This is a genomic window from Pseudomonas japonica, assembly GCF_900188455.1.
GTDB lineage: Bacteria > Pseudomonadota > Gammaproteobacteria > Pseudomonadales > Pseudomonadaceae > Aquipseudomonas > Aquipseudomonas japonica.
This window is the reverse complement of the sequence record NZ_FZOL01000004.1, coordinates 114,949-227,382: the sequence shown is the minus strand read 5'-3', so window position 1 is coordinate 227,382 and position 112,434 is coordinate 114,949. Positions and strand designations below refer to the sequence as shown.

Genomic DNA, 112,434 nt, shown 5'->3' with positions numbered 1-112,434 from the left:
TGGTCATCGACCTGTCCGCGCCGAACCTGGCCAAGGAAATGCACGTCGGCCACCTGCGCTCCACCATCATCGGCGACGCCGTGGCGCGGGTGCTGGAGTTCCTCGGCGACGAGGTGATCCGGCAGAACCACGTGGGCGACTGGGGCACCCAGTTCGGCATGCTCCTGGCCTACCTGGAAGAGAACCCGATCACCAGCGACGAGCTGTCGGACCTGGAAAACTTCTACCGCGCGGCGAAGAAGCGTTTCGACGAATCCCCCGAGTTCGCCGACCGCGCCCGTGGTCTGGTGGTCAAGCTGCAGGCCGGCGATGCCGAGTGCATGACCCTGTGGACCCGCTTCAAGGACATCTCGCTGTCGCACTGCCAGAAGACCTACGAACTGCTCAACGTCAAACTGACCATGGCCGACGTGATGGGCGAAAGCGCCTACAACGACGATCTGGCCAACGTGGTCAGCGACCTCAAGGCCAAGGGTCTGCTGGTCGAGAGCAACGGCGCCCAGTGCGTGTTCCTCGAAGAGTTCAAGACCGCTGACGGCGAGCCGCTGCCGGTGATCGTGCAGAAGGCCGACGGCGGCTATCTCTACGCCACCACCGACCTGGCGGCCGTGCGCTACCGCAGCAACGTGCTGCACGCCGACCGCGCCCTGTATTTCGTCGACCAGCGCCAGGCCCTGCACTTCCAGCAGGTGTTCGAGGTGGCCCGTCGCGCCGGCTTCATCAGCCATCCGATGCAGACCGAGCACATGGGCTTCGGCACCATGAACGGCGCCGACGGCCGTCCGTTCAAGACCCGCGACGGCGGCACCGTGAAGCTGATCGACCTGCTCACCGAAGCCAAGGAACGCGCCTACACCCTGGTGAAGGAAAAGAACCCGGAGCTGCCGGAAGACGACCTGCGTGCCATCGCCAAAGTGGTCGGCATCGGCGCGGTGAAATACGCCGACCTGTCCAAGCACCGCACCAGCGACTACAGCTTCAACTTCGACCTGATGCTCAACTTCGAAGGCAACACCGCGCCTTACCTGCTCTACGCCTACACCCGCGTCGCCGGTGTGTTCCGCAAGCTGGGCAAGGACTTCAGCGAAATCGACGGTCAGATCGTTCTGCAAGCCGCGCAGGAACAGGACCTGGCTGCGCGCCTGGCGCAATTCGCCGAGATCCTCAACAACGTCGCCGAGAAAGGCACCCCGCACGTGCTGTGCAGCTACCTGTACGACGTGGCCGGCCTGTTCTCCAGCTTCTACGAGAACTGCCCGATCCTCGCCGCGGACACCCCGGAACAGCAGCAGAGCCGCCTGCGCCTGGCGGCCCTGACCGGCCGCACCCTGAAACAGGGCCTGGAACTGCTGGGCCTGGAAACCCTGGAGCGCATGTAAGTTGGCTGCCAAGAAAAAACCTGCTCCCAAGCGCGGCGCCAGCCGCAACCAGCCCGCGGCAAAACAGCCGATCCCGGGCTGGATGTGGCTGGCCGCCGGCCTGACCATCGGCGCTTTCATCGTCTTCCTGATGAAGCTGGAGCCGGGCCGGGACGAGGTGAAGCGGGAGAAGCCGGAGCAGCAGAAGGCCGAGAAGATCGCCGAAGCGAACAAGACCCCGCCCAGCCCACAGCAGCCGGTGAAGCCGAAGTACGACTTCTATACCCTGCTGCCGGAGTCGGAAGTGATCGTGCCACCGGAAGCCGTGCCGGAGAAAACCCCGCCGGTCCCGGCGCAACCTCCGGTGACCCCGGCCGAAGCGGCGAAGATCGACACCGCCCGCGCCCAGGCCGCGCTCAACGGCGAAACGCCACCGCCGGCACCACCGGTGATCAAGCCGGCCGCCACCACGCAGTTCTATCTGCAGGCCGGCTCGTTCCGCAAACAGGCGGATGCGGACAAGGTGCGCGCGCAGATCATCCTGCTGGGCCAGTCGGTTCAGGTGGAATCCGGCACGGTCAAGGAAGAGACCTGGTACCGCGTGCTGGTCGGTCCGTTCAGCAACCGCGAACAGCTGACCGTGGCGCAGAAACAGTTGGCCGGTAGCGGCTTCAACAACCTGCTGCTGCAACAGCGCCAGACCCGCCAGCAGTAAGTCCCCGCCCCACGCGAAAAGGCCCTGATCCGGATCAGGGCCTTTTTTTTCAGTAGCGTTCCTGCGCGTTCTTCATCGAAACCTGGGTGTTCAGCGTCCAGAAGTCGTACAGCACACCGATCAGGAACAGCCCGCCGGTGCACAGGTAGATCAGACCGGTGATCCACTTGCCCTGGTACATGCGGTGCACACCGAAGACACCGAGGAACGTCAGCAGCAGCCAGGCGACGCTGTAGTTGATGGGCCCCGCGTGGAAACGCAGGTCGGCTTCGCGGTCCATGGCCGGGATCAGCAGCAGGTCGATCAGCCAGCCAATGCCCAGCAGGCCGAGGGTGAAGAACCAGATGGTTCCGGTCACCGGCTTGCCGTAATAGAAGCGGTGCGCTCCGAGGAAACCGAAAATCCATAGCAGGTAACCGATGACCTTGCTGTGGGTGTCGGGCCGTGGGCCCTGTTGATAACCGTTCATTCATAGCCTCGACGGGTTAGAGAAAAATTTTCTAAGCAAAAATGTGACTTTTAGGGAACTTGCCGACAGATGACACTTTTGAGACGACCAGCGGATCAAAAATTGACCAAAAAGCTGTTATAAAGTTGCGCGCCAACACTATAAGAGCCTTGCCTAATGCATTCTTTTTTCAAGACATGGCTGACCATTTGCCTATTATTGCCCCTGGCCGCCCACGCCACCAATCGTGAGCAACGTCTTCCCAACGGCTACGTCGGATACACCGCCAGCTCCACCGCGGTCCGCTCGAACAAGAGCGCTTCCGCCAAGTCCCGTACCGGTCGCCACAGTAACAGCGCCGCGCTCAAACAGGTCGCGCAGATGCCCGCCAGCCAGAGCAGCGACGTGCTCAGCCGCGCCGTCAACCAGCTGGGCACGCCCTATCGCTGGGGCGGCAGCACGCCGGGCAAGGGTTTCGATTGCAGCGGGCTGGTGAAGTACGCCTTCAACGACATCGATGAGGTCGATCTGCCGCGCACCTCCAATGCCATGGCCAATGGCAATCATGGGGTGAAGGTTGCCCGCGGCGACCTCAAGCCGGGTGATCTGCTGTTCTTCAACATCAAGAGCCGCCGGGTCAACCACGTCGCCATCTATCTGGGCAACGACCGCTTCATCCACGCCCCGCGCCGCGGCAAGTCGGTGACCATCGACACGCTGAACAAGCCGTACTGGCAGAAGCATTACGTCGTGGCCAAGCGGGTGCTGCCGAAGGAGCAGCCACAGCTGCGCGTGGCCAAGCGTTAAGGCCTGCGTTTACCACTATCGGGGACCGCTACGCGGTCCTTCGCGGTGGTTCGGCATACCGACAAGCCACGCTCCTACGGGGGATTGCGCAAGCCGCTCCCCAAACCCCGCCAAGCGGGTAGAATGCCGCAGACTCCAAACTGCTGGCATTCTTTCCATGTCCACCATCGCAGACAACCTTTCCACCCTCGCCGGGCGCATCCACAGCGCTGCCGCGGCGAGCGGGCGCGACCCGGCGAGCATCCATCTGCTGGCCGTGAGCAAGACCAAGCCCGCCACCGCCGTGCGCGAAGCCTTCGCCGCCGGGGTGCGCGACGTCGGTGAAAACTATCTTCAGGAAGCCCTGGACAAACAGGCGCAATTGTCCGACCTGCCCTTGACCTGGCACTTCATCGGCCCCATTCAGTCGAACAAGACTCGCGCCATCGCCGAGCATTTCGACTGGGTACATTCGGTGGATCGACTGAAAATCGCACAACGCCTCTCGGAACAGCGTCCGGACCATCTGCCGCCGCTGAACCTGTGCCTGCAGGTGAATGTCAGCGGCGAAGACAGCAAGTCCGGCTGCACCGCGGAAGAGCTGCCGGCCCTGGCCCAGGCCATCAGCGCGCTGCCGAAGCTGCGCCTGCGTGGCCTGATGGCGATCCCCGAACCCACCGACGACCGCGCCGCGCAGGATGCTGCCTTCGCCCGCGTGCGCGAACTGCAGGACAACCTCGGGCTGGGCCTCGACACCCTGTCCATGGGCATGAGTCACGACCTGGAGAGCGCCATCGCCCAGGGCGCGACCTGGGTCCGCATCGGTACCGCGCTGTTCGGTGCCCGTGACTACGGCCAGGCCTGATCCATGCTTACCCTTCTTCTTCTATCAAGGACCTGACATGAGCAAGACTCGTATTGCCTTTATCGGCGCCGGCAACATGGCCGCCAGCCTGATCGGCGGCCTGCGCGCCCAGGGCCTGGAAGCCGCGCAGATCCGCGCCAGCGACCCGGGCGCCGAGCAACGCGCGAAGATCCATGCCGAACACGGCATCGCCCTGTTCGAAAGCAACGCGGAAGCCATCGAAGGCGCCGACGTGGTCGTACTGTCGGTCAAGCCGCAGGCGATGAAAGCCGTCTGCGAAGCCCTCAAGCCGAACCTGAAGCCAGGTCAGTTGGTGGTGTCCATCGCCGCCGGCATTACCTGCGCGAGCATGAACAAGTGGCTCGGCGCCCAGCCGATCGTGCGCTGCATGCCCAACACCCCGGCACTGCTGCGCCAGGGCGTCAGTGGCCTGTACGCCACCGACGAGGTCAGCGCCGAACAACGCCAGCAGGCCGAACAACTGCTGTCGGCGGTGGGCATCGCCCTGTGGCTGGACAGCGAAGCGCAACTGGACGCGGTCACCGCCGTTTCCGGCAGCGGCCCGGCGTACTTCTTCCTGCTGATCGAAGCGATGACCGCCGCTGGCGAGAAACTCGGCCTGTCCCGCGAAATCGCCTCGAAACTGACCCTGCAAACCGCCCTCGGCGCCGCGCACATGGCGACCGCCAGTGATGTCGACGCCGCCGAACTGCGCCGCCGCGTGACCTCGCCGAACGGCACCACCGAAGCGGCGATCAAATCGTTCCAGGCCGACGGCTTCGAAGCCCTGGTGGAGAAAGCACTGGGCGCCGCGGCGCATCGCTCGGCCGAGATGGCCGAACAACTGGGCAATTAAGGAGCATTCAATGATCGGACCGAGTACCGCCCTCGTTTTCATCCTGCAGACCATCGGCAGCCTCTATCTGCTGGTGATCATGCTGCGTTTCATCCTGCAACTGGTGCGCGCGGACTTCTACAACCCGCTGAGCCAGTTCGCCGTGCGCGCCACCCAGCCGCTGCTCAAGCCGATGCGCCGGGTCATTCCGAGCCTGTTCGGCCTGGACATGTCCTCGCTGCTGCTGGCGGTGATCGTGCAGATGCTGTTGATGAGCGTGATTCTGCTGCTGCTCTACGGTACCGCGGGCAACCCGGTGCAACTGCTGATCTGGTCGCTGATCGGCGTCACCGCGTTGTTCCTCAACATCTTCTTCTATGCGCTGATCGTCAGCGTGATCCTGTCGTGGGTCGCGCCGGGCAGCCACAACCCGGGCGCGGAACTGATCAATCAGATCTGCGACCCGTTCCTCGCGCCGTTCCGCCGCATCCTGCCGAACCTCGGCGGCCTGGATATCTCGCCGATCCTGGCGTTCATGGCACTGAAACTGATCGACATGCTGGTGATCAACAACCTGGCGGCCATGACCGGGATGCCGGAAGTGCTGCGTCGCCTGATCTGATCCGTGGGGCCCTGGGGACCGCTGCACGGTCCTTCGCAGGCAAGCCAGCTCCTACAGAGCGTGGTTTGCCTGCGAAGGAGCGCAAAGCGCTCCCCGGCCTTCCGATTGCTTGCCGCTTGCCCCCGCGGGTCTTTAGACTTACGCCTCTTTCACGCGTGAGCAGGGTCGATGTCCACTGTCCTTCCCGAAGATTCCGTCGGTCTGGTAACACCGCAAATCGCCCGGTTCGATGAGCCGCTGGCCCTGGCCTGCGGCCGCTCGCTGGCCTCCTACGAACTGATCTACGAAACCTACGGCACGCTCAACAGCGCGGCCAGCAACGCCGTGCTGATCTGCCACGCGCTGTCCGGCCATCACCACGCCGCCGGTTACCACAGCCCCACCGACCGCAAGCCGGGCTGGTGGGACAGCTGCATCGGCCCCGGCAAGCCGATCGACACCAATCGTTTCTTCGTGGTCAGCCTGAACAACCTCGGCGGCTGCAACGGCAGCACTGGCCCGAGCAGCCTCAACCCGGCCACCGGCAAGCCCTACGGCGCCGACTTCCCGGTGCTGACCGTGGAAGACTGGGTGCACAGCCAGGCCCGCCTGGCCGATCGTCTCGGCATCCAGACCTGGGCCGCGATCGTCGGCGGCAGCCTCGGCGGCATGCAGGCGCTGCAGTGGACCATCACCTACCCGGATCGCGTGCGCCACTGCGTGGACATCGCCTCGGCGCCCAAGCTCTCGGCGCAGAACATCGCCTTCAACGAGGTCGCCCGCCAGGCCATCCTCACCGACCCGGAATTCCACGGCGGCTCGTTCCAGGACCAGGGCGTGATCCCCAAGCGCGGCCTGATGCTGGCGCGAATGGTCGGGCACATCACCTACCTCTCCGATGACTCCATGGGCGAGAAATTCGGCCGCGAGCTGAAGAGCGACAAGCTCAACTACGACTTCCACAGCGTCGAGTTCCAGGTGGAAAGCTACCTGCGCTACCAGGGCGAGGAGTTCTCCGGGCGCTTCGACGCCAACACCTACCTGCTGATGACCAAGGCCCTGGACTACTTCGACCCGGCCGCCCGTCATGGTGGCGACCTGGCGGCGAGCCTGGCGCATGTCACCGCGGACTACTGCGTGATGTCCTTCACCACCGACTGGCGCTTCTCCCCGGCCCGCTCGCGGGAAATCGTCGACGCGCTGATCGCCGCGCGCAAGAACGTCTGCTACCTGGACATCGAATCGCCCTACGGCCACGACGCTTTCCTGATCCCGACGCCGCGCTATATCCAGGGTTTCGCCAACTACATGAACCGCATCACCTGCTGAGGACTCCATGAGAGCCGATTTGGAAATCATCCAGGACTGGATCCCCGCCGGCAGCCGCGTCCTCGACCTGGGTTGCGGTAACGGCGAACTGCTGGCCTCGCTGCGCGACACCAAGCAGGTCACCGGCTATGGCCTGGAAATCGACGCCGACAACATCGCCCAGTGCGTGGCCAAGGGCGTCAACGTCATCGAGCAGGACCTCGACAAGGGCCTGGGCAACTTCGCCAGCAACAGCTTCGACGTGGTGGTCATGACCCAGGCCCTGCAGGCCGTGGAATACCCGGACCGCATCCTCGACGAGATGCTCCGCGTCGGCCGCCAGTGCATCATCACCTTCCCCAACTTCGGCCACTGGCGCTGCCGCTGGTACCTGGCGACCAAGGGTCGCATGCCGGTTTCCGACTTCATGCCGTATACCTGGTACAACACGCCGAACATCCACTTCTGCACCTTCGAGGACTTCGAGGCGCTGTGCAGCGAACGGCGCGCCCAGGTACTCAACCGCCTGGCGGTGGACAATCGTCACCGCAACGGATGGGCCGGGCGCCTTTGGCCTAATCTTCTAGGTGAAATCGGTATCTATCGTGTCAGCAGCCCCGGCCTGCAGGAGCACAAGGTCGCGGTATAACCCGTCGTCCATCAGAGGAATGCGATCATGCGTCGTCTAGTCATGTTTCTGTTCAGCCTGTGCCTGGCCCTGCCGGTACTGGCCGCCGATGCCGCGAAACCGGAGCGCAAGGAAGTCTTCGGCGACGTGACCGTGCATTACAGCGTGTTCAACTCCACCTTCGTGCAGCCGGCCACGGCCCAGGCGGCACAGCTGGTGCGCAGCAAGAAACAGGGCGTGATCAACGTCACCGTGCTCAAGGCCGGCAAGCCAAGCGTCGCCTCGGTCAGCGGCAGCTACGCCGACCTGACCGGCCGGAAGAACTCGCTGACGTTCAAGCAGGTCCCCGACCAGGGCGCGATCTACTACCTGGCGCAGTTCCCGGTCGAGCAGCAGGAAACCCTGACCTTCTCGATCACCGTCGGCTCCGGCGACAGCAGCAACTCCTTCAGCTTCAACCAGGAAGTCTTCCCAGGCGAATGATGAATATCCAGCAACTCGTATTGGCCAGCCACAACGCCGGCAAACTCAAGGAACTGCAGGCCATGCTCGGTGACACCGTGCAACTGCGTTCCATCGGTGAATTCAGCAGCGTCGAGCCGGAAGAAACCGGCCTGTCGTTCGTCGAGAACGCCATTCTCAAGGCCCGCAACGCCGCGCGCATCTCCGGCCTGCCGGCGCTGGCCGACGACTCCGGTCTGGCCGTGGACTTCCTCGGCGGCGCGCCGGGCATCTATTCGGCGCGCTACGCCGACGGCAAGGGCGACGCGGCAAACAACGCCAAGCTGCTCGACGCCCTCAAGGATGTCCCGGAGGCCGAGCGCGGCGCGCAGTTCGTCTGCGTCCTCGCCCTGGTGCGGCACGCCGATGACCCGCTGCCGATCCTCTGCGAAGGCCTGTGGCACGGGCGCATCCTCACCGCCGCCAGCGGCGAGCACGGTTTCGGCTACGACCCGCTGTTCTGGGTCCCGGAGCGCAACTGCTCGAGCGCCGACCTGGCCCCTGTCGACAAGAACCAACTGAGTCACCGCGCCCGCGCCATGAGCCTGTTGCGTCAACGTCTGGGCCTGGCATGACCGAAAAACACCCGGCCCAGCCGCTGCATTCCGGCGAGGCTGGCTTCACCACCCAAGCACCACGGGCGGCCCTGCCACAACTGCCGCCCCTGGCGTTGTACATCCATATCCCGTGGTGCGTGCGCAAATGCCCGTACTGCGACTTCAACTCCCACACCGCCAGTGCCGAGCTGCCTGAAGAAGCCTATGTCGACGCGCTGCTGGCCGATCTCGACCAGGAGTTGCCGGCGGTCTACGGCCGGCCGATCAGCACCATCTTCTTCGGTGGCGGCACCCCGAGCCTGTTCAGCGCCAAGGCCCTGGGCCGGCTGCTGGCCGGAGTCGAGCAGCGCATCCCGTTCGCCAGCGACATCGAGATCACCCTGGAGGCCAACCCGGGTACCTTCGAGCAGGAGAAGTTCAAGGCCTACCGGCAGTTGGGGATCAATCGCCTGTCCATCGGCATCCAGAGCTTCCAGCAGAGCAAGCTGGAGGCACTGGGGCGCATCCACAACGGTGACGAAGCGGTACGCGCCGCCGGGATGGCGCGCAATGCCGGGTTCGACAACTTCAACCTCGACCTGATGCACGGCCTGCCGGATCAGTCCCTGGAGGACGCGCTGGGCGATCTGCAGCAGGCCATCGACCTCGGCCCGACGCACCTGTCCTGGTACCAGCTGACCCTGGAGCCGAACACGGTGTTCTGGAACCAGCCGCCCGAACTGCCGGAAGACGACATCCTCTGGGATATCCAGGAGGCCGGCCAGGCGCTGATGGCGCGTCACGGCTATCGCCAGTACGAAATTTCCGCCTACGCCCAACCCGGTCGGGCGGCGCGACACAATTTGAACTACTGGAGTTTCGGCGATTTTATCGGTATCGGCGCCGGTGCCCACGGCAAGCTCAGCCACCCGGACGGGCGCATCCTGCGCACCTGGAAGACCCGCTTGCCGAAGGACTACCTGAACCCGGCCAAGGCCTTCAAGGCCGGGGAAAAGCTGCTGCCGCTGGACGAGTTGCCGTTCGAGTTCCTGATGAATGCCCTGCGCCTGACCGAGGGCACAGAGGCCGAGCTGTTCACCCTGCGTACCGGACTGCCCCTGGAAAACCTGCGCGAGGCGCGACGGGAAGCCGAACAAAAGGGCCTTTTGCAAGTCGAACCGACGCGGCTGGTCGCCACGCCAAAGGGCCAGCTGTTTCTCAACGATCTGCTGCAGTACTTCTTGACCTAAGGAAAGCCCATGGACCTGATACTCGACCTGCTCTCGACCGTCTCCCGCTGGAGCCGCGGCAACCTGTCAGAGATTTCCCTGGCGTTGGTTGGCTGTCTGCTGGTGCTGTTCGGCACCGACATCAAAGCCTGGGTCGAAGGCCGCCTGGGCAACCTGGCCGGCGCCCTGCGTGTACCGTTCATGGCCTTGCTGGTGCTGATCGGCAGCGGCGCTGCGCTGATCTATGCCACCCCGTGGGTGGTGAAGGGACTGAGCCAGTTCAACAACTATGCGCTGGCTCCGGTGCTGCTGGTGGTGCTGGTGTTGATCGGCGTGGTAGCCGATCGGCGGGGGTGATTGGGCCTGCTTTGCAGGCCTTCGCGGGCAAGCCTCGCTCCTACCGGAAAACGCGATAACTCGTAGGAGCGTGGCTTGCCCGCGAAAGGACCGCAAAGCGGTCCCGGAAGATCAGTCGATCTTCTCGAACTTCAGATCCCAGACCCCATGCCCGAGCCGCTCACCACGGCGCTCGAACTTGGTGATCGGCCGCTCTTCCGGACGCGGCACATAGGCCCCATCCGCCGCCTGGTTGCGATACCCAGGCGCCACGGCCATCACTTCCAGCATGTACTCGGCATACGGCTCCCAGTCGGTCGCCATATGGAACACACCGCCGACCTTCAGCTTGCGCCGCACCAGCTCGGCGAACTCCGGCTGGACGATGCGACGCTTGTGGTGCCGGCTCTTGTGCCACGGATCGGGGAAGAACAGCATCAGGCGGTCGAGACTGCCGTCGGCGACGCAGCGATTCAACACCTCGATGGCATCGCAGTCATACACCCGCAGGTTCTTCAGGCCCTGGGTCAGCACGCCATTGAGCAGCGCACCAACACCCGGACGGTGCACTTCGACACCGATGAAGTCCTGCTCCGGCGCGGCGGCGGCCATCTCCAGCAGGGAGTGCCCCATGCCGAAGCCGATTTCCAGGGTGCGTGGCGCCGAGCGACCGAACACCTGGTCGTAGTCCACCGGGCTGTCGGCCAGCGGGAGGATGTACAGCGGGCCGCCCTGCTCCAGGCCGCGCTGCTGGCCTTCGGTCATGCGCCCGGCGCGCATCACGAAACTCTTGATGCGGCGGTGCTGGCGCTCTTCGCCTTCGGCGGTGACAGGCGTTTCTTGCGATTCAGTCATCTGGGACTCTTACTTGATCAGACCATCCAGCGGCGACGAGGCGCTGGCATAGAGTTTCTTCGGCATGCGCCCGGCGAGGTAGGCCATGCGGCCGGCGATGATGGCGTGCTTCATGGCTTCGGCCATCATGACCGGCTGCTGGGCGTGGGCGATGGCCGAGTTCATCAGCACCGCTTCGCAACCCAGTTCCATGGCGATGGTGGCATCGGAAGCGGTACCGACCCCGGCGTCCACCAGTACCGGAACCTTGGCTTCCTCGAGGATGATCTGCAGGTTGTACGGGTTGCAGATCCCCAGGCCAGTGCCGATCAGACCGGCCAGCGGCATGACCGCGATGCAGCCGGCTTCGGCCAGCTGACGGGCGATGATCGGGTCATCGCTGGTGTAGACCATCACGTCGAAACCGTCCTTGACCAGCACTTCGGCGGCCTTGAGGGTTTCGATCACGTTGGGGAACAGGGTCTTCTGGTCGGCCAGGACTTCCAGCTTGACCAGGTTGTGGCCATCCAGCAGCTCGCGAGCCAGGCGGCAGGTACGCACGGCCTCGACCGCGTCGTAGCAGCCGGCGGTGTTCGGCAGGATGGTGTAGCGGTCTGGCGGCAGCACGTCGAGCAGGTTCGGCTCGCCCGGGTTCTGGCCGATGTTGGTCCGGCGCACGGCCACGGTGACGATCTCGGCACCCGAAGCCTCGATGGCCAGGCGGGTTTCTTCCATGTCGCGGTACTTGCCGGTGCCGACCAGCAGGCGCGACTGGAAGGTACGACCGGCCAGGGTGAAGGGCTTGTCGCTACGAACGTTGCTCATCAGAGATCCTCTTGTGGGGGGAGGGAACTTGCGGGTGAAGCGCGACGACTAGCCGCCGCCGATGGCGTGAACCACTTCGACCTGATCACCCTCGTTCAGGGCGGTGCTGTCGTGCTGGCTGCGCGGCACGATGTCGAGATTCAGCTCGACCGCCACCCGGCGCCCGGTCAATTCGAGCCGGCTCAACAGGGCCGAGACGCTCTCGCCGTCGGGCAATTCGTAGGGTTCACCGTTCAGTTGAATGCGCATGCGCACGGCCGCCATTGTTTTCAGGGGCCCGCATTCTAGCGCCGATCCGCGCCCGAACCCAAGGCCGGTGGACACCATTCGTCACGATATTCGACCCGTGAGTCAGTTCAACCGCCAGGCTGCCAACCCCAGGCACAGCCAACCGGCGAGAAAAGCCGTGCCGCCCAGTGGCGTGATCATGCCGAGCTTGCCGATGCCGCTCAGGGTGAGGATGTAGAGGCTGCCGGAGAACAGCAGGATACCGAGGATGAACAGGCTGCCGGCCCAGGTCACCAGGCGACCCGGCAAGTGAACGCTGAGGATGGCGACACCGAACAGGGCCAGCGCGTGGATCAGCTGATAGGTCACGCCGGTCTGGAAGACCGCCAGGTACTCGGCGCTCAGACGGGTCTTCAGGCCGTGGGCGGCGAAGGCGCCAAGGGCGACGCCGGTGAAGCCGAAGAAGGCGGCCAGCAACAGGAAGCTACGCAGCATGGGAGAACTCCTTGGGACACGGGTCTGTATAATGGCCCGCTCATCCGCCGCGGCCAAGCCATCATCATGCTGTCACTCGTTCTCCGCCGCCTTTTTCGCGCCGCGCTCTGGTTCGCTGCCGGCAGCATCGTGCTGGTGCTGATCCTGCGCTGGGTCCCACCGCCGGGTACGGCGTTGATGGTGGAGCGCAAGATCGAGTCCTGGATCGACGGCGAGCCCATCGACCTGCAACGCGACTGGGAGCCGTGGGAGCGGATCTCCGACGATCTGAAGGTGGCGGTCATCGCCGGCGAGGACCAGAAGTTCGCCAGCCACTGGGGCTTCGACTTCAGCGCGATCCAGGCCGCCCTGGCGCATAACGAGCGCGGCGGCAGCATTCGTGGTGCCAGCACCCTCAGCCAACAGGTGGCGAAGAACCAGTTCCTCTGGTCCGGACGCAGTTGGCTACGCAAGGGGCTGGAGGCGTGGTTTACCGCGCTGATCGAGCTGCTGTGGTCGAAAGAACGGATTCTCGAGGTCTACCTCAACAGCGCCGAGTGGGATGACGGGGTATTCGGAGCGCAGGCGGCGGCACGGCATCACTTTGGTGTGGATGCGAGCAAGCTGACGCGGCAGCAGGCCAGTTTGCTGGCGGCTGTGTTGCCCAATCCGCGGAACTGGAGCGCCAGTCGGCCGAGCAGTTATGTCGCGCGGCGGGCGGGATGGATTCGGCAGCAGATGAGCCAACTGGGTGGGGACAGTTATCTGGAACAACTGAGGTAACCCGACCTCGATCTCTCCGTAGGAGCGTGGCTTGCCCGCGAAAGGACTGCGCAGCAGTCCCGAATTCGCTCTGGCAACACCATTTTGGGACCGCTGCGCAGTCCTTTCGCGGGCAAGCCGCGCTCCTACATGAAAGGGGCGGTACGCGGCAGACAGAAACAGAAAACCCGACCTTGCGAGTCGGGTTTTCTGTTTCTGTCAGCGGAGTTGGTCAGGCAGCGATCAAGGCTTTCACCTTGTTCATCGCATTCTTCTCCAACTGACGGATACGCTCCGCCGAGACACTGTACTTGGCCGCCAGGTCATGCAAGGTGGCCTTTTCCTCGGCCAGCCAGCGCTGGTAGAGGATGTCGCGGCTGCGCTCGTCCAGGCCCTGCAGCGCTTCGTGCAGGTTGTTCGACGAACTGTCGCTCCAGTCGGCATCTTCCAGTTGGCGAGCCGGGTCGTAGCGATGGTCTTCCAGGTAGTTGGCCGGCGACTGGAAGGCGCTGTCGTCATCGGCCTCGGAGGCCGGGTCGAAGGCCATGTCCTGGCCCGTCAGGCGACTTTCCATCTCGCGGACTTCCCGCGGCTCCACACCCAGGCTTTCGGCGACGCGATGCACTTCGTCGTTGTTCAGCCAGGCCAGGCGTTTCTTCTGGCTGCGCAGGTTGAAGAACAGCTTGCGCTGGGCCTTGGTGGTGGCGACCTTGACGATCCGCCAGTTACGCAGGATGAACTCGTGGATCTCGGCCTTGATCCAGTGCACCGCGAAGGACACCAGACGCACGCCCATTTCCGGGTTGAAGCGTTTCACGGCTTTCATCAGGCCGACGTTGCCTTCCTGGATCAGGTCGGCCTGGGCCAGCCCGTAGCCGGAATAGCTGCGGGCGATATGTACGACGAAGCGCAGGTGCGCGAGCACCATTTGCCGAGCGGACTCAAGGTTCTGCTCATAGTAGAGACTCTCGGCCAGTTCACGCTCCTGCTCGGCGGTCAGCAGGGGAATGCTGTTCACCGTGTGCACGTAGGCCTCCAGGTTCGCACCCGGGACCAAGGCGTAAGCAGGTTGCAACGAAGTGGTCATACGAAAAAACCTCCGACTCACTGAACTCGTGCCCGTGGGCACTGCCAACATTGACCGGAAACCGCGAAACAAGTTCCCTAAAAACGAAAAGAGTCAATACCAGCAAAAAGACACTATCGTGGCGCCAGCTCACTCAGATGGCGGGCCACCGCGATCCATGCACCGATATACCCCAACAGCACTGCACCAAGCAAGAGCGACAGACCATCGGCAGCGGGCACCCCGGCCAGGGCGAAATCGCTGCCATACAGCCCTGACAGGTCGACGACCGCCTCATTCAGCCAGTTCAAGCCGAATTCCAGCACGCCCCAGGACAGGATCCCCGCACCAAAACCGTACAGCGCGCCCATATAAAGGAAAGGGCGACGCACATAGCTGTCGGTACCGCCGACCAGTTTGATCACTTCGATTTCCGTGCGACGGTTCTCGATGTGCAGACGTATCGTGTTACCAATCACCAGCAACAGCGCGGACACCAGGAGCACGGTCAGGCCGAAGACAAAGCGGTCGCCAAGCTTGAGAATCGCCGCCAGACGCTCGACCCAGACCAGATCGAGCTGGGCCAGTTCGACATGGGGCAGTTCCGCCAAGCGCTGGCGCAGGGCCTCCAGGGCTGGTTTGTCGACTTCGTTCGGGGTCACCACCACCACGCCAGGCAGCGGATTGTCCGGCAACTCGCGCAGCGCTTCGCCCAACCCCGACTGTTGCTGGAACTCGTTCAGCGCCTGCTCGCGGCTGACGTACTCGGCATCGGCCACCCCCGGCAGGGCCTTGATCTGGTCGCGCAGGGCTTCACCCGCACGGGCGCCGGCGTCCAGCTTGAGGTACAGGGAAATCTGCGCCGCGCGCTGCCAGGAACCACCCAGACGCTCGATATTGCCGAGAATCAGCGACAGGCCCATGGGCAGACTCAGCGCCACCGCCATCACCAGACAGGTGAAGAAGCTGCCGATCGGCTGCTTGCCGAGACGACGCAGACTGTCCAGCAGGCTGGAGCGATGACTTTCCAGCCAGGCGGCCAGCAGGGTACGGAAGTCCGGACCGTCGTCCTCGTCCCGGCCCTTCTTCTTTTGTTGCTGCGGATCAGCGGCCTTCGGCGCCACCCGCTCGGATACTTTCGGACTGCGTGTCGCACTCATTGCCCGGCCTCCCCGTCGCCGATCAGACGACCGCGCTGCAGCGTCAGCATGCGATGGCGCATGCGCGCGATCAGGGCCAGGTCGTGACTGGCGATCAGCACGCTGGTGCCCAGGCGGTTGATATCTTCGAAAACCCCCATGATCTCCGCGGCCAGGCGCGGGTCGAGGTTGCCGGTGGGTTCATCCGCCAGCAGCAAGGCCGGACGATGGACGATGGCGCGGGCGATGCCGACCCGCTGCTGCTGACCGGTGGACAGGTCGCCGGGGAACAGTTCGGCCTTGTCGGACAGCGCCACGCGCTCCAGCGCCGAGTCGACCCGCTTGGCGATCTCGGCCTTGGACAGGCCGAGGATCTGCAGCGGCAGGGCGACGTTGTTGAACACGGTACGGTCGAACAGCAACTGGTGGTTCTGGAACACCACGCCGATCTGCCGGCGCAGGAACGGAATCTGCGCGTTGCTGATCTGGCCCAGGTCCTGGCCGGCCAGCAGCAGCTTGCCGCTGGTCGGGCGTTCCATGGCCAGCAGAAGGCGCAGCAAGGTGCTCTTGCCGGCCCCCGAGTGACCGGTCACGAACAGAAACTCGCCCCGCCGTACCCGAAAACTCAACTCATGCAGGCCAACGTGACCATTCGGATAGCGCTTGGCGACCTGTTCGAATCGGATCATGGATGCTCCCGCTCGGCAAACAGTGCTTTAACGAAGGGTTCTGCTTCGAACGTGCGCAGATCATCGATCCCTTCCCCTACGCCAATATAGCGAATGGGCAGACCGAACTGCTTGGCCAGGGCGAAAATCACCCCGCCCTTGGCGGTGCCGTCCAGCTTGGTCAAGGCCAGGCCGGTCAGCTCGACGCTCTGGTTGAAGTGCTTGGCCTGGTTGATGGCGTTCTGGCCGGTACCGGCATCGAGGACCAGCAGGACCTCGTGCGGCGCATCGGCGTCGAGCTTGCCGATGACCCGACGGACCTTCTTCAGCTCTTCCATCAGGTTGTCCTTGGTGTGCAGGCGACCGGCGGTATCGGCGATCAGCACATCGATGCCCCGGGCCTTGGCGGCCTGCACGGCATCGAAGATCACCGAGGCGGAATCGGCCCCGGTGTGCTGGGCGATGACCGGGATCTGGTTGCGCTCACCCCAGACCTGCAACTGCTCCACCGCCGCGGCGCGGAAGGTGTCGCCGGCGGCCAGCATGACCTTCTTGCCTTCGAGTTGGAGCTTTTTCGCCAGCTTGCCGATGGTGGTGGTCTTGCCGGCGCCGTTGACGCCGACCACGAGGATGACGAACGGTCTGCTCTGCGCTTCGATGCGCAGCGGCTGTTCCACCGGCTTGAGCAGCCCGGCGAGTTCGCTCTGCAGCGACTTGTACAGGGCGTCGGCGTCGTCCAACTGCTTGCGCGCGACCTTCTGGGTCAGGTTCTGCACGATCACCGAGGTCGCCTCGACGCCGACGTCGGCGGTCAGCAGACGGGTCTCGATCTCGTCGAGCAGGTCGTCGTCGATGGCTTTCTTGCCGAGGAACAGGCTGGCCATGCCCTCGCCGATGCTGGCGCTGGTCTTGGACAGGCCTTGCTTGAGGCGGGCGAAGAAACCGGTCTTGGCGTCCTCGACAGGTGCGGCAGCGACAGGCTCCGGAACGGGCTCTGGCACGACAACCGCTGCGGGCGCAACCACAGGCGCCGGCGGAGGAACAACGACCGGCGCTGGCTCAGGCGCGGGCTGGACCACGGCCGCAGGCAGCTCGGGAATCGCTGGTGGTGCCTTGGGTTCCAGGTCGGGAACCAGCGCCACCGGTTCTTCCGGCACGGGCAGCACCAGGCTGGACGGCGCGGCGACAGGCGGCTCCTGAACGAGCGGCGCAACCGGCTCGGGACTGACCACCGGCGCGGCAACGACCGGCGCCTCCGGGGTGACTGCCGGGGCAGGCTCGGGAGCAGCGGGAACGGGGGTTTCAGGCTGTTCGACAACAGGTTGCTGGGGCTTCTTGCGCAGCCAGCCGAACAGGCCTTTCTTTTCACCGGGCGCGCCCGGCGTTTTTTTGTCGTCGTTGGAACCAAACATGGAAGACGGCTATCTCAGGGTGGCGATGCGCCAGCGCGGCGCACTCGGAATTCTTTTGTAACGCAGAACAGACTCTTATAAATCCGGCTCGTTCGTGCGCGTCGTCTATTTTGTCGGGGGGCCTTTGCGGCGACATCCTCGACAGGCATGGTCGCCAGGCAACCGGATCAGTATCCTAGCACCTCCTAGCCCGCCGACGCTAAGGCCAAGCGGGCAGCCCAACAGGTTGAATCACGAATGAATGCTCTAGCCCGCCGTGCCGCTGGCCTGCTGCTCGGCACGATTTGTCTGCCCTTCGCGGCCTTCGCCGCCGACCCGCAACCGACCCACGAATTCATCCTCGACAACGGCCTGAAAGTGGTCGTGCGCGAAGACCATCGCGCCCCGGTGGTGGTCTCGCAGGTCTGGTACAAGGTCGGTTCCAGCTACGAAACCCCGGGCCAGACCGGTCTTTCCCACGCCCTGGAGCACATGATGTTCAAGGGCAGCGACAAGCTCGGCCCCGGCGAGGCCTCGCGCATCCTGCGCGACCTCGGCGCCGAGGAAAACGCATTCACCAGCGACGACTACACCGCCTATTACCAGGTGCTGGCCCGTGATCGCCTGAACGTCGCCCTGGAACTGGAAGCCGACCGCATGGCCAGCCTGCGCCTGCCAGCCGACGAGTTCAGTCGCGAAATCGAAGTGATCAAGGAAGAACGCCGCCTGCGCACCGACGACAACCCCGGCGCCAAGGCCTACGAACTGTTCAAGTCCATGGCCTATCCGGCCAGCGGCTATCACACCCCGACCATTGGCTGGATGGCCGACCTGCAACGCATGAAGGTCGAGGAGCTGCGCCACTGGTACGAATCCTGGTACGCGCCGAACAACGCCACCCTGGTGGTGGTCGGCGACGTCAGCGTGGATGAGGTGCGCAAACTGGCCGAACGCTGGTTCGCGAAGATTCCGAAACGCCCCCTGCCGCCGAGCAAGCTGCCGCTGGAGCTGGCCGAGCCCGGTCTGCGCCAGCTCACCGTGCACGTGCGCACGCAACTGCCGAGCCTGATCTTCGGCTTCAACGTACCGGGCCTGGCCACCGCGAAAAACCCGCGGGAAATCCACGCCCTGCGCCTGATCTCCGCCCTGCTCGACGGCGGCTACAGCGCGCGCATGGCCAGCCGCCTGGAGCGCGGCGAAGAGCTGGTGGCCGGCGCCTCCAGCAGCTACAACCCGTTCGCCCGCGGCGACAGCCTGTTCACCCTCTCGGCAACGCCCAACACCCAGAAGAAAAAGACCCTCGCCGAGGTCGAAACCGGCATCTGGAAGTTGCTCGACGAACTGAAGACCACCCCACCAAGCGCCGAGGAGCTGGAGCGCGTGCGTGCCCAGGTCATCGCCGGCCTGGTCTACGACCGCGACTCCATCAGCAGCCAGGCCACCACCATCGGTCAACTGGAAACCGTGGGCCTGTCGTGGAAGCTGATCGACAACGAACTGGATGAGCTGAAGAACGTGACCCCAGCGGATATCCAGAACGCCGCGCGCACCTACTTCGTCCGCGAACGCCTGAGCGTTGCCCATGTACTGCCCGAGGAGCAGGCCAAATGAGCCAGCAGATCACCCGCATCACGCTGAGCGGCCTCGTCGCGGCCACCGCACTGGCGCTGGCCCTGGTCGGCCCGGCCCACGCCGAAGAGGCCAAGCCGGCCAATACCCTGCAATCCCTGGCCGAACTCGACGGCAAGGCGCCCAGCCACCGCACGCTGAACATCCAGAGCTGGAACACCCGGGAAGGCGCGCGCGTGCTGTTCGTCGAAGCCCATGAACTGCCGATGTTCGACCTGCGCCTGATCTTCGCCGCCGGCAGCAGCCAGGATGGCGATAACCCCGGGCTCGCCGCGCTGACCAACGCCATGCTCAACGAGGGCGTGTCCGGCAAGGACGTCAATGCCATCGCCCAGGGCTTCGAAGGCCTCGGCGCCGACTTCGGCAATGGCGCCTATCGCGACATGGCGGTGGCCTCGCTGCGCAGCCTGAGCGTCGCCGACAAGCGCGAACCGGCGCTGAAGCTGTTCGCCGAGGTCGTGGGCAAGCCGACCTTCCCCGCCGACGCCCTGACCCGCATCAAGAACCAGATGCTCGCCGGCTTCGAATACCAGAAGCAGAACCCCGGCAAGCTGGCCAGCCTGCAGCTGTTCGAACGCCTCTACGGCAAGCATCCCTACGGCCACCCGAGCGACGGCACCGCAAAAAGCGTACCGCCGCTTACACTTGAGCAACTGCGCGCGTTCCATGCCAAGGCCTACGCCGCCGGCAACACGGTGATCGCCCTGGTCGGCGACCTCAGCCGCCAGGACGCCGAAGCCATCGCCGCCCAGGTCTCCGCCGCGCTGCCGAAAGGCCCGGCACTGGCCAAGGTGGCGGCCCCGGCCGAACCCAAGCCAGGCCAGAGCCATATCGACTTCCCGTCCAAGCAGACCCACCTGATGCTCGCGGAGCTGGGCATCGACCGCGCCGATCCGGATTACGCGGCGCTGAACCTGGGCAACCAGATCCTCGGCGGCGGCTCCTTCGGCACCCGGCTGATGAGCGAAGTCCGCGAGAAGCGCGGCCTGACCTACGGCATCTATTCCACCTTCGTGCCGATGCAGGCGCGCGGGCCGTTCATGATCAACCTGCAGACCCGCGCCGAACTCAGCGAGGGCACCCTCAAGCTGGTCCAGGACCTGCTGCGCGACTACCTGAAGACCGGCCCGACCCAGCAGGAACTGGACGACGCCAAACGCGAACTGGCTGGCAGTTTCCCGCTGTCCAACGCCAGCAATGCGAGCATCGTCGGCCAACTGGGCGCGATCGGTTTCTATGACCTGCCACTGACCTGGTTGGAAGACTACATGCGCCAATCCCAGGCACTGACCGTCGAGCAGGTCCGGGATGCGCTGAATCGCCACCTGTCCGCGGACAGGCTGGTGATCGTCACCGCGGGGCCCAACGTGCCACAACAGCCGTTGCCGCCGCCGCTCGATAAACCCGCCGAGCAGCCGCTCGGCGTACCGGAGCACTAATGGCCAGTCCATCCAAGCCGCACGCGGGCCAAGGCCAGTTGCGCATCATCGCCGGCGAATGGCGCAGCCGTCGCCTGAACTTCCCCGACGCCCCCGGCCTGCGTCCGACGCCGGACCGGGTGCGGGAAACCCTGTTCAACTGGCTCGCCGCCTACATCGAAGGGGCCAAGGTGCTGGATGCCTTCACCGGCAGCGGCGCGCTGTACCTCGAAGCCCTGTCCCGCGGGGCTGGCGATGCGGTCGCGGTGGACAGCAACCCGGCGGCCATCGCCAGCCTGCGGAACAACCTCGAAGTGCTGCGCTGCCCGCGCGGCCAGGTAGTGCAGAGCGATGTCCTGCGCTATCTGCAGGGCGAGGCGAAACAGCGTTTCGACGTGGTCTTCCTCGATCCGCCGTTCCACCAGGACCTGCTGCCGCAGACCTGCGAACTTCTGGAAACCGGTGGCTGGCTCGCCGATCACTCGTGGATCTACATCGAAAGCGAAACCGCGCCGTCGTCGCTGAACCTGCCGGGCAACTGGCGGCTGCACCGGGAGAAGAAGGCCGGCCAGGTGCACTACGCACTGTGGGAACGCGGCTGACCGTCATCTGTCCGTCATTTCGCGCGGCAGGCCTTGAAACCAGCACTTACACTGGCTAATAGAGCTGCCGCGTGTTCCCGAGTGATGCCGTCATGAAGTCCATGTTCTTCAAGCCCGCAACGGGCCTGTGCAACCCTCACCTGCAAACCCTCTGGGGCCCCCTCTGGCGCAAATCGACGCCGCTGGACCATCAGCGCGAACGCTTGTGGCTGGCCGACGGCGACTTCCTCGATCTGGACTGGAGCGGCCCGCACCGCAACGACGCCCCGCTGGTCCTGGTGCTGCATGGCCTGACCGGCTCGTCGTCCTCGCATTATGTGCTCGGCCTGCAACATGCCCTGCAGGCCCGTGGCTGGGCCAGCGTGGCGGTGAACTGGCGTGGCTGCTCCGGCGAGCCGAACCTGCTGCCTCGCAGCTATCACTCCGGGGCCAGCGAGGACCTGGCCGAAGTCATCGCCCACCTGCGCGCGCAGCGCCCCGCGGCACCGCTATACGCGGTGGGTTACTCGCTGGGGGGCAATGTCCTGCTCAAGCACCTGGGCGAGAGCGGTTCGGCCAGCCAGTTGCAGGCCGCCGTCGCGGTATCGGTGCCGTTCCGCCTGGACCAGTGCGCCGACCGCATCGGCCTGGGCTTCTCGCGGGTCTATCAGGCGCACTTCATCCGCGAGATGGTCGCCTACGTGAAGAACAAGGAGCGCCACTTCCTGCACCGTGGCCATGACGAAGGCCTGGACATCCTCGCCCGCCTGGGCCCGTTGACCAACCTGCGCACCTTCTGGGACTTCGACGGGCGCGTCACCGCGCCGCTCAACGGTTTCAGCGATGCCCACGACTACTACAAGCGCTCGTCCAGCCGCTATTACCTGGGCGACAACCGCACGCCGACGCTGATCATCCAGTCCTGCGACGATCCGTTCGTCTTCCAGCACAGCCTGCCGCAAGCCGATGAACTGGCGAGCACGACCACCCTTGAACTGCATGCCCATGGCGGTCATGTCGGTTTCGTCGACGGCAGCCTGCGCCAGCCGGGGTACTACCTGGAACGGCGTATCCCCGAGTGGCTGGCCGGAGGCGGCTGATCAGTCGCCGGTGGCGACCTGGCGTTGCGGGTCGGTGATCCACTCGCTCCACGAGCCGGCGTACAGCGGCGCCAGCGGATAACCCGCGAGGCTCAGGGCGAACAGGTTGTGACAGGCGGTGACACCCGAACCGCAATAAGCCACCAGATCCTCCGGCTTGCGCGAGCCGATCAGGCCGGCGAAACGGGTTTTCAGTTGCTCCGCGGACAGGAAGCGGCCGTCGGTGCCGAGGTTGTCGGTGAAGACCGCGCATTGTGCCCCGGGAATGTGCCCGGCCACCGGGTCGATCGGCTCCACTTCGCCACGGAAGCGTGGCAGGGCGCGGGCGTCCAGCAGGGTCAGGGCCGGATCGCCGAGGCGCTCGCGCAGTTGCTGGGCGCTGATCAGCAGCTCCGCGTCCGGTGTGCCGGTGAAGGTGCCTTCGTGACGGTCCGCCGGGTCCAGGCTCAGTGGCAGACCCGCTGCGTGCCAGGCCTTGAGGCCGCCGTCGAGAATGGACACGCCACTGCGCTTGCCCAGCCAGGCCAGCAGCCACCAGGCACGGGCGGCGAACGCACCGGGGCCGTCGTCATAGAGCACCACCTCGCTGTCGTTGCTGATGCCCCACTGCTGCAGACGCTCGATCAGCCGCTCCGGCTGCGGCAACGGATGCCGCCCGCTGACGCCCTTGACCACCGTCCCGCTGAGGTCACGCTCCAGATCGGCGAAATGCGCCCCGGCGATATGGCCCTCGGCGTAGCTGCGCTGACCGTAGTCGACGTCATCCAGGGCGAAACGACAATCGAGAATCACCAGTCCGGGTTCGCCGAGGCGTTCCGCCAGTTGCTGGGGTGCAATCAGTTGCGCGAGGGGCATGACAGTCTCCATATCGATTGAAAGGGCGCGTTACTGCTCCAGCGCCTGCTGCAGCGGTACGTAGAATTCTTCACACAGCGCGTCCACCGCCGGGCGGGCCGTGACGGTGACGAAACCGATCTCCAGCACCAGTACCTGATAGACGCCACGCTTGATGGCTTCTTCACTCAGGTGCGCGGAGTTTTCCCGGGTGGTGCAGAGAAAACGCACCCAGGAGGTCAGGACGATCCAGGTGTTGAGGGTCAGCGACTCGATCTGCACCTCGTTCATCTCCAGGATCCCGGCCTCGACGAAGCCGGTATAGATGGCTTGCCCGTGCAACAGACTGCGCTGGGAAAAGCGCCGGTAGCGGGCGGCCAGCTCCTTGTCGCTGTCGAGCAGGTGCTCCAGGTCGCGGTGCAGGAAACGGAAGTTCCACATCGCCGCGAGGATCGCCTTCAGGTAGAAGCGCTTGTCCTCGACCGTGGCCGAACGGCCCTTGGGCGGGTGCAGGAAGCTGTCCACCTGTTCTTCATACTGACTGAACAACTCGGCAATGATTTCCTGCTTGTTGGCGAAGTGGTAGTACAGGTTGCCGGGCGATATCTCCATGTGCGCGGCAATGTGGTTGGTGCTGACACTGCGCTCGCCCTGCTGATTGAACAGCTCCAGGCTGTTCTGCACGATGCGCTCGCGGGTCTTGATTCGCGGGGCCATGACTACAGCTCCAATGGATGGGATCTCTGGGCCTGCTTTGCAGGCCATCGCGGGCAAGCCACGCTCCTACGGTGGAACCCGAGCCTTGCCCGCGAAGCGGCCCCAATGGCGAAATTATTTCGTCATCTTACGGCGGAACCCGTGTCGGTTACACCCACCACAAGGACTAAAACGCCACTCGTGCGAGAGCGAAAATAGAGTATATGCTCTAGTCACAATATCAAGTCACTGGAGGTCCCGATGTCCCAGCTGGACTGGCTCGACACCCTGTTCGCCACGCAGCGCGCCGCCTTCAATCGTCTGCCCATGCCGCCCCTGGCCCAGCGTCGGCAATGGCTCAAGGCCCTGCGCCAGGCGCTGATCGCCCGCCAGGACGAACTGATCGCCGCCATCGATGCAGACTTCGCCGGCCGCAGCGCCGACGAAACCCGCCTCGCCGAACTGCTGCCCAGCGTCCAGGGCCTGATCCATGCGGAAAAACACCTGGGCCGCTGGATGAAAGCCCGGCGCCGCGCGGTCGGCCTGGCCTTCCAGCCGGCCAGCGCGCAGGTGCGCTATCAGCCGCTGGGTGTGGTCGGGGTCATCGTGCCGTGGAACTACCCGCTGTTCCTCGCCATCGGCCCGCTCACCGGCGCCCTCGCCGCCGGCAACCGGGTCATGCTCAAGCTCAGCGAAGCCACCCCGGCCAGCGGTCAGGTACTCAAGTCCCTGCTGGAATCGGTATTCCCCGCCGACATGGTGTGCGTGGTGCTGGGCGAAGCGGAGGTCGGCCAGGCCTTCTCCCGCCTGCCGTTCGATCACCTGCTGTTCACTGGCGCCACCAGCATCGGCCGCGAGGTGATGCGCGCCGCCGCCGACAACCTCACCCCGGTGACCCTGGAACTGGGCGGCAAATCCCCGGCCATCGTCTCCACCACCGTGCCGCTGGCCGATGCCGCCGAACGCATCGCCTTCGGCAAGACCCTGAATGCCGGACAGACCTGCGTCGCCCCCGACTACGTGCTGGTGCCGCGCGAGCGCATTCCCGGCTTCATCGATGCCTATCGCGAGGCGGTGCGACGCTTCTATCCGCGGATCAGCGACAACCCCGACTACACCGCAATCATCAACCCGCGCCACCTGGCCCGGCTCAACGGCTATCTCGACGACGCCCGGCGCCAGGGCGCGCAAGTCACCAGCCTGTATCCGGACGAGACCCCGCTCGACCGCCGCCTGCCACCCCAGGTCCTGGAAAACGTGAACGACGCCATGCGGGTGATGCAGGACGAGATCTTCGGCCCACTGCTGCCCGTGGTGCCCTATGACCATATCGACGAGGCCATTGCCTACATCAACCAGCGTCCGCGTCCGCTGGCCCTGTATTACTTCGGCTACGAACGCGGCGAGCAGCGCCTGGTCCTGGACAACACCCACTCCGGCGGTGCCTGCCTCAACGACACCCTGCTGCACGTGGCCCAGGACGACCTGCCGTTCGGCGGGGTCGGCCCGTCCGGCATGGGCCATTACCACGGCTACGAGGGTTTCCAGACCTTCAGCAAGGCCAAGGCGGTGCTGGCCAAGCAGCGTCTCAACCTGGCCCGGCTGATCTACCCGCCATACGGCGGGCGCCTGCAACAACTGGTGTACCGCTTGTTTATCCGCTGATCACCGCACAGGCCCACAACAATGACAACACGCCTGCCCGAGGTCGCCGCGCTGAACCGCCGCGGCCTGCTCAAGTTCAGTGTCGGCGCCAGCCTGTTTCTTGGCGGCGCCAGCCTGCTGGGATGCTCCGCCGGAAGGCCCGCCAACGGCTTTCGCATCCTGCGCGACGACGACCTGCCGATGCTCCGCGCGGTAACGCCGGTCGTCCTCGAAGGCACCGGCTCGCTCGTCGACCGGGTCCTGGCCCGCCTCGACGATGCCCTCGCCAGCCTGTCCGCGGAAATGCTCAAGCTGACCCGGCAACTGTTCGACGTGCTCGCCCTGCCCCTGACGCGCGGCCCGCTGACCGGTGTCTGGGGTGCCTGGGAGCAGGCCGAACCACAGCGCATCCAGGCGTTTCTCCTGCGCTGGCGCGACAGCTCGCTGAACCTGCTGCGCCAGGGCTACTGCTCACTGCTGCAGTTGCTGCTGATGGCCTGGTACAGCCTGCCCGAGTCCTGGGGCGCCTGCGGTTATCCCGGCCCACCGGCCATCTGAGCGAGAGTCCCCCATGCCCGTACCCGACCTGTTCCGCGACGGCCTCGCCCGCGGCTGGAAAACCCGCGATGGTTCGGCCCTGAGCCAGGACCTCACGCTGGAAACCGATATCGCCATCATCGGCAGCGGCGCCGGCGGCGCCACCAGTGCCGAACTGCTCAGCGCCGCGGGGTTTCGCGTGCTGCTGATCGAAGAGGGGCCACTGAAGACCAGCAGTGATTTCAGGATGCTGGAGCACGAGGCCTACGCCAGCCTCTACCAGGAAGGCATCGGTCGCATGAGCAAGGATGGCGCCATCACCATCCTTCAGGGCCGCGCCGTGGGCGGCACCACGCTGATCAACTGGACCTCCAGCTTTCGCACCCCGGAACCGACGCTGCGCCACTGGGCCAGTGAACACGGGGTCGAAGGCCATGGCGTGGACGACCTGGCGCCCTGGTTCGAACGCCTGGAGCAGCGCCTCGGCATCACCCCCTGGCAGTTGCCACCCAACGCCAACAACGACGTGCTGCGCCGAGGCTGCACGGCCCTTGGCCTGGACTGGAAGGTGATTCCGCGCAATGTCCGCGGTTGCTGGAACCTCGGCTATTGCGGCATGGGCTGCCCGGTCAACGCCAAGCAGTCGATGCTGGTGACCAGCATCCCCGCGGCCCTCGAACACGGCGGCGAGCTGCTCTACCTGGCCCGCGCCGACACGCTGGAACACGATGGCCAGCGGATCCGCGAGCTGCATTGCGTGGCCATGGACCCGCGCTGCGTGGCGCCCACCGGCCGGCGCATCCGCGTTCGTGCCCGGCACTACATCGTCGCCGGCGGCGGCATCAACAGCCCCGCCCTGCTGCTGCGTTCGGCGGCGCCGGACCCGCACCAGCGCCTGGGCAAGCGTACCTTCCTGCACCTGGTCAACTTCAGCGCGGCGCGCTTCGCCGAGCCGGTGAACCCGTTCTACGGCGCGCCGCAGTCGATCTACAGCGATCACTTTCAATGGCGCAACGGCACCGACGGCCCCATGGGCTACAAACTGGAGGTGCCGCCGCTGCATCCGGCCCTGGCCGCCACCCTGCTCGGCGGCTTCGGCACGGAAAACGCGCTGCGCATGGAGGACCTGCCCCACACCCATGTGATGCTCGCCCTGCTGCGCGACGGTTTTCACCCGGACAGTACCGGCGGCCGCGTGGAATTGCGCGGCGACGGCTCCCCCGTGCTGGACTACGCGGTGTCACCCTATGCCTGGGACGGCGTGCGACGGGCGTTTCACAGCATGGCGCAAATCCAGTTCGCCGCCGGTGCGGACAGCGTCCTGCCCCTGCACAGCCACGCCCGGCCAGCGAAAACCCTGGCCGAGGCGCGCCGGAGCATCGACGAACTGCCCCTGGAGCTGTTCCTCACCCGCCTCGGCAGTGCCCATGTCATGGGTGGCTGCGCCATGGGCAATGACCCGCGCCAGAGCGTCTGCGACAGCCTCGGCCGGCATCACCAGCTGGAAAACCTGTCGATCCACGACGGTTCGCTGTTCCCCACCAGCATCGGCGCCAACCCGCAGTTGTCGGTCTACGCCATCAGCGCGCGGCTCAGCCAGTTGCTCGCCGAGCGGCTCCGGCATGCGGCCGGCGTGGCCGTCCATAGTCCTTTTGGCCGGTGATGGCGACTTGGCCCGAGCGTATCGGCTGCGCTACCATCCGAGTCCCTAACGCACTCCTGCCAGGACGACGCGATGAACCGAGTGTTGTACCCGGGTACTTTCGACCCTATTACCAAGGGCCATGGCGATCTGGTCGAACGCGCCTCGCGTCTGTTCGATCACGTGATCATCGCAGTCGCCGCCAGCCCCAAGAAGAATCCGCTGTTCCCCCTGGAACAACGGGTGGAACTGGCGCGCGAAGTGACCAAGCACCTGCCCAACGTCGAAGTCCTCGGCTTCTCGTCGCTGCTGGCGCACTTCGCCAAGGAGCAGCAGGCCAATGTCTTCCTGCGTGGCCTGCGCGCGGTCTCGGATTTCGAGTACGAATTCCAGCTGGCCAACATGAACCGGCAACTGGCGCCCGACGTCGAGAGCCTGTTCCTGACCCCCTCGGAACGTTATTCGTTCATTTCCTCGACACTGGTCCGTGAGATCGCGGCGCTGGGCGGCGATATCACCAAGTTCGTCCACCCGGCGGTGGCCGAAGCGCTGACCGAGCGTTTCAAGAAGTAATCTCATCTGGCCAGGAAAACCGGCGCCCGCGTGCACTACGGGCGCTAATACGGCACAATTGCGCCCATTGGTTTTCAATTGCCAGGGCAGACGTTCCTGGCCGGAGTCCCCATGTCCCTGATCATCACCGACGATTGCATCAACTGCGACGTCTGCGAACCCGAGTGCCCGAACGCCGCCATTTCCCAGGGCGAAGAGATCTATGTGATCGACCCGAACCTGTGCACCCAGTGCGTCGGCCACTACGACGAACCACAGTGCCAGCAGGTCTGCCCGGTCGACTGCATCCCGCTGGATGAAGCCCATCCGGAGACCGAAGACGAGCTGATGGCCAAATACCGCCGTATCACCGGCAAGGCCTGATGACCGGCGTCGCCACGCTTCGCACCTTGTTCCTTGGCGCCTGCCTGGCGCTGTGCAGTGTCGCCGCCCTGGCCGCTGGCCCGGGACGCGCGGCGGTGGCCACGCCCCATGCCGACGCGACCGCCGCGGCGCGGGAAATCCTCCAGCAGGGCGGCAATGCCTTCGACGCGGCAATCGCCGTGAGCGCCGCCCTGGCGGTGGTCGAGCCCTATGGCTCGGGACTCGGTGGCGGTGGCTTCTTCCTGCTGCGCCAGCCCGGCAACCCGACCGCCTATCGCTTCATCGACGCCCGTGAACGCGCGCCCGCCAGGGCCACCGCGGACATGTACCTGAAGGACGGCAAGGTCCAGCCCGGCCTGTCGATCAACGGTCCGCTGGCGGCGGCGATTCCCGGCTTGCCGGCGGCGCTCGATGAACTGGCAGCGCGCTACGGCAAGCTGCCGCTGAAGAACACCCTGGCCCCGGCGATTCGCCTGGCCAACCAGGGCTTCGCCGTCGACCGCATCTACCGCGACCGCGCCACGATGCGCCAGGCCGCCCTGCGCGACGACGCGGAAAGCGCCCGGCTGTTTCTCGACCAGGGTGAAGTCCCGGCGCTGGGCAAGGTGATTCGCCAGCCGGAACTGGCCGCGACCCTGCAACGCCTGGCGGACCAGGGCCGCGACGGTTTCTATCGTGGACCGGTGGCGCTGCAGTTGGTCAAGGAGGTCAACTCGGCCGGGGGTATCTGGAGCGTCGACGACCTTGCCGATTACCACACCGCCACCCGCGAACCCCTGCGCCATGCCCTCGCCGACCAGCGCGAGCTGATCAGCGCCCCGCCGCCCTCCGCCGGCGGCGTGGCCATCGCCCAGAGCCTGGCGATGCTGCAGCGCCTGCCGTGGCAGAGCGCCGACAAGGTCCAGCGCGCCCACTACGTGCTGGAAGTACTGCGCCGGGCCTACCGCGATCGCGGCCTGCTGGGGGATCCGGACCATGTGGCGAACCCGATCCCGCAGTTGCTCTCACGCCAGCACCTGACCGCGCTGGCCGACACTATCGACGTCCGCGACGCCACGCCCAGCAGCAGCCTGCCGCCGTCCCCGGCCTGGCGCGAAGGCGATCACACCACCCATTTCGCGGTGATCGACGCCGAAGGCAATGTCGTGGCGGCGACGCTGTCGGTCAACCTGCCGTTCGGTGCGGCCTTCACCGCGCCGGGGACCGGGGTGGTGCTGAACAACGAAATGGACGATTTCGCCGCCGATCCGCGCGGCAGCAACAGTTATGGCCTGACGGGCAGCCAGGCCAATGCCGTGGCGGCGGGCAAGCGGCCGTTGTCGAGCATGAGTCCGAGTTTCATCGAAAGTCCGCAGCAGTTCGCCGCCTTCGGTACGCCAGGCGGCAGCCGGATTCCGAGCATGGTGCTGCTGTCGATGCTGGAGTACCTGGCCGGGCGCCCCGTGAGCACCTGGCCGGCGGTGCCGCGCTATCACCATCAGTACCTGCCGGACGTGGTGGAGCATGAACCCGGGGCATTCAGTGCAGCCGAGATGGAGGCCTTGCGGGCGCGGGGCTACAGCCTGAAGGATGTGGGTCGCAGCTATGGCAACCAGCAGGTGCTGTTCTGGGACAAACGGGATGGGACGCTGGAGGCGGCCAGTGATCCAAGAGGCGTGGGCAGTTCAGCAGTGCACTGATGCGCCGCACACCTCCGCCGTACTGCGACACGCTGCGCGCGACTTGCTCTCGTAGGAGCGCGGCTCGCCCGCGAAAGGACCGCAAAGCGGTCCCAATCCAGTCAGCACCTTTTTGGGACCGCTCCGCAGTCCTTTCGCGGCGGTTCGGCGCCCCGACAAGCCGCGCTCCTACAGCGGAAGGCAGAGAATTCGGGACTTCCGGGTTACTTCTGGCACCGCGGACAGAACACACTCGCCCGCTGCCCCAATTTCACTTCCCGAAGCGTCGCCGCACACACCTTGCACGGCTCCCCGCCCCGTCCATAGACGAACAGCTCCTGCTGGAAATACCCCGGCTGCCCGTCGCCGCCGATGAAGTCCCGCAGCGTGGTGCCGCCCCGTTCGATGGCCGCCGCCAGGATCCGCTTGATCTCGATGGTCAGCCGCAGATAGCGCGCCCGGGAAATGCTCCCCGCCTCGCGCCGCGGGTCGATACCGGCCGCGAACAGCGCCTCGGTCGCATAGATATTGCCCACGCCGACCACCACCGCGTTGTCCATGATGAACGGCTTCACCGCCATCGACCGCCCGCGGGACAGCTGGAACAGGCGCTCGCCATCGAACAGGTCGGTCAACGGCTCCGGCCCCAGCCGCGCCAGCAGCTCATGCTCCAGCGGCGCATGGCTCCAGAGCATCGCGCCAAAGCGCCGCGGATCGGTGTAGCGCAAGGCCAGGCCGGACTCCAGCTCGATGTCCACATGTTCATGCTTCTGCGCCGGCAGGCCGATTTCCACCAGGCGCAGGTTGCCGGACATGCCCAGGTGGCTGATCAGCGTGCCCACCTCGGCATTCAGCAGCAGGTACTTGGCGCGCCGCTCCACCGAGACGAAGCGCTGCCCCGACAGGCGCACATCGAGGTCTTCGGGGATCGGCCAGCGCAGCCGCCGGTCGCGGACGATCACGCGGCTGACGCGCTGGCCTTCGAGATAGGGGGCAATGCCGCGGCGGGTGGTCTCGACTTCGGGTAATTCAGGCATGGATCAGTGGCCACCGAGTTCCTGGATGGTTTGCTTGAGGTTGTCGAAGTCGTATTCCGACAGGCCGATGTAGTCCAGCACCAGATGCCCGACGCTGTTCCACTCGTGATCGACGCTCTGGTTGCCCAGCACCCGGTACGAAGCGCAGATGTGCTCGGCCATCTTCAGGATCGCCAGCAGGTTCTTCAGCGGCGCGCTGCGCGGCGAGTCGTCGCTGAACACGGCAAGGGCATTGTGGTGATTGGCGATGGCATTGCTGACATGCTCCGGCAGGCGCCAGGAGCGCGCGGTGTAGTAACCGACCACGGCATGGTTGGTGTTGAACACCTGGTTCTCGGTGTCGACCACGCGCTGCTGCGCGCCGGCGCTGGCGTAGGCATCTTCCAGCACGCTCATGTAGTCGGGAAAACGCTTGAGCATCAGCGGCACGCCGCAATCGTGGAACAGCCCCAGGGCATAGGCCTCGTCCACCGCCTGCGCGCCAAAGCGCTTGGCCAGGGTCAGGCAGGTCATCGCCACGTCCTGGGCGGTGTCCCAGAAGCGGTTGAGGGTGACGATGGTCTCGTCGCTCATCTCGCCCTTGATCGATTGCGCGTTGATCAGGTTGATCACCGAGCGGCTGCCCAGCAGGTTCACCGCGCGCTGGATCGAGGCGATCTTGTTGGTCAGCCCGTAATGCGCCGAATTGACGATCTTCAGCAGCGCGCCGGCCAGTCCCGGGTCCTGGGCGATCAGCCTGGCGATCGTCTCCAGGTCAGGATCGGGCATGTACTGCTCCATCTGCAGATCGACCATGATCTGCGGCTGAGGCGGCACGCTGATGCCTTGCAAGGCTTGCTGGATCTGTTCGGCGGAAAGTTCCTGGGGCATAAGTTCACACTCGCGGCTGACGGGCGATTCTAACCTGATCGTTCGGTCGAGTGACGGCCAGTCGCCATGCAATTTGTCGCGGCGGCAGGTGCCTGCCCCGGCCGACACGGTATACTCCCGCTCTTTTTTCCCGGAGCGACGTCATGTCCCTGCCCAGCCTTCGTCTCAAAGCCAATGCCGACCGCCGTCTGCGCGCCGGCCACCTGTGGGTCTACAGCAACGAGATCGACGTCGCCGCCACTCCGCTGCACGGTTTCAAGGCCGGCGACCAGGCAATCCTGGAAGCCGCGGGCGGCAAGGCCCTGGGCATCGTCGCGGTGAGCCCGAACAACCTGATCTGCGCCCGCCTGCTGTCGCGCGATATCAAGCTGTCGCTGGACAAGTCGCTGCTGGTGCACCGCCTGAACGTCGCCCTGTCGCTGCGCGAGCGCCTGTTCGACAAGCCGTTCTACCGCCTGGTGTACGGTGATTCCGACCTGTTGCCGGGGCTGGTGGTCGACCGGTTCGGCGACATCCTCGTGGTGCAGATCGCCTCGCCGACCATGGAGCGTCAGCGCGACGACGTCCTCGCCGCCCTGATCCAGGTGCTCAAGCCCAGCGGCATACTGTTCAAGAATGACTCCTCGGCGCGCGATGCCGAAGGCCTGGAACGTTACGTCGAGACCGTCTACGGCGAAGTGCCGGACTGGGTCGCCCTGGAAGAGAACGGCGTGAAATTCGAAGCGCCGGTGCTGGAAGGCCAGAAGACCGGCTGGTTCTACGACCACCGCATGAACCGCGCGCGCCTGGCGCCGTACGTCAAGGGCAAGCGTGTGCTCGACCTGTTCAGCTACATCGGTGGCTGGGGCGTGCAGGCCGGTGCCTTCGGCGCCAGCGAAGTGTTCTGCGTCGACGCGTCGGGCTTCGCCCTGGATGGTGTCGAGCGCAATGCCACGCTCAATGGTTTCGCCGAGAAGGTCACCTGCATCGAAGGCGACGTGTTCGCCGCCCTGCGTGAACTGAAGGCCGCCGAAGAGCGCTTCGACGTGATCGTCGCCGACCCGCCCGCCTTCATCAAACGCAAGAAGGACCTGAAGAACGGCGAAGGCGCCTACCGCCGCCTCAACGAACAGGCCATGCGCCTGCTGAGCAAGGACGGCATCCTGGTCAGCGCTTCGTGCTCGATGCACCTGCCGGAAGATGACCTGCAGAACATCCTGCTGACCAGCGCCCGCCACCTGGACCGCAATATCCAGCTGCTGGAGCGTGGTGGCCAGGGCCCGGACCATCCGGTGCACCCGGCGATTCCGGAGACGCGCTATATCAAGAGCATCATCTGCCGGTTGCTGCCGAACAGCTGATCAGCGCTTGAATGAAAAATCCCGGCCTGGTGCCGGGATTTTTTATGGGCCGAATATTGTTGGGCCTGCTTTGCAGGCCTTCGCGAGCAAGCTCTGCTCCCACAGATAAGCGTTCCTGTGGGAGCGAGCTTGCTCGCGAATGGGCCACAAACCGGCCCCATAACTCACCGCTCCGCAAGATAAGCGGTGACATCGACATCCAACGCTCCCCAGTCCATTCCCTCGAACTCCGGATGGCCTCGGTGAGCCACGGCACTGCTGGGCAAGGGAATGGGACGGCCGCTTCCGGCGATTTCATCGAGCATGATGTGCGCCACCTCGACTGCGGCGGCACAAGCCTCTTCAAAGGTATCAGCTGCCGTAACGGCGCCGGGGATGTCGGGGATCTGGATACCGATAGCGGTAAGCCCCTCCTCCCATTCGATACTGATTGGATAAAGCATTGGCAACCTCCTGCAAAATTGCACGAGGCGACCTTACTTCAGGTCAACCTGTCGAGAGTGGGAAAGATGCTGTCCGTTCAGTCGCTATCGCTGGCAAGCCAACTCCCACATAGACCGCGTGCATCCAAACAAACTCTCTACAACCCACCCAGCATCGCCTTCACCACCCGCCGATGAATCGGCGCGATCAGGCGCATGTACAGCCGCCCCAGCCAGTTGTGCGGCTCGACGATGGAGGTCAGGCTCAGTTGGTTGTTCGGGTCCAGGTGCACGGAGATCAGCACATCCAGGTGGCTGTCCTTGAGCGACAGGATCAGTTCCTTGTCGGTCACCGCGGCGACCTGGAAGAAATCCAGCTGCTCGCCGACCCGGGGCGTCCTCTGCTCGCGCAGGTTGAAACCGGCCACCGGCTTGAGCCCGAACGGACGGACCATGAGGTCGCGCAACCACAATGCCTGGTTGATCCATTTCGGCACCGCGCGACTCATGCGCTGGTAGGCGTCCAGCGCGGTCAGGCCCTGTTCCGGGGTGACCCGGCGGGCGAAACAGTCGAAGAACCATGCCGTGGTGGAAAGCATGCGCAGCACGCTGCTGGCGGGAACATCGGCAGGGTGGACCATATTTCCTCCGTGAAAAAAGGCCATCATTCGAAGAAGGACGCCAAGGTAACGCTCTAGCACGCGGAAAGCGAGCCCGATGACAAATCCCGCCGACCATCCATTGCGCCATTCCCTAAGCCCGCCAGCGGTGTAGAATCGGCCTATTCATCGCCAGTCATCCCCGGCGGGTCTATGAGCTCTGGCCAAGCGCGCGGCGATCCCGCGACGTCTTCGGCCTCATCCGTACCAGCGGCCACCTGCCTAGCGGTACCAAGGACAAGAGAAGCTCACTCCCCTTTTTGTTACCTGATTAGCCGCCAGGAGTGCTTCATGCCTGATTACCGTTCCAAAACGTCCACCCACGGCCGCAACATGGCCGGTGCCCGCGCGCTGTGGCGTGCCACCGGCATGAAGGACGAGGATTTCAAGAAGCCGATCATCGCCATCGCCAACTCCTTCACCCAGTTCGTCCCGGGTCACGTGCACCTGAAGGACCTGGGCCAGCTGGTCGCCCGCGAAGTCGAACGCGCCGGCGGCGTGGCCAAGGAGTTCAACACCATCGCGGTGGATGACGGCATCGCCATGGGCCACGACGGCATGCTCTATTCCCTGCCGAGCCGCGAGATCATCGCCGACTCCGTCGAGTACATGGTCAACGCCCACTGCGCCGACGCCATCGTCTGCATCTCCAACTGCGACAAGATCACCCCCGGCATGCTGATGGCCGCCCTGCGCCTGAACATCCCGGTGATCTTCGTGTCCGGCGGCCCGATGGAAGCCGGCAAGACCAAGCTGGCCAGCCATGGCCTGGACCTGGTCGACGCCATGGTCATCGCCGCCGACTCCACGGCCAGCGACGAGAAGGTCGCCGAGTACGAGCGCAGCGCCTGCCCGACCTGCGGTTCCTGCTCCGGCATGTTCACCGCCAACTCGATGAACTGCCTGACCGAAGCCCTGGGCCTGTCCCTGCCGGGCAACGGTTCGACCCTGGCCACGCACTCCGATCGCGAGCAGCTGTTCCTCACCGCCGGCCGCACCATCGTCGAGCTGTGCAAACGCTACTACGGCGACAACGACGCCAGCGTGCTGCCGCGCAACATCGCCAGCTTCAAGGCGTTCGAGAACGCCATGACCCTGGACATCGCCATGGGCGGTTCGACCAACACCATCCTGCACCTGCTGGCCGCGGCCCAGGAAGCCGAGCTGGCGTTCGACCTGCGCGACATCGATCGCCTGTCGCGCAAGGTACCGCAGCTGTGCAAGGTGGCGCCGAACATCCAGAAGTACCACATGGAAGACGTCCATCGCGCCGGCGGCATCATCAGCATTCTCGGCTCGCTGGCCCGTGGCGGCCTGCTGCACACCGACGTGCCGACCGTGCACTCGCCGAGCATGGAAGAAGCCATCGCCAAGTGGGACATCACCCAGACCGATGACGAAGCGGTGCACCACTTCTTCAAGGCAGGCCCTGCCGGTATCCCGACCCAGACCGCGTTCAGCCAGTCGACCCGCTGGGACACCCTCGACGACGACCGTGAAAACGGCTGCATCCGCAGCGTCGAGCACGCCTACTCGCAGGAAGGCGGCCTGGCCGTGCTGTACGGCAACATCGCCCTCGACGGCTGCGTGGTGAAGACCGCCGGTGTGGATGAGTCGATCCACGTCTTCGAAGGCAACGCGAAGATCTTCGAAAGCCAGGACAGCGCGGTGCGCGGCATCCTCGCCGACGAGGTGAAGGAAGGCGACATCGTCATCATCCGCTACGAAGGTCCGAAAGGCGGCCCGGGCATGCAGGAAATGCTCTACCCGACCTCCTACCTGAAGTCCAAGGGCCTGGGCAAAGCCTGTGCCCTGCTCACCGACGGTCGTTTCTCCGGCGGTACCTCGGGCCTGTCCATCGGCCACGCCTCGCCGGAAGCCGCCGCGGGCGGTGCCATCGGCCTGGTGCAGGACGGTGACAAGGTGCTGATCGACATCCCGAACCGTTCGATCAACCTGCTGGTCAGCGACGAAGAGCTGGCGGCACGTCGTATCGAGCAGGACAAGAAGGGCTGGAAACCGGTTGAGCAGCGTCCACGCAAAGTGACCACCGCGCTGAAGGCCTACGCCCTGCTGGCGACCAGTGCCGACAAGGGTGCGGTGCGCAACAAGGCGTTGCTCGACGGGCTGTGAGTTTCCGTCAGGCATGAAAAAACCGGCGCCCTTGGGTGCCGGTTTTTTCGTTCAGGGACCGCTTTGCGGTCCTTCGCGGGCAAGCCACGCTCCTACAAGGATCGCGCGGCCTGCGCTCTTGTAGGAGCTGGCTTGTCGTGTGACGAACCACTGCGAAGGCCTGCAAAGCAGGCCCAAAGGCTCAGTAACTGGCCCGCACGGTAAAGGTGAAGTTGCGCGGCTCGCCATAGAAGTTCGAACCCCACGGGCTATCCACGCGCTCGTAGTACTTGCGGTCGAACAGGTTGTTGCCGGTCAGTTTCACCGACAGGTTCTTGTTGATCCGGTAGCCGATCTGCGCCGAGGTCAACGCATAGCCACGCTGCTCGAAGTCGACGTTGCGCCGGTAGTAGGTCGCACTCACCGCACGCACGCCACCGCCGACGCTGAAGTCCTTGAGCGGCCCGTCGCTGAACTGGTAGTCGGTCCACAGGTTGAAGTTGTGCTTCGGCGTGATGGTGCTGAAGGTGCGGCCTTCCGCTTCCTCGGACCCGTTCATCGAGCGGGTCATGGTGTAGGCATAGCCGGTCACCACGCTCCAGTTGTCGGTCAGGTTGCCGCTCAGCTCGGTTTCCCAACCCTGGCTGCGCACCTTGCCCTGGGCGCGGTAGTACTGCCCACCGGACACCAGCTCGGCACGGTTCTCGTCGTAGATGCGGAACATGGCGAGGCTGCCGTTCAGGCGTCCGTCGAGGAACTCGCGCTTGAGGCCCAGTTCGTACTGCTCGCCCTCACGCGGGGCGATCACCGAACCGCTGGCGTCGATATCGGTCTGCGGCTTGAACACCTTGGTGTAGCTGGCGTAGGCCGAAAGCTCCGGGGTCAGCTTGTAGACCAGCGCGCCATACGGGATGAACTTGCGATCGATGTTGGTCTCGGTCTCGCCGAACTGGTTGAAGTAGGCGTTGGCATTCTTGCCCTCGGCCTCGAACCAGGTCACCCGGCTGCCGAGGATGACATCCAGTTCGTCGGTCGCGGCGATCTTGGCCCGGCCGTAGGCGCCGTACTGCCGCGAGGTGGACCAGGTGCCATTGCCCATGGCGAATTCCTGCTTGGGAATATCGATGCTGCTCGGATCGAACACGTTGATCGGGAAGTACTCGCCACCACCGTAGGTGAAGTCCTTGTTCAGGTGCTGGTACTCGGCGCCGACGGTGAACTCGTGGGTGCGCCCGAAGGCTTCCACCGGCAGGGTGACGAAACTGTCCAGGCCGAGGCTCTTGATATGGGTGTAGTAGGAATACGCCACCGCCCAGCTATCGCCGTTGGCCGGGTTCACCGCGTCGTCCGACCAGGTGAAGTTTCGGGTCGGCGTCTCGGCATCGCGGTAGGTCAGCGAGGTCTTGAACTGGCCACCGTTGTCCAGGCTGTGATCGACTTCGGCGAAACCTTCCCAGACCCGCTCGTCCAGTTCGTTCCACTTGGCATCGACGAAGGTCGAGCGGCTGACGTCCAGCAGGGTGCCGTCGGCATAGGCCGGCAGGCCGAACGCCGGGGTCGAGCGGTTCTTCTGGTAGGTGCCGCCCAGGGACAGGGTGGTGGACGGGGTGATGTCGTACTCCAGCCGGCCATAGACCATCGGCCGTTCGTTCTTGGCGTAGTCGACCCAGGACTGGTTGTCTTCGTAGGCGGTGACGAAGCGACCGCGCAGGCTGCCATCGGCGTTCAGCGGACCGGTGACGTCGACGCTGGAGTGATAGTTGTCCCAGGAACCGGCGGAGACCTCGCCGTTCAGGCCGAAGGTGCCGAGGGCGCGCTTGCGCACCACGTTGATGGTCCCGCCCGGTTCGCCGGAGCCCTGGTACAGGCCGCTCGGGCCGCGCAGCACTTCGACGCGGTCGTACATCGCCAGGTCGAAGCTGGTGGCCAGGTCACCCTGGCCGGTGGCCTGGGACACGCCGTCGACCTGCACCTGGTCGACGAGGAAGCCGCGCATGTACACGTCGTTCAGGCTGGAGCCGGAGTTGTACGACTTGATCGTCACCCCGGTGACCTGGCGCATGGCGTCCTGCAGGTTGTTCATGTTCTGGTCGTTCATGCGCTGGCGGGTGACCACCGAGACCGACTGCGGAATGTCCTTGAGCTTCTGCTCGCCCTTGCCGATGGTCACCGCACCGGTGGTGTAGGAACGGCTGCCTTCGGTGGTGGCGCCGAGCAGGTCGGAGTTGATCTTCGTGGCGCCGAGTTGCACGGCTTCGTCACCACTGACGCGCTTTTCCAGGGTCACGCTGTCGCCGTCGATGTAGCTGGCGGACAGTCCGGTGCCGGCGAGCAGGCGGCCCAGCGCCTCGCTCTGTGGATAACTGCCGCTCAGGCCCGAGGAGCGCAGGCCCTGGGTGACCTCCGCCGTGACCAGCACCTGCACCCGGGTAACCGCGCTGAAGGCTGCCAGCGCGCCGTCGAGGGACTGCGCCGGAATGTCGAAGCGGTAGACCTGCGCCTGCGCCTCGCTGGCGGCCAGGGTCGGCAGCGCAAAGGTGCCGCCGCCCATGGCGATGGCCAGGCTGAGCAGCGTCGGCAGGTGCCGGCGGGTGGTGGTGTGTGGCATCGGTGGAGCTCCCCCAAATCGTCGAAGTCGTCGAACGGCGCCGCACTATCTGAGAGTGCTTGTTATTCGCGCCTACGAGTTCAAGGACGTTGGGGTTGCGGGAAACCCTGAAACTTTCTGAAATTTTTTCTTCAGCCTTCGCGCAGCACCCGCAGCCAGGGGGTGTATTGCTCGGCGTCGAGCCCGAGGGTGTGCTTCAGGGCCTTGAGCACGGCGTCCGGCTTGTCGATCTCGAACACCCCGGAAACCTTGCGCTGGCGCAGCGTATCGCCGAGCACCAGGGTCTGCCCCGGCCAGTAGCGGTTGAGTTCCTTGACCACCTCGGCCAGCGGCTGCTGACGGAACACCAGTTGCCGCTGGCGCCAGGCGAATTCGGCGGCGGCGTCGATCTCGTGCACCGCGGCCAGGCGCGCGTCCTGGTACTCGACACCCCGTCCCGGCTCCAGCAATACCGTCTGCTCACCGCCGGCACTCACCTGCACCTTGCCCTGGGCGACCCGCACGCGGGTCTGCTCGCCCTGGCGCGACACGCTGAAGCGGGTGCCGACCACCTTGACCCAGCCCTCGCCGGAACGGATCACGAACGGTCGCGCCGGATCGGCGCTGACCTCGAACCAGGCCTCGCCGCGCAGCAACTGCACGCGCCGTTCGTCCTGACCGAGATCGATCTGCACGGCGGTATCGGTATTGAGCTGGACCTGCGAGCCATCGGCCAGGTTGAGGCTGCGCGACTCGCCGGTAGCGGTGGCGTAGTCGGCACGCCAGCGGTCCGGCCAGGGGCTGTGCAGGGTCAGCGCGCCCACCGCCAGCAACAGCGCCGCGGCACTGGCCCAGACCCGCGGCGACGGCCGGCGCCAGCGCGCCCGCTCGGCCTCGCGCAGTTGCCGCGCCGGTGCGCGCAGGGCGCCGAGCAGCGCCAGCACTTCGTCCCAGGCCTGGGCCTGCCGCGGACCAGTGCCCAGCCAGGCGGCAAAGTCTTCGCGATCGCGGCGGCTGACGTCTTCGGCCTGCAGGCGGTAGTACCAGGCGCTGGCCTCTTCGAACAGGTCGTCAGGGTGGGACATGCGCATATCCATGGCGGCGGAGGGCTCGTTCATCGTGCCCCCGGTGTGTCGTCGAACAGGCGGGCCTTGATGAAGGCCCGGCAATCCACCAGCGCGCGACGCAGTTGGTATTCGACGCTGCGCGGGGAGATCTTCAGACGTTCGCCGATCTCCCGGTAGGACAATTCGTCGACATGATAGAGCAGGAAGATATGCCGGGTCGCCTCGGGCAGTGCTTCGATGGCTTCGTGCATCAAGCGTTGCTCCTGCTGACTGGCCAGTTGTTCCTCGGCGCCGGGGGCGTTGCACGGCAGCTCTTCGCTGGGCTCGCCAGCGTCCAGGCGTTCGCGGCGGATGGTCTGGCGCTGATGGTCACGCACCAGGTTGCTGGCGATGGTGAAGAGAAAGGCCGGCAGGTTGTCGACCTTCTTGTCGGCAGGCAGCCGCGCCAGGCGCAGGAAAGACTCCTGGGTCAGGTCGGCGGCCACCTGGCTGTTGCCAGTGCGCCGCGCGACGAAGGCTTCCAGGGCTTTCTTCTGCTCGGCGAACAACCGGGCGATCTGCGTATTCCACGAAGACACGGTCACGTCCTGGCGGGTCTCAAGAGGTGCGCAGGCTAGCAGGGAATAAGAGTGATTCGCAATTGATATCGTTGGCTTACAGGGTGGTCGGGCGGCCCTGGCGGTCCAGCTCGAACACCTTGCCCTGCTGGAAGCGCGAACGCAGCCAGCGCTCGGCCTTGCCGCGGCCCTGGCGCAACGGCCAGATCAGATCGACGCCCACCAGCCAGTCGGTATGCGGGTAGGCGCTGAGTTGCAGTTCCACCAGTTCGCCGCTGTCCAGTTCGCGGCGAATCAACTGCCGCGGCAGGGTCGCCCAGCCCAGCCCGGCACGCACCATTTCCATCAGCGCCAGGTAGCTTTCCGCCTGCCACATCTGTGTCGCGCGCAGGTATTCGCTGCTCGGCAGCTTGTTGGCGTGGGCGCTGAAGGCCAGGCGGCGGTGGGCGTGCAGGTCGGCGAAGCTGACCGTTGGCAGGGCCGCCAGCGGATGCCGTGGGTGAGTGACGTGAACCATGATCAGCTTGCCCAGTTGCTGGAACTCCAGCTCCCGCGGGTACTCCGGCTGGGAAAAGGCGATGCCCAGACTGGCCTCGCCCTTGAGCACCATCTCGCTGACATCGCCGTACACCGGATGACGGACGATCAGGTCGACATAGGGAAACGCCTGCTCGAACTCGGCGAGCACCGGCATCACCGTGTTGTACGGCACCTCGATGGCCAGGGTCAGGCTCGGCTCGACCTCCACCGCCATGCCGTCGGCATGCGCCTCCAGGGCCTGGCAGCGCTCCAGCACCGCTTCGGCCTCCAGCAGCAGCTTGTGCCCGGCCGGGGTCAGCGTGGGGATGCGGCTGGCGCGGTCGAACAGCACCACGCCCAGGTCGGTTTCCAGGTTGGCGATGGCCGCGCTGACCGTCGACTGGGTCTTGCCCACCCGCCGCGCCGCCGCCGAGAACGAGCCGGCCTGCACGGCAAGGACGAAGACCTGCAACTGCTCCAGTGAAAAACGCATGCTCGCTCTCTCCCCAACCATCGACCGGATCGATGGTTACTCATTTGTTTCATCGACCACAAGCAGAAAGAATCCGCCTCAGCCAGCACGCATCCCTGATCGTCGCTGCGCCAACAGCACGGGCGCCCTTTTACAAAAACAACAGCCGCACCTTCAGGAGACACGCGCAATGAGCCGTATCCCGACCCACCCGGTGGACGAGGTCCTTCCCCTCCGCCAGCTGTTCACTTTCGGTCTGCAACATGTGCTGGTGATGTACGCCGGCGCCGTGGCCGTCCCACTGATCCTCGGCAGCGCCCTGGGCCTGACCCAGGCGCAGATCATCACCCTGATCAACGCCAACCTGCTCACCTCCGGCATCGCCACGCTGATCCAGACGCTGGGCTTCTGGAAGTTCGGCGCCCGCCTGCCGATGATCCAGGGCTGCTCGTTCATCGCCCTGGCGCCGATGATCATGATCGGCAAGGAGTTCGGCCTCAGCGAGATCTTCGGCGCGGTGATCGCCGCCGGGGCCATCACCATTGCCCTGGCGCCGGTGTTCAGCCGCCTGCTGCGCTTCTTCCCGCCGGTGGTGATCGGCAGTCTGATCACCATCATCGGCGTGTCGCTGATGCCGGCGGCGGCGATCTGGCTGGGCGGCGGCAACCCGGGCAGCGACGATTTCGGCAACCCGGCCAACCTGCTGCTGGGCCTGGCGACCGTGGCGGTCACCCTGGTGATCTACGCGAAATTCTCCGGCTTCATCGGCAACCTCAGCGTGCTCATCGGCCTGTTCGTCGGCAGCCTGATCGCCGCCGCCTTCGGCATGACCGACTTCAGCCAGATCGGCAGCGCCGCCTGGTTCGAACTGAGCCCGCCGATGGCCTTCGGCGTGCCGAAATTCTCGACCATGCCGATCCTGGTCATGACCCTGGCGATGCTGGTGATCATGGCCGAGACCACCGGCAACTGCCTGGCCATCGGCAAGCTGACCGGCAAGCCGACCGACCAGCGCACCCTGGGCAACGCGTTCCGCGCCGATGGCCTGTCGACCATGCTCGGTGGCCTGTTCAACAGCTTCCCGTACAACGCCTTCACCCAGAACACCGGGCTGATCGCCCTCTCCAACGTGAAGAGCCGCTTCGTGGTGGCCGCGGCCGGGGCAATCATGGTGCTGATGGGGCTGTTTCCCAAGCTCGGCGCGCTGATCGCCGCGGTGCCGACACCCGTGCTCGGCGGCTGCGCCATCGTGATGTTCGGCATGACCACCGTGGCCGGTATCCAGGAGCTGTCCCGCGTGCAGTTCGACGGCACCCGCAACGGCATCATCGTCGCCGTCTCGGTCAGCGTCGGCGTGCTGCCGATGTCCTTCCCGGCCCTGTTCGAGCATGCCAACGGCGCGCTCAAGCTGGTCCTGGAAAGCGGCATCTTCCTCGGTGCGATCACCGCCATCCTGCTCAATGTCCTGCTCAACCCCAACCCCGAAAAAGCCGTCGACTGCGCGCCAGGCGAAACCGCCCGGCTCAGCGACTGAACGGCACGCCGTCCCTTTTCCACTGCCCAACGGAGTTCCCATGACCAGCTTCAGCAACCTCACCCCCGCCGGTGTTTCGGCCCTCGACCTGACCCTGCTGCGGGAAACCATCCGCCTGTCGCAGACCTCCCGCGACAGTGGCCGGCATCCGTTCGCCGCGCTGGTGGCCGACCGTGAGGGCACGGTGATCGCCAGCGCCGGCAACAACTCGATGCCGCCGGAAGGCGATCCGACCCAGCACGCCGAGCTGCGCGCCGCCGCCATGGCCGCGACCCGGCTGTCGCCCGAGGAACTGGCCCAGTGCACCCTCTACACCAGCGCCGAGCCCTGCTGCATGTGCGCCGGCGCGGTGTACTGGACCGGCATCGGCCGGGTGGTCTACGCCCTGTCCGAGCATGCCCTGCTCGGCCTGACCGGCGACCACCCGGAAAACCCGACCTTCTCCCTGCCCTGCCGCGAAGTGTTCGCCCGCGGCCAGCGCCAGGTCGCGGTGCTCGGGCCGATGCTGGAAAGCGAGGCGGCTGGCGCCCATGAGGGCTTCTGGAAGTGAATCGGGGGATCTCCATCCACATCGTCGACGTCGCCAGCGGCTGCGTCGCCGAGGGGCTGGCGCTGAGCCTGCTGCGCCTCGATGGCGAACAGTGGGTGCCGGTCTGCGCTGGCCGGATCGGCGCCGATGGCCTGCTCGGCGAGCTGGCTGGCTGCGCCGGGGACTGTGTCGCCGGGGTCTATGAAGTGCGCCTGGAGGTCGCGGCGTTCTATCGCCAGCAGGGCATGGCCCTGCCCGAGCCGGCGTTTCTCGATGTGCTGCTGTACCGCTTCGGTCTGGCCGACACCGCCCAGCACTACCACCTGCCGTTCAAGCTGACCGCCTGGGGCGTGTCCTGCTTCCGCGGCGGGGCCTGACCGGCAATACCGCGAGGGGGAGCCTCGCGTTTTGTGCCCCCTCGCGGGGGCACCTTTTTCTTCCGGTATTCACCCACAACCACAACAAGGGAACACCCGATGCCTATCGACCTGCGCGCCGCCCCGGCTGGCGCACTGCTTCTGCTCGCCTCCACATTGGCCTGCGCCGACGGCGGCTCGCCACTGCTCTGGCACGACGAAAGCGTCAGTTACCTGTACGGCAAGAACTTCAAGGTCAACCCACCGATCCAGCAGACCTTCACCCTGGAAAGCGCCAGCGGCTGGAGCTGGGGCGACATGTTCTTCTTCGTCGACCAGATCAATTTCAACGGCAGGGAAGATGGCCTCAGCGGGCACAACACCTATTACGGCGAGCTGCAGGGACGGTTGAGCTACAGCAAGCTGTCCGGGCAGAAGATCGCCTTCGGGCCGGTGAGCGATGTGTTGCTGGCGGCCACCTACGAATTCGGCGAAGGCGATACCGAGACCTACCTGCTCGGCCCCGGCTTCGACCTGGCGATTCCCGGCTTCGACTACTTCCAGTTGAACGTCTATTACCGCAAGCCTGACGGCCACCGCGTGCGTGCCGGTGCCGTGCAGGTCACGCCGGTGTGGTCGTACACCGTGCCGCTGGGGCGCTCCGACCTGCTGATCGACGGCTACATCGACTGGATCGTCAACAACCGGGACGCCAGCGACTCACGCCGCGGGCAGAGCGACTACCACGCCAATCTGCACATCAACCCGCAGGTGAAGTACGACCTGGGCAAGGCCCTGGGGTACGAGGCGAAGCATCTGTATGTCGGGGTGGAGTACGACTATTGGTCGGACAAGTACGGGATTCAGGATTCGGGCGGGTTCACGACTGACCAGAACACGGCGAGTCTGCTGGTCAAATATCACTTCTGATTCGTGTCTTGGGGCCGCGTTGCGGCCCTTCGCGGGCAAAGCCACGCTCCTACAAGAGAAACGCGATCATCCGTAGGAGCGTGGCTTCGCCCGCGAAGGACCGCAACGCGGTCCCCCCACACAACAACGAACTACTGAATCTCCTCCGGCGTCACCACCACCCAATTCTTGTCCGCCGTCACCGGCAACCCCTCCTTCGCCTGCGCCGCCGCATGCTTGGCCATCATCCCGTTGATCTGGTCCATGTACTTGGCCTTGCGGTTGATCCACAGGTGGATGCCACCCTTGGCCACATCGACGCTGTGGAACAGCATGTAGCCGTCGCTGCTCGGCGTGTCGCCACCCACCAGCACCGGTTTCTTCCATTCATCGATATAGGTGAGGATCGCCGCCTGCTTGCCGGCCATCCAGGTCGCCGGGGTCCACAGGTACGGGGTCAGTTCCAGGCCGAGGTTGGCGGCGGGGTCGTATTGGCCGGCGCTGATCTGCTTGCGCGCCGTGGTGAGGGCACCGCTGGCGCGGTCCTTGAGCAACAGGCTGACGCCGATGACATTCTGCGGTTTGACGTTGTAGCCGTACTTCGGATCGGAGGCGACCATGCGCACCAGTTCCTCCGAGGCGGCGGTCATCACGTAGACCTCTATGCCGTTCTCCATCAGCTTGTTGTACAGCTCGGTCTGCCCGGTGAAGACCTTCGGCGGCTGCACCTCGATGGTCTTGACCTGGTCGCCCTCGAAGTAGGTGCTCGGCACCGGCTTGCCCGAGGCCATCAGTTCGTCGACGTAGCCCTTGAGCTCCTTGAGGGTGAAACCGGAAAACACCTGCGCCACCCACGGGTAGCAGACCATGTCGTCGATTTCGCAGAGGCGGTAGTAGTAGCTGAACAGGCTTTCCTTGTGCTCGGCGGTGTCCTTGAACGGCATCAGCTTGAGCGACGGGTCGAGCTTGTCGCGGGTCAGCACGCCCTTGTTCTCCATGAAGGGCAGCAGCGACTCTTCGAGGTCGAAGCGGTAGCTGGTGTTGTCCATGTCGAACACCGCGTAGTTACCCTTGTGGGCATTGGCGGCGATCATGGCGTCGAGCTGTTTGGCAGCCGGCTCGGGCCAGTGTTTCAACTCGACTGCCAGCGCCTGTCCGGCAAGCAGGAGGGCCAGACCGGTGGCGAAAATCTTCGGAGCGAACTTCATGTGCGGTTCTCCAGAAAAGATGACCGCCCAACCCTAAGCACTCCAGCCCCATCGTTACGCTCTGACAACGACCCCGGCAATGGCCCCAACGGCAGGCACTTATCTGAAAGCGACCGGTGTTTATTCCAGAAACGACACCTTTAATTCCATAACGATATAAATTCGTTTGTTTTCATGCTGTTAGCATTTTCGTTTCAGCAACCGCCGTTTATCGGCGGTTGCGTCGTTTCTACTGGAGCTTCAATGAACCTGCCGCTGTCTCTCAACCTGCTGGTGTTCCTCGCGTTGCTGCTGGGCCTGGCGAAAACCAACCCGGGCTGGAGCCTGGCGAAGAAGGTGCTGGTCGGCCTGATCCTCGGCGTGCTGTTCGGTACCGTGCTGCACACGCTCTACGGTGCCGGCCATCCGGTGCTCAAGGCCACCATCGGCTGGCTGGACCTGGTCGGCGTCGGCTATGTGCAGCTGTTGCAGATGATCGTCATGCCGCTGATCTTCGTCTCGATCCTCTCGGCCGTCGCGCGCCTGCACAACGCCTCGTCCCTGGGCCGGATCAGCGTGCTGACCATCGGCACCCTGCTGTTCACCACGGCCATCGCGGCGCTGATCGGCATCGTCCTGACCAACCTGTTCGGCCTCAGCGCCGAAGGCCTGGTGGCCGGCACCCAGGAAACCGCACGGATGGCCACCATCCAGAGCGACTACGCCGGCAAGGTCGCCGACCTGAACATCCCGCAGTTGCTGCTCTCGTTCCTGCCGAGCAACCCGGTGGGCGACCTGGCCCGCGCCAAGCCGACCTCGATCATCAGCGTGGTGATCTTCGCCGCCTTCCTCGGCGTGGCCGCGCTGCAACTGCTCAAGGATGACGCCGAGAAGGGCAACCGCGCCCTGGCCGCCATCGACACCCTGCAAGCCTGGGTGACCCGCCTGGTGCGCCTGGTGATGAAGCTCACGCCGTACGGCGTACTGGCGTTGATGACCAAGGTGGTCGCCAGCTCCAACCTCGACGACATCATCAAGCTGGGCAGTTTCGTGGTGGTGTCCTACATCGGCCTGGCGCTGATGTTCGGCGTGCACGGCGTGCTGCTGGGCCTGGCCGGGATCAATCCGCTGCGCTTCCTGCGCAAGGTCTGGCCGGTGCTGACCTTCGCCTTCACCAGCCGTTCCAGTGCCGCCAGCATCCCGCTGAGCATCGAGGCGCAGACTCGCCGCCTGGGCGTGCCACAGGCGATCGCCAGCTTTGCCGCGTCATTCGGCGCGACGATCGGGCAGAACGGCTGTGCCGGGCTGTATCCGGCGATGCTGGCGGTGATGGTGGCGCCGGCGGTGGGCATCGATCCGCTGGATCCGCTGTGGATCGCCACGCTGGTGGCGGTGGTGACCCTGAGTTCGGCCGGGGTGGCCGGGGTCGGCGGCGGCGCTACCTTCGCCGCGCTGATCGTGCTGCCGGCGATGGGCTTGCCGGTGGAACTGGTGGCGCTGCTGATCTCGGTGGAGCCGCTGATCGACATGGGCCGCACGGCGTTGAACGTCAGTGGTTCGATGACGGCGGGGACCATCACCAGCCAGTTGCTCGGGCAGACCGACAAGGCTGTTCTGGCTGGGGATGAGCAGGTGCAGTTGAGTCATTCCTGATTGTTCGGGGGCCGCTTTGCGGCCCTTCGCGGGCAAGCCACGCTCCTACAGACGACAGCGTTGCTTTGTAGGAGCGTGGCTTGCCCGCGAAAGGAGCGCAAAGCGGTCCCGGCAATCTCAGATCCTTTCCCACACCTCGAAGCGATACCCTGGCCTCCCTTCCTCAACCGGCCCCGGCTCACTCGACACCTTCTTCCAGACGGCCTCGTCCACTTCAGGGAACCAGGCATCCCCTTCCGGGCTCATCTCAACCCGAGTCAGGTACAGGCGATCCGCCAACCCGCTCTCCAGCGCCTGCCCGTACAACTGCGCGCCACCGATCAGCATCAGCTCGTCCACGCCTTGCTCCGCCGCCCAGGCCTCGGCCCGCACGATGGCGTCTTCCAGCGAGGCGAATACCTCGGCACCTTCCAGTTGCAGCCCGACCTGGCGGCTGACCACCAGGTTCAGCCTTCCCGGCAGCGGCCGGCCCAGCGAATCCCAGGTCTTGCGACCCATGATGATCGGCTTGCCCAGGGTGGTGGCCTTGAAGTACTTGAAGTCCCCCGGCAGGTGCCAGGGCATGCGGTTGTCGATGCCGATGACGCGGTTCTCGGCGAGGGCCGCGATCAGGCTGAGGGGGCGTGATGTTTTCATGGCGGCGAGGATAGCAAAGGATGCCTGGGTTATGCTTCCCCCGGTAATGGGTTCAAGGAAGCTGTACGTGACCGGACTGACCGACCTGGACAAACGCTGGCTGAGCGAAGCGATACGCCTGCGCGAAGAACACACCGGGCCCCTGGACGACCAGGAAGCCAACCGCCGCGCCCGCCAGCAGGGCGGCGACCTGGCGCAACGCATCGAAAGCCGCGCGCTGTGGCTGGCCGAACGCGACGGCCTGCGCCAGGCCCTCGATCACTACAAGCGCGGCGCACGCCTGGCGCTGCTGGTGCTGCTGGTCCTGGCCGTGGTCAGTGGCGCCGGCCTGGCCTTCGCCGCCCTCGGCGACGGGCAACGCCCGGTCAATGTGTTCTGGGCCCTGGGCAGCCTGCTCGGCCTCGACCTGCTCCTGCTCCTGGGCTGGGCCGCCGGACTGGCCATGGCCGGCGACCAGGGGGCCAGCCTCGGTCGCCTGTGGTTGTGGCTCAGCGAGAAATTCGCCCGCGATGCGCAGAGCGCGCACCTGGCCCCCGCGTTGCTGGTGCTGCTGCAGCGCCAGCGCCTGACCCGCTGGCTGCTCGGCACTCTGGTCCACGGCCTGTGGTTGCTGGCACTGACCAGCGCACTGGTCTTGCTGCTGATGCTGCTGTCGACCCGCCGCTACGGCTTCGTCTGGGAAACCACCCTGCTCCAGGCCGACACCTTCGTCAGCCTGACCCAGGCCCTCGGCGCCCTGCCGTCCCTGCTCGGTTTCAGCACTCCGGACGTGGAGATGATCCGCGCCAGCGGCGACACCCAGCCGACCCTCGACGTCGGCCGCCAGGCCTGGGCCGGCTGGCTGCTGGGCGTGCTGGTGGTCTACGGCATCCTCCCGCGCCTGTTGCTCGCGGCGCTGTGCCTGTGGCGCTGGCGCCGGGGCCGCGCGCGGCTGGCACTGGACTTGAAGTTGCCCGGCTACAGCGGCCTGCGTGAAGCGCTGATGCCCAGCAGCGAACGCCTGGGGGTCAACGATGCCGCGCCGGACCAACTGCCGCAGATCCCGCGCGGTCACGACGACGTGCGGCATGAGGGCGCGTTGCTGGTCGGTCTGGAGCTGGATGACCAGCGCCCCTGGCCGCCCGCGCTGCCCGCGTCGGTGACCGATGCCGGTGTGCTCGACAGCCGCGAATCGCGCCGGCGCCTGCTGGAGCAACTGAGTCACTACCCGCCCGCGCGCCTGGCCATCGCCTGCGACCCGCGGCGCTCGCCGGATCGCGGCAGCCTCGCGCTGCTCGCCGAACTGGCGCGCAGCGCGGCGGCCACGCGAATCTGGCTGATGCTGCCAGCACCGGGCCAGGCCCTGGATGCCGAGCGCCTCGGTGACTGGCACCAGGCCCTGGAACAACTGGCCCTGCCCTACGCCGACAGCTCGCCGATCCACTGGCTGGAGCATGGTCATGACTGAGCCCCTGAAACTGGCCGTGGTCGGCCACACCAACGTCGGCAAGACCTCGCTGCTGCGCACCCTGACCCGCGACGTCGGTTTCGGCGAGGTCTCCCATCGCCCCAGCACCACCCGCCATGTGGAGGGCGCGCGACTGTCGGTGGACGGCCAGCCGCTGCTGGAGCTGTACGACACGCCGGGCCTGGAAGACGCCATCGCCCTGCTCGATTACCTCGAACGCCTGGAGCGACCGGGCGAGCGCCTCGACGGCCCGGCACGCCTCGAACGCTTCCTGCAGAGCAGCGAGGCACGCCAGCGTTTCGAGCAGGAAGCCAAGGTGGTGCGCCAGTTGATGGCCAGCGATGCCGGGCTCTACGTGATCGATGCCCGCGAGCCGGTGCTGGCCAAATACCGCGACGAGCTGGAAGTCCTCGCCGGTTGCGGCAAGCCGTTGCTGCCGGTGCTCAACTTCGTCGCCAGCAGCGATCATCGCGAGCCGGACTGGCGCGAAGCCCTGGCCCGCCTCGGCCTGCATGCGCTGGTGCGTTTCGACAGCGTCGCGCCGCCGGAAGATGGCGAGCGGCGCCTGTACGAAAGCCTGCAACTGATGCTGGAAAACGCCCGCCCGGCCCTGCAACGGCTGATCGATGACCAGCAGGCGCAACGCCAGGTTCGCCAGCACAGCGGCAAGCGCCTGATCGCCGAGTTGCTGGTGGATTGCGCGGCGTGCCGGCGCAGCGTGGTGGCGAAGCCGGAAGAGGAAGCTGCGGCCATCGCCGAACTGCGCGACGCGATTCGCCAGCGCGAGCAGCGCTGTGTCGAGGCGTTGCTCAAGCTCTATGCGTTCCGGCGCGAGGATGCCAATACCGGCGACCTGCCGTTGCTGGATGGGCGCTGGGGGGATGATCTGTTCAACCCGGAAACCCTCAAGCTGTTGGGCATCCGCCTGGGTGGCGGGGCGGTGGCCGGTGCGGCGGCGGGGGCCGGGATCGACCTGATGGTTGGTGGTTTGACCCTTGGCGTTGCGGCGCTTGCCGGGGCCATTGCCGGGGGAGCCCTGCAAACAGCGCGTGGCTATGGCTCGCGCTTGATGGGCAAGTTGAAGGGGCAGCAGGAACTGACGGTGGACGATGCGGTGCTGCGCTTGCTGGCGGTCAGGCAGCGGCAGTTGCTACAGGCGCTGGATGCACGGGGGCATGCGGCGATGAGCCGGATCAGACTGGAGAATCCGCCGGACCAGGTCTGGCGCGAGGGCAAGCTGCCGGCGGCGCTGAGCAAGGCGCGGGCACATCCGCAGTGGTCTTCGCTGAATCCGGGGGCGAGGTTGAGCCAGGCGGAACGGCTGGAGCAGATCGACGAGCTGCTTCAGGAAATCTAGATCCGGCTTGAGGGCCAATCGCGGGCAACGCCCGCTCCCACAAGGTTTTGCAGTGTTCTTGAGGACTGCGCGATCCCTGTGGGAGCTGGCTTGCCAGCGATTGGCCCTCAAGCCGGGAACAGAATCAGGCCAGCAATGCGATCGCCTTGGCCTTCAACAATCCAAGGTCAATCACCGGCACCCGCTCCAGCTTCGCCGCCTCATCCCAATACCGCATGCGCAGGCTCACCGCGCACAACGGATCCTGTTCAAAGGCATCCGCCTCCGCCTCGCTCATCACACCCCCCTGATAGTCCAGGGTGCGCCGGCTGGCCTCGCTCAATCGCTGGTAATACCCCGGCTGGCGCAACGTCAGATAGCGCTTGGCCTCGACGTGATACTCCACCAGCTTCGCCATCCGCTCGCCGAATCCGCACCGACGCAGGTACTCGGCACCGACCCGCTCATGGCTGACCACGCCGAACCCGCCCATGTCGCCCTCGGCACCGCCACAGATATGCCCGATATCGTGGAAGAACGCCGCCAGCACCACTTCGTCGTCGAAACCCTCGGCCACGGCCAGCTGCGCCGCCTGGGACATATGCTCCAGCTGCGAAACCGGCTCGCCGATATAGTCGTCGTCGCCATGCCGCTGGTAGAGGGCGAAGACCGCCTCCACCACCTGCTCCGCCGTACTCACGCCCCTTCACCCAGCAGCCGCGCCACATGTCGCTCGGCCAGCGCCGGGCCGACACTCATGCCGACCCCGGTATGCATCAGCGCGGCGCTGATCCCCGGCGCCACCGGCAACAGCGAGAACGGCCCCGGACCACCCGAGCCATACACCCCCTGCCAGCGCTCGACCACCTGGATGCGCCCGCCCAGGGTGTGCTCGGCCAGCTCGATCATCCACTCGTCCACCTGCTCGGCATTGAACGGCGACGCATCGCTGCCATAGCTGTGGGAGTCGCCGATGATCAGTTCGCCATACGGCGTCGGGCTGATCAGCAGGTGAATGCCGTGCTCCAGCAGATGCGGGCTCTGAACCTCGACCCGCTCGCGCAGGGCGAGCGCCTGCGGCAGATCGGCATAGGCGCCGTAGTGCAGGCAGCTCAGGCCGGTGAGCAGGGCATGTTGCAGGTCCAGCTGGAAACGCGGACGCGCGCGGAGCATCTGCAGGCGGCAGACCTGCGGCTTCAGCGCGGCGATCGGTTCGGCCAGCAGGGTCTGGTAGTCGTGCCCGGAGCAGACCACGATCTGCGTGCCGCTGAAACGGCCCTGGGTGGTGTCCAGATGGCCCGGTTCGATACCGCGGACCAGGGTGGAGAAGTGGAACTCCACGCCCATCTTTTCCCGCAGCCAGTCGATCAGGCTGGGCAGGGCTTCACGGGAGAACACCTGCTGGTCGTCGAGACCGTGCAGGGCTGCGCGGTGATGGGCGAAGCGGCCGTCGTACAGGGCGCGCAGGTCTTCGCCTTCGAGCAGGCGCGCGGGGTAGCCGTGCTCGACGGCACGGCCACTGCAGAAGGCTTCCAGCAGGTCGCGCTCCTGGTCGGTGCGGGCCAGCAGCAACGAGCCATTGCGCTTGATGGAGAAACCGGCGGTTTCCGCCCAGTGCGCCCACAGCGGACGGCTGGCGCGGGCCAGGTCGAGCATCTGGCCAGGGGGCTGGCCGCTGATGAGGGCCTGGCCGAAGTTGCGTACCGAGGCACCGAGCGGAGTGGCGCTGCGCTCGAAGACCTTGACCCGCAGGCCGCGCCGGGCGGCGGCGTAGGCGTGGGAGAGGCCGAGGATGCCGGCGCCGATGATGAGGAAATCGGTCATCTGAGAAATCCTTGTGATTTTTGGGCCTGCTTTGCAGGCCTTCGCGGGCAAGCCACGCTCCTACGAAAGCAGATCGCGATAATCCCCGTAGGAGCGTGGCTTGCCCGCGAAGGACCGCAAAGCGGTCCCCGCCTTTGACTTACTGCTGCGCCACCTTCTCCGACTTGCCGTCATAGCGCTTGCGCCATTCGCTCAGGATCTCGTCGCGGTTCTTCGAGGCCCAGGCGAAGTCGTTCTTGATCAGGCGCTGCTCGTAGTCCGCCGGCAATTCGGTCTGCGGCTTGGCAATACCCGGCTGGGCCAGCACGGCGAAGTTTTCCTTGTACAGCTCCATCGCCGCCGGGCTGGCGGAGAAGTCGGCCAGGCGCTTGGCCGCCTCCTCATGCTCGGTGCCCTTGATCACCGCCGTAGCCTCGATCTCCCAGCCCAGGCCTTCCTTCGGCAACACGATGTCCAGCGGCGCGCCCTGGCGCTTGAGCTGCACGGCCGGGTACTCGAAGGAGATACCGATGGGGAATTCACCGGCGGCGGCCAGCTTGCACGGCTTGGAACCGGAGTGGACGTACTGGCCGATGTTCTGGTGCAGGGCATCCATGTAGGCCCAGCCCTGCGGCTCGCCGAAGGTCTGCAGCCAGGCGCTGACATCGAGGAAGCCGGTACCCGACGACGCCGGGTTGGGCATGACGATCTTGCCCTTGTATTCAGGCTTGGTCAGGTCCTGCCAGCTCACCGGCTTGCTCAGGCCCTGCTTCTCGGCTTCGACGGTGTTGAAGCAGATGGTCGCGGCCCACACGTCCATGCCGACCCAGGCAGGCGGGTTGGCGGGGTCGCGGTAGTTGCCACCGATCTTGCCCAGGTCCTTCGGCGCATAGGCTTGCAGCATGCCCTGCTGGTCGAGGATCGCCAGGCTGGACGCCGCCAGGCCCCAGACCGCGTCGGCCTGCGGGCGCTCCTTCTCGGCCAGCAGCTTGGCGGTGATGATCCCGGTGGAGTCACGCACCCACTTGATCTCGATATCCGGGTTGGCCTTTTCGAAGGCCTGCTTGTAGCTCTTCAGCTGTTCGGCTTCCAGCGCGGTGTAGACCGTCAGTTGGGTCTGGGCGGCGCTGGCCTGCAGGCTGAACGCAGAGAGGACAGCAGCGGCAAGAGCGAGTGGCTTGAACATGATGCGGCTCCTTTGAAGGGACGTTGGTCAGGTTGGGTGGCGCAGATCAATGGCCTGGCGCGCGTTGGCGCCAAGCCTGGGAACGTTTCAGCAGGCCCTTGGAGGCCCAGGCCAGCAGCAGCGAGACGCCGGCACTGGTGAACAGGATCAGGGTCGACATGGCGGCGGCTCCGCCGACGTTGCCGGCGTCGTCCATGTTCAGCACGGCCACGGCGGCGAGGATGGTGTCCGGGCTGTAGAGGAAGATCGCCGCCGACACCGTGGTCATCGCCGAGACGAACAGGTAGCGGACGATGTCCAGCAGCGCCGGCAGGCAGATCGGCACGGTGACCCGCAGGAAGTGCCGGTACAGCGGCGCCTTGAGCGACAGCGCGGCGGCTTCGAACTCGTTGTCGAGCTGGCGCAGGGCGGTGGTCGCGGTCATCTGCGCGGTGGTCAGGTAGTGGGCGACAGTGCACACCACCAGCAGCACCATGCTCCCGTAGAACACATGCAGCGGGTTGCCCGGCAGGTTGAAGAAGAAGACGTAGCCGAGACCGAGCACCAGCCCCGGCACCGCCATCGGTACGAAGCTGAGCAGGCGCAAGACCAGGTTGAGGCTGCGCTGACCACGGGTCTTTTCCATGAGGTAGGCACCGGTGAAGATCGCCACACTGCCGATCAGCGCGGTGCCCACGGCCATGCTCAGGCTGTTGCGGTAGGCCAGCCAGCCGCCGCCGGCGGTCTCGTCGAACTGGTAATGCCTGAGCGACAGCGACAGGTTGTACGGCCAGAACTTCACCAGCGACGAGTACACCGCCATGCCCACCACCAGCAGGAGCATGGCGCAGACGACCAGGACGATGGCCAGGAACCAGGCGTCGCGACGGCGCGAGACCTGCGGCACGAAGACCTGGGCGCGACCGCTCATGGTGTCGCCCTGGCGACGGCGCAGCCAGGTATCGACGGCGAAGCTGAGCAGGGCCGGAACCAGCAGGACCATGCCGATCAACGCACCGCGACCGAACTGCTGCTGGCCGACCACGGCCTTGTAGGCTTCCAGCGCCAGCACCTGGTAGTCGCCGCCGACCACCACGGGCACACCGAAGTCGGTGATGGTCAGGGTGAACACCAGGCAGAACGCGGCGAACACGGCCTGGCGGGTCGCCGGCCAGGTGATGCTGTGGAAGGCACGCCAGGGGCCCGCGCCCATGCTCGACGCCGCGTCGAACAGCCGCGCATCGGCCAGGGACAGGGCGGAAAGCAGGATCATCAGGGCATGCGGGAAGGTGTAGATGGCCTCGCCGAGAACGATGCCCCAGAAGCCATAGATGTTGTCCGAGAGCAGGCCGCGCAGCAGGCCCTGGTTGCCGAACAGATAGACCAGGGCGATGGCCGGCAGCATCGACGGCGCCAGCAGCGGCAGCAGGGAAATCCCGCGCCAGAGGCGCTTGCCGGGAATCAGCGTGCGTTGCAGGGCATAGGCGAACAGGTAGGCCAGCGGCACGACGATGGCGGCGACGCTGAGCGACACCTTGAGGCTGTTGCCCAGCAGCCAGTGGAAGTTCGCACTGCCCAGCAGCTCGCGGGCCGCGACCCAGCCACCGCCCTGCCCGGCTTCGCTGCTCAAGCCGCGCCAGAAGATCGCCAGCAGCGGCAGCAGTACCGAGACCACCAGGAACATCAGCAGCAGCCATTTGCCGCCGACCACGAACAAACGGTCACCCAGGGCAACGCCGGATCGCGGTCTTGCCTTCGCGGGTGCGATCGGCAGGGTGATTGGCGCGCCCATGTCAGGCAAACACCTGGAGGGCGCGCGGCGGCAGGGCCACCCAGATATCCTGCGAGCCCAGGCTCGGCATGGCTTCCGGCGCGACTTCGGCGAGCAGCGCATGGCCCGGCAGCTGGTGCAGTTCGAAGCTCATGCGGCAGCGGTTGCCGAGGAAGGTGATCTCGCGCAGACGCGCCGGAAACAGGTTTTCCTCGTGCACGACGGGGTTGATGCTGATCGACTCGGGACGGCAGAACAGGCGACCGCTGCCACTGGCACGCACGCCGGGGGCCAGGCGCAGGTTCATCTCGCCCACCTGAGCGTGGCTGTCGCTGCAACGCTGGAACGGCAGCCAGTTGCCCTGGCCGATGAATTCGGCGACGAAGGGCGTCGCCGGCTTGTCGTAGATCTGCTGGGCGGTGGCGTACTGCTCGACCTGGCCGTTGTTCATCACGGCGATGCGGTCGGCCATCAGCATGGCTTCGTCCTGGTTGTGGGTGACCATCAGGGTAGTGATGCCCAGTTGGCGCTGCAGTTGGCGCAGCTCGCTGCACAGATGCTCGCGGACCCGGGCATCGAGGGCCGACATCGGCTCGTCGAGCAGCAGCAGCGACGGCGCGGGAGCCAGGGCGCGGGCCAGGGCGACGCGCTGTTGCTGGCCGCCGGAGAGCTGGCCGGGGTATTTCTTCTCGCTGCCGGTCAGGCCGACCAGGTCGAGCATGTCGCCGACACGCTGGCGCACCTCGTTGCGCCCGGCGCCGGCCAGGCCGTAGGCGATGTTGGCCTCGACGGTAAGGTTGGGGAACAGCGCGTAGGACTGGAACAGGATGCCGTAGTCGCGGGCTTGCGGCGGCAGGGTGGAGATGTCGCGCTCGCCGATGGTCAGCTCGCCGCGGTCCTGGCGTTCGAGGCCGGCGATGCAGCGCAGCAGGGTGGTCTTGCCGCAGCCGGAGGGGCCGAGCAGACAGACCAGCTCACCGGCGGCGACGTCGAGGGAGACGTCGTGCAGGGCCGTGAAGGCGCCGAAGCGTTTGTGGATACCGCGAACGCGCAGGTGTGCGCCGGGATTTGCGAGCGTGTTGTGCATGACAGGACCTCACCGAGCTAGTGGAGGTCATGCTAGGGAGGCTTTGCGAAGGTTCCGTGGCGGTAAGGCAAAAGCTGCCGATAGTGGTATTTGCAGATTTTGTTTCATTTTTGACCGCTCCTTGTAGGAGCTGGCTTGCCTGCGAAGGACCGCGAAGCGGTCCCGGACCTCACCGTTGTCGGGGACCGCTTCGCGCGGTCCTTCGCAGGCAAACCAGCTCCTACAAGGATATGCGCAGCCTCCGGCTAGGAACCGATGGCCGAGATCTCCTGCGCCACCCCCAGGAACGCCGCCGGCAACCGCGCCTGGCGCCGCTCCTTCAGGCAGTACAGGTACTCGTGCATCACCGGCGCCCCTTCCAGCGCCAGCACCCGCAATTCCGGGTTATGCGGCACTTCATGCCGGGCAATGATGCTGATGCCGATATTGCGCAGCACCGCCTCGCGGATCGACTCGCGACTGCCGATCTCCAGCAGCGCACCGGCCTTGACCCCCGCATCGGCCAGCATCTGCTCGGTCAGCTTGCGCGTGGTCGAGCCCTGCTCGCGCATCAGCAGGCAGTGCCCGGCCAGCGCCGCCAGCGGCACCGACTCCCGCGATGCCAGCGGATGACTGCGATGCACCGCCACCACCAGCGGGTCGGTGCCGAGGATGCGTCGTACCAGGCGGTTGTCGTCCAGCAGTTGCGAGGACGCAGCCACATCCACCCGGTAGTCCTCCAGCAACTCCAGCACCTGCTGCGAGTTGCCGATCTCCACCGATACCTCCACCTGCGGCAGGCGCTCGCGGAAGATCTTCACCAGATCGAGGATGTAGTACGGCGCGGTCGCCGCCACCCGCAAGGTGCCCTGCCCCAGCCCGCTGTTGCGCAGGAAGAATTCGATATCGGCCTCCTGCTGCAGCAGCGTGCGCACCATCGGCAGCAGACGCGCGCCGTCCTCGCTCAGGGCCAGGCGCCGGCCGCCGCGGTAGAACAGCTCGACGCCGTAGTGACTTTCCAGGTTGCGGATCTGCGTGGTCACCGTGGGCTGGCTGAGTCCGAGCTTCTTCGCGGCCAGGGTGATGCTGCCCAGGCGGGCCACCATGTGAAACGCCTTCAACTCGGAACTCAGCATGAAACCCCTTACTTTCTCAGCAGACGCAGGCCGTTGAAGACCACCAGCAGGCTGACGCCCATATCGGCGAACACCGCCATCCACATGGTCGCCATGCCGGCAAAGGTGATCGCCAGGAAGATCGCCTTGATGCCCAGGGCCAGAACGATGTTCTGCACCAGGATCGCCGCGCTTTGCCGCGAGAGCCTGACGAAGGCCGGGATTTTCCGCAAGTCGTCGTCCATCAGGGCGACGTCGGCGGTCTCGATGGCGGTATCGGTGCCTGCGGCGGCCATGGCGAAGCCGATCTCGCTGCGGGCCAGCGCCGGTGCGTCGTTGATCCCGTCACCCACCATGCCGACCCGGTGCCCCTTGGCATAGAGCGCCTCGATCGCCGCCAGCTTGTCCGCCGGCAGCAGGTTGCCACGGGCCTCGTCGATACCGACCTGGGCCGCAATGGCCTCGGCGGTGTGCGGGTTGTCGCCGGTGAGCATGACGGTGCGGATGCCCAGTTCATGCAGTTCGGCGATAGCTTCGCGGCTGGTCTGCTTGACCGTGTCGGCGACGGCGAACAGCGCCAGCGGGCCGGATGCGTCGAGCAGCAGGACCACGGTCTTGCCCTGGCGCTCCAGCGCGTCGAGTTTTTCTTCCAGTTGCGGCGAGCACAGGCCCAGCTCTTCCACCAGGCGATGATTGCCGAGGTGGTAGAGCACGCCGCCCACCTCGCCGCTGACACCGCGGCCCATCAGGGCCTGGAAGTTATCCACAGCCTCGACGTCGAGGCCCTGTTCCTTGGCGGCGCGGGCGATCGCCAGCGACACCGGGTGGTCGGAGCGCCCGCCGAGGCTGGCGGCGATGCGCTGGGCGCGCTCGGCGAACAGCGGATCGAGCACCTCGATATCGGTCTGCACCGGCTTGCCATGGGTCAGGGTGCCGGTCTTGTCGAGGGCGATGAAGTCCAGCTTGCGTCCGCCTTCCAGGTACACGCCGCCCTTGATCAGGATGCCCTTGCGCGCCGCCGCGGCGAGGCCGCTGACGATGGTCACCGGGGTGGAGATCACCAGGGCGCAGGGGCAGGCCACCACCAGCAGGACCAGGGCACGGTAGATCCAGTCGAACCAGGCGCCGGCCATGAACAGCGGCGGAATCACCGCCACCGCCAAGGCGAAGGCGAACACCGCCGGGGTGTAGATGCGCGAGAACTTGTCGACGAAACGCTGGGTCGGCGCCCGCGCGCCCTGGGCCTCCTCCACCGCGCGGATGATCCGCGACAGGGTGGATTCGCCGGCCGCGGCGGTGACCCGATACTCCAGCGCCCCGGACTGGTTGATGGTACCGGCGAACACCTTGTCGCCCGGACCCTTCTCCACCGGCAGGCTTTCGCCGGTGATCGGCGCCTGGTCGAGGGTCGACTGCCCGCTGACCACCTCGCCATCCAGGCCGACCCGCTCACCCGGCCGCAGGCGCACCAGCGCGCCCAACGCCACCTGGGTGACCTCGACCTCACGCCACTCGCCGTCGGCCTGCTGCACCGTGGCGACATCCGGACTCAGTTGCATCAGGCCGCCAATGGCATTGCGCGCACGGTCCAGCGAGCGTGCCTCGATCACTTCGGCGAGGGTGAACAGGACCATCACCATGGCCGCTTCCGGCCATTGGCCGATCAGCACGGCGCCGGTCACGGCGATGCTCATCAGCGCGTTGATGTTCAGGTTGCGGTTCTTCAGGGCGATCCAGCCCTTCTTGTAGGTGCCCAGGCCGCAGCCGAGGATCGCCGCCAGGGCCAGCACCGCCACCACCCACTCCGGCGCGGCGGCGGTGAAGTGGACGATCTCCGCGACCAGCGCGGCAACCCCGGACAGCGCTAGCGGCCACCAGGATTTCTTCGCCGACGGCGCGGCCTTCTCCGGCGCATCGTCGGCCAGCGGCTCGGCCTGCATGCCCAGGGACGCAATGGCCTCGACGATGCCACGGGTGTCGCCCAGGGTGTGGCGCACACCGAGGATGCGGTTGATCAGGTTGAACTCCAGCTGCTCGATGCCGGCGAGCTTGCCCAGTTTGTTCTGGATCAGCGTCTGTTCCGTCGGGCAATCCATGGCCTCGATGCGGAAACGACTGAACTGGGCATCGACACTGGTGCTTTCCCGCAGTTGCACCAGGGCCGGCGCCTCGGCGGCGGAACAGCAGCCATGGCCATGGTCGTGGGCTTGCGGCTTGGGCGCGCAACAGCCATGGGCCTGCTCGCTGGGGTGATCGTGATGACTATGGTCGTGATCGTGCGGGGTTTTCTGCGGGTCGAAGCTGACAGGTCGATTCATGAGGGTTCATCCCTAAAGGTCCTGTTGCCAAGTGAACACCCTGTAGCCACTATAGGGTCAAGCAATCCGAGGAGGGATTTCCAGATGAAGATCGGCGAACTGGCCAAGGCCACCGACTGTGCGGTGGAGACCATCCGTTACTACGAGCGGGAGAACCTGCTGCCGGAACCGGCACGCAGCGAGGGCAACTACCGGGTCTACACCCAGGCCCATGTCGAGCGCCTGACCTTCATCCGCAACTGCCGCACGCTGGACATGACCCTGGAGGAAATCCGCAGCCTGCTGAAGTTGCGCGACAGTCCACAGGACCAGTGCGAGAGCGTCAACGCGCTGGTCGACGAGCATATCGCGCATGTGCAGGCGCGGATCGATGGGCTGCTGGCGTTGCAGGAACAGCTGGTGGAGTTGCGCAGGCGCTGCAGTGCGGAGGGCGCGCATTGCGCGATTCTGGAGCGGCTGGAGGTGAATGGGGCGGTTTCGGTGCCGGAGGCGGAACATTCGCATGTCGGACGAAGCCACGGGCACTGAAGATCACCGCTGACCCTGTGGGAGCTGGCAAGCCCCACAGGGTCAGCGGTGCTCCCAGATCAGACCGCCATCGGCGCCGTCATCGGCGGATGGTGCTCGTAGCCTTCCAGGCTGAAATCGCTCGGCTCGATCTTTTCCAGCCACTCCGGCTCGTACTTCCCGGTCCTGGCGAACTCCGGCACCCGATCACTGATCACCAGCCTCGGCGCTTCCAGCGGCTCGCGGCGCAACTGTTCGTTGAGCATGTCCAGGTGGTTCTCGTAGACATGCGCATCACCGATGAAATAGGTGAACCAGCGCGGCGTGTAGCCGGTCAGGCGGCCTACCAGCGACAGCAGCGCGGCGCCTTCGGTGAGGTTGAACGGCGTGCCCAGGCCCAGGTCGTTGGAACGGATGTAGAGGGTCAGGGAGATCTCTCTGGTCTGGGTGTTCGGGTGGAACTGATACAGCAGGTGGCACGGCGGCAGGGCCATTTCGTCCAGCTGCGCGCAGTTCCAGCCATGGAACAGGATGCGCCGGCTGTTGGGGTCGTTGACGATGGTGTCGACGCACTGGCGAATCTGGTCGATGGCCTTGTACAGCACGACGAACGCTTCGCCGTCTTCGTCGGCCTCGGCGATCTTCACGAAACCATTCTTCTGCGCCAGCTCGATGGCCGCCGGGTTGCTCAGCGGGATGCGCTTGTAGGCCGGCCACTGGCGCCATTGCACGCCGTAGATCTCGCCGAGGTCGTCAGGCCCCTGGCGGAACGGGTTGGCCAGCCAGGCGGCGTTCTCGTTGGCGTTCTGGTCCCAGACCTTGCAGCCCAGTTCGCGGAACTGCGCGGCATTCTTCACGCCCCGCAGGAAGCCGACCATCTCGCCGATCGCCGACTTGAACGCCAGCTTGCGCGTGGTGATGGCGGGAAAGCCCTTCTGCAGGTCGAAGCGCAGCATGGCGCCCGGCAGGGCGATGGTGCGCACACCGGTGCGGTTTTCCTGCAGGGTGCCGTTCTCGATGACGTCGCGGACCAGGTCCAGATACTGTTTCATAGCGTTCCTGTAACGAAGACGGCAGGGGGATTGCCCCTGCCGTGGAAAATCAGACCGCCGGTTTTACCGTCGGCTTGCGATTATAGGCCCACCAGATCAGGCCGAGGCCGCCGGCTATCATCGGCACGCAGAGAATCTGACCCATGGTCAGCCAGCCCCAGGCCAGGTAGCCGAGCTGGGCGTCCGGCACGCGGACGAATTCGACGATGAAGCGGAAGATCCCGTAGAACAGCGCGAACATGCCGGACACCGCCATGGTCGGCCGCGGCTTGCGCGAGTAGAGCCAGAGGATCAGGAACAGCGCCACGCCCTCCAGGGCGAACTGGTACAGCTGCGACGGGTGACGCGGCAGTTGCGCCGGGTCGCTGAACGGCGGGAAGACCATCGCCCACGGCACGTCGGCGGCCTTGCCCCACAGCTCGGCGTTGATGAAGTTGCCGATGCGCCCGGCGCCCAGGCCGATCGGCACCATCGGCGCGACGAAGTCCATCAGCTCGAAGAACGACTTGTTGTTGCGCTTGCCGAACCACAGCGCCGCGAGCATCACGCCGATGAAGCCGCCATGGAACGACATGCCGCCCTTCCACACTTCGAAGATCAGGGTCGGGTTGGCCAGGTAGGCGCTGAGGTCGTAGAACAGCACGTAGCCGAGCCGTCCGCCGACGATCACCCCCATGGACAGCCAGAACACCAGGTCCGAGAGCTTTTCCCGGGTCCAGGTCGGATCGAAGCGGTTCAGGCGGTGCGAGGCCAGCAGCCAGGCACCACCGATGCCGACCAGGTACATCAGGCCATACCAATGGATTTTCAGCGGCCCGATGGCCAGTGCCACGGGATCGATCTGCGGGTAAGGCAGCATGGTGACTCCTCTCGTTAAAGCAGAAAGCTCAGGCCGACGCAGAACAGCAGCGCGGCGAACAGGCGTTTGAGCAGGCGCGGCGACAGCTTGTGCGCCAGGCGCGCGCCGAAGCGGGCGAAAAACATGCTGGTCACGGCAATCCCGAGCAGCGCCGGCAGGTAGACGAAGCCGGCACTGTGGGCCGGCAGATGTTCATCATGCCAGCCCAGGATCATGAAACTCAGGGCACTGACCAGGGCAATCGGCAGGCCGCAGGCCGACGAGGTCGCCACCGCCTGCTGCATCGGCAGGCTGCGCCAGGTCAGGAACGGTACGGTCAGCGAACCACCGCCGATGCCGAAGATCGCCGAGGCCCAGCCGACCACGCTGCCGGCCAGGGTCAGGCCGGTCTTGCCGGGCACACTGCGGCTGGCCTTGGGCTTGAGGTCCAGGGCCATCTGCACGGCGATCACCAGGGCGAATACGCCAATGATCTTCTGCAGGTTCGGGCCCTGGATCAGCGAGGCGGTCTTGGCCCCGATGCCGGCGCCGATGAGGATGCCCAGGGTCATCCAGGCGACGATCGGCCACTGCACGGCGCCCTTGCGGTGGTGCTCGCGGATGGCGTTGAGCGAGGTGAAGACGATGGTCGCCAGCGAAGTGCCGACGGCCAGGTGGGTCAGCACCGAGGTGTCGAAACCCTGCAAGGTGAAGCTGAACACCAGCACCGGCACGATGATGATGCCGCCGCCGACACCGAACAGCCCGGCCAGCACGCCCGCGCAGGCGCCCAGCAGCAGATAGAGCACGAATTCCATTGTCGCCCCCGGAAAATTCAGTCCGGCATGGTAACGGAAGGTGGTGCCCGGCCTCCAGTGAAGACGCCGACAGGTAAGTCTGGGTACAGTGACGCACTACCACAGGCCTGCCAAACGGGAACCATGATGTGCCTGATCGTTTTCGCCTGGCGGCCGGGCCATGCCCGCCCGCTGATCGTCGCGGCCAACCGTGACGAGTTCTACGCCCGCCCGACCCAGGCGCTGGCGCCCTGGGACGAAGCACCGGGGGTCCACGCCGGACGCGACCTGGAGGCCGGTGGCACCTGGCTGGGGGTCGGACCGCGCGGGCGCTTCGCCGCGCTGACCAACATCCGTGACCCTGGACAGCCGCTGGGCGCCCGCTCGCGCGGTGAGCTGGTGGCCGGGTATCTTCGCGGCGAGCTGTCGGTGGAGGCCTATCTGCAGAAGGTGGCTGGCGAGGCCCGGCATTACTCCGGGTTCAACCTGCTGGTGGGGGATGGCCACAAGCTGGGCTACCTGCATGGCGGCGATGCGACGCCACGCTTGTTGCCGGCGGGAGTCTACGGGCTGTCGAATGCCGCGCTGGACACGCCGTGGCCGAAGCTGGTGAAGGCGCGGGAAGGCTTGCGGGAACTGCTGGACGAGACGGCGCCGGAGGCGTTTTTCGCCTTGCTGGGGGATGACCGCCAGGCCGCCGACGCGGATCTGCCGAGCACCGGGGTCGGTTTGGCGACCGAGCGGCTGCTGTCCAGTGTGTTCATTGCCAGCCAGAACTATGGGACGCGGGCGAGTACGGTGTTGATGGTCGAGGCGGATGGGCAGAGACGGCTGGTGGAACGGAGTTTCGGGCCGTTCGGGGGGCATCTGGGGGAGGTTGAACTAAACCTGCTTTGACACGACCCCCTGTAGGAGCTGGCTTGCCTGCGAAAGGACCGCGTAGCGGTCCCAGACCTCACTGCTATCTGGGACCGCTGCGCGGTCCATTCGCAGTGGTTCGGCACACCGACAAGCCAGCTCCTACAGGGCAGTGCGCACTCGACTCAGACGCCATGCCCCTGCCCCGGATTGATCATCCGCGACAGCCCCAGGTTCTTCAGCGCCAGCTGCAAGGTACTGTGGATAACCTGCGGGTTGTCGATCTCCATGACCTGCGCCAGCATCTCCTTCGCCTTGCCCAGGCCGATCTGACGCAGCATCCACTTCACCTTCGGCAGGTTGGTGGCGTTCATCGACAGGCTGTCGAAGCCCATCGCCATCAGCAGCACCGCCGCCGCCGGATCACCGGCCATCTCGCCGCAGATGCTCACTGGCTTGCCTTCGGCATGGGCCGCGGTGACCACATGCTGCAAGGCCTGCAGCACCGCCGGGTGCAGGTAGTCGTAGAGGTCGGCGACCCGCGGGTTGTTGCGGTCCACCGCGAGCAGGTACTGGGTCAGGTCGTTGGAGCCAACCGAGAGGAAGTCCACCTGGCGCGCCAGTTCCTTGGTCTGGTACACCGCCGCGGGGATTTCCACCATGACCCCCACCGGCGGCATCGGCACGTCGGTGCCTTCGTCACGCACTTCGCCCCAGGCGCGGTGGATCAGGTGCAGGGCTTCTTCCAGCTCGTGAATCCCGGAAATCATCGGCAGCAGGATGCGCAGGTTGTTCAGGCCCTCGCTGGCCTTGAGCATGGCGCGGGTCTGCACCAGGAAGATTTCCGGGTGGTCGAGGGTGACGCGGATACCGCGCCAGCCGAGGAACGGGTTGTCTTCCTTGATCGGGAAGTAGGACAGCGCCTTGTCGCCACCGATATCCAGGCTGCGCATGGTCACCGGCAGCGGATGGAAGGCCTGCAGCTGTTCGCGGTAGATCGCCAGCTGTTCCTTTTCGCTGGGGAAGCGCTGGTTGATCATGAACGGCACTTCGGTGCGGTACAGGCCAACGCCCTCGGCGCCACGCTGCTGTGCCCGCGCCACGTCGGCGAGCAGGCCGGTGTTGACCCACAGCGGCATGCGGTGGCCATCGGTGGTTTCGCAGGGCAGTTCGCGCAGGGCGTCGAGGCCCTGGGCCAGCTGGCGCTCTTCCTCGACGACATCGGCGTACTGCTTGCGCAGCACGTCGCTGGGGTTGGTGTAGACGTCACCCTTGTAGCCGTCGACGATCATCTGGATGCCGTCGACCTTGGAATACGGCAGGTCGACCAGGCCCATCACCGTGGGGATGCCCATGGCCCGCGCCAGGATCGCGACGTGGGAGTTGCCCGAACCGAGTACCGAGACCAAACCCGCCAGCTTGCCTTCCGGCACTTCGCCGAGCATCGCCGGGGTCAGCTCCTCGCTGACCAGAATGGTGTTGTCCGGGTAGACCAGCGACAGCTGGCGGGCTTCCTGGAGGTAAGCCAGCAGACGACGACCGAGGTCCTTCACATCGGAGGCGCGTTCGCGCAGGTAGGCGTCGTCCATCAGCTCGAAGCGATTGACGTGCTCGCCGACCACCTGGCGCAGGGCGCCCTGGGCCCACTGGCCGGTCTTGATCACCTCGTTCACTTCGCCACCCAGCGCGGCGTCGTCGAGCATCATCAGGTAGACGTCGAACAACGCCCGCTCTTCAGGACGCAGCTGGGTCGCCAGCTTGGCCGAGAGGGTGCGCATGTCGTTGCGCACGCCTTCGAGGGCGTTGTTGAAGAGTTTCAGTTCGGCATCGATGTCGGTAACGGTCTTGTCCGGCACCACATCGAGATCGGCCGGCGGCAGCATGACCACCGCGGTACCCACCGCAGCACCCGGCGAACCCGGGACACCGACGAACTTGGCCTCCTGGATGCCCTTGCCCTGCCGGCCCAGGCCGCGGATCGAACCGGTGGCCTCGGCATGGGCGATAACCCCGGCGAGCTGCGCGCTCATGGTGACGAGGAAGGCTTCCTCGCCCTCGTCGAACTGGCGACGCTCCTTCTGCTGGATGACCAGCACGCCCACCACGCGGCGGTGGTGAATGATCGGCGCGCCGAGGAAGGAAGCGAAACGCTCCTCGCCGGTCTCGGCGAAGTAGCGGTAGCGCGGGTGATCGGCGGCGTTTTCCAGGTTCAGCGGCTCTTCCCGGGTACCGACCAGGCCGACCAGGCCTTCGTTCGGCGCCATGCTGACCTTGCCGATGGAGCGCTTGTTCAGGCCTTCGGTGGCCATCAGGACGAAACGGTTGGTTTCCGGGTCGAGCAGGTAGACCGAGCAGACCTGGCTGCCCATGGCCTCTTTGACGCGCAAGACGATAATCCCCAACGCCGTCTTGAGATCCTTGGCGGAGTTAACTTCCTGGACGATCTTGCGCAGCGTATTGAGCATGGCTCGGGGTCGAACTCCGTCGTCAGTCGCGCGCCAGCAGGCGCGGGGCAAGCTCTTTGAGCGCGCGGCGATACACTTCGCGCTTGAATGTCACCACCTGGCCCAGCGGGTACCAATAGCTGACCCAGCGCCAGCCATCGAACTCCGGTTTGCCGGTGAGGTCCATCCGCACCCGCTGCTCGTTGGACACCAGGCGCAGCAGGAACCACTTCTGTTTCTGGCCGATGCACAGCGGCTGGCTGTGGGTCCGGACCAGACGTTGGGGTAAACGATAACGCAACCAGCCACGGGTGCAGGCAAGAATTTCCACATCCTGACGCTCAAGGCCTACTTCTTCGTTCAGCTCGCGATACAACGCGTCTTCCGGCGTTTCGTCGGGATTGATCCCGCCTTGTGGAAACTGCCAGGCGTCCTGGTTGATTCGCCGAGCCCATAGCACCTGTCCAAGATCATTCGTGAGAATGATCCCGACATTGGGGCGAAAACCATCGGGGTCGATCACGGCAGCAGCCTCGCAAACGCATGTCGCCGCATTGTTCCACAAAGCCAGCAAGCCCAGCAACGCGCCCGCCATACCTTATGTGCAGCGTCGTGAAAAGTCCGTATTCTGTGGGACTTTTCAGATGTTATGCGAGTGACTCTTCAATGCGCCTGGCTTTATTCGATCTGGACAACACACTCCTCGGCGGCGACAGCGACCACGCCTGGGGCGACTACCTGTGCGCCCGCGGCATTCTCGACCCGGTGGAGTACCAGAACCGCAACGATGCCTTCTATCAGGACTACCTGGCCGGCAAGCTGGACCTGCAGGCCTACCTGAACTTCAGCCTGGAGATCCTGGCCACCACCGAGATGGCCCAGCTCGACGAATGGCATGGCGACTTCATGCGCGACTGCGTCGAACCGATCATCCTGCCCAAGGCCCTGGCCTTGCTGAAGAAGCACCGCGATGCCGGCGACAAGCTGGTCATCATCACCGCCACCAACCGTTTCATCACCGGGCCGATCGCCAAGCGTCTCGACGTGGAAACCCTGCTCGCCACCGAGTGCGAGATGGTCGACGGCCGCTACACCGGCCGCAGCATCGACGTGCCGTGCTTCCGCGACGGCAAGGTGACGCGCCTGCGCCGCTGGCTGGAAGAGAACGGTCTGAACCTGGAAGGCAGCCACTTCTACAGCGACTCGATGAATGACCTGCCGCTGCTGGAACAGGTGGACAACCCGGTGGCGGTCGATCCGGACCCGAACCTGCGCGCCGAGGCCGAGAAACGCGGCTGGCCGGTGATCAGCCTGCGCGATTGACTGGCCTCAGACCGGCCTGGCGCCCATCAGGCCGGCAATGGCAAGGAAACACACGCCACTGAACAGCGCCAGGGCCAGGGTGAACTGCGGTTTGCCCTTGGCCGGTTCGGTGCGCAGGCGATTGACCCGCGTCAGCAGCCAGAACCAGGCCAGTGCGCCGAAGGTATAAAGCAGGCTTGAGCCCAGCACCCAGGTCTGTCCCAGCGGCCAGCCCACCCGATGCACCAGCCACCATCCGGTGAACGGCAGGCTCGCCAGGCACACGCCCATCAGCAGCCAGAGAAAGCCCTGCGGACGCGCCAGCAGCCGCCCGTAGACCGCCGCGTCACCCCCGCGCCGTGCGCGCCAGGTCCAGACCGCCAGCCCCATCGCACTGCCCAGCAGCAGGACGAGGGCCAGTACGTGGGCGACTTTCAGGGCGGTCAGGCTTTCCATGGGTGCAATTTCCTCGGGCGTTGCTCAAAGCGTAGCCGTTCAGCCGAGGAACAGCCGGTACGCCGGGTTGCCGGTTTCGTCCCAGTACGGGTAGCCGATCTTCTCCAGCGCCGCCGGCACCAGGTGGCGCTCGTCCGCCGGCACCTGCAGGCCGGCGACCACGCGACCGTCCGCCGCGCCGTGGTTGCGGTAGTGGAACATCGAGATGTTCCAGCGCCCGCCCAGCTTGTTGAGGAAGTTGAACAGCGCACCCGGACGCTCGGGGAACTCGAAGCGCAGCACCAGCTCGTCGGCGACCTCGGCGTGCCCGCCGACCATGTGCCGCAGGTGCAGCTTGGCCAGTTCGTTGTCGGTCATGTCCAGCACCGGGAAACCCTGCTCGGTCAGGTGCTGGATCAGCGCGCTGCGCGGGTCGGTCTCGGGGTGGGTCTGCACGCCGACGAAGATGTGTGCTTCGCCGCCGGTGTGGTAGCGGTAGTTGAATTCGGTGATCTGGCGCTTGCCGATCGCCTCGCAGAAGGCCTTGAAGCTGCCCGGCTGCTCGGGAATGGTCACGGCGATGATGGCCTCGCGCCCCTCGCCCAACTCGGCGCGCTCGGCGACATGACGCAGGCGGTCGAAGTTGACGTTGGCGCCGGAGTCGATGGCCACCAGGGTCTGGCCGCTGACGCCGCGCTGCTCCACGTACTTCTTGATCCCGGCCACGCCCAGGGCGCCGGCCGGCTCGGTGATCGAGCGGGTGTCGTCGTAGATGTCCTTGATCGCCGCGCAGATCTCGTCGGTGCTGACGGTAATGACCTCATCGACGTATTGCTTGCAGATATCGAAGGTGTGCTGGCCGATCTGCGCCACCGCGACGCCATCGGCGAACAGCCCGACCTGCGGCAGCACCACGCGCTCACCGGCGGCCATGGCGGCCTGCAGGCAGTTGGAGTCGTCCGGTTCGACGCCGACGATGCGGATCTCGGGACGCAGGTACTTGACGTAGGCGGCGATCCCGGCGATCAACCCGCCACCGCCGACCGGAACGAAGATCGCATCGAGGCGCCCCGGGTGCTGACGGAGGATCTCCATGGCCACGGTGCCCTGGCCCGCGATGGTGTGCGGGTCGTCGTAGGGGTGGACGTAGACGAAGCCCTTTTCCTCGACCAGCTTCAGCGAATAGGCCAGCGCCTCGGGGAAGGAGTCGCCGTGCAGGACTACCTTGCCGCCGCGGGAGCGCACGCCCTCGACCTTGATTTCCGGGGTGGTGCGCGGCATCACGATGGTCGCCTTGACCCCCATTTCCTTCGCCGCCAGGGCCAGGCCCTGGGCATGGTTGCCGGCCGAGGCGGTGACCACGCCGCGGGCGCGCTCTTCCACGCTCAGCTGCGCCAGCTTGTTGTAGGCGCCGCGGATCTTGAAGGAGAACACCGGCTGCAGGTCCTCGCGCTTTAGCAGCACCTGGTTGCCGAGGCGCTTGCTCAGCTGGCCGGCGGCTTGCAGAGGGGTTTCCACGGCGACGTCATAGACGCGCGAGGTGAGGATCTTCTTGACGTACTGTTCGAGCATCGGGCGTGCATCACAGGCGGCTGGACGGGGGACCGGAGTCTACCCCAGCGCCTTGTCGGGCGACCACAGCAAGTCAGGGGTTTTAGCCGCTATAATGCCCGGCTTCACGATACTCCCCCGCTTCGGAGCCCGCATGACCCAGGACCAACTCAAACAGGCCGTCGCCCAGGCCGCCGTCGATTTCATTCTGCCGAGCCTCGATGACAAGAGCATCGTCGGCGTCGGCACCGGCTCGACCGCCAACTGTTTCATCGACGCCCTGGCCAAGCACAAGACCGCCTTCGACGGTGCCGTGGCCAGCTCCGAAGCCACCGCCGCGCGCCTGAAGGGCCATGGCATCCCGGTCTACGAGCTGAACACCGTGAGCGAGCTGGAGTTCTACGTCGACGGCGCCGACGAGAGCGACGAGCACCTGAACCTGATCAAGGGCGGCGGCGCGGCCCTGACCCGTGAGAAGATCGTCGCGGCCGTGGCCCGGAAATTCATCTGCATCGCCGACGCCAGCAAGCTGGTGCCGGTGCTGGGCGCCTTCCCGCTGCCGGTGGAAGTGATCCCGATGGCCCGCAGCCACGTCGCCCGCCAACTGGTGAAGCTGGGCGGCGATCCGGTGTACCGCGAGGGCGTGCTGACCGACAACGGCAACATCATCCTCGACGTGCACAACCTGCAGATCACCAACCCGGTGGAGCTGGAAGCGCAGATCAACGCCATCGTCGGCGTGGTCACCAACGGCCTGTTCGCGGCGCGGCCGGCGGACCTGCTGTTGCTGGGTACTTCGGAAGGGGTCAAGACCCTGAAGGCGTGATCGCCTGTTTCGGGCCTGCTCCGCAGGCCCTCGCGGTCCCGGATGACTACTGCGCCGACTGCTTGAACACGTAGAACAGATTCGGCTCACTCACCAGATACAACGTCCCCGCATCATCCATGGCGATCCCCTCCGCCTGCGGCACGCTCTGTTTCAGGTCCTGAAAACCCTTGCGCAGCGACATGCTCGCCAGCGGCCGGCCCTTCACATCCAGCTCCAGCACCAGCTTCGACTCGTCCGACAGCGCCAGCAGATGCCCACTGCGCTCGTCGAACTGCAGGCTCGACAGATCCCGCACGAACAAACGCGAATCGCGCTTGCGGTCCTGGACCACATGCACGGCATACGGCTGCTCCGGATTGTCATGGGGGAAGCCATGCACCTCGTAGATCAGCATCGGGTCGCGCTCCTTGGCCACGAACAGGCGCTTGCCCTGCTGGTCGAAGGCCAGCCCCTCGAAACCCTTGTTGCCGTTGAGGCCGATCCCCAGGGTCAACTGCTCGGCATCCTTGGCGTCGAGAAAGGGCGTGTCGTCGGTCAGGCGCACACGAATCAGGCGCTGCTCGCGCTCGTCGGTGATCACGTAGCTGTCGCGGCCGACATACTCGACCGCCTCCGGATCGCCGAAGCCGGTCAGCGGCACGCGGCGCAGGATCCGGCCGTCCAGCGACAGCTCGATCAGCTCGGGATCCTTGTTGGTCACGGTAAACAGGCTGTTGCGGTCCGGATCGAAGGTCAGCGCGGAGATGTCCTTGTCCAGGCCCTCGATGGGTTGCGCCTCGATCACGACCTTGTAGCGGTCAAGCCCGATGCTCTGCTCGGCCGGTTGCCACCAGGTCTTGAGGTTGAACCAGCCGCGTTCGAACAGGCGGTAGTGCTGTCCCGCGAAAAGCAGGACAGCCAGCAGGGCGGCAAGCAAGGCAAGCAGGGAAATTCGCAGACGCATCGGGAAGGACTCTGGCGGGGAATCGAAACGGCCTGAATCTAACCATGTTCAGCTGAATCGAAGCTTAATGCCACTATCGGAAAAATCGCCGCGCATCATTCCTTGCGAAAGCGATAGAACAGGTTCGGCTCGCTGACCATGTACAACGTGCCCGCCTCGTCCATTGCCACGCCTTCGGCACGGGGAATGCGCTTTTCCAGGCCGTTGAAGCCGCCGAGCAGGGTCATGAAGCTGACCTGCTCGCCCTGCTCGTTCAGCTCCAGGAGCATGTTCGAGTCCGCCGACAGGGCCAGCATGTGTCCGGTGCGCGGGTCGATGCCGAGGGCGGAGAGGTTGCGCAGGTCGAGATCGTCGTTGGGCAGTTCCTGCTTGGTCCCGCTCAGCGCCGAGCGGCCATCGGTGCGCCAGGTGAACAGCCGCGGGGGGCGCTCTTCGCCAAGCAGCAGGCGCTGCTGCGCCGGGTCCCAGGCGATGGCTTCGAAGGCCTTGTTCTGGTTTTCCGAGGGGCCAAGATCGTAGCGCGGGAAGTCCTTGATGTTGAGCTCGCGCGTCGAGTCGTCGAGGCTGACCAGGACGAGATCATGGTTACGCTCGTCGACGATGGCCAGACGCCCGTCCGCCATCACCGCGACACCCTCCGGGTTGGCCCAGCCCACCAGCGGCAGCTTGCGCAGCACGTCGCCATTCAGGTTCAGCTCGACCAGGAACGGGTTCTTGCCCATCACCGCGAACAGCGTCTTGCGCTGTGGGTCATAGGAAAGGTCCGAGGCCTCGTCATCCTCCATGCCCGGCAGCACCTTGGCGTCGATATCAGCATGGTAATCGGGCAGCCAGATACTGGCCTTCTGCTCGACCTGGCTCTGGAAGCGCTCCTGCAGCCAGAGCAGACCACGGTCGTCCCAATGCATGGCGATGGCCACGCCATAACCGATCACGGCCGCGGTCGCCAGCCAGGTAGACCAGCGCCGGGCGATGGGACGCTTGCGTCCGGACGACAGGGGGTCGCCAGGGGTGCGAGAAGTGAGGGGGGTGGCCATCGATGATTCCTGTTGTTATCCCGGCTGACGGACGCAGCCAGAAGACCGGGTAGGAATTATCCAGATGTTTTGTGAAAAAAAAGCAAAAGCCGATGAAGTGCATTGACAGAAGGCCGGGACGACCATGCTGGCCGTCCCGCGCCGCCCGGGTCAGAGCACCCGGCCTTCGAAACGGCTGACGCCCGGCAGTTCCAGAACCAGTTCATCCCCGACATTCAGCGGCCCGACGCCCGCTGGTGTGCCCGTGAGGATCACGTCGCCAGCGTGCAGGGAGAACTGCGACGCCATGTGCTGGATCATCGCCACGATGGGGTTGAGCATCAGTGCGCTGTTGCCGTCCTGGCGCACTTCGCCATTGATGGTCAGGCGAATGCCGATATCGGCGAGGTCTTCGAAGGTGCTGCCGACCACGAACGGCGGCAGGACGCAGGCACCGTCGAAGCACTTGGCGCGCTCCCAGGGCAGGCCCTTTTCCTTCAACTGTGCTTGCAGGTCACGCAGGGTCAGGTCCAGTGCCGGGGCAAAACCGGAGATGGCGTCCAGCACTTCCTCTTCGGAGGGTTGCGGCGACAGCGATTTGCCCAGCAGCACGGCGATTTCCGCTTCGTAGTGCACCGAGCCGCGCTCTTCCGGAATCTTGAAGCCGCCGTCCAACGGCACCACGCAACTGCCGGGTTTGATGAACAGCAGCGGCTCGCTGGGGATCGGGTTATCCAGTTCCTTGGCGTGTTCGGCATAGTTGCGCCCGATGCACACCACCTTGCCCAGAGCGAAGTGGATACGCGTTCCGTCTACATATTGGTGTTGATAACTCATGGACGACTCCTGGAGCGCTGGTTGAATCCGAGGCGGGTTACTCGGGGGCGAAGATCTTGCCCGGGTTCATGATCCCGTTGGGATCGAACACCGCCTTGACTGCTTTCATGTATGCGATTTCCGCCGACGAACGGCTGTAGGCGAGGTAGTCGCGCTTGGTCATGCCGACGCCGTGCTCGGCGGAGATCGAACCGTTGTATTTCTCGACGGTTTCGAACACCTGCTTGTTGACCACGGCACACCTGGCGAAGAACTCGTCCTTGCTCATGTCGTTGGGTTTGAGGATGTTCAGATGCAGATTGCCATCACCGATATGGCCATACCAGACCACTTCGAAGTCCGGGTAATACGTGCTGACGATACTGTCGATATCACGCAGGAACGCCGGGACTTTCGCCACGGTGACGGAAATGTCGTTCTTGTAGGGTGTCCAGTGGGAGATGGTTTCCGAGAGGTACTCGCGCAGCTTCCACAGGTTGCGCAGCTGCTGTTCGCTCTGGCTCATCACCCCATCGAGCACCCAGCCCTGCTCCACGCAGTGCTCGAACAGCGCCAGGGCGTCGTTGGCGACCTCCTCGGTGGTCGCCTCGAATTCCAGCAGGGCATAGAACGGGCATTCGGTTTCGAACGGCGCCGGCACGTCGCCGCGGCCGAGGATCTTGGCCAGCCCCTTGTCGGAAAAGAACTCGAAGGCGGTCAGGTCGAGCTTGCCCTGGAAGGCATGCAGCACCGGCATGATGGAGTCGAAATCCGGGGTGCCAAGCACCATCGCGGTGAGGTTCTTCGGTGCCCGGTCCAGGCGCATGGTCGCCTCGACCACGAAGCCCAGGGTACCTTCGGCGCCGATGAACAGCTGGCGCAGGTCGTAGCCGGTGGCGTTCTTGATCAGGTCCTTGTTCAGCTCCAGCAACTCGCCGGCGCCGGTGACAACCTTGAGGCCAGCGACCCAGTTGCGGGTCATGCCGTAGCGAATGACCTTGATTCCGCCGGCATTGGTACCGATATTGCCGCCAATCTGACTGGAACCGGAAGAAGCGAAGTCCACCGGGTAATACAGGCCCTGCTCCTCGGCGAAAGCTTGCAACTGCGCGGTGATCACTCCCGGCTGGCAGACCACGGTGCGGTCGAAGGCATTGAAGTCGAGGATGCGGTTCATGTAGTCGAAGGACACCACCACCTCGCCATTGGCCGCCACGGCGGCGGCGGAGAGGCCGGTGCGGCCGCCCGACGGGACCAGGGCGACCTTGTGCCGGTTGGCCCACTGGACGATGGCCTGGACCTGCTCGATGCTTTTCGGAAAGACGATGGCCGAGGGCGCCGGCGGGAAATGCCTGGTCCAGTCCTTGCCATAGGTCTCGAGGGAAGCGGCGTCGGTCAGGACCTTGCCGGGCTCGACAAGGGTCATCAGTTCAGCAAGCAGAACAGGATCGGTCATCGAAGGAACTCTCGAACTATTCATAGTCACCCTGAGCACACTTCACGTGCCGGGGATGGTCTGAGCGCGGCGTCGGTATGCTAGCATACGCCCCCCGCTAATCGTGCTTCAGGCCGATCTGCGATAGCTCCACTTCCCTGCCATTTTTCTCCGGGACACAGGTTTACGCAGATGAGCAAGACTTCTCTCGATAAGAGCAAGATCAAGTTCCTTCTTCTCGAAGGCGTCCACCAGAATGCCGTGGACGTCCTCAAGGCCGCCGGGTACGCCAATATCGAGTACCTCACCGGCTCCCTGCCGGACGAGCAGCTGAAGGAAAAGATCGCCGACGCCCACTTCATCGGCATCCGCTCGCGCACTCAACTGACCGAAGAGGTCTTCGACTGCGCCAAGAAACTGGTCGCTGTCGGCTGTTTCTGCATCGGCACCAACCAGGTCGACCTGCACGCGGCCCGCGAGCGCGGTATTGCCGTGTTCAACGCGCCGTACTCCAACACCCGCTCCGTTGCCGAGCTGGTGCTGGCCGAGGCCATCCTGCTGCTGCGCGGCATCCCCGAGAAGAACGCTTCCTGCCACCGTGGCGGCTGGATCAAGAGCGCGGCCAACTCCTTCGAGATCCGTGGCAAGAAGCTGGGCATCGTCGGCTACGGCTCGATCGGTACCCAACTGTCGGTCCTGGCCGAAAGCCTGGGCATGCAGGTGTTCTTCTTCGACCCGCTGACCAAGCTGCCGCTGGGCAACGCCACCCAGGTGACCGACCTGCACGAGCTGCTGGGCCTGGCCGACATCGTCTCGCTGCACGTACCTGAGCTGCCATCCACCCAGTGGATGATCGGCGAGAAGGAAATCCGTGCGATGAAGAAGGGCTCGATCCTGATCAACGCCGCCCGCGGTACCGTGGTCGAACTGGACCACCTGGCCGCAGCGATCAAGGACAAGCACCTGATCGGCGCCGCCATTGACGTATTCCCGGTCGAGCCGCGCTCCAACGACGACGAGTTCGAAAGCCCGCTGCGCGGCCTGGACAACGTGATCCTGACCCCGCACATCGGCGGCTCCACCGCTGAGGCCCAGGCCAATATCGGTCTGGAAGTGGCTGAAAAGCTGGTCAAGTACAGCGACAACGGTACTTCGGTATCCTCGGTCAACTTCCCGGAAGTTGCCCTGCCGGCGCACCCTGGCAAGCACCGCCTGCTGCACATCCACGAAAACATCCCGGGCGTGCTCAGCGAGATCAACAAGGTCTTCGCCGAGAACGGCATCAACATCTCCGGTCAGTTCCTGCAGACCAACGAGAAAGTCGGTTACGTGGTGATCGACGTCGACGCCGAGTACTCGGATCTGGCGCAAGAGAAACTGCAACAGGTCAAGGGCACCATTCGTTCCCGCGTCCTGTTCTGAGTTCACTTCGCGATTGAAAGGGGAGGCCTTGGTGCCTCCCTTTTTATTGGCCGGACGAAAACAAAAAGTTGCGCAATTGCGCGACAAATATTGCAGCCGCCGTCAAACATCCCGGACTCGTTGCGGTCACAAGGGGCAACTTGACCGTGGCAAACCAGAAAGCCGCGGCAATACTGTGTCTATTGCCAATAAAAAGGGGCTCAAATGCGTTTTCTCATCGGGGCATTGTTTGCCGCCAGCCTGCTCAGTCCGTGGGCCCACGCGGAATTGATGGACGAAGTCAGCGACCGCAACGAACTGCGCATCGCCATCGAAGCCAATACACCGCCGTTCAACTTTCGCGACAGCACCGGGCAACTGAGTGGCTTCGAAGTCGAACTTGGGCAGATGCTCGCCCGTGAACTGGACGTCCACGCCTCCTTCGTCGAGGTCACTACCGAGGACCTGCTGCCCGGCGTGCAAAGTGGCAAGTACGACATCGCCCTGAATCAGGTCGCGCTCAGCCCGGAACTGCAGGAGCGTCTGGATTTCAGCACGCCTTACAGCTACACCCGCGCCCAGTTGATCGTGCGCCAGGAAGAGAAGCGTCTGCTGCAAAGCCTCGAAGCCTTCAAGGGGCACAGCCTCGGCTTCGTCCAGGGCAGTTCGTTCGCCGCACAGGCGAAGGCGGTGGAAGGCGTGGATCTGCGCGGTTATCAGGACACGACCCAGCCGATCAAGGAAGTCGCCGACGACCAGATCGATGCGCTCATCAGCGATCGCCTGCTGGTGCCCTACGCGATTCGCGACAGCAAGCTGCCCGTGACGGAAGGGGCCAGCGTCGGTCCGGTACTGAGCCTGGCGATTCCATTCCAGAAGGGCAGCCCCGCGTTCCAGAGCGCGCTGGACAACGCCCTGCAGCGGGTCAAGGCCGATGGCCGCCTGGCGGAGCTGTCGAAGAAGTGGTTTGGCGTGGATGCCACCGTGCCGCCGAAACCCTGAATTCGGTTGCGGCAATCGCGTTGCAGGGGCTGGCTTGTCGTGTGACGAACCACGCCCCTACGGAGGAGATCGCAGCCCAGCCAGCGCGACGGCGGCCTCTTCCAGCTCCAGCTCGCTGAACACCAGCACCCCTTCCCGCCGCAGCAAGGCACTGGTCACCCCTTCACCGCTGACCTTGCTGCCACTGAACGTCCCGTCGTACACCAGCCGGTTGCCGCACGACGGACTCCCCGACTTGAGCACCGCCACCCGGATCCCGTGCCGCCGCACCAGCTCCAGCGCCTGCCGGGCACCGGCGAGAAATTGCGCGCTGACATCATCGCCCCGCACCGTCACCACCTGCGCGTCCCCATCCAGCACCGCAGCGCCCTGCCCGCCGGGAATCTCCGCCGGGGGACGCGGCGTTGGCAGACCACCCGCGACCTCGGGACACAACGGCACTACGCGACCTTGCGCCTGCCACAGCCGCAGCAGGTCGGGATGCCCGCTGGCACGCCCGTCATAGCGCACCGGCTGGCCGAGCAGGCAGGCACTCACCAGTACCCGCGGCAGCTCAGAACGGTTCGTTGCCACGGCGCCGGAACCAGCCGGTGACCGACAGGCGCTCGCGGTTGGCGGCGAGCACTTCGTGCGGCAGGTCAGCGGACATGAACACGATCAGGCTGCCACCGAGCGGCGGCACGTCCTGTTCGCTGCCATCGGCGAAGAACAGGCGCAACTGGCCGCCATCGTCGGGCCGCCAGTCCTCGTTGAGGTAGATGATCGCCGACACGCTGCGCCGGTCGTCGTCGCGAAAACGGTCCAGGTGCTTGCGATAGAAGCTCCCCGGCGGATACAGGGCGAAATGGCACTCGAAGTCTTCCAGCCCCAGGTACAGGTCGCGGTTGAGCGCTTCGCGCAGGCTGTCCATCAGCGCCAGGTACTGATCGCAGGCCTCGGACTGGCCGGGTTCGAGCCAGAGGATATGGTCACCGCGAATCCCCTCGCGGACCTCCTGCCCCTGGCCGCGGCCCACCCCCGCCGGCGCCAGCTCGCCCTCGGCCTTGCGCCGCCGGCACTCGACCGCCAGCGCCCGGGTCAGGGCATCGGGAAGGAAAATGGCCTGCCGCGACCAGCCCTGGTTGGCCAGGTCGTCGACGATGCCGAGCAACTGCGGATGATCGGAGGATATGTGCATGGCGCGCATGGTAACGGGCCGTCAGGCAAACCGACAGCGCCACTTGGTCGCATCGACGCACGGGCGTCTCGACAAAGCCCCGCCGGGCCACGGACAATAGCCGCCTGCCGACAGGAGTCCTGAATGCACCGTCTGTTTTTTCTGCTGTTGATCATCTGCACCACGCCTGTCCGGGCAGACTCCCTCGATCAGCTGTACAAGGTCGCCGGCTGGCCCGAGCAGCGTGCCCACTTCTCCGATGCCATCGCCGCCGCCCAGCAGCGCTACCAGAAGAGCCTGCCGCCGGCGGTGTTCCAGGCGCTGGTGGACAACAGCAACCAGCGTTTCGAAGCCAAGGCCGTGGACCGTCGCGCCGAGGCCCAGTTGCGCGCCAACCTGAGCAACCCCGCGCCGGCGCTGAACTTCTTCCAGTCGCCACTGGGACGCAAGGTGGTGGCCGCCGAACTGCTGGCCACCCGTCGCGACCAACTGGCCAGGAACGCCAAGGGCCTGCCGAAGGTCGCGGCCAGCGATACCCGCCTGCTCATCGTCGGCCACCTGGCCCAGGCCCTGCCAGCCCGCGAAGCCGGGGCCGAAGTCAGCCTGGCGATCGCCGGGGTGGCAGCCGACAGCCTCAGCCAGATGATCCCCGGCCTGTTCGGCGGCGGTCAGGCTCAGGGCTTGCTGGATGGCCAGCGCCAGCGCCTGATGCAGCAGATCGGCGAAGACCTCAACAACACCCTGCTGTATGTCTACCGCGACCTGTCCGACGCCGAGCTGGAAGAGTTCGCCACCTTCGCCGAATCCAGCGAAGGCCAGGCCTACTACAAGGCCGCCCTGGCGGCGATCCGCGCCGGCCTGGCCGTCGGCCAGAGTACCTCCGACCTGCGCTGATCAGCCCAGGCGCTGGCCGATGAACGCGAAGTAGCGCTGGCGAATCTCCGGCAGTTCATTGGCCAGATGGTGCCGCGCCTGCGGCAGCATGAGGATCTGCGGCGCATCGAACTTGCCCTTGAGCACATCCAGGTTGTAGCGCCAGTCCACCGTCATGTCCGCCTCCCCCTGCACGATCAGCGGCCGCCGCGCGCAGCCGGGCGCCGCTTCGATGCGGCGAATCCATTCGACCAACGCACCGACCCAGGCGGTGGGCAGACGTCGTGGCTGCAGCGGATCGGCCAGGAGGAACGGCAGGAAAGTCGGATCGTTGCTGTTTTCGCTGAAGCGCCGGGCGATACCCGTCACGAAGGGGCGCAGCAACCAGTAGCTGAGCTTCGACCAGCCCCAGGCCCGCGGCCGCACCAGCGGTGCCAGGAGGATCACCTCGCCGCTCACCGGGCTGCGCTCGCCGTGATGCAGCAGGTGATCGACCGCGATTGCACCGCCGGTACTCTGCCCGCACAGATGCCAGGGCTGCGGCAACCGCAGCTCGGCGGCCTGCTCGAACAGCCCGTCGAGCACCTGCTGGTACACGGCGAAATCATCGATGCTGGCCCGCTCGCCGCTGGACAGGCCGTGCCCCGGCAGATCGCAGGCAATCACCGCGAAACGCCGCTCCAGCGCCCAGTCGATGACATGCCGGTACAGGCCCATGTGGTCGTAGAAGCCGTGCAGCAGCACCAGGGTCGCCACCGGCTCGGCGGGCAACCACACCTGGCTGACCACCTCGAATCCGGCGCGGGAAAAGCGCCCCAGCCAGCTTGCCGCCCGTGGCGCGCGGTCCAGGCCGTAGAAGCGCTGGTAGGCCTGCCCCTGCACCGACAACGGCTGGCGCGCCGCCAGCGCGGGCAGGCTGGCGCGCAGGGAATCGGCTTGGAATGACGCGGACATGGGGATTTCCCGAAAAGGCGGCAAAGGATTGATCTGCGATATTCATCTGTCGGCGGGGGCATGGCAAGCTGGCCCCCTTCAATTTGCCAGGATCGTCCATGTCGGGGAAAAAGCTGCTCGCCGTCCTTGCCCTTGTGCTGTGCGCCGCCGGCCTGTGGTGGGCCTACGACAATTTCCAGCGCCAGTACCTGCGCCCCTTCGACAACCAGACCGCGCTGTTCGCCGGCGACCGCCTGCGCCTGCCGCCCGAACTGGCCGGCCCCGGCCCGATCCGCCTGGTGCACTTCTGGGACCCGGCCTGCCCGTGCAACGTCGGCAACCAGCAGCACCTGGCCGAGCTGATCGAGCACTATGCGCCGCAAGGCGTGTCCTTCCATGTGCTGCAGAAACCTGGCAGCCGTGGCCAGCTCCCCGCCAACCTCGCCGCCTTGCAGCCCATCGCCGGCCTGCCCGGTGCCGAGCACCTGCCGGCCAGCCCCGCCGTGGCGATCTGGGACCGCGCTGGCAACCTGGCGTATTTCGGCCCGTACAGCGAAGGGGCGACCTGCAATGCCAGCAACAGCTTCATCGAGCCGATCCTCCAGGCACTGATCCAGGGACGATCGGTGCAGGTGACGCAGACCCTGGCGGTGGGTTGCTATTGCCCCTGGAAAGGCTGAAAGCAGCTGAAATTTCGTCAATCACGCTGATAACTATCTACATCCAGGCAGAGGGTCACACTCCGTAGTTTTCGCGCATACAGCAAAGGAGGAGCCTGTATGCCGACAACCATCGAATTACCCCCGCAATCCATCCACGGCGCCCAGGATCGGCACAACCTGCCGCCCTTCGCGACCTGGAGTGGAATATTCGAACACCGGGTCTACACCTCGCACATGCAATCGGGCGTGCTGGTCTTCGAGATCTTCGAACAGGCCGATGCGGACAAGAAAGCCATCGACCAACAATACGCGGCCGATCAGCAGTCACTGAAAACCAGCCTCGATACCCAGGTTCAACAACTTGCGGGCAACCTGGACAACCTGCTGCAACACGAGGTCCTGGAGCGCCAGGACGCAGCCACCCAGCAGTTGTTGCTACAGAAATCCGCAGCATTACCCGCCGCACAGCAAACCGCCCTGCAGTTCTTCGGCGAGTCACCGCTTGCCAAAAGCGCCGCCGATTATGTCCGTGCCCTGTCACGCCCGCATGGTTTCGCCAATCCCAGGCAGACCTGGCTCGCTTCCTACCGAGCCGCTCACGAAGCGAAGCTGCTTGCCGGCGCCATCGATTATCTGAATATAAGAACCAAGGCGCTGACCGTTGCCAGGAAGGTCGCCGCACACGAAGTCAAACAAGCGGAAAAGCTCGAAAAGAGCATTCGCACCGTGGACCTGCTGCTGGCCCAGATGGTCCTGGCCAAACACGAGCACCAGGTCAGCGCAGCTCGCTTGCAAGAGCACTTGGACGCGTTCTCCCGTCATGAGTTCGAGACGCTGACGTCAGAGCACCTGCCGCTTCACGGCAAGGCTCTGGAGGACGAGCTGGCGCAGTTGCTTCAAGCACACAAGGCCAATAACAAGACTCACTACAACCGCAACGCGCACCCCATGAGGCTGTCCATTCACTACAAGGTGCTGGAAACCGACCTTGTTTTTGCGCGATCACGCAATACCCCGGCTACCAGCTTTGAAATCGGCAGAGGCCTGGTGCAGGCCAGTGTGCAAGCGCTTGCCGAGCATGAACTCGCGCGGGCAGAAACCTTCCGCCTGCATCGCGAGTACAGCACGCGGGTAACCGCGGCGATCACCGCCACCAACACTGAACTGGCTCGACTCGCCACCTTGGCCGGCAGCGAAATTCCGCAGCGTCCATACACCTACAGATTGCCGCTGAGCGCCACGACCCAGGCGCAGGTCATCACCCCGGCCGCGGCCTCGATGGCGGCCTTCGCCAGGGGAGCCACCGCGCTGGGGGTTGCGCTGCAAGCCGCCCGCCCCTTGCTGGTCGGGCCACCCCGCCTGGTCCTGGAAGTTGCCTCGCTGCTGCTGTTCTCGTTCAGGCTGGACCACGGTGATCGCTACGGGATCAGCAGCCCGCTCAAGGAATTACTGCCGGATTTCAAGCTGCAGGACGTGGTCGAGCGCATCGGCCAGCATCTGGAACTGCCGATACGCTTGCTCTCCGGGATGGTTGGGGAGAACAGCCATGTGCAGGTTGTCCCCACGAATGTCGACGGCGTTCCCAGCGCCGTCCCGGTACGACAAGCCACCTGGGACGGCGAACTGGGCGCCTATCGTTTCGTCACCGACGGACCGGGGCCGATCACCGTACTCTGGACGCCTGAAACCCGCCCCGGCGACAGCTCGACCACGCTACCTACCGAGGAACAGTCGAACCGGCTGTACCCGGGGATCATCAGTGTTCCGTCAACGCCAAAGCTGCTGACATTCCCGGCCACTGCCGATCTGCATTTCAGCGACTACATCGTCACCTTTCCGGCGGATTCCGGACTTGAGCCTGTTTACATCATGTTCAAGAACCCGCGGGATCATGCGGGGGCTGGAACAGGAACAGGACAGACAATCCCGGATTGGCAGAGAGCTGCTGTCAGCGCTGCCGGAGCTCCGATTCCTACGAATATCGCGGATCAACTGCGCGACCGACCATTTGGCAATTGGGGGAAAATGCGCGAAGCGATCTGGAGAGCGGTTGCCGAAGACCCGGAGCTCAGCAAGCATTTCAGCAAGTCAAACATTCAAAGAATGCTGGACGGCGCCGCGCCCTTTGTACCAGCCAGCGAGCGAGTCGGTAGAAGAGAGGTTTTCGAGCTTCATCACATTCACCCGATAGCTGAAGGAGGGGCGGTGTACGACGTAGACAACCTTGTAGTCATGACCCCGAAAAATCACATCGCCAAGCATGGGAAGAAATCACAGTGATCGAACTCAAGTTAAAACTGGATGACTACACCGAAGCCGAGTTTCTGGATCTTGTCAGTGAGTTTTTCGAGAACCGCAATGGATTGTCCGGAGCAGCTCGCGACACTTACATCAGAGAACTCATGCATCACTTCGAAACGGTCACCGAGCACCCAGACCGCTCCGACGTCGTCTGCTATCCCCCCGAAGGTGCGGAGGACAGCCCCGAGGGTGTAGTCAAACGCATAAAGGAATGGCGCGCCGCCAACGGCAAGCCCGGCTTCAAACCCGCCTGACCCAGCGCCGCTATCGCCCACCAGCGATAGCGGCGTTTCTACTTCACCCGCGCCGGATTTCCCATCACCGTCGCCCCCGCCGGCACATCGCGACTCACCACGCTGCCCGCACCGATGATCGCGTTGTCGCCCACGCTCACCCCGGGCAGGATGATCGCCCCGCCGCCGATCCACACATTGCGGCCGATGGTCACCGGTTTGCCGCTCTCCAGCCCGCTGCGGCGGATCTCCGGATCGCGCGGATGGTCGGCGGCGTAGATCTGCACCGCCGGGCCGATCTGGCAGTCGTCGCCGATGCTCACCCTGCAGATGTCGAGGATCACGCAGTTGAAGTTCATGAACACATTCGCGCCCAGTTCGATGTTGTAGCCGTAGTCGCAATAGAACGGCGGACGGACCACCGCGCCAGCGCCGACCTTGGCGAAATGCGCGACCAGCAGTTCGCGACGCTGCTCGTTGAGCAGGTCGACGGCGTTGTTGTAGCGCTGCATCCAGTACTTGTTGGCAATCTGTTCGGCCTGCAGTTCCGGGCAGCTCGCACGGTACAACTGGCCGGTGAGCATCTTCTGTTTTTCGCTAAGGTCCATTGGCCATCACTCCTGGCTGATCTATCGGCTGGCAAAGTCTATCCTCTGTCCGATCATGACCGACTCGCTGCCAGAAAGATCCCAAGGAGCTTCGATGAAACGCAGCCTCACCCTTCTCGCCGTGGCCATCGCCGTGGCGGCGGCCGGCGCCGGCTACCTGTACGTGCAGGACAAGCAGCCGCAGCGCGACGGCGAACTGGCCCTGGCCAAGCTCCAGGCGCCGGTCAGCGTGCGCTATGACGAGCGCGGCGTGCCGCACATCCAGGCGCAGAACGAAGTGGATATGTACCGTGCGCTGGGTTACGTGCACGCCCAGGACCGGTTGTTCCAGATGGAGATCACTCGGCGCCTGGCCCGTGGCGAACTGGCCGAGGTGCTGGGGGCGAAGATGGTCGCCACCGACACGCTGTTCCGCAGCCTGCGCATCGGCGAGCAGGCGCAGGTCTATGTCGACCGCCAGGACAAGCAGTCGCCCGCCTGGCAAGCCCTGCAAGCCTATCTCGACGGCGTGAACGCCTGGCAGGACAGCCATCCGCGACCGATGGAGTTCGACGTGCTGGGTATCAGCCCGCGCCCGTTCACCGCCCAGGACACCCTGAGCATCGCCGGTTTCATGGCCTACAGCTTCGCCGCGGCGTTTCGCACCGAGCCGCTGCTGACCTTCGTTCGCGATCATCTCGGCGCCCCGTACCTGAAGGTCTTCGACCTCGACTGGCATCCCGACGGCGTGCTGCAACGCGCCCCGGCGCTGGCCGATGCCGACTGGAAAGCCCTGGGCCAACTAGCGCTGGTCAGCCAGCAGGCGTTCGCCGAGGCCGGCCTGCCGCAGTTCGAAGGCAGCAACGCCTGGGCGATCAGCGGCAGCCGCACCCGCAGCGGCAAGCCATTGCTGGCCGGCGACCCGCACATCCGCTTCTCGGTGCCGGCGGTGTGGTACGAGGCCGAGCTGTCGGCACCGGGTTTCCATCTCTACGGCTATCACCAGGCGCTCCACCCGTTCGCCTTCCTCGGGCACAACCGCGAGTTCGGCTGGAGCCTGACCATGTTCCAGAACGACGACGTCGACCTGATCGCCGAGCAGGTCAATCCGGACAACCCGGACCAGGTGCGGGTCCACGGCCAGTGGCAGACGCTGACCCGCAGCGAGCAGCAGATCAAGGTCAAGGGCGAGCCGACGCAGACCATCACGCTGTTGCGCTCGCCCCACGGCCCGATCGTCAACAAGGTGCTCGGCCAGGAGGCCGGTGCGGCGCCGATCGCCCTGTGGTGGGCGTTTCTCGAAAGCCCGAACCCGATCCTCGACGGCTTCTATGAAATCAACCGCGCCAGCACCCTCGACGCCATGCGCAAAGCAGCGCAGAAGGTCCAGGCGCCGGGGCTGAACTTCGTCTGGGCCAACGCCCGTGGCGATATCGGCTGGTGGGCGGCGGCGGCCTTGCCGATCCGTCCGGAGGGGGTGAACCCGGCGTTCATTCTCGATGGCAGCACCGCGCAGGCGGACAAGTCCGGGTTCTACCCGTTCAGCGCCAACCCGCAGGCGGAGAATCCGCCCAGCGGCTATATCGTTTCGGCCAACTTCCAGCCTCAGTCGCCCAGCGGCGTGGCGATTCCCGGCTACTACAACCTGCCGGACCGCGGTCGCCAGCTCGACCGGCAACTGGCCGACGACCAGGTGAAATGGGACCTGCACAACAGCCAGGCGCTGCAACTGGGCACAACGACCGACTATGGCCCGCGCGTCCTCGGCCCGTTGCTGCCGGTGCTGCGCCAGGTGGTCGAGGATCAGCAGGGCCGCGAGCTGGTGGAGCAACTGGCGGCCTGGCGCGGCGACTATCCGCTGGATTCGGTCAGTGCCACGCTGTTCAACCAGTTCCTCTACGAACTGGCCTTCGCCGCGATGCACGACGAGCTGGGCGATGCCTGGTTCCAGGCACTGATCTCGACCCGGGTGATCGACGATGCCCTGCCACGCCTGGCCGCCGACCCCGACTCGCCCTGGTGGGACACCGAGGGCAGCAGCGAGCGCGGCAGCCGCACGGCGGTGGTCAGGCAGGCCTGGGATCGGACCCTGGCGCACCTGGGCGAGACGCTGGGCAAGGAGCCATCGGGCTGGCAGTGGGGCAAGGCGCACACCCTGACCCACGGGCACCCGCTGGGCATGCAGAAGCCGCTGGACCGCCTGTTCAATGTCGGGCCGTTCGCGGCACCGGGGACCCATGAGGTGCCGAACAACCTGTCGGCGAAGATCGGCCCGGCACCGTGGCCGGTGACCTACGGCCCGTCGACACGACGGCTGATCGACTTCGCCGATGCGGGAACGGCGCTGAGCATCAATCCGGTCGGACAGAGCGGGGTGCTGTTCGACAAGCACTATGCCGATCAGGCGAAGCCGTATATCGAGGGGAAATACCAGCGCGCGTGGCTGGGGCTGGCGGGGCAGACCGAGGGGACCTTGCGGTTGGTGCCTGCCAAATAGCCAGTAACGCGAACATCTCGTAGGAGCGAGGCTTGCCCGCGAAGGACCGCATCGCGGTCCTTCGCGGGCAAGCCTCGCTCCTACGGGGATGTTCGCGGGCAAGCCCCCAGAAAGAAAACGGGCCGGGTGGAAAATCCACCCGGCCCGTTTCGTCCTGCAACTCGTCTACGCCTGAGCAACAGCCGCAGGACGCCGCACTTCCGGCTGTTTCCAGCCATCCGCGGCCGCTTCCTCGATGGCCTGCTGGATCGCGCGCTTGCGGCGCTCTTCGGCACGGCGGCTGAAGTACCAGACCAGGAAGGTCGCCAGCGACACCGCCAGCAGGATCAGGCTGGCCACGGCGTTGATCTCCGGCTTCACGCCCAGACGCACCGCCGAGAACACTTCCATCGGCAGGGTGGTGGAACCCGGCCCCGAGACGAAGCTCGCCAGCACCAGGTCGTCCAGCGACAGGGCGAAGGACATCATCCCGCCCGCCGCCAGCGACGGCGCGATCATCGGGATGGTGATCAGGAAGAACACCTTCCACGGCCGCGCGCCGAGGTCCATGGCGGCCTCTTCGATGGACAGGTCCAGCTCGCGCAGGCGGGCCGACACCACCACCGCCACATAGGCGGCGCAGAACGTGGTGTGGGCGATCCAGATGGTGACGATGCCACGCTCCTGCGGCCAGCCGATCATCTGCGCCATGGCCACGAACAGCAGCAGCAGCGACAGACCGGTGATCACTTCAGGCATGACCAGCGGCGCGGTGACCAGGCCACCGAACAGGGTACGGCCCTTGAAGCGGGTGACCCGGGTCAGCACGAACGCCGCCAGGGTACCCAGCGCCACCGCGGCGATCGCGGTGTAGCAGGCGATCTCCAGCGAGCGCATCACCGAGCCCATCAACTGGGTGTTATCGAGCAGGCCGACGTACCACTTCACCGACCAGCCGCCCCAGACCGTCACCAGCTTGGAGGCGTTGAACGAGTAGACCACCAGGATCAGCATCGGCAGGTAGATGAACAGCAGGCCCAGGACCAGCATCAACTTGGAGAATTCGAAACGCTTCATGCCCTGCCCTCCATTTCTTTCGCCTGGCTGCGGTTGAACAGCAGGATCGGCACGATCAGGATCACCAGCATCACCACGGCCAGGGCCGAGGCCACGGGCCAGTCGCGGTTGTTGAAGAATTCCTGCCAGAGCACTTTACCGATCATCAGGGTTTCCGGACCGCCGAGCAGCTCGGGAATCACGAACTCGCCCACCACCGGGATGAACACCAGCATGCAGCCGGCGATGATGCCGTTCTTGGACAGCGGCACGGTGATTTTCCAGAAGCTGTTGAAGCGGCTCGAACCCAGGTCCGACGCGGCCTCCAGCAGGCTCGGGTCATGCTTCACGAGGTTGGCGAACAGCGGCAGGATCATGAACGGCAGGTACGAATAGACCACACCGATGTACACCGCCAGGTTGGTATTGAGGATCTGCAGCGGCTGGTCGATCAGCCCCAGCCATTGCAGGAACGCATTGAGCAGCCCGTTGTTGCTGAGAATGCCCATCCAGGCGTAGACGCGGATCAGGATCGCCGTCCAGGTCGGCATCATGATCAGCAGCAACAGCACGGTCTGGCTTTCCTTGCGCGCGTTGGCGATGGCGTAGGCCATCGGGTAGCCGATCAGCAGGCACAGCAGGGTGCTGAAGAAGGCCATCTTCAACGAGCCCAGGTAGGCCGAGATGTACAGCTCGTCCTCGGTCAACAGGCCGTAGTTGGCCAGATTGAGCACGAGCTGGATCTTGTCCTCGACGTAGCTGTAGATCTCCGTGTACGGCGGGATCGCCACGTCGGCTTCGGCGAAGCTGATCTTCAGGACGATGAAGAACGGCAGCATGAAGAACAGGAACAGCCACAGGAACGGCACACCGATGACCAGGTGCCGGCCTTCGGGCGTCAGGCGATTGAGCGCTCGCTTGAGCTTGCGCGGGTTCATGAGCGCAGCACCACGCCGCTGTCGTCTTCCCACCAGACGAAGACTTCATCGCCCCAGGTAGGACGCGAGCCCTGACGTTCGGCGTTGGCGACGAAGGACTGGACGATCTTGCCGCTCGGCAGCTCGACGTAGAACACCGAGTGACCACCCAGGTAGGCGATGTCGTGGACCTTGCCGCGCGACCAGTTGTACTCGCAGGTCGGTTGCTGCGCGGTGACCAGCAGTTTTTCCGGGCGCAGCGCGTAGGTGATCGACTTGTCTTCCACCGAGGTGGTGACGCCGTGACCGACGTAGATGGGGCGTTCCAGCTCCGGGCTGGCGATCCGCGCGTGGCCTTCGGCATCGTCGACCACTTCACCGTCGAACAGGTTGACGTTGCCGATGAACTCGCAGACCAGACGGCTGGTCGGGGTCTCGTAGACGTCGATCGGGCTGCCGATCTGGGCGATCCAGCCCAGGTGCATGATGGCGATGCGCTGGGCCATGGTCATGGCCTCTTCCTGGTCGTGGGTCACCATCACGCAGGTCACGCCGACGCGCTCGATGATTTCCACCAGTTCCAGCTGCATCTGCGAACGCAGCTTCTTGTCCAGCGCGCCCATCGGCTCGTCGAGCAGCAACAGTTTCGGACGCTTGGCCAGGGAGCGGGCCAGGGCCACACGCTGGCGCTGGCCACCGGAAAGCTGGTGGGGTTTGCGCTTGGCGTACTGGGTCATGTGCACCAGCTTGAGCATCTCGGCCACGCGGGCTTCGATCTCGGCCTTGGGCATCCGGTCCTGCTGCAGGCCGAAGGCGATGTTCTGCGCCACGGTCATGTGCGGGAACAGCGCGTAGGACTGGAACATCATGTTGATCGGCCGCTCGTAGGGCGGCATGTCGGTGATGTCGACGCCATCGAGGAAAATGCGTCCTTCGGTCGGGCGCTCGAAACCCGCCAGCATGCGCAGCAGGGTCGATTTACCCGACCCCGAGCCACCCAGCAGGGCAAAGATCTCGCCCTGCTTGATTTCGAGGGAGACATCGTCCACCGCGACGGTTTCGTCGAACTTCTTCGTGACCCTGTCGATCTTGACCAGCACCTGCTTGGATTGCTGGTCGCCTTCGAGGGCTTTCTTATAGGCGCCGGAGGCAACTGCCATGTGTGAAACTCCCAACAGAATGTTCTGCACCCGCCCCTGCCGTGGCGGGTCCGGATTTTTTATTTGCCCGACTTGACCTTGGTCCAGATGCGGGTCATCAAACGCTGCACTTTGGGCGGCAACTCGGAATTGACGTAAAGCTTGTCGATCACTTCCTGCGGTGGGTAAACCGCGGGATCCTTCCGTACATCCTGATCCATCAGGTCGCCAGCCTTGGGGTTCGGGTTGGCGTAACCAACGTAATCGCTGACCTGGGCGATCACCGCAGGTTCAAGCAGATAGTTGATGAAGGCATGGGCCTCCTTGACGTTGCCGGCATCCTTGGGGATGGCCAGCATGTCGAACCAGAGGTTGCCTCCCTCCTTGGGAATCACATAAGCCACGTCCACGCCCTTGCCGGCTTCCTCGGCGCGGGCCTTGGCCTGGAACACATCGCCGGAGAAACCGGCGGCCACGCAGATGTCGCCGTTGGCCAGGTCGGAGATGTACTTGGACGAGTGGAAATAGGTCACGTAGGGACGGATGGCGAGGAGCTTGTCCTCGGCCTTCTTGTAGTCCTTCGGATCTTCGCTGTTGGGGTCCAGCCCCAGGTAGTTGAGCATCGCCGGCAGCATTTCGTCCGCCGAGTCGAGGAAGGCGACGCCGCAGCTGGACAGCTTCTTGATGTTCTCCGGCTCGAACAGCATGGCCCAGGTGTCGATCTTGTCGGTGCCGAGCACCGCCTTGATCTTCTCGACGTTGTAGCCGATGCCGTTGGTACCCCACAGGTAGGGCACGGCGTACTGGTTGCCCGCGTCGTTGCGCTCCAGGCGCTTGAGCAGGGCCGGATCGAGGTTGTCCCAGTTCGGCAGCTGGGCCCGGTCGAGTTTCTGGAACGCGCCGGCCTTGATCTGCTTGCCGAGGAAATGGTTGGACGGCACCACCACGTCATAGCCGGTGCGACCGGCCAGGAGCTTGCCTTCCAGGGTTTCGTTGGAGTCGAAAACGTCGTACAGCGGCTTGATGCCGGTGGTCTTTTCGAAGTCCGCGAGGGTGGTCTGGCCGATGTAGTCCGACCAGTTGTAAATGTGCACCGTGGGCGCCGCTTGGACGCTGCATGCCAGCGTCAGACCCGCTCCAGCCAGGACGGCCTTGCGAAGTATGGAAATAGACAAGTGGGAGGTCCTCTACATTAGTGCCCGTGTGGCGTGCGGCAGAAATGACTGCCGGATCACCGAACCGGCGCGCAACTTACCTTCGATACACCCATCCAGCAAAAAAAATTGTATTGCAGCCGTCAAGGACGCGGCTTTCGCCGCGCCCCGAGGCAAACCCGGCTTACTTGCCCGATTTGATCTTGGTCCAGCTGCGGGTGATCAGACGCAGGGTCTGGGCATCCTGGTCGCTGATCGCGTACAGCTGCTTCTTCACTTCATCCGACGGGTAGATGCTCGGATCGCCGGAGATGTCCTTGTCCACCAACGGGGTGGCCGCCTTGTTGCCGTTCGGAAAACGCACGGCATTGGTGATTTCGGCCATGATTTCCGGCTGCAGCAGGAAGTTCATCCATTGATAGGCAGCGTCGACGTTCTCGGCGTCCTTCGGAATCGCGACCATGTCGTAGAAGGTGCCAGCGCCTTCTTTCGGAATCATGTAGCTCAGCTTGATCTTGTCGCCGGCTTCGTGGGCACGGGCCTTGGACTGCTCCAGATCACCCGAGTAGCCAACAGCCACGCAGATGTTGCCGTTGGCCAGGTCCGAGATGTACTTGGAGGAGTGGAAGTAGGTGACCGATGGACGAATGCTCATGAACAGGGCTTCGGCAGCCTGCAGGTCCTTCTTGTCCTTGCTCGCGGTCGGCTTGCCCAGGTAGTGCAGCGCGGCCGGGATCATTTCGGTCGGGGCGTCGAGGAAGCTCACGCCGCAGCTCTTCAGCTTGGCGATGTTCTCCGGCTTGAAGACGACATCCCAGGAGTCGATCTTGTCGATGCCCAGCGCGGCCTTGACCTTCTCCGGGTTGTAGCCGATGCCGATGCTGCCCCACATGTACGGGAAGGCGTGCTTGTTGCCCGGGTCGCTGGCGTCGCCGACGGCCTTGAGCAGGTCTTCGTCGAGGTTCTTCCAGTTCGGCAGCTTGGACTTGTCCAGTTCCTGGTAGACGCCGGCCTTGATCTGCTTGGCGAGGAAGTTGTTCGACGGCACGACCACGTCGTAGCCGGACTTGCCCGCCAGCAGCTTGGCTTCCAGGGTCTCGTTGCTGTCGAAGACGTCGTAGACGACCTTGATACCGGTCTGCTTCTCGAACTTGGCCACAGTATCCGCGGCAATGTAGTCGGACCAGTTGTAGACGTGGAGAACCTTGTCGTCCGCGTGAACAGCACTAGCCACCATCCCGGCCAGGGATACGGCCAACAGCGTCTTGCCGAATATCTTCATGCGTATTGCTCCAGAATTTTTATAAAGCCATCTGTTCAGCGGCCGGCCCTGTCCGTGCCAGTGCCGGGCGACTGAAACAGGCGCTAGTCTGGCAAGATCCAAGGCGCTCTTTCAACGCCTTGGCATGCCGCAAAGCCACTACGCCAGCCTAGCAGGCGATCAGCTCAGCGCTTCGAGGGTCAGATCCAGACATTTACGGGCCTTTTCCACCAGTTCGTCGATCTCGGCCCGGCTGATCACCAGCGGCGGAGCGATGATCATGGTGTCGCCCACCGCGCGCATGATCAGGCCGTTGTCGAAGCAGAACTGGCGGCAGATCATGCCGACGGCCTTGCCTTCATAACGGCTGCGGGTGGCCTTGTCCTTGACCAGCTCGATCGCACCGAGCATGCCCAGACCGCGGACCTCGCCCACCAGCGGGTGGTCGTTCAGCTCGCGCAGACGCTTTTGCAAATAGGGTGCCGTTTCCTCGCGAACGCGCTCGACGATCTTCTCGTCGCGCAGGATGCGCAGGTTTTCCAGACCCACCGCCGCCGCCACCGGGTGCCCGGAGTAGGTGAAGCCGTGGTTGAAGTCGCCGCCTTCGCCGAGCACCTTGGCCACTTCGTCACGGACGATCACGCCGCCCATGGGGATGTAGCCGGAGGTCAGGCCCTTGGCGATGGTCATCAGGTCGGGCTTCAGGTCGTAGTAGTCGGAGCCGAACCACTCGCCGGTACGGCCGAAGCCGCAGATCACTTCGTCGGCGACGAAGAGGATGTCGTAGCGGGCAAGGATCTCCTTGATCTTCGGCCAGTAGCTGTCTGGCGGAATGATCACGCCGCCGGCGCCCTGGATCGGCTCGGCGATGAAGGCGGCAACGTTGTCCACGCCGACTTCGAGGATCTTCTTCTCCAACTGCTCGGCAGCCCAGATACCGAACTCCTCCGGGCTCTTCTCGCCGCCCTCGCCGAACCAATACGGCTGCGGGATGTGGACGATGCCGGGAATCGGCAGGTCGCCCTGCTCGTGCATGCCGGACATGCCGCCGAGGCTGGCACCGGCCACGGTGGAGCCGTGGTAGCCGTTGACGCGGCCGATGATCACCTTCTTCCGCGGCTTGCCTTGCAGCGCCCAATAGTGACGGACCATGCGCAGCACGGTGTCGTTGCCTTCGGAGCCGGAACCGGTGAAGAACACATGGCTCATGCCCGCCGGCGCCACGTCGGAGATGGCCTTGGCCAGTTCCAGTGCCGGTGGATGAGCGGTCTGGAAGAACAGGTTGTAGTAGGGCAGCTCGCGCATCTGCCGACTCGCCGCCTCGACCAGCTCTTCACGCCCGTAGCCGACCGCCACGCACCACAGACCGGCCATGCCATCGAGGATCTTGTGGCCCTCGCTGTCCCACAGATGCACGCCCTGGGCCTTGGTGATGATCCGCGGGCCCTTCTCCTGCAACTGCTTGTAGTCGCTGAAGGGCGCCAGGTGATGATCACGACTCAGGTCTTGCCACTCGCGGGTTTGCGGGTTCTTGACGCTCATGTGCTTCTCCGATTGCTGGCGGCCGCGCTCCTGCGGCCCCGGGGTTTATCAGACCGCGAACAGCAGGAACTCGCGTTCCCAGGAACTGATCACGCGCTTGAAGTTTTCATGCTCGGCGCGTTTGGTCGCGACGTAGCCGGCAATGAATTTCTTGCCCAGATAGGCCTCCAGCGCACGGCAGTTCTCCATGCGTTCCAGGGCGTCCTCGATGGTCAGCGGCAGGCGCAGGTTGCGCCGCTCGTAGCCACGACCCTGGACCGGTGCGCTGGCATTCACGCCCTCGACCATGCCGATGTAGCCGCACAGCAGGCTGGCGGCGATCGCCAGGTACGGGTTGGCGTCAGCGCCGGGCAGGCGGTTTTCCACACGACGGTTCTGCGGGCCGGCATCCGGTACGCGCAGGCCGACGGTACGGTTTTCCTCGCCCCACTCCACGTTGACCGGCGCCGAGGTGTCGGGCAGGAAGCGGCGGAACGAGTTGACGTTGGGGGCGAACAGCGGCAGCACTTCGGGGATGAACTTCTGCAGTCCGCCGATGTGATAGAGGAACAGCTCGCTCATGCTACCGTCTGCGTTGGAGAAGATGTTCTTCCCGGTCTTCACGTCGATGATGCTCTGGTGCAGGTGCATGGCACTGCCCGGCTCGCCGGTCATCGGCTTGGCCATGAAGGTGGCGGCGACGTTGTGCTTGAGCGCGGCCTCGCGCATGGTGCGCTTGAACACCAGGATCTGGTCGGCCAGGGACAGCGCGTTGCCATGACGGAAGTTGATTTCCATCTGCGCGGTGCCGTCTTCGTGGATCAGCGTGTCGAGATCGAGATTCTGCAGCTCGCACCAGTCGTAGACGTCCTCGAACAGCGGGTCGAACTCGTTGGCGGCTTCGATGGAGAACGACTGCCGACCGGTTTCCGGGCGACCGGAGCGGCCGACCGGCGGCTGCAGCGGGAAGTCCGGGTCTTCGCAGCGCTTGGTCAGGTAGAACTCCATCTCCGGCGCCACGATCGGCTGCCAGCCCTTGTCGGCATAGAGTTTCAGGACTTTCTTGAGAACGTTGCGCGGCGACAGCTCGACCGGGTTGCCCTTCTTGTCGTAGGTGTCGTGAATGACCTGGGCGGTCGGCTCGACGGCCCATGGCACGAGGAACACTGCGTTCTCGTCGGGACGGCAGACCATATCGATGTCGGCCGGGTCGAGCAGCTCGTAATAGATGTCGTCATCGACGTAGTCACCGGTCACGGTCTGCAGCAGGACGCTCTCGGGCAGACGCATGCCCTTTTCCGCGATGAACTTGTTGGTCGGCGAGATCTTGCCCCGGGTGATGCCGGTCAGGTCGCTGATCAGGCATTCGACTTCGGTGATTTTGTGCTCTTTCAGCCAATCGGTGAGCTGGTCGAGATTGCTGCTACTCATACATACCTCGGGAGGTAAATGCCTGGACTGTGGTCAGGACGCCCGCAACGGGCCGTCTCCAGCATTCTGGATGCCGCGCGAAGGCAAAGCAAAAGCCGCGCGGGGAGAATGCCGCTCCGGCATCCATCGGGATGCGGGGGAGCCGACTATAGTCATGAATGGCAGTATGAGAGGGTGAATCTTTCGGGAATACATCGCCTTGGCCGTCAACTATTTTGGCCGGATTGAACACGACGGGCAGGCAGCGATCGCTGCTCGCGAAAGTGACGTCCGGGCCTGTCCAGACTGGACAGCCGCGATCGCCGTTGATCGACAGGCGTAACATGTAACCCCCGGTATTATTGATGTTATGGGTTGCGACCGAGCTTAGCCTTGTTCATTTTTTTACACAACACCCCCGTAAAAAATAAAATACGGCTTTCATGTTCCAGCTCTTCAACGACTAAAGCAGCCCTTGTCGACGCCCTCAATTGCAGCAAAATTGCCGCTATGGTGCCTTTTTAGGGCATCATGGGCCTTGCTTGACTTCACTCGGGCTTTCCGTTTGACTGGGCTTGCAAGCCCCAATTGATTGATATTTTTAACAACAAAGGTGTTGCATCATGTCGGTACCCCCGCGTGCCGTTCAGCTTAACGAAGCGAACGCGTTCCTTAAGGAACATCCTGAGGTTCTCTACGTTGACCTTCTGATTGCAGATATGAATGGTGTGGTGCGTGGCAAGCGCATCGAGCGCACCAGCCTCCACAAGGTTTACGAGAAAGGCATCAACCTGCCCGCCTCCCTCTTCGCCCTGGATATCAACGGTTCCACCGTCGAAAGCACCGGTCTTGGCCTGGACATCGGCGATGCCGACCGGATCTGCTACCCAATCCCCGGCACCCTGTCCAACGAACCCTGGCAAAAGCGCCCCACCGCGCAACTGCTGATGACCATGCACGAACTCGAAGGCGAGCCGTTCTTCGCCGACCCGCGTGAAGTGCTGCGCCAGGTGGTGAGCAAGTTCGACGACCTGGGCCTGACCATCTGCGCCGCGTTCGAACTGGAGTTCTACCTGATCGACCAGGAAAACGTGAACGGCCGCCCGCAGCCGCCACGCTCGCCGATCTCCGGCAAACGTCCGCAATCGACCCAGGTCTACCTGATCGACGACCTCGACGAGTACGTCGACTGCCTCCAGGACATCCTCGAAGGTGCGAAGGAACAAGGCATTCCCGCCGACGCCATCGTCAAGGAAAGCGCCCCGGCGCAGTTCGAAGTCAACCTGCACCATGTCGCCGATCCGCTGAAAGCCTGCGACTACGCGGTCCTGCTCAAGCGCCTGATCAAGAACATCGCCTACGACCATGAGATGGACACCACCTTCATGGCCAAGCCGTATCCGGGCCAGGCGGGCAATGGTCTGCACGTCCATATCTCGGTGCTGGACAAGGATGGCAAGAACATCTTCACCAGTGAGGATCCCGAGCAGAACGCCGCGCTGCGTCACGCGATCGGCGGTGTGCTCGAGACCCTGCCCGCCTCGATGGCGTTCCTCTGCCCGAACGTCAACTCGTACCGCCGTTTCGGGGCGCAGTTCTATGTGCCGAACGCGCCGAGCTGGGGTCTGGACAACCGCACAGTGGCCCTGCGCGTACCGACTGGCTCCGCCGATGCCGTGCGCATCGAGCACCGCGTGGCCGGCGCCGACGCCAACCCGTACCTGCTGATGGCCGCCGTGCTGGCGGGTGTGCATCACGGCCTGACCAACAAGGTCGAGCCAAGCACTCCCGTCGAAGGCAACGCCTACGAACAGGTCGAGCAGAGCCTGCCGAACAACCTGCGCGATGCCCTGCGCGAGCTGGACGACAGCGAGATCCTCAACAAGTACATCGATCCGAAGTACATCGACATCTTCGTCGCGTGCAAGGAGAGCGAGCTGGAGGAGTTCGAGCACTCCATCTCCGACCTCGAGTACAACTGGTACCTGCATACCGTGTAACTGAAAACGCCGCCTGATCAGGCGGCGTTTTTCATGGCCCCATCGCTGGCAAGCGATAGGGCCCTCGAGGACTACAAAGCTTTTTCGAAGATCTTCGAATTGCGCTGATAGTTGTACAACGAAGCCCGCGCCGCCGGCAGCCGCTCCACCCCGCTCGGCACGAAGCCGCGCTCGCGGAACCAGTGCGCCGTCCGGGTCGTCAGCACGAACAGCGTCTTCAAGCCCATCTCCCGCGCCCGCGTCTCGATCCGCTCCAGCAGGTCATCCCCGCGTCCACCGTGGCGATATTCCGGATTCACCGCCAGACAGGCCAGCTCCCCCGCATCGGAATCGGCAATCGGATACAGCGCCGCGCAGGCGATGATCGTGCTCTCCCGCTCCACCACGCTGAACTGCTCGATCTCGCGCTCCAGCACCTCGCGGGAGCGCCGCACCAGGATGCCCTGCTCTTCCAGCGGGCTGATCAGTTCCAGCAGGCCACCGACGTCCTCGATCGCCGCCTCGCGCACCAGCTCGAACTGTTCCTGCGCCACCAGCGTACCGCCGCCGCCGCGGGTGAACAGTTCGTTGAGCAGCGCGCCATTCTCCACGTAGCTGACGATATGGCTGCGCGCCACGCCGCCACGGATCGCTTCTGCCGCGGCATCCAGCAATTCACCCTGATAGTCGCTACCCAAACGCTCCAGATGCGGCGCCACCTGCTGCGGGCGAATCTCCCGCACCAACCGGCCACTGGCATCCAGCAGACCCGGTTCGGCGCCGAACAGCAGCAGCTTGTCCGCCGCCAGCTCGATGGCGGCGCGGGTGGCGACGTCTTCGCAGGCCAGGTTGAAGATCTCGCCGGTGGGCGAGTAGCCCAGCGGCGACAGCAACACGATGGAGCGCTCGTCCAGCAGGCGATTGATACCCTTGCGATCGACCCGGCGCACCTCGCCGGTGTGGTGATAATCGACCCCCTCGACAACGCCGATCGGCCGCGCGGTCACCAGGTTGCCCGAGGCCACCCGCAGGCGCGCGCCCTGCATCGGCGAATTGGCCATGTCCATCGACAGGCGTGCCTCGATGGCGATACGCAGTTGCCCCACGGCATCGATCACGCACTCCAGCGTCGCCGCGTCGGTGATGCGCAGACCATGGTGGTAATGGGCACTCAGACCACGCGCGGCGAGGCGGCTTTCGATTTGCGGACGGGAACCGTGCACCAGAACGAGGCGTACTCCGAGGCTGTGCAGCAGCACCAGATCGTGGACGATATTGCCGAAGTTGGGGTGTTCGACCCCGTCTCCCGGGAGCATGACCACGAAGGTGCAGTCCCGGTGGGCATTGATGTAGGGAGAAGCGTGACGCAGCCAGTTGACGTATTCGGGCATGACCTGAGCCTGTAAGGATTAAAACAAGAACGGAACGGCACACAGCGCTCGAAGGGTTATCGTCGCAACAGGCAAGGCGTCACACGCGTTCTCCTCTATGAGAAAAGGACTGTTCTCAGACCGGGCTGAGGCAGTAATGCTGGATCAGTTCACGCAACAGACGCACTGTAGGCGCCAGGCGTGACAGTTCAAGGTACTCGCCGGGCTGGTGGGCGCAGGCGATGTCACCGGGGCCGAGCACGATGGTCTCGCAGCCCAGGCGCTGAAGATAAGGCGCTTCGGTGCCGAAGGCTACTGCCGCGGCCGCATGACCGGTAAGACGTTCGGCCAGTTGCACCAGTTCCGCATCCGCGCGCTGCTCGAATGGCGGGACCTCGGGGAACAGCGGTGCGTAATCGATCTTCACCTGATGCTGCTCGGCCAGCGGCGCCAGCTTGCCGCGGATCGCCGCGCGCAGCACCTGCGGGTCCATGCCCGGCAACGGCCGCAGGTCGAACTCCAGGGCGCACTGGCCGCAGATCCGGTTGGGGTTGTCGCCGCCGTGGATGCAGCCGAAGTTCATCGTTGGCTGTGGCACGGTGAACTGCGCGTTGTTGTACTCGCGCTGCCATTGCCGACGCAGGGCCATCAGCTCGCCCATGACCTGGTGCATGGCTTCAAGGGCGCTGTGGCCGAGGGACGGATCCGACGAATGGCCGCTGCGCCCGAGGATGTCGATGCGCTCCATCATCACCCCCTTGTGCAGGCGGATCGGCTTCAACCCGGTCGGCTCGCCGATCACCGCCGCCCGTCCCAGCGGCCGCCCGGCCTCGGCCAGGGCGCGGGCGCCGGACATGGAACTCTCCTCGTCGCAGGTCGCCAGAATCAGCAACGGCTGCCTGAACGGCTGGTCGAGCAGCGGCAGGACCGCCTCGATGATCAACGGGAAGAAGCCCTTCATGTCGCACACACCCAGGCCGATCCAGCGGTCACCCTCTTCGCTGAGCGTGAGCGGATCGCTTTTCCACAGCTGCGGATCGTATGGCACGGTATCGCTGTGCCCGGCCAGCACCAGGCCGCCGGGACCGCTGCCGAAACTGGCGAGCAGGTTGAACTTGCCCGGCGTCACTTCCTGGATTTCGCAGGAGAACCCCAGGTCGCCGAGCCAGTTGGCGAGCAGATCGATCACCGCGCGATTGGACTGGTCCAGATCCGGTTGGGTACAACTGACCGAAGGCGCCGCGATCAGCGCGGCGAACTGGTCCTTGAGCGATGGCAGCGACATGCGCGTTCTCCTGGAAACGAATCCCATCATAGGGCCATCGGGCTGCATGAATAAACCGTCGGCGAGCGACTCCTGTACACTGCACGACCAAGACGTACCCCGCCCTTCCAGCCTGGTTACCCGGCAATGAATAAAGAAACCGAAATCAAACTGCGGATCAGCCGCGAGACCCTCGCCGCCCTGCGCGAACACCCGTTGCTGAAAAAGCGCAACAAGTCCGGCTGGCAGCAGCGCGAGCTGCTCAACCAGTACTTCGACACTCCGGAGCGCGATCTGTCCGCGGCCAAGGTCGCCCTGCGCCTGCGCCGTGACGGCGATGTGGTGATCCAGACCCTGAAAAGCCGTGGCAAAAGCGTCGCCGGCCTGTCCGAGCGCAACGAATTCCAGTGGGAACTGGCCAAGGCCAAGCTCGACCTGAAGAAGCTCGACGACACCTGCTGGCCAGCCGCCCTGGCCGAGCTGGACAAGAAGACCATCAAGCCGCTGTTCACCACCGATTTCGTCCGTGAATTCGCCGATATCGCCTGGGGCCGCGGCAAGTCCAAGGTGGTCATCGAAGCGGCCCTGGACCTCGGTACCGTCAGCGCCGGCAAGCAGAAGGAAGAAATCTGCGAACTGGAACTGGAACTGCGCGAAGGCGAACCGGAAGCCCTGCTGGAGCTGGCCGCCGAACTGGCCGCGAGCCTGCCGCTGTTCCCTTGCGACATCAGCAAGGCCGAGCGCGGCTACCGCCTGCTCGACCCGACCAGCTATCACGTCAACCTGCCGGCGCCCGAGCTGGACGCGGAAATGTCCCTGGACGACGCTTTCGCCGCCATCGCCTGGCACCTGCTCGCCAGCAGCCAGCGCCTCGCCGAACAGTTCCACCACACCGGTCACTGGCGCCTGCTGCAGGACTGGGTGCAGAACCTCGGCGAACTGCGTGCCCTGGCCAGCAGCCTCGGCCAGGCCGCGCCGCGTGCCACCACCCGCGAGCTGCGCAACGTGCTCGACGCCCTGCTGGAAGACTGGCGCACCCTGGTCCTGGCCGGCAACGACGATGAAGACGTGCGTCGCGCCGCCCCGGAGCAGTTCGCCGACGAACTGCTGGACACCCGCTGGGGCCAGTTCTCCCTGGACACCTCGCGCTGGCTGCTGGCCCGCGGCTGGACCGCCGAGCGCAACAAGCGCGGCGAGCGCCAGGGCGCGGCGCAACTGGCCAACTGGCTGAGCGTGGAGCTGGGCGACGAAGCCAAGGCCTTGCAACTGCCGCTGTACCAGCAGCAGCCGGAAGACCTCGCCGAGCAGTTGCCGCGCATCGAGCGCCTGCTGGTCTGGCTTCACTATGCGCGCAACGTGCTGGAAGTGCCGGAGCTGGATCGTCTGTACGGCGAGCTGGTCAAGCTGCAGCACCTGGCCAACCAGCCGATCAGCGACGAAGTCCTCGATGCACGCGTGCAGCAGGCCTTCTCCGTTGCCCAATGCCGCGCCTGGAAACAGCTGGCGCGCAAATAAGCCGATTGGGGGCTATGGCCTCACGCGGCCCCTGTAGGAGCTGGCTTGCCTGCGAAAGGACCGCGCAGCGGTCCTAAACTCGCTCTGGCAACACCATTTTTGGACCGCTGCGCGGTCCTTTCGCGGCGGTTCGGCGCCCCGACAAGCCACGCTCCTACACGTTCTTTGCAGGCACTTAACGCTAGACCGGCAAGCTGGTCGTGGACTTGATCTCCGACAGCGCCACGGTCGAGTTGACCTCCTGGATCCCCGGCACCAGCGACAGTTTCTCGAAGAAGAAGCGCTCGTAAGCCTCGATATCCGGGGTGACGATGCGCAGCAGAAAATCCACTGCCCCCATCAGCACATAACACTCCAGCACTTCCGGAAAGCCGCGGATCGCCTCGGTGAACTCGGCGAAGTTGGAACGCCCGTGGGCGTTGAGTTTGACCTCGGCGAAGATCTGCGTGTTGAGACCGATCTTCTTGCGGTCGAGCAGCGTCACCTGGGCGCGGATCACCCCTTCCTCCTTCAGCCGCTGGATGCGCCGCCAGCACGGCGATTGCGACAACCCCACCCTCTCGGCGATCTGCGCGCTGGACAGCGAGGCATCGTCCTGCAACAGGGCCAGAATGCGGCGGTCATAGGCATCCAGCTCGCTTTGCATGATTATTTCTCCTTATCGCCATCCGGCGAATTGAATGATTCGAAAAAATGCCACAGAGGCCCATGATAGGAAAACAATCTCCGCTTCGCCGTGCAAAGATTCCTGCATCGCTTTCGGAGATTTCCCATGACCGCACTCGAACGCACTGACCACTTCGCCGCCGCGCAACGGCATGCTGCCGACAGCATCGGCAGCGAAAACAACAATGTGCGCTACCACTATCAACTGCAGGTCGAGCCGGAATCCGACAGCCTCTGCCGCATCCTCAATCTGTTCGCCCTGCAGTGCCTGCTCCCCCATGGCGTGCAGATGCGCCAGCAAGCCGACCTGCTGCAAGTGGAAATCGCCATCGACGGCCTGAGCTGGCACCGCGCGCAGTTGATCGCACAGAAGATGCGCAACCTGATCTGCGTCTGCGAGGTGGTGCTGCGTACCGCGCTGCTGTCGAACGACGCACCGGGAAAAACCCTGCAATCCTTCTGAAGCGCCCGCCCGCGCCACCGCGACTAGCCTTGGCAGCCTTGCCATTGCACAAGGACGTCGCACATGGATCGCCACCTGGATCTGCTCCAGCTGCTGGACACACTGGTCGCCCAGCACCGTATAGCCCCTGACGCGCGCCAGCGCTGCACGCCTGACGCCGAGGGCATCCACCCCCTGGAAACCATCGCCAGCCAGCACCTGGAAGACCTGCACCAGCCTGGCCAGGTATTCGATCTGGATCGCCTGTGTCAGTGGCTGGCGGAACAGGCGGAGCAACCGTTTCTTCGTCTCGACCCGCTGCAGATCGACTTCGCTGGCACCAGCGGCCTGATCTCCGCCGCCTTCGCCCGGCGTCACGGCATCCTCGCCGTGGCGCAGAGCGCCGGCAGCGTCACCGTGGCCAGTGCCGAACCCTGGGTGCGCAGCTGGGAGGCGGACCTGAGCCAGGCGCTCAAACGCAAGGTGATCCGGGTAGTGGCCAGCCCGCTGCGGATTCGCCAGGTCAGCCAGGACTTCTTCCGCCTCGCCCGTTCGGTCAGCGGCGCCAGCCAGCAGGAGGTGCCCGCGGCGCCCGGCGGCAACCTGGAACAACTGCTGGAACTGGGCGACGGCAAGCATGATGCCGACGACGCGCACATCGTCAGCATCGTCGACTGGCTGCTGCAGTACGCCTTCGAACAGCGGGCCAGCGACATTCACCTCGAACCGCGGCGCGACCAGGGCCACCTGCGCCTGCGCATAGACGGCGTGCTGCACGGCGTCTATGCCTTTCCGGCGGCGGTGGCCCTGGCCATCACCAGTCGCCTGAAGAACCTCGGGCGCATGAATGTCGCGGAACGACGCCGACCGCAGGACGGCCGGATCAAGACCCGCACACCGACCGGCGACGAAGTGGAGTTGCGCCTGTCGACGCTGCCCACCACGTTCGGCGAGAAGCTGGTCATGCGCATCTTCGACCCGCGGCTGCTACGCCAGGATTGCCAGGCCCTGGGCTTCGAGGACGACCAGCTGCGGCGCTGGCAGAACATGCTGCGGCGGCCCCACGGCATCATCCTGGTCACCGGGCCGACCGGCTCGGGCAAGACCAGCACCCTGTACAGCGCGCTCAAGCAACTGGCGACGTCGCGGGTCAATGTCTGCACGCTGGAAGACCCGATCGAGATGGTCGAACCGGCCTTCAACCAGACCCAGGTCCATCCGGGCATCGGTCTGGATTTCGCCAGCGGCGTGCGTGCCCTGCTGCGCCAGGATCCGGACATCATCATGGTCGGCGAGATCCGTGACCTGGAAACCGCGCAGGTCGCCATCCAGGCCGCACTGACCGGGCACCTGGTGCTGTCCAGCACGCACACCAACGACGCCTGCGGGGCAATCGGCCGGCTGCTGGAGCTGGGGGTTGCGCAGTATCTGATCAAGGCGACGCTGGTCGGGGTGGTGGCGCAACGGCTGGTGCGGACCCTCTGCTGCGCGTGCAAGTCGGCGGACGGCGCGGTGGGTTGTCGGGAATGCCGGCAGACCGGCTATCGCGGGCGGACGGGGGTGTACGAGGTGCTGGAACTCGATGACGAACTGCGCGACTTGATCGACGCGCAGTGCGATGTGCAGGCGTTGCGCAAGCGGGCACGGAGCCTGGGGATCGAGGGGTTGCGTGAGGCAGGCGAACGCAAGGCCGCCGCGGGGATCACGACGATGAACGAAGTGGACCTGATTTCCACATGAGCACATGACCCGTGGGCGCGAGCCTGTCCGGGCGCCGAACCGTCGCGAGGGCCTGCAGAGCAGGCCCCAAATGCGTTCAGCGATAATCCTCCACCGGCACACAGGCACAGAACAGATTGCGGTCCCCATACACGTTGTCCACCCGGTTCACCGCCGGCCAGTACTTGTGCGCCCGGGCATGGGCGCTCGGCGCCACCGCCTGTTCGAGGCTGTAGGGGCGGTCCCATACGCCCAACACATCCTCCAGGGTATGCGGCGCCCGCTTCAGCGGGTTGTCCTCCGCCGGCCAGTTGCCATTCTGTACTTCGGCGATTTCCGCGCGAATGCTCAGCATCGCCTCGACGAAACGGTCCAGCTCGGCCTTGGGCTCGCTTTCGGTGGGCTCGACCATCAAGGTGCCCGGCACCGGGAAGGACATGGTCGGCGCATGGAAGCCATAGTCCATCAGCCGCTTGGCCACGTCCTCTTCGCTGATCCCGGTCTGCGCCTTGAGCGGTCGCAGGTCGAGGATGCATTCATGAGCGACGCGCTCGTTGCGGCCGCGATACAGCACCGGAAACGCCCCACCCAGGCGCTCGGCCAGATAGTTGGCGGAGAGGATCGCCACCTCGCTGGCGTCCGCCAGTTGCGGTCCCATCATGGCGATGTACATCCAGCTGATCGGCAGAATGCTCGCACTGCCCCAGGGCGCGGCGCTGACCGCGGTGTTCTGCGGGTCCGGTCCCGGCACCGGGACCACCGGGTGGCTGGCGACGAAGGGCGCCAGGTGCGCGCGCACGCCGATCGGGCCCATGCCCGGCCCGCCACCGCCATGAGGAATGCAGAAGGTCTTGTGCAGGTTCATGTGCGAGACGTCGGCACCGATATCCGCCGGCCGCGCCAGGCCGACCTGGGCATTGAGGTTGGCGCCATCCATGTACACCTGCCCGCCATGGCTGTGGATAACCTCGCAGATCTCGCTGATGCCTTCCTCGTACACGCCATGGGTCGAGGGATAAGTGGCCATCAGGCAGGACAGCCGCTCGCCGGCCTCCTTGGCCCTGGCCTTGAGGTCTTCAAGATCGACGTTGCCGGCCGTGTCGCAGGCGACGATCACCACCTGCATGCCCGCCATCTGCGCCGAAGCCGGGTTGGTGCCGTGGGCCGAGGCGGGAATCAGGCAGATATCACGCTGCCCCTGCTGGCGGCTCTGGTGATATTTGCGGATCGCCAGCAGCCCGGCGTATTCGCCCTGGGCACCGGAATTGGGCTGCATGCAGATGGCATCGAAACCGGTGATCGCGCACAACCAGCTCTCCAGCTCGTCAGTCAGGGCCTTGTAACCACTGGCCTGCGCCAGCGGAACGAAGGGATGCAGGTCGGCGAAGCCCGGCCAGGTGATCGGGATCATTTCGCTGCTGGCATTCAGCTTCATGGTGCAGGAGCCCAGCGGGATCATCGACTGGTTCAGGGCCAGGTCCTTGTTCTCCAGCTGCTTGAGGTAGCGCAGCATCTCGGTTTCGCTGTGGTGCAGGTTGAACACCGGGTGGGTCAGGTAGTCCGAGCGACGCAACAGGGCGTCCGGGATACCGGCGGGCAGGGCCTCGCTGTCCAGGTCCTCGATCCGCAGCGCGTGGTCGACCCCGAGGAAGATATCGAACAGGCGCAGCACAGTGCTTTCATCGCTGGTCTCGTCGAGGCTCACGCCCAGATGGCCCCGGCCCAGGATGCGCAGATTGATCCGCGCCGCTTCGGCACTCTGGATGATCGCGGTCTGGCTGCCGCCGACGTCCAGGGTCAGGGTGTCGAAGAAGTGTCGATTGAGGCGCTTGATGCCGTTGCGCTCGAGGCCGGCGGCGAGAAGGGTGGTCAGCCGGTGCACGCGCTGGGCGATGCGGCGCAGGCCGTCCGGTCCGTGGTAGACCGCGTAGAAGCCGGCGATATTGGCCAGCAGTACCTGCGCGGTGCAGATGTTCGAGTTGGCCTTCTCGCGGCGGATATGCTGCTCGCGGGTCTGCAGGGCCATGCGCAGCGCCAGGTTGCCGCGGGCGTCCTTGGAGACGCCAATGATGCGCCCCGGCATGGCCCGCTTGAACTCGTCGCGGCAGGCAAAGTACGCGGCATGCGGACCGCCGTAGCCCATCGGCACGCCGAAGCGCTGCGACGAGCCGAGCACCACGTCGGCGCCCTGCTCGCCCGGCGGCGTCAGCAGCAACAGGCTGAGCAGGTCGGCGGCGACACAGGCGATGGCCTGCTGGCCGTGCAGGTGCGCGATCGCGGGACGCAGGTCATGCACCCCTCCATGGGTATTCGGGTATTGCAGCAGGGCACCGAACACCTGGTGCTGGTCCAGGTTTTCCAGCGAATCCACCACCAGCTCGAAGCCAAAGCCCTCGGCACGGGTCTGCAGCACCGACAGGGTCTGCGGATGGCAGTGCTCGTCGGCGAAGAAACGGTTGCTGCGCGACTTGCTCACCCGCTTGGCCAGAGCCATGGCTTCGCCGGCGGCGGTGGCTTCGTCCAGCAGCGAGGCATTGGCCAGGTCGAGCCCGGTCAGGTCGATGACCATCTGCTGGAAGTTCAGCAAGGCCTCCAGGCGGCCCTGGGCAATTTCCGGCTGATAGGGCGTGTAGGCGGTGTACCAGCCCGGATTTTCCAGGACGTTGCGCAGGATCACCGTAGGTGTGCGGGTCGCGTGGTAGCCCATGCCGATCAGGCTGGTCCAGCACTCGTTCTGCTCGGCGTAGGCACGCAGCTTCTCCAGCGCGGCCTGCTCATCGAGGGCGGGCGGCAGATCCAGAAGGCGATTGAAGCGAATGCCGGGTGGCACGGTCTGTTCGATCAGCTCGCTGCGGCTGGCGACGCCAAGGGCTTCGAGCATGGCCTGCTGCTCGGCGGCATCGGGGCCGAGGTGACGGCGCAGGAACGGATTGGGGTCGTGCAGTTGGCTCAGGGACGGCAACAAGGACATAGCGGCTCTCTCTTCCTAGACCAAGCCCCGATGGGTGTCGGAGCCATTAGAGTCTAGGAAGGGATTACCGATTGCGTCGGAAAAATACGCGAGGAGGGGTCTTACTCGCCAATGGCGGCCTGGTAGCCGGCGGCGTCCAGCAGCTTGTCCAGCTCGGACGGATCGGCCGGTTTCAGCTTGAAGATCCACGAATCGTAAGGTTCGCTGTTGAGCAGCTCAGGGCTGTCGGCCAGCTCTTCGTTGACTGCGATGACCTCGCCCGAGATCGGGGCGTAGATGTCCGAGGCGGCCTTCACCGACTCGACGACGCCCGCGGCGTCGCCCGCGCCGAACACCTTGCCGACTTCGGCCAGCTCGACGAACACCACATCACCCAGGGCTTGCTGGGCGTGATCGCTGATACCCACGGTAACCGTACCATCGGCCTCCAGCCGGGCCCATTCGTGGCTCTCGGCGTAACGCAGGTCGGCAGGAACATTGCTCATAGTTGTCTTTCCTCAACAGGTCAGCGGTCGGCCCGCCGGAATGGATGTCAGATCAGAATTCTGCCGTGACGCACGAACGTCGGCTTGACCACGCGCACCGGGTACCATTTGCCGCGGATTTCCACCTCGGCGCGGTCGGCGGTCGCCATCGGAAGGCGCGCCAGAGCGATAGCCTTGCTCAGCGTAGGTGAGAAACTACCACTGGTAATCTCTCCTTCGCCAATTTCCGCTACACGAACGACCTGGTGGGCGCGCAGAACACCGCGCTCTTCCAGCACCAGGCCGACCAGTTTCAGCGAAATACCGCGGTCTTTCTCGGCCTGCAGCGCCGCACGCCCGATGAAATCCCGCTCGGCGGGCTCCCAGGCGATGCTCCAGCCCAGGTTCGAGGTCAGCGGCGAATGGGCTTCGTCGATATCGTTGCCGTACAGGTTCATCCCGGCTTCGAGCCGCAGGGTATCGCGTGCGCCAAGGCCGCTGGGCGCGATGCCGGCACCGACCAGGTCGTTGAAAAACGCTGGCGCCTGCAACGCCGGAAGGATGATCTCCAGGCCGTCTTCACCGGTGTAGCCGGTGCGGGCGATGAACCAGTCGCCTTCGAAACGGCCTTCGAACGGCTTCAGTTCGCGAATGAGCGCGGCACGGGAGGCGCTGAGCAGTTCGGCGACCTTCTCCCGCGCCTGCGGGCCCTGGATGGCGAGGATCGCCAGCTCCGGGCGCTCGCGAAGCCGCACCTCGAAGCCACTGCGGTGCGCTTCGAGCCAGGCCAGGACCTTGTCACGGGTAGCGGCGTTGACCACCACCCGGTAACCGTCGTCGAGACGGTAGGCGATGAGATCGTCGATCACCCCGCCCTGGTCGTTCAGCAGGGTGCTGTAGAGGGCCTTGCCGCTCTCGCCGAGGCGGGCGACGTCGTTGGCCAGCAGATGACGCAACCAGTCACCGGCATCGACACCGTCGATGTCGATCACGGTCATGTGCGACACATCGAAGACTCCGCAGTCGCGGCGCACCTGGTGGTGTTCCTCGACCTGCGAACCGTAATGCAGGGGCATATCCCAACCGCCAAAATCGACCATCTTGGCGCCCAGCGCCAGGTGAAGGTCATACAGAGGCGTACGCTGTCCCATGGGTTTCTCCTTCCGGGCGTGGCGAGGCTACGGCTGATGGCAGCGTTTCGACTACCTGGCCAGGGGCCGGCCGCAGCGAATGCCGCGCATTGTATCCGCAAGGAGGCCGGGTGGCATCCGTCAGTGACTTTGACCGGGGTGACGAGCGGAGCGCCGTATCAGCCCGATGACCGGCAGCAGGCCGACCAGCACCAGGGTCAGGGCCGGCAGCGCGGCCCGCGCCCACTCGCCCTCGCTGGTCATCTCGAACACCCGCACCGCCAGGGTGTCCCAGCCGAACGGGCGCATCAGCAGGGTCGCCGGCATTTCCTTGAGCACATCGACGAAAACCAGCAAGGCCGCGCTCAACACACCTGGTGCCAGCAGGGGGAGATACACCTTGAAAAACAAAGCCGGCCCACTGGCCCCCAGGCTGCGTGCCGCCTCCGGCAGTGACGGGCGGATGCGCCCGAGGCTGTTTTCCAGCGGTCCGAAGGCCACGGCGATGAAACGCACCAGGTAGGCCAGCAACAACGCCGCCAGGCTGCCGAGCAACAACGGCTTGCCGGCCCCGCCGAGCCAGCCGGAAAGCGGAATCACCAGCTCGCGATCGAGGTAACTGAACGCCAGCATGATCGCCACCGCCAGCACCGAACCGGGCAGCGCGTAGCCGAGATTGGCCAGGCTGACCCCGGCGCGGATCGCCGGTGCCGAGGACTGACGCCGGGCGAAAGCCAGCATGAGCGCGACGCCGACAGTGAGCAACGCCGCGGCGCCACCGAGGTAGAGGGTGTGCAGGATCAGCGCTGTGTAGCGCTCGTCGAGGTCGAAGCGGCCGCGCTGCCAGAACCAGACCAGCAGTTGCAGCACCGGTACGACGAACGCGCAGGCGAACACCAGCAGGCACCAGCCAGTGGCGGCGGCGGCCTTGATCCCGCGCAGGTGATACAGCGCCTTGCCACGCGGTCGCTCGTTGCTGCCGCGCACCGCGCCGCGGGCGCGGCGCTCGCCATAGAGCACCAGCATCACCGCGAGCAACAGCAGGCTGGCCAGTTGCGCGGCGCTGGACAGGCTGAAGAAGCCGTACCAGGTCTTGTAGATGGCGGTGGTGAAGGTATCGAAGTTGAACACCGAGACCGCACCGAAGTCGGCCAGGGTTTCCATCAGTGCCAGCGCCAGACCGGCCAGGATCGCCGGCCGCGCCATCGGCAGACCAACGCGCCAGAACGCCTGCAGCGGCGATTGCCCGAGCACCCGCGCCGCCTCCATCAGGCCCTTGCCCTGGGCCAGGAAGGCATTGCGCGCCAACAGATAGACATACGGATAGAACACCAGCACCAGGACCACGATGACCCCACCGGTGGAGCGTACCCGCGGCAGGCGCATCGGCCCGAACCACTCGCGCAGCAGGGTCTGCACCGGGCCGGAGAAGTCCAGCAGGCCGACGAAGACAAAGGCCAGCACATAGGCGGGAATGGCGAACGGCAGCATCAGCGCCCAGTCCAGCCAGCGGCGTCCGGGGAATTCGCAGAGGCTGGTGAGCCAGGCCAGGCTGACGCCGATCAGCGTCACACCGACACCGACACCGAGCACCAGGGTCAGGGTATTGCCCAGCAGACGGCTCATCTGGGTATCGAACAGATGCGACCAGATCTGCTGGTCGATGTTCTGCCAGGACAGCAGCAGCACGCTGAGGGGCAGCATCACCAGCGCGGCGACGGCGAAGACCAGGGGGTACCAGCGGCGTTGGGTGGGGCGGGGCAAGAGTCGGGTCTCGAAGGGTGTGATGTGTTTGAGGGCCTCATCGCGGGCAACGCCCGCTCCCACAGGTTTCGCGGTGTACGCGGCCCCTGTGGGAGCGGGCGTTGCCCGCGATGAGGCCCTCAAAGGCCCGGCAAGGATAAGGACTGAGCCTTAGTTCCAGCCAGCCCGATCCATCAGGCGAATCGCTTCAGCCTGACGCTTGCCGGCCACTTCCACCGGCAGGGTGTCGGCCTTGAAGCTGCCCCAGGCCGCAACTTCCTCGGACGGTGCGACTTTCGGGTTGGCCGGGAACTCCTGGTTGATGCCGGCGAACATCTTCTGCGCCTCTTCACCGGTCATCCACTCCACCAGCGCCTTGGCCGCTTCCGGATGCGGCGCATGCTTGGTCAGGCCGATACCGGACAGGTTGACGTGAACCCCGCGGTCGCCCTGGTTCGGCCAGAACAGCTTGACCGGCAGCTTCGGATTGGCCTGGTGCAGACGCCCGTAGTAGTAGGTGTTGACGATGCCGACATCGCACTGGCCGGCGGCGATGGCATTGACCACCGCGTTGTCGTCGGAGAACACGTCGGTGGACAGGTTGTTGACCCAGCCCTTGATCAGTTCTTCGGTCTTCGCCTCGCCGTGGGTCTCGATCAGGGTGGCGGTCAGCGACTGGTTGTAGACCTTCTTCGCCGTGCGCAGGCACAGGCGGCCTTCCCATTGCTTGTCGGCCAGGGCTTCGTAGGTGGTCAGTTCCTGCGGTTTGACCCGCTCGGTGGAGTAGACGATGGTCCGCGCGCGCAGGCTCAGGCCGGTCCAGTCATGGGAGGAGGCGCGGTATTGCGACGGGATGTTGGCATCGATCACGGCGGACTTGATCGGCTGCAGGATGCCCATCTGTTCGGCCTGCCAGAGGTTGCCGGCGTCGACGGTGAGCAGCAGGTCGGCCACGCCGTTCTCGCCCTCGGCCTTGATCCGCTGCATCAGCGGGGCTTCCTTGTCGGTGATGAACTTGATCTTCACCCCGGTCTTGGCGGTATAGGCGTCGAATACCGGCTTGATCAGCTCGTCGATGCGCGAGGAGTACACCACCACTTCGTCGGCCGCCTGGGCAGCGCCGCCGAACAGGGTAAGGGTCAGGGCAGCGAGTAAATGCTTGCGTGGCGACATCGGTAGCGCTCCTCGGTATCGAAATAAGGCGCAAATGGTAGTTAATGTCATTTGCAACCACAAACCGAACACCCAACCGAGACGTTACCAGATGTTGCCAAACGCTCAGGCCTTCGCCAGCCCCGGCAGATCGCCGCTCAGCCCGAGGGCCTGGCGAACGAACAGCGCCTTGGCCTCGGGCATCTGCTCGACCCATTTCAGGCCACTGTTGCGCAGCCAGCGCAGCGGCAGTGGATCGGCCTGGAACAGACGCTCGAAACCTTCCATCGCCGCCATCAGCGCCAGGTTGTGCGGCATGCGCCGGCGCTCGAAGCGGCTCAGCACGCGCACATCGGCCAGACGCTCGCCACGCTCGCAGGCGGCCAGCAGGACTTCCGCAAGCACCGCGGCATCGAGGAAACCGAGATTGACGCCCTGC

The 112,434-nt window shown here is 65.0% G+C and carries 105 protein-coding genes and 1 pseudogene (2 of these 106 cut by a window edge); 47 read left to right on the top strand and 59 right to left on the bottom strand.

Annotated features, from left to right (window positions below; all coding sequences use genetic code 11):
- Together argS and CHB99_RS07385 are read left to right on the top strand one after the other, a co-directional pair.
- Positions 1-1,379 carry the 3' portion of an arginine--tRNA ligase gene (gene argS / locus CHB99_RS07390; protein WP_042121206.1) on the top strand. 358 nt of this gene lie to the left of the window's left edge, so the window shows 1,379 of its 1,737 coding nt (coding positions 359-1,737); its start codon lies off the left edge, out of view; its stop codon occupies positions 1,377-1,379.
- A 1-nt stretch (position 1,380) separates the two neighbouring features.
- The gene (locus CHB99_RS07385; protein ID WP_042121205.1) at positions 1,381-2,073 is read left to right on the top strand and encodes an SPOR domain-containing protein; all 693 of its coding nucleotides are present in this window, start codon (positions 1,381-1,383) and stop codon (positions 2,071-2,073) included.
- A gap of 49 nt (positions 2,074-2,122) precedes the next feature.
- Here CHB99_RS07385 and CHB99_RS07380 read toward each other — a convergent pair whose 3' ends face one another.
- Positions 2,123-2,542: an NINE protein gene (locus tag CHB99_RS07380; RefSeq protein WP_042121203.1), complete on the bottom strand. Its 420-nt coding sequence runs from the start codon at positions 2,540-2,542 to the stop codon at positions 2,123-2,125.
- Positions 2,543-2,698: 156 nt separating this feature from the next.
- Between CHB99_RS07380 and CHB99_RS07375 the strand changes: the two genes are divergently transcribed.
- The 10 genes from CHB99_RS07375 (at position 2,699) to CHB99_RS07330 (ending at position 10,167) form a co-directional block, all read left to right on the top strand.
- Positions 2,699-3,328, top strand: coding sequence for a C40 family peptidase (locus CHB99_RS07375; protein ID WP_042121202.1), 630 nt, complete (start codon positions 2,699-2,701; stop codon positions 3,326-3,328).
- Positions 3,329-3,485: 157 nt separating this feature from the next.
- Positions 3,486-4,172 (top strand): YggS family pyridoxal phosphate-dependent enzyme, encoded by a 687-nt coding sequence (locus tag CHB99_RS07370; RefSeq protein ID WP_042121201.1) that lies wholly within the window; start codon positions 3,486-3,488, stop codon positions 4,170-4,172.
- Between the two features lie 37 nt (positions 4,173-4,209).
- A complete protein-coding gene (gene proC, locus CHB99_RS07365) occupies positions 4,210-5,028 on the top strand; it encodes a pyrroline-5-carboxylate reductase (protein WP_042121199.1) in 819 nt (272 codons plus the stop codon).
- A gap of 10 nt (positions 5,029-5,038) precedes the next feature.
- The gene (locus CHB99_RS07360; protein WP_042121198.1) at positions 5,039-5,629 is read left to right on the top strand and encodes a YggT family protein; all 591 of its coding nucleotides are present in this window, start codon (positions 5,039-5,041) and stop codon (positions 5,627-5,629) included.
- A 168-nt stretch (positions 5,630-5,797) separates the two neighbouring features.
- The gene (metX, locus tag CHB99_RS07355) at positions 5,798-6,937 is read left to right on the top strand and encodes a homoserine O-succinyltransferase MetX (RefSeq protein WP_042121197.1); all 1,140 of its coding nucleotides are present in this window, start codon (positions 5,798-5,800) and stop codon (positions 6,935-6,937) included.
- A 7-nt stretch (positions 6,938-6,944) separates the two neighbouring features.
- The gene (gene metW, locus CHB99_RS07350; protein ID WP_042121196.1) at positions 6,945-7,565 is read left to right on the top strand and encodes a methionine biosynthesis protein MetW; all 621 of its coding nucleotides are present in this window, start codon (positions 6,945-6,947) and stop codon (positions 7,563-7,565) included.
- 27 nt (positions 7,566-7,592) lie between these two features.
- Positions 7,593-8,027 (top strand): DUF4426 domain-containing protein, encoded by a 435-nt coding sequence (locus tag CHB99_RS07345; RefSeq protein ID WP_042121195.1) that lies wholly within the window; start codon positions 7,593-7,595, stop codon positions 8,025-8,027.
- A complete protein-coding gene (gene rdgB / locus CHB99_RS07340; protein ID WP_042121194.1) occupies positions 8,024-8,620 on the top strand; it encodes an RdgB/HAM1 family non-canonical purine NTP pyrophosphatase in 597 nt (198 codons plus the stop codon). Before CHB99_RS07345 ends, rdgB begins: the two co-directional genes overlap by 4 nt.
- The gene (gene hemW / locus CHB99_RS07335; RefSeq protein WP_042121193.1) at positions 8,617-9,831 is read left to right on the top strand and encodes a radical SAM family heme chaperone HemW; all 1,215 of its coding nucleotides are present in this window, start codon (positions 8,617-8,619) and stop codon (positions 9,829-9,831) included. Before rdgB ends, hemW begins: the two co-directional genes overlap by 4 nt.
- Before the next feature lie 9 nt (positions 9,832-9,840).
- Complete coding sequence (locus tag CHB99_RS07330; RefSeq protein ID WP_042121192.1) at positions 9,841-10,167, top strand: DUF3392 family protein; 327 nt, start codon at positions 9,841-9,843, stop codon at positions 10,165-10,167.
- A 111-nt stretch (positions 10,168-10,278) separates the two neighbouring features.
- Here the strand turns inward: CHB99_RS07330 and trmB are convergent, their stop codons facing one another.
- The 4 genes from trmB to CHB99_RS07310 all read right to left on the bottom strand — a co-directional run bounded on the left by trmB (position 10,279) and on the right by CHB99_RS07310 (position 12,528).
- Positions 10,279-11,001 (bottom strand): tRNA (guanosine(46)-N7)-methyltransferase TrmB, encoded by a 723-nt coding sequence (gene trmB, locus CHB99_RS07325; RefSeq protein WP_042121191.1) that lies wholly within the window; start codon positions 10,999-11,001, stop codon positions 10,279-10,281.
- Between the two features lie 9 nt (positions 11,002-11,010).
- Positions 11,011-11,805 carry a thiazole synthase gene (locus tag CHB99_RS07320; protein ID WP_042121190.1) on the bottom strand — a complete coding sequence of 265 codons (795 nt, stop codon included), beginning with the start codon at positions 11,803-11,805 and terminating at the stop codon, positions 11,011-11,013.
- A 48-nt stretch (positions 11,806-11,853) separates the two neighbouring features.
- A complete protein-coding gene (gene thiS / locus CHB99_RS07315) occupies positions 11,854-12,054 on the bottom strand; it encodes a sulfur carrier protein ThiS (protein WP_084702495.1) in 201 nt (66 codons plus the stop codon).
- Between the two features lie 102 nt (positions 12,055-12,156).
- On the bottom strand, positions 12,157-12,528 hold the full coding sequence (locus tag CHB99_RS07310) for a DUF423 domain-containing protein (RefSeq protein ID WP_042121188.1): 372 nt from the start codon (positions 12,526-12,528) through the stop codon (positions 12,157-12,159).
- Positions 12,529-12,594: 66 nt separating this feature from the next.
- Here CHB99_RS07310 and mtgA point away from each other — a divergent pair, with 66 nt between their 5' ends.
- Positions 12,595-13,290 (top strand): monofunctional biosynthetic peptidoglycan transglycosylase, encoded by a 696-nt coding sequence (gene mtgA / locus CHB99_RS07305; RefSeq protein ID WP_042121187.1) that lies wholly within the window; start codon positions 12,595-12,597, stop codon positions 13,288-13,290.
- A 211-nt stretch (positions 13,291-13,501) separates the two neighbouring features.
- On the opposite strand, the gene rpoH is transcribed toward mtgA, so the two are convergent.
- The 4 genes from rpoH to ftsY all read right to left on the bottom strand — a co-directional run bounded on the left by rpoH (position 13,502) and on the right by ftsY (position 17,554).
- The gene (gene rpoH / locus CHB99_RS07300) at positions 13,502-14,356 is read right to left on the bottom strand and encodes an RNA polymerase sigma factor RpoH (RefSeq protein WP_042121186.1); all 855 of its coding nucleotides are present in this window, start codon (positions 14,354-14,356) and stop codon (positions 13,502-13,504) included.
- 113 nt (positions 14,357-14,469) lie between these two features.
- Positions 14,470-15,495 carry a permease-like cell division protein FtsX gene (ftsX, locus tag CHB99_RS07295; RefSeq protein WP_042121184.1) on the bottom strand — a complete coding sequence of 342 codons (1,026 nt, stop codon included), beginning with the start codon at positions 15,493-15,495 and terminating at the stop codon, positions 14,470-14,472.
- The gene (gene ftsE / locus CHB99_RS07290) at positions 15,492-16,163 is read right to left on the bottom strand and encodes a cell division ATP-binding protein FtsE (protein WP_042121183.1); all 672 of its coding nucleotides are present in this window, start codon (positions 16,161-16,163) and stop codon (positions 15,492-15,494) included. Before ftsE ends, ftsX begins: the two co-directional genes overlap by 4 nt.
- Entirely contained in the window at positions 16,160-17,554 is a 1,395-nt protein-coding gene (ftsY, locus tag CHB99_RS07285; protein ID WP_042121180.1) for a signal recognition particle-docking protein FtsY, read from the bottom strand. Before ftsY ends, ftsE begins: the two co-directional genes overlap by 4 nt.
- Positions 17,555-17,791: 237 nt before the next feature.
- On the opposite strand from ftsY, the gene CHB99_RS07280 reads away from it, so the two are divergent.
- From CHB99_RS07280 to CHB99_RS07265, 4 genes are all read left to right on the top strand, one after another.
- Positions 17,792-19,144 carry a M16 family metallopeptidase gene (locus CHB99_RS07280; RefSeq protein WP_042121179.1) on the top strand — a complete coding sequence of 451 codons (1,353 nt, stop codon included), beginning with the start codon at positions 17,792-17,794 and terminating at the stop codon, positions 19,142-19,144.
- Complete coding sequence (locus tag CHB99_RS07275; protein ID WP_042121178.1) at positions 19,141-20,601, top strand: M16 family metallopeptidase; 1,461 nt, start codon at positions 19,141-19,143, stop codon at positions 20,599-20,601. The genes CHB99_RS07280 and CHB99_RS07275 overlap by 4 nt, the downstream gene beginning before the upstream one ends.
- A complete protein-coding gene (gene rsmD, locus CHB99_RS07270) occupies positions 20,601-21,182 on the top strand; it encodes a 16S rRNA (guanine(966)-N(2))-methyltransferase RsmD (protein WP_042121177.1) in 582 nt (193 codons plus the stop codon). Before CHB99_RS07275 ends, rsmD begins: the two co-directional genes overlap by 1 nt.
- A 92-nt stretch (positions 21,183-21,274) precedes the next feature.
- Positions 21,275-22,261, top strand: a complete 987-nt coding sequence (locus tag CHB99_RS07265) for a hydrolase (RefSeq protein WP_042121175.1) — start codon at positions 21,275-21,277, stop codon at positions 22,259-22,261.
- On the opposite strand, the gene CHB99_RS07260 is transcribed toward CHB99_RS07265, so the two are convergent.
- Together CHB99_RS07260 and CHB99_RS07255 are read right to left on the bottom strand one after the other, a co-directional pair.
- A complete protein-coding gene (locus tag CHB99_RS07260) occupies positions 22,262-23,116 on the bottom strand; it encodes a sulfurtransferase (RefSeq protein WP_042121174.1) in 855 nt (284 codons plus the stop codon).
- Between the two features lie 30 nt (positions 23,117-23,146).
- A complete protein-coding gene (locus CHB99_RS07255) occupies positions 23,147-23,812 on the bottom strand; it encodes a TetR/AcrR family transcriptional regulator (RefSeq protein WP_042121173.1) in 666 nt (221 codons plus the stop codon).
- 240 nt (positions 23,813-24,052) lie between these two features.
- On the opposite strand from CHB99_RS07255, the gene CHB99_RS07250 reads away from it, so the two are divergent.
- From CHB99_RS07250 to ggt, 6 genes are all read left to right on the top strand, one after another.
- Entirely contained in the window at positions 24,053-25,456 is a 1,404-nt protein-coding gene (locus CHB99_RS07250; RefSeq protein WP_042121171.1) for a coniferyl aldehyde dehydrogenase, read from the top strand.
- Between the two features lie 51 nt (positions 25,457-25,507).
- Complete coding sequence (locus CHB99_RS07245) at positions 25,508-25,993, top strand: hypothetical protein (RefSeq protein ID WP_042121307.1); 486 nt, start codon at positions 25,508-25,510, stop codon at positions 25,991-25,993.
- Between the two features lie 13 nt (positions 25,994-26,006).
- Positions 26,007-27,635 carry a GMC family oxidoreductase gene (locus CHB99_RS07240; protein WP_042121170.1) on the top strand — a complete coding sequence of 543 codons (1,629 nt, stop codon included), beginning with the start codon at positions 26,007-26,009 and terminating at the stop codon, positions 27,633-27,635.
- 72 nt (positions 27,636-27,707) lie between these two features.
- The gene (gene coaD / locus CHB99_RS07235; protein ID WP_042121169.1) at positions 27,708-28,187 is read left to right on the top strand and encodes a pantetheine-phosphate adenylyltransferase; all 480 of its coding nucleotides are present in this window, start codon (positions 27,708-27,710) and stop codon (positions 28,185-28,187) included.
- A gap of 111 nt (positions 28,188-28,298) precedes the next feature.
- Positions 28,299-28,550 carry a YfhL family 4Fe-4S dicluster ferredoxin gene (locus CHB99_RS07230; RefSeq protein WP_011531711.1) on the top strand — a complete coding sequence of 84 codons (252 nt, stop codon included), beginning with the start codon at positions 28,299-28,301 and terminating at the stop codon, positions 28,548-28,550.
- On the top strand, positions 28,550-30,229 hold the full coding sequence (gene ggt / locus CHB99_RS07225; RefSeq protein WP_042121168.1) for a gamma-glutamyltransferase: 1,680 nt from the start codon (positions 28,550-28,552) through the stop codon (positions 30,227-30,229). Before CHB99_RS07230 ends, ggt begins: the two co-directional genes overlap by 1 nt.
- A gap of 203 nt (positions 30,230-30,432) precedes the next feature.
- On the opposite strand, the gene mutM is transcribed toward ggt, so the two are convergent.
- Together mutM and CHB99_RS07215 are read right to left on the bottom strand one after the other, a co-directional pair.
- Positions 30,433-31,245, bottom strand: a complete 813-nt coding sequence (gene mutM, locus CHB99_RS07220; RefSeq protein WP_042121166.1) for a bifunctional DNA-formamidopyrimidine glycosylase/DNA-(apurinic or apyrimidinic site) lyase — start codon at positions 31,243-31,245, stop codon at positions 30,433-30,435.
- A gap of 3 nt (positions 31,246-31,248) precedes the next feature.
- Positions 31,249-32,061, bottom strand: coding sequence for an HDOD domain-containing protein (locus CHB99_RS07215; RefSeq protein WP_167335837.1), 813 nt, complete (start codon positions 32,059-32,061; stop codon positions 31,249-31,251).
- A 197-nt stretch (positions 32,062-32,258) separates the two neighbouring features.
- Between CHB99_RS07215 and CHB99_RS07210 the strand changes: the two genes are divergently transcribed.
- Complete coding sequence (locus tag CHB99_RS07210) at positions 32,259-33,455, top strand: class I SAM-dependent rRNA methyltransferase (RefSeq protein WP_042121163.1); 1,197 nt, start codon at positions 32,259-32,261, stop codon at positions 33,453-33,455.
- Positions 33,456-33,625: 170 nt separating this feature from the next.
- Here the strand turns inward: CHB99_RS07210 and CHB99_RS07205 are convergent.
- Together CHB99_RS07205 and CHB99_RS07200 are read right to left on the bottom strand one after the other, a co-directional pair.
- Positions 33,626-33,898, bottom strand: a pseudogene (locus CHB99_RS07205) (type II toxin-antitoxin system HicB family antitoxin); the annotation flags it as partial.
- 137 nt (positions 33,899-34,035) lie between these two features.
- On the bottom strand, positions 34,036-34,518 hold the full coding sequence (locus CHB99_RS07200) for a DUF2867 domain-containing protein (RefSeq protein ID WP_052419362.1): 483 nt from the start codon (positions 34,516-34,518) through the stop codon (positions 34,036-34,038).
- Between the two features lie 309 nt (positions 34,519-34,827).
- On the opposite strand from CHB99_RS07200, the gene ilvD reads away from it, so the two are divergent.
- Complete coding sequence (gene ilvD, locus CHB99_RS07195; protein WP_042121162.1) at positions 34,828-36,669, top strand: dihydroxy-acid dehydratase; 1,842 nt, start codon at positions 34,828-34,830, stop codon at positions 36,667-36,669.
- Positions 36,670-36,850: 181 nt separating this feature from the next.
- Here ilvD and CHB99_RS07190 read toward each other — a convergent pair whose 3' ends face one another.
- The 4 genes from CHB99_RS07190 to CHB99_RS07175 all read right to left on the bottom strand — a co-directional run bounded on the left by CHB99_RS07190 (position 36,851) and on the right by CHB99_RS07175 (position 41,871).
- Positions 36,851-39,256, bottom strand: a complete 2,406-nt coding sequence (locus CHB99_RS07190) for a TonB-dependent siderophore receptor (RefSeq protein ID WP_052419361.1) — start codon at positions 39,254-39,256, stop codon at positions 36,851-36,853.
- Positions 39,257-39,387: 131 nt separating this feature from the next.
- On the bottom strand, positions 39,388-40,320 hold the full coding sequence (locus CHB99_RS07185) for a FecR family protein (protein ID WP_042121301.1): 933 nt from the start codon (positions 40,318-40,320) through the stop codon (positions 39,388-39,390).
- 29 nt (positions 40,321-40,349) lie between these two features.
- Positions 40,350-40,880, bottom strand: a complete 531-nt coding sequence (locus CHB99_RS07180; RefSeq protein WP_042121161.1) for an RNA polymerase sigma factor — start codon at positions 40,878-40,880, stop codon at positions 40,350-40,352.
- 76 nt (positions 40,881-40,956) lie between these two features.
- Positions 40,957-41,871 (bottom strand): LysR family transcriptional regulator, encoded by a 915-nt coding sequence (locus CHB99_RS07175; protein ID WP_042121160.1) that lies wholly within the window; start codon positions 41,869-41,871, stop codon positions 40,957-40,959.
- Between the two features lie 169 nt (positions 41,872-42,040).
- Here CHB99_RS07175 and CHB99_RS07170 point away from each other — a divergent pair, with 169 nt between their 5' ends.
- From CHB99_RS07170 to CHB99_RS07155, 4 genes are all read left to right on the top strand, one after another.
- Complete coding sequence (locus CHB99_RS07170) at positions 42,041-43,384, top strand: nucleobase:cation symporter-2 family protein (protein ID WP_042121159.1); 1,344 nt, start codon at positions 42,041-42,043, stop codon at positions 43,382-43,384.
- Positions 43,385-43,424: 40 nt separating this feature from the next.
- The gene (locus CHB99_RS07165) at positions 43,425-43,934 is read left to right on the top strand and encodes a nucleoside deaminase (protein ID WP_042121158.1); all 510 of its coding nucleotides are present in this window, start codon (positions 43,425-43,427) and stop codon (positions 43,932-43,934) included.
- Positions 43,931-44,290, top strand: coding sequence for a hydroxyisourate hydrolase (locus CHB99_RS07160; protein WP_042121157.1), 360 nt, complete (start codon positions 43,931-43,933; stop codon positions 44,288-44,290). Before CHB99_RS07165 ends, CHB99_RS07160 begins: the two co-directional genes overlap by 4 nt.
- A 99-nt stretch (positions 44,291-44,389) precedes the next feature.
- Positions 44,390-45,199: an outer membrane protein OmpK gene (locus tag CHB99_RS07155; protein WP_042121155.1), complete on the top strand. Its 810-nt coding sequence runs from the start codon at positions 44,390-44,392 to the stop codon at positions 45,197-45,199.
- Between the two features lie 131 nt (positions 45,200-45,330).
- Here the strand turns inward: CHB99_RS07155 and CHB99_RS07150 are convergent, their stop codons facing one another.
- A complete protein-coding gene (locus tag CHB99_RS07150) occupies positions 45,331-46,386 on the bottom strand; it encodes a hypothetical protein (protein WP_042121154.1) in 1,056 nt (351 codons plus the stop codon).
- Positions 46,387-46,629: 243 nt separating this feature from the next.
- Here CHB99_RS07150 and CHB99_RS07145 point away from each other — a divergent pair, with 243 nt between their 5' ends.
- The gene (locus CHB99_RS07145; RefSeq protein ID WP_042121153.1) at positions 46,630-48,018 is read left to right on the top strand and encodes an L-cystine transporter; all 1,389 of its coding nucleotides are present in this window, start codon (positions 46,630-46,632) and stop codon (positions 48,016-48,018) included.
- A 117-nt stretch (positions 48,019-48,135) separates the two neighbouring features.
- On the opposite strand, the gene CHB99_RS07140 is transcribed toward CHB99_RS07145, so the two are convergent.
- Positions 48,136-48,654 (bottom strand): dihydrofolate reductase, encoded by a 519-nt coding sequence (locus CHB99_RS07140; RefSeq protein WP_042121152.1) that lies wholly within the window; start codon positions 48,652-48,654, stop codon positions 48,136-48,138.
- A 67-nt stretch (positions 48,655-48,721) separates the two neighbouring features.
- Between CHB99_RS07140 and CHB99_RS07135 the strand changes: the two genes are divergently transcribed.
- Together CHB99_RS07135 and CHB99_RS07130 are read left to right on the top strand one after the other, a co-directional pair.
- Positions 48,722-50,101, top strand: coding sequence for a DUF2868 domain-containing protein (locus tag CHB99_RS07135; RefSeq protein WP_042121151.1), 1,380 nt, complete (start codon positions 48,722-48,724; stop codon positions 50,099-50,101).
- Positions 50,094-51,458, top strand: coding sequence for a GTPase/DUF3482 domain-containing protein (locus CHB99_RS07130; protein WP_042121150.1), 1,365 nt, complete (start codon positions 50,094-50,096; stop codon positions 51,456-51,458). Before CHB99_RS07135 ends, CHB99_RS07130 begins: the two co-directional genes overlap by 8 nt.
- 124 nt (positions 51,459-51,582) lie before the next feature.
- On the opposite strand, the gene CHB99_RS07125 is transcribed toward CHB99_RS07130, so the two are convergent.
- The 7 genes from CHB99_RS07125 to CHB99_RS07095 all read right to left on the bottom strand — a co-directional run bounded on the left by CHB99_RS07125 (position 51,583) and on the right by CHB99_RS07095 (position 60,675).
- A complete protein-coding gene (locus CHB99_RS07125) occupies positions 51,583-52,137 on the bottom strand; it encodes a phosphonate degradation HD-domain oxygenase (protein ID WP_042121149.1) in 555 nt (184 codons plus the stop codon).
- A complete protein-coding gene (locus tag CHB99_RS07120) occupies positions 52,134-53,261 on the bottom strand; it encodes a TIGR03364 family FAD-dependent oxidoreductase (protein WP_089266457.1) in 1,128 nt (375 codons plus the stop codon). The genes CHB99_RS07125 and CHB99_RS07120 overlap by 4 nt, the downstream gene beginning before the upstream one ends.
- Before the next feature lie 139 nt (positions 53,262-53,400).
- A complete protein-coding gene (locus CHB99_RS07115) occupies positions 53,401-54,426 on the bottom strand; it encodes a putative 2-aminoethylphosphonate ABC transporter substrate-binding protein (protein WP_042121147.1) in 1,026 nt (341 codons plus the stop codon).
- Between the two features lie 46 nt (positions 54,427-54,472).
- Positions 54,473-56,197, bottom strand: coding sequence for a putative 2-aminoethylphosphonate ABC transporter permease subunit (locus tag CHB99_RS07110; protein ID WP_042121146.1), 1,725 nt, complete (start codon positions 56,195-56,197; stop codon positions 54,473-54,475).
- 1 nt (position 56,198) lies between these two features.
- The gene (locus tag CHB99_RS07105) at positions 56,199-57,263 is read right to left on the bottom strand and encodes a putative 2-aminoethylphosphonate ABC transporter ATP-binding protein (protein ID WP_042121145.1); all 1,065 of its coding nucleotides are present in this window, start codon (positions 57,261-57,263) and stop codon (positions 56,199-56,201) included.
- Positions 57,264-57,508: 245 nt separating this feature from the next.
- On the bottom strand, positions 57,509-58,378 hold the full coding sequence (locus CHB99_RS07100; RefSeq protein ID WP_042121144.1) for a LysR family transcriptional regulator: 870 nt from the start codon (positions 58,376-58,378) through the stop codon (positions 57,509-57,511).
- Positions 58,379-58,386: 8 nt separating this feature from the next.
- A complete protein-coding gene (locus CHB99_RS07095; RefSeq protein WP_042121143.1) occupies positions 58,387-60,675 on the bottom strand; it encodes a heavy metal translocating P-type ATPase in 2,289 nt (762 codons plus the stop codon).
- Between the two features lie 84 nt (positions 60,676-60,759).
- On the opposite strand from CHB99_RS07095, the gene cadR reads away from it, so the two are divergent.
- A complete protein-coding gene (gene cadR, locus CHB99_RS07090) occupies positions 60,760-61,203 on the top strand; it encodes a Cd(II)/Pb(II)-responsive transcriptional regulator (protein ID WP_042121142.1) in 444 nt (147 codons plus the stop codon).
- 59 nt (positions 61,204-61,262) lie between these two features.
- Here cadR and CHB99_RS07085 read toward each other — a convergent pair whose 3' ends face one another.
- Genes CHB99_RS07085 through CHB99_RS07075 form a run of 3 tightly spaced genes read right to left on the bottom strand, consistent with a single transcriptional unit; the run spans position 61,263 to position 63,890 of the window.
- Positions 61,263-62,234 carry a thymidylate synthase gene (locus tag CHB99_RS07085; protein WP_042121141.1) on the bottom strand — a complete coding sequence of 324 codons (972 nt, stop codon included), beginning with the start codon at positions 62,232-62,234 and terminating at the stop codon, positions 61,263-61,265.
- Positions 62,235-62,283: 49 nt separating this feature from the next.
- Positions 62,284-63,093 (bottom strand): prolipoprotein diacylglyceryl transferase, encoded by an 810-nt coding sequence (gene lgt, locus CHB99_RS07080; protein WP_042121140.1) that lies wholly within the window; start codon positions 63,091-63,093, stop codon positions 62,284-62,286.
- Between the two features lie 14 nt (positions 63,094-63,107).
- On the bottom strand, positions 63,108-63,890 hold the full coding sequence (locus CHB99_RS07075) for a sulfite exporter TauE/SafE family protein (protein ID WP_042121139.1): 783 nt from the start codon (positions 63,888-63,890) through the stop codon (positions 63,108-63,110).
- Positions 63,891-64,016: 126 nt separating this feature from the next.
- Here CHB99_RS07075 and CHB99_RS07070 point away from each other — a divergent pair, with 126 nt between their 5' ends.
- Positions 64,017-64,766 carry an NRDE family protein gene (locus tag CHB99_RS07070; protein WP_042121138.1) on the top strand — a complete coding sequence of 250 codons (750 nt, stop codon included), beginning with the start codon at positions 64,017-64,019 and terminating at the stop codon, positions 64,764-64,766.
- A gap of 146 nt (positions 64,767-64,912) precedes the next feature.
- On the opposite strand, the gene ptsP is transcribed toward CHB99_RS07070, so the two are convergent.
- Both ptsP and CHB99_RS07060 read right to left on the bottom strand, forming a co-directional pair.
- On the bottom strand, positions 64,913-67,192 hold the full coding sequence (gene ptsP / locus CHB99_RS07065) for a phosphoenolpyruvate--protein phosphotransferase (protein ID WP_042121137.1): 2,280 nt from the start codon (positions 67,190-67,192) through the stop codon (positions 64,913-64,915).
- A gap of 22 nt (positions 67,193-67,214) precedes the next feature.
- Positions 67,215-67,694 carry an RNA pyrophosphohydrolase gene (locus CHB99_RS07060; RefSeq protein ID WP_009396722.1) on the bottom strand — a complete coding sequence of 160 codons (480 nt, stop codon included), beginning with the start codon at positions 67,692-67,694 and terminating at the stop codon, positions 67,215-67,217.
- Between the two features lie 143 nt (positions 67,695-67,837).
- Here CHB99_RS07060 and CHB99_RS07055 point away from each other — a divergent pair, with 143 nt between their 5' ends.
- Positions 67,838-68,494: a histidinol-phosphatase gene (locus tag CHB99_RS07055; protein ID WP_042121136.1), complete on the top strand. Its 657-nt coding sequence runs from the start codon at positions 67,838-67,840 to the stop codon at positions 68,492-68,494.
- A 6-nt stretch (positions 68,495-68,500) separates the two neighbouring features.
- Here the strand turns inward: CHB99_RS07055 and CHB99_RS07050 are convergent, their stop codons facing one another.
- Positions 68,501-68,929: a DUF2269 family protein gene (locus tag CHB99_RS07050; RefSeq protein ID WP_042121135.1), complete on the bottom strand. Its 429-nt coding sequence runs from the start codon at positions 68,927-68,929 to the stop codon at positions 68,501-68,503.
- 39 nt (positions 68,930-68,968) lie between these two features.
- Entirely contained in the window at positions 68,969-70,480 is a 1,512-nt protein-coding gene (gene ilvA / locus CHB99_RS07045) for a threonine ammonia-lyase, biosynthetic (protein ID WP_042121134.1), read from the bottom strand.
- A gap of 133 nt (positions 70,481-70,613) precedes the next feature.
- On the opposite strand from ilvA, the gene rpiA reads away from it, so the two are divergent.
- Positions 70,614-71,285, top strand: a complete 672-nt coding sequence (gene rpiA / locus CHB99_RS07040) for a ribose-5-phosphate isomerase RpiA (RefSeq protein ID WP_042121133.1) — start codon at positions 70,614-70,616, stop codon at positions 71,283-71,285.
- 46 nt (positions 71,286-71,331) lie between these two features.
- Here rpiA and CHB99_RS07035 read toward each other — a convergent pair whose 3' ends face one another.
- From CHB99_RS07035 to CHB99_RS07020, 4 genes are all read right to left on the bottom strand, one after another.
- The gene (locus tag CHB99_RS07035) at positions 71,332-72,231 is read right to left on the bottom strand and encodes an SdiA-regulated domain-containing protein (protein ID WP_042121131.1); all 900 of its coding nucleotides are present in this window, start codon (positions 72,229-72,231) and stop codon (positions 71,332-71,334) included.
- A gap of 95 nt (positions 72,232-72,326) precedes the next feature.
- Positions 72,327-73,268: an SdiA-regulated domain-containing protein gene (locus CHB99_RS07030; RefSeq protein WP_042121130.1), complete on the bottom strand. Its 942-nt coding sequence runs from the start codon at positions 73,266-73,268 to the stop codon at positions 72,327-72,329.
- 150 nt (positions 73,269-73,418) lie between these two features.
- Positions 73,419-74,084: a fumarylacetoacetate hydrolase family protein gene (locus CHB99_RS07025; protein WP_042121129.1), complete on the bottom strand. Its 666-nt coding sequence runs from the start codon at positions 74,082-74,084 to the stop codon at positions 73,419-73,421.
- A 37-nt stretch (positions 74,085-74,121) separates the two neighbouring features.
- Entirely contained in the window at positions 74,122-75,519 is a 1,398-nt protein-coding gene (locus CHB99_RS07020; RefSeq protein WP_042121128.1) for an FAD-binding oxidoreductase, read from the bottom strand.
- Positions 75,520-75,690: 171 nt separating this feature from the next.
- Between CHB99_RS07020 and serA the strand changes: the two genes are divergently transcribed.
- Both serA and CHB99_RS07010 read left to right on the top strand, forming a co-directional pair.
- Positions 75,691-76,920: a phosphoglycerate dehydrogenase gene (serA, locus tag CHB99_RS07015; RefSeq protein WP_042121127.1), complete on the top strand. Its 1,230-nt coding sequence runs from the start codon at positions 75,691-75,693 to the stop codon at positions 76,918-76,920.
- Between the two features lie 204 nt (positions 76,921-77,124).
- Positions 77,125-77,901 (top strand): transporter substrate-binding domain-containing protein, encoded by a 777-nt coding sequence (locus tag CHB99_RS07010; protein ID WP_042121126.1) that lies wholly within the window; start codon positions 77,125-77,127, stop codon positions 77,899-77,901.
- Between the two features lie 57 nt (positions 77,902-77,958).
- Here CHB99_RS07010 and CHB99_RS07005 read toward each other — a convergent pair whose 3' ends face one another.
- Positions 77,959-78,474, bottom strand: a complete 516-nt coding sequence (locus tag CHB99_RS07005; protein WP_042121124.1) for a 2-thiouracil desulfurase family protein — start codon at positions 78,472-78,474, stop codon at positions 77,959-77,961.
- Positions 78,455-79,087, bottom strand: coding sequence for a 2OG-Fe(II) oxygenase (locus tag CHB99_RS07000; RefSeq protein ID WP_042121123.1), 633 nt, complete (start codon positions 79,085-79,087; stop codon positions 78,455-78,457). Before CHB99_RS07000 ends, CHB99_RS07005 begins: the two co-directional genes overlap by 20 nt.
- Before the next feature lie 114 nt (positions 79,088-79,201).
- On the opposite strand from CHB99_RS07000, the gene CHB99_RS06995 reads away from it, so the two are divergent.
- Entirely contained in the window at positions 79,202-79,951 is a 750-nt protein-coding gene (locus tag CHB99_RS06995; protein ID WP_042121122.1) for a DUF2059 domain-containing protein, read from the top strand.
- Here the strand turns inward: CHB99_RS06995 and bipL are convergent, their stop codons facing one another.
- Entirely contained in the window at positions 79,952-80,884 is a 933-nt protein-coding gene (bipL, locus tag CHB99_RS06990; protein WP_042121121.1) for a phospholipase BipL, read from the bottom strand. It lies immediately after the preceding gene.
- Positions 80,885-80,982: 98 nt separating this feature from the next.
- Between bipL and CHB99_RS06985 the strand changes: the two genes are divergently transcribed.
- The 3 genes from CHB99_RS06985 to CHB99_RS06975 all read left to right on the top strand — a co-directional run bounded on the left by CHB99_RS06985 (position 80,983) and on the right by CHB99_RS06975 (position 84,080).
- Positions 80,983-81,543 (top strand): DUF6436 domain-containing protein, encoded by a 561-nt coding sequence (locus tag CHB99_RS06985; protein ID WP_042121119.1) that lies wholly within the window; start codon positions 80,983-80,985, stop codon positions 81,541-81,543.
- 99 nt (positions 81,544-81,642) lie between these two features.
- Positions 81,643-83,805, top strand: a complete 2,163-nt coding sequence (locus tag CHB99_RS06980) for an S-type pyocin domain-containing protein (protein ID WP_052419359.1) — start codon at positions 81,643-81,645, stop codon at positions 83,803-83,805.
- Positions 83,805-84,080 carry a bacteriocin immunity protein gene (locus CHB99_RS06975; protein ID WP_042121294.1) on the top strand — a complete coding sequence of 92 codons (276 nt, stop codon included), beginning with the start codon at positions 83,805-83,807 and terminating at the stop codon, positions 84,078-84,080. The genes CHB99_RS06980 and CHB99_RS06975 overlap by 1 nt, the downstream gene beginning before the upstream one ends.
- 38 nt (positions 84,081-84,118) lie before the next feature.
- Here CHB99_RS06975 and CHB99_RS06970 read toward each other — a convergent pair whose 3' ends face one another.
- Positions 84,119-84,667 (bottom strand): sugar O-acetyltransferase, encoded by a 549-nt coding sequence (locus CHB99_RS06970; RefSeq protein WP_042121118.1) that lies wholly within the window; start codon positions 84,665-84,667, stop codon positions 84,119-84,121.
- A gap of 94 nt (positions 84,668-84,761) precedes the next feature.
- On the opposite strand from CHB99_RS06970, the gene CHB99_RS06965 reads away from it, so the two are divergent.
- Positions 84,762-87,143, top strand: coding sequence for a penicillin acylase family protein (locus CHB99_RS06965; RefSeq protein ID WP_042121117.1), 2,382 nt, complete (start codon positions 84,762-84,764; stop codon positions 87,141-87,143).
- Positions 87,144-87,308: 165 nt separating this feature from the next.
- On the opposite strand, the gene CHB99_RS06960 is transcribed toward CHB99_RS06965, so the two are convergent.
- The 7 genes from CHB99_RS06960 to CHB99_RS06930 all read right to left on the bottom strand — a co-directional run bounded on the left by CHB99_RS06960 (position 87,309) and on the right by CHB99_RS06930 (position 95,601).
- Positions 87,309-88,199, bottom strand: coding sequence for an ABC transporter permease subunit (locus tag CHB99_RS06960; RefSeq protein ID WP_042121116.1), 891 nt, complete (start codon positions 88,197-88,199; stop codon positions 87,309-87,311).
- Positions 88,196-89,116 (bottom strand): ABC transporter permease subunit, encoded by a 921-nt coding sequence (locus CHB99_RS06955; RefSeq protein WP_042121115.1) that lies wholly within the window; start codon positions 89,114-89,116, stop codon positions 88,196-88,198. Before CHB99_RS06955 ends, CHB99_RS06960 begins: the two co-directional genes overlap by 4 nt.
- On the bottom strand, positions 89,113-90,255 hold the full coding sequence (locus CHB99_RS06950) for an ABC transporter ATP-binding protein (RefSeq protein WP_042121114.1): 1,143 nt from the start codon (positions 90,253-90,255) through the stop codon (positions 89,113-89,115). The genes CHB99_RS06955 and CHB99_RS06950 overlap by 4 nt, the downstream gene beginning before the upstream one ends.
- Before the next feature lie 59 nt (positions 90,256-90,314).
- Positions 90,315-91,409 carry a polyamine ABC transporter substrate-binding protein gene (locus tag CHB99_RS06945; RefSeq protein ID WP_042121113.1) on the bottom strand — a complete coding sequence of 365 codons (1,095 nt, stop codon included), beginning with the start codon at positions 91,407-91,409 and terminating at the stop codon, positions 90,315-90,317.
- A 163-nt stretch (positions 91,410-91,572) separates the two neighbouring features.
- Entirely contained in the window at positions 91,573-92,670 is a 1,098-nt protein-coding gene (locus CHB99_RS06940) for a polyamine ABC transporter substrate-binding protein (protein ID WP_042121112.1), read from the bottom strand.
- A 159-nt stretch (positions 92,671-92,829) separates the two neighbouring features.
- A complete protein-coding gene (locus CHB99_RS06935; protein WP_042121111.1) occupies positions 92,830-94,191 on the bottom strand; it encodes an aspartate aminotransferase family protein in 1,362 nt (453 codons plus the stop codon).
- 48 nt (positions 94,192-94,239) lie between these two features.
- A complete protein-coding gene (locus tag CHB99_RS06930) occupies positions 94,240-95,601 on the bottom strand; it encodes a glutamine synthetase family protein (protein WP_042121109.1) in 1,362 nt (453 codons plus the stop codon).
- Between the two features lie 602 nt (positions 95,602-96,203).
- Between CHB99_RS06930 and CHB99_RS06925 the strand changes: the two genes are divergently transcribed.
- Positions 96,204-97,580 carry a glutamine synthetase family protein gene (locus tag CHB99_RS06925; RefSeq protein WP_042121108.1) on the top strand — a complete coding sequence of 459 codons (1,377 nt, stop codon included), beginning with the start codon at positions 96,204-96,206 and terminating at the stop codon, positions 97,578-97,580.
- Positions 97,581-97,651: 71 nt separating this feature from the next.
- On the opposite strand, the gene argA is transcribed toward CHB99_RS06925, so the two are convergent.
- A complete protein-coding gene (argA, locus tag CHB99_RS06920; RefSeq protein WP_042121107.1) occupies positions 97,652-98,950 on the bottom strand; it encodes an amino-acid N-acetyltransferase in 1,299 nt (432 codons plus the stop codon).
- Positions 98,951-99,065: 115 nt separating this feature from the next.
- Positions 99,066-100,214: an acetylornithine deacetylase gene (gene argE / locus CHB99_RS06915; protein ID WP_042121106.1), complete on the bottom strand. Its 1,149-nt coding sequence runs from the start codon at positions 100,212-100,214 to the stop codon at positions 99,066-99,068.
- Between the two features lie 126 nt (positions 100,215-100,340).
- Between argE and CHB99_RS06910 the strand changes: the two genes are divergently transcribed.
- Positions 100,341-101,708 (top strand): CYTH domain-containing protein, encoded by a 1,368-nt coding sequence (locus CHB99_RS06910; RefSeq protein ID WP_042121104.1) that lies wholly within the window; start codon positions 100,341-100,343, stop codon positions 101,706-101,708.
- Between the two features lie 181 nt (positions 101,709-101,889).
- Here CHB99_RS06910 and CHB99_RS06905 read toward each other — a convergent pair whose 3' ends face one another.
- Positions 101,890-102,354: an Lrp/AsnC family transcriptional regulator gene (locus CHB99_RS06905; protein WP_042121103.1), complete on the bottom strand. Its 465-nt coding sequence runs from the start codon at positions 102,352-102,354 to the stop codon at positions 101,890-101,892.
- Positions 102,355-102,480: 126 nt separating this feature from the next.
- Between CHB99_RS06905 and CHB99_RS06900 the strand changes: the two genes are divergently transcribed.
- Both CHB99_RS06900 and CHB99_RS06895 read left to right on the top strand, forming a co-directional pair.
- A complete protein-coding gene (locus CHB99_RS06900; protein ID WP_042121102.1) occupies positions 102,481-102,837 on the top strand; it encodes a hypothetical protein in 357 nt (118 codons plus the stop codon).
- Positions 102,838-102,900: 63 nt separating this feature from the next.
- Positions 102,901-104,556, top strand: coding sequence for a GspE/PulE family protein (locus CHB99_RS06895; protein WP_042121100.1), 1,656 nt, complete (start codon positions 102,901-102,903; stop codon positions 104,554-104,556).
- Positions 104,557-104,632: 76 nt separating this feature from the next.
- On the opposite strand, the gene gcvP is transcribed toward CHB99_RS06895, so the two are convergent.
- From gcvP to CHB99_RS06865, 6 genes are all read right to left on the bottom strand, one after another.
- Entirely contained in the window at positions 104,633-107,506 is a 2,874-nt protein-coding gene (gene gcvP, locus CHB99_RS06890) for an aminomethyl-transferring glycine dehydrogenase (RefSeq protein WP_042121099.1), read from the bottom strand.
- 101 nt (positions 107,507-107,607) lie between these two features.
- Positions 107,608-107,991, bottom strand: coding sequence for a glycine cleavage system protein GcvH (gene gcvH / locus CHB99_RS06885; RefSeq protein ID WP_042121098.1), 384 nt, complete (start codon positions 107,989-107,991; stop codon positions 107,608-107,610).
- Positions 107,992-108,038: 47 nt separating this feature from the next.
- On the bottom strand, positions 108,039-109,121 hold the full coding sequence (gene gcvT / locus CHB99_RS06880; protein WP_042121096.1) for a glycine cleavage system aminomethyltransferase GcvT: 1,083 nt from the start codon (positions 109,119-109,121) through the stop codon (positions 108,039-108,041).
- Positions 109,122-109,241: 120 nt separating this feature from the next.
- The gene (locus CHB99_RS06875) at positions 109,242-110,804 is read right to left on the bottom strand and encodes an ABC transporter permease (protein WP_042121293.1); all 1,563 of its coding nucleotides are present in this window, start codon (positions 110,802-110,804) and stop codon (positions 109,242-109,244) included.
- Between the two features lie 210 nt (positions 110,805-111,014).
- Complete coding sequence (locus CHB99_RS06870) at positions 111,015-112,016, bottom strand: extracellular solute-binding protein (protein WP_042121095.1); 1,002 nt, start codon at positions 112,014-112,016, stop codon at positions 111,015-111,017.
- Between the two features lie 105 nt (positions 112,017-112,121).
- On the bottom strand, positions 112,122-112,434 hold the end of the coding sequence (locus tag CHB99_RS06865) for a 2-octaprenyl-3-methyl-6-methoxy-1,4-benzoquinol hydroxylase (protein ID WP_167335836.1). It continues 905 nt past the right edge of the window; only the last 313 of its 1,218 coding nucleotides appear in the window; its start codon lies off the right edge, out of view; its stop codon occupies positions 112,122-112,124.

Coding starts and splice junctions, on each gene's coding strand:
- CHB99_RS07380 (WP_042121203.1), bottom strand. CDS start 2,542: ATGAACGGTTATCAACAGGGCCCACGGCCCGACACCCACAGCAAGGTC.
- CHB99_RS07375 (WP_042121202.1), top strand. CDS start 2,699: ATGCATTCTTTTTTCAAGACATGGCTGACCATTTGCCTATTATTGCCC.
- CHB99_RS07370 (WP_042121201.1), top strand. CDS start 3,486: ATGTCCACCATCGCAGACAACCTTTCCACCCTCGCCGGGCGCATCCAC.
- proC (WP_042121199.1), top strand. CDS start 4,210: ATGAGCAAGACTCGTATTGCCTTTATCGGCGCCGGCAACATGGCCGCC.
- CHB99_RS07360 (WP_042121198.1), top strand. CDS start 5,039: ATGATCGGACCGAGTACCGCCCTCGTTTTCATCCTGCAGACCATCGGC.
- metX (WP_042121197.1), top strand. CDS start 5,798: ATGTCCACTGTCCTTCCCGAAGATTCCGTCGGTCTGGTAACACCGCAA.
- metW (WP_042121196.1), top strand. CDS start 6,945: ATGAGAGCCGATTTGGAAATCATCCAGGACTGGATCCCCGCCGGCAGC.
- CHB99_RS07345 (WP_042121195.1), top strand. CDS start 7,593: ATGCGTCGTCTAGTCATGTTTCTGTTCAGCCTGTGCCTGGCCCTGCCG.
- rdgB (WP_042121194.1), top strand. CDS start 8,024: ATGATGAATATCCAGCAACTCGTATTGGCCAGCCACAACGCCGGCAAA.
- hemW (WP_042121193.1), top strand. CDS start 8,617: ATGACCGAAAAACACCCGGCCCAGCCGCTGCATTCCGGCGAGGCTGGC.
- CHB99_RS07330 (WP_042121192.1), top strand. CDS start 9,841: ATGGACCTGATACTCGACCTGCTCTCGACCGTCTCCCGCTGGAGCCGC.
- trmB (WP_042121191.1), bottom strand. CDS start 11,001: ATGACTGAATCGCAAGAAACGCCTGTCACCGCCGAAGGCGAAGAGCGC.
- CHB99_RS07320 (WP_042121190.1), bottom strand. CDS start 11,805: ATGAGCAACGTTCGTAGCGACAAGCCCTTCACCCTGGCCGGTCGTACC.
- thiS (WP_084702495.1), bottom strand. CDS start 12,054: ATGCGCATTCAACTGAACGGTGAACCCTACGAATTGCCCGACGGCGAG.
- CHB99_RS07310 (WP_042121188.1), bottom strand. CDS start 12,528: ATGCTGCGTAGCTTCCTGTTGCTGGCCGCCTTCTTCGGCTTCACCGGC.
- mtgA (WP_042121187.1), top strand. CDS start 12,595: ATGCTGTCACTCGTTCTCCGCCGCCTTTTTCGCGCCGCGCTCTGGTTC.
- rpoH (WP_042121186.1), bottom strand. CDS start 14,356: ATGACCACTTCGTTGCAACCTGCTTACGCCTTGGTCCCGGGTGCGAAC.
- ftsX (WP_042121184.1), bottom strand. CDS start 15,495: ATGAGTGCGACACGCAGTCCGAAAGTATCCGAGCGGGTGGCGCCGAAG.
- ftsE (WP_042121183.1), bottom strand. CDS start 16,163: ATGATCCGATTCGAACAGGTCGCCAAGCGCTATCCGAATGGTCACGTT.
- ftsY (WP_042121180.1), bottom strand. CDS start 17,554: ATGTTTGGTTCCAACGACGACAAAAAAACGCCGGGCGCGCCCGGTGAA.
- CHB99_RS07280 (WP_042121179.1), top strand. CDS start 17,792: ATGAATGCTCTAGCCCGCCGTGCCGCTGGCCTGCTGCTCGGCACGATT.
- CHB99_RS07275 (WP_042121178.1), top strand. CDS start 19,141: ATGAGCCAGCAGATCACCCGCATCACGCTGAGCGGCCTCGTCGCGGCC.
- rsmD (WP_042121177.1), top strand. CDS start 20,601: ATGGCCAGTCCATCCAAGCCGCACGCGGGCCAAGGCCAGTTGCGCATC.
- CHB99_RS07265 (WP_042121175.1), top strand. CDS start 21,275: ATGAAGTCCATGTTCTTCAAGCCCGCAACGGGCCTGTGCAACCCTCAC.
- CHB99_RS07260 (WP_042121174.1), bottom strand. CDS start 23,116: ATGCCCCTCGCGCAACTGATTGCACCCCAGCAACTGGCGGAACGCCTC.
- CHB99_RS07255 (WP_042121173.1), bottom strand. CDS start 23,812: ATGGCCCCGCGAATCAAGACCCGCGAGCGCATCGTGCAGAACAGCCTG.
- CHB99_RS07250 (WP_042121171.1), top strand. CDS start 24,053: ATGTCCCAGCTGGACTGGCTCGACACCCTGTTCGCCACGCAGCGCGCC.
- CHB99_RS07240 (WP_042121170.1), top strand. CDS start 26,007: ATGCCCGTACCCGACCTGTTCCGCGACGGCCTCGCCCGCGGCTGGAAA.
- coaD (WP_042121169.1), top strand. CDS start 27,708: ATGAACCGAGTGTTGTACCCGGGTACTTTCGACCCTATTACCAAGGGC.
- CHB99_RS07230 (WP_011531711.1), top strand. CDS start 28,299: ATGTCCCTGATCATCACCGACGATTGCATCAACTGCGACGTCTGCGAA.
- ggt (WP_042121168.1), top strand. CDS start 28,550: ATGACCGGCGTCGCCACGCTTCGCACCTTGTTCCTTGGCGCCTGCCTG.
- mutM (WP_042121166.1), bottom strand. CDS start 31,245: ATGCCTGAATTACCCGAAGTCGAGACCACCCGCCGCGGCATTGCCCCC.
- CHB99_RS07210 (WP_042121163.1), top strand. CDS start 32,259: ATGTCCCTGCCCAGCCTTCGTCTCAAAGCCAATGCCGACCGCCGTCTG.
- CHB99_RS07200 (WP_052419362.1), bottom strand. CDS start 34,518: ATGGTCCACCCTGCCGATGTTCCCGCCAGCAGCGTGCTGCGCATGCTT.
- ilvD (WP_042121162.1), top strand. CDS start 34,828: ATGCCTGATTACCGTTCCAAAACGTCCACCCACGGCCGCAACATGGCC.
- CHB99_RS07190 (WP_052419361.1), bottom strand. CDS start 39,256: ATGCCACACACCACCACCCGCCGGCACCTGCCGACGCTGCTCAGCCTG.
- CHB99_RS07185 (WP_042121301.1), bottom strand. CDS start 40,320: ATGTCCCACCCTGACGACCTGTTCGAAGAGGCCAGCGCCTGGTACTAC.
- CHB99_RS07175 (WP_042121160.1), bottom strand. CDS start 41,871: ATGCGTTTTTCACTGGAGCAGTTGCAGGTCTTCGTCCTTGCCGTGCAG.
- CHB99_RS07170 (WP_042121159.1), top strand. CDS start 42,041: ATGAGCCGTATCCCGACCCACCCGGTGGACGAGGTCCTTCCCCTCCGC.
- CHB99_RS07165 (WP_042121158.1), top strand. CDS start 43,425: ATGACCAGCTTCAGCAACCTCACCCCCGCCGGTGTTTCGGCCCTCGAC.
- CHB99_RS07155 (WP_042121155.1), top strand. CDS start 44,390: ATGCCTATCGACCTGCGCGCCGCCCCGGCTGGCGCACTGCTTCTGCTC.
- CHB99_RS07150 (WP_042121154.1), bottom strand. CDS start 46,386: ATGAAGTTCGCTCCGAAGATTTTCGCCACCGGTCTGGCCCTCCTGCTT.
- CHB99_RS07145 (WP_042121153.1), top strand. CDS start 46,630: ATGAACCTGCCGCTGTCTCTCAACCTGCTGGTGTTCCTCGCGTTGCTG.
- CHB99_RS07140 (WP_042121152.1), bottom strand. CDS start 48,654: ATGAAAACATCACGCCCCCTCAGCCTGATCGCGGCCCTCGCCGAGAAC.
- CHB99_RS07130 (WP_042121150.1), top strand. CDS start 50,094: ATGACTGAGCCCCTGAAACTGGCCGTGGTCGGCCACACCAACGTCGGC.
- CHB99_RS07120 (WP_089266457.1), bottom strand. CDS start 53,261: ATGACCGATTTCCTCATCATCGGCGCCGGCATCCTCGGCCTCTCCCAC.
- CHB99_RS07115 (WP_042121147.1), bottom strand. CDS start 54,426: ATGTTCAAGCCACTCGCTCTTGCCGCTGCTGTCCTCTCTGCGTTCAGC.
- CHB99_RS07110 (WP_042121146.1), bottom strand. CDS start 56,197: ATGGGCGCGCCAATCACCCTGCCGATCGCACCCGCGAAGGCAAGACCG.
- CHB99_RS07105 (WP_042121145.1), bottom strand. CDS start 57,263: ATGCACAACACGCTCGCAAATCCCGGCGCACACCTGCGCGTTCGCGGT.
- CHB99_RS07100 (WP_042121144.1), bottom strand. CDS start 58,378: ATGCTGAGTTCCGAGTTGAAGGCGTTTCACATGGTGGCCCGCCTGGGC.
- CHB99_RS07095 (WP_042121143.1), bottom strand. CDS start 60,675: ATGAATCGACCTGTCAGCTTCGACCCGCAGAAAACCCCGCACGATCAC.
- cadR (WP_042121142.1), top strand. CDS start 60,760: ATGAAGATCGGCGAACTGGCCAAGGCCACCGACTGTGCGGTGGAGACC.
- CHB99_RS07085 (WP_042121141.1), bottom strand. CDS start 62,234: ATGAAACAGTATCTGGACCTGGTCCGCGACGTCATCGAGAACGGCACC.
- lgt (WP_042121140.1), bottom strand. CDS start 63,093: ATGCTGCCTTACCCGCAGATCGATCCCGTGGCACTGGCCATCGGGCCG.
- CHB99_RS07075 (WP_042121139.1), bottom strand. CDS start 63,890: ATGGAATTCGTGCTCTATCTGCTGCTGGGCGCCTGCGCGGGCGTGCTG.
- CHB99_RS07070 (WP_042121138.1), top strand. CDS start 64,017: ATGTGCCTGATCGTTTTCGCCTGGCGGCCGGGCCATGCCCGCCCGCTG.
- ptsP (WP_042121137.1), bottom strand. CDS start 67,192: ATGCTCAATACGCTGCGCAAGATCGTCCAGGAAGTTAACTCCGCCAAG.
- CHB99_RS07055 (WP_042121136.1), top strand. CDS start 67,838: ATGCGCCTGGCTTTATTCGATCTGGACAACACACTCCTCGGCGGCGAC.
- CHB99_RS07050 (WP_042121135.1), bottom strand. CDS start 68,929: ATGGAAAGCCTGACCGCCCTGAAAGTCGCCCACGTACTGGCCCTCGTC.
- ilvA (WP_042121134.1), bottom strand. CDS start 70,480: ATGCTCGAACAGTACGTCAAGAAGATCCTCACCTCGCGCGTCTATGAC.
- rpiA (WP_042121133.1), top strand. CDS start 70,614: ATGACCCAGGACCAACTCAAACAGGCCGTCGCCCAGGCCGCCGTCGAT.
- CHB99_RS07035 (WP_042121131.1), bottom strand. CDS start 72,231: ATGCGTCTGCGAATTTCCCTGCTTGCCTTGCTTGCCGCCCTGCTGGCT.
- CHB99_RS07030 (WP_042121130.1), bottom strand. CDS start 73,268: ATGGCCACCCCCCTCACTTCTCGCACCCCTGGCGACCCCCTGTCGTCC.
- CHB99_RS07025 (WP_042121129.1), bottom strand. CDS start 74,084: ATGAGTTATCAACACCAATATGTAGACGGAACGCGTATCCACTTCGCT.
- CHB99_RS07020 (WP_042121128.1), bottom strand. CDS start 75,519: ATGACCGATCCTGTTCTGCTTGCTGAACTGATGACCCTTGTCGAGCCC.
- serA (WP_042121127.1), top strand. CDS start 75,691: ATGAGCAAGACTTCTCTCGATAAGAGCAAGATCAAGTTCCTTCTTCTC.
- CHB99_RS07010 (WP_042121126.1), top strand. CDS start 77,125: ATGCGTTTTCTCATCGGGGCATTGTTTGCCGCCAGCCTGCTCAGTCCG.
- CHB99_RS07000 (WP_042121123.1), bottom strand. CDS start 79,087: ATGCGCGCCATGCACATATCCTCCGATCATCCGCAGTTGCTCGGCATC.
- CHB99_RS06995 (WP_042121122.1), top strand. CDS start 79,202: ATGCACCGTCTGTTTTTTCTGCTGTTGATCATCTGCACCACGCCTGTC.
- bipL (WP_042121121.1), bottom strand. CDS start 80,884: ATGTCCGCGTCATTCCAAGCCGATTCCCTGCGCGCCAGCCTGCCCGCG.
- CHB99_RS06985 (WP_042121119.1), top strand. CDS start 80,983: ATGTCGGGGAAAAAGCTGCTCGCCGTCCTTGCCCTTGTGCTGTGCGCC.
- CHB99_RS06980 (WP_052419359.1), top strand. CDS start 81,643: ATGCCGACAACCATCGAATTACCCCCGCAATCCATCCACGGCGCCCAG.
- CHB99_RS06970 (WP_042121118.1), bottom strand. CDS start 84,667: ATGGACCTTAGCGAAAAACAGAAGATGCTCACCGGCCAGTTGTACCGT.
- CHB99_RS06965 (WP_042121117.1), top strand. CDS start 84,762: ATGAAACGCAGCCTCACCCTTCTCGCCGTGGCCATCGCCGTGGCGGCG.
- CHB99_RS06960 (WP_042121116.1), bottom strand. CDS start 88,199: ATGAAGCGTTTCGAATTCTCCAAGTTGATGCTGGTCCTGGGCCTGCTG.
- CHB99_RS06955 (WP_042121115.1), bottom strand. CDS start 89,116: ATGAACCCGCGCAAGCTCAAGCGAGCGCTCAATCGCCTGACGCCCGAA.
- CHB99_RS06950 (WP_042121114.1), bottom strand. CDS start 90,255: ATGGCAGTTGCCTCCGGCGCCTATAAGAAAGCCCTCGAAGGCGACCAG.
- CHB99_RS06940 (WP_042121112.1), bottom strand. CDS start 92,670: ATGAAGATATTCGGCAAGACGCTGTTGGCCGTATCCCTGGCCGGGATG.
- CHB99_RS06935 (WP_042121111.1), bottom strand. CDS start 94,191: ATGAGCGTCAAGAACCCGCAAACCCGCGAGTGGCAAGACCTGAGTCGT.
- CHB99_RS06930 (WP_042121109.1), bottom strand. CDS start 95,601: ATGAGTAGCAGCAATCTCGACCAGCTCACCGATTGGCTGAAAGAGCAC.
- CHB99_RS06925 (WP_042121108.1), top strand. CDS start 96,204: ATGTCGGTACCCCCGCGTGCCGTTCAGCTTAACGAAGCGAACGCGTTC.
- argA (WP_042121107.1), bottom strand. CDS start 98,950: ATGCCCGAATACGTCAACTGGCTGCGTCACGCTTCTCCCTACATCAAT.
- argE (WP_042121106.1), bottom strand. CDS start 100,214: ATGTCGCTGCCATCGCTCAAGGACCAGTTCGCCGCGCTGATCGCGGCG.
- CHB99_RS06910 (WP_042121104.1), top strand. CDS start 100,341: ATGAATAAAGAAACCGAAATCAAACTGCGGATCAGCCGCGAGACCCTC.
- CHB99_RS06905 (WP_042121103.1), bottom strand. CDS start 102,354: ATGCAAAGCGAGCTGGATGCCTATGACCGCCGCATTCTGGCCCTGTTG.
- CHB99_RS06900 (WP_042121102.1), top strand. CDS start 102,481: ATGACCGCACTCGAACGCACTGACCACTTCGCCGCCGCGCAACGGCAT.
- CHB99_RS06895 (WP_042121100.1), top strand. CDS start 102,901: ATGGATCGCCACCTGGATCTGCTCCAGCTGCTGGACACACTGGTCGCC.
- gcvP (WP_042121099.1), bottom strand. CDS start 107,506: ATGTCCTTGTTGCCGTCCCTGAGCCAACTGCACGACCCCAATCCGTTC.
- gcvH (WP_042121098.1), bottom strand. CDS start 107,991: ATGAGCAATGTTCCTGCCGACCTGCGTTACGCCGAGAGCCACGAATGG.
- gcvT (WP_042121096.1), bottom strand. CDS start 109,121: ATGGGACAGCGTACGCCTCTGTATGACCTTCACCTGGCGCTGGGCGCC.
- CHB99_RS06875 (WP_042121293.1), bottom strand. CDS start 110,804: ATGCTGCCCCTCAGCGTGCTGCTGCTGTCCTGGCAGAACATCGACCAG.
- CHB99_RS06870 (WP_042121095.1), bottom strand. CDS start 112,016: ATGTCGCCACGCAAGCATTTACTCGCTGCCCTGACCCTTACCCTGTTC.